98 protein-coding genes (2 of these 98 running past the window's edge) are annotated in these 115343 nt (G+C 34.4%); 54 read left to right on the top strand and 44 right to left on the bottom strand.

Annotation, left to right across the window (positions count from 1 at the left end):
• Positions 1–81: the 5' end (the start) of a DUF3109 family protein gene (locus QWY92_RS07645; protein ID WP_290269921.1), read on the bottom strand. It extends 483 nt beyond the left edge of the window; the window shows 81 of its 564 coding nt (coding positions 1–81); it begins with the start codon at positions 79–81; its stop codon lies off the left edge, out of view.
• A gap of 98 nt (positions 82–179) precedes the next feature.
• Here QWY92_RS07645 and QWY92_RS07640 point away from each other — a divergent pair, with 98 nt between their 5' ends.
• The 3 genes from QWY92_RS07640 to QWY92_RS07630 are packed head-to-tail and all read left to right on the top strand — an operon-like array spanning position 180 to position 1590.
• Entirely contained in the window at positions 180–767 is a 588-nt protein-coding gene (locus tag QWY92_RS07640) for a MarC family protein (protein ID WP_290269919.1), read from the top strand.
• Positions 768–779: 12 nt separating this feature from the next.
• A complete protein-coding gene (locus QWY92_RS07635) occupies positions 780–983 on the top strand; it encodes a hypothetical protein (protein WP_290269918.1) in 204 nt (67 codons plus the stop codon).
• 1 nt (position 984) lies between these two features.
• Complete coding sequence (locus QWY92_RS07630; RefSeq protein ID WP_290269916.1) at positions 985–1590, top strand: NAD(P)-binding domain-containing protein; 606 nt, start codon at positions 985–987, stop codon at positions 1588–1590.
• An 87-nt stretch (positions 1591–1677) separates the two neighbouring features.
• Here QWY92_RS07630 and pckA read toward each other — a convergent pair whose 3' ends face one another.
• Entirely contained in the window at positions 1678–3294 is a 1617-nt protein-coding gene (gene pckA, locus QWY92_RS07625; RefSeq protein ID WP_290269914.1) for a phosphoenolpyruvate carboxykinase (ATP), read from the bottom strand.
• Between the two features lie 45 nt (positions 3295–3339).
• Positions 3340–3732 (bottom strand): DUF423 domain-containing protein, encoded by a 393-nt coding sequence (locus QWY92_RS07620; protein WP_290269912.1) that lies wholly within the window; start codon positions 3730–3732, stop codon positions 3340–3342.
• An 85-nt stretch (positions 3733–3817) separates the two neighbouring features.
• Here QWY92_RS07620 and QWY92_RS07615 point away from each other — a divergent pair, with 85 nt between their 5' ends.
• From QWY92_RS07615 to QWY92_RS07595, 5 genes are all read left to right on the top strand, one after another.
• Positions 3818–5182, top strand: a complete 1365-nt coding sequence (locus tag QWY92_RS07615; RefSeq protein ID WP_290269910.1) for a saccharopine dehydrogenase family protein — start codon at positions 3818–3820, stop codon at positions 5180–5182.
• Between the two features lie 296 nt (positions 5183–5478).
• Positions 5479–6516 (top strand): aldo/keto reductase, encoded by a 1038-nt coding sequence (locus tag QWY92_RS07610; RefSeq protein WP_290269909.1) that lies wholly within the window; start codon positions 5479–5481, stop codon positions 6514–6516.
• A gap of 526 nt (positions 6517–7042) precedes the next feature.
• Positions 7043–7558 (top strand): hypothetical protein, encoded by a 516-nt coding sequence (locus tag QWY92_RS07605; protein ID WP_290269907.1) that lies wholly within the window; start codon positions 7043–7045, stop codon positions 7556–7558.
• A gap of 113 nt (positions 7559–7671) precedes the next feature.
• On the top strand, positions 7672–8340 hold the full coding sequence (locus tag QWY92_RS07600) for a C40 family peptidase (protein ID WP_290269906.1): 669 nt from the start codon (positions 7672–7674) through the stop codon (positions 8338–8340).
• Positions 8341–8567: 227 nt separating this feature from the next.
• The gene (locus tag QWY92_RS07595; RefSeq protein ID WP_290269904.1) at positions 8568–9152 is read left to right on the top strand and encodes a DUF6515 family protein; all 585 of its coding nucleotides are present in this window, start codon (positions 8568–8570) and stop codon (positions 9150–9152) included.
• Between the two features lie 120 nt (positions 9153–9272).
• On the opposite strand, the gene QWY92_RS07590 is transcribed toward QWY92_RS07595, so the two are convergent.
• The 3 genes from QWY92_RS07590 to QWY92_RS07580 form a co-directional block, all read right to left on the bottom strand.
• Positions 9273–9653, bottom strand: coding sequence for a hypothetical protein (locus QWY92_RS07590; protein WP_290269902.1), 381 nt, complete (start codon positions 9651–9653; stop codon positions 9273–9275).
• Positions 9654–9937: 284 nt separating this feature from the next.
• Complete coding sequence (locus QWY92_RS07585) at positions 9938–11485, bottom strand: Rne/Rng family ribonuclease (protein ID WP_290269900.1); 1548 nt, start codon at positions 11483–11485, stop codon at positions 9938–9940.
• Positions 11486–11837: 352 nt separating this feature from the next.
• The gene (locus QWY92_RS07580; RefSeq protein ID WP_042496479.1) at positions 11838–12128 is read right to left on the bottom strand and encodes an HU family DNA-binding protein; all 291 of its coding nucleotides are present in this window, start codon (positions 12126–12128) and stop codon (positions 11838–11840) included.
• A 138-nt stretch (positions 12129–12266) separates the two neighbouring features.
• Between QWY92_RS07580 and mutY the strand changes: the two genes are divergently transcribed.
• The 4 genes from mutY to gldD all read left to right on the top strand — a co-directional run bounded on the left by mutY (position 12267) and on the right by gldD (position 15867).
• Complete coding sequence (gene mutY, locus QWY92_RS07575; RefSeq protein WP_290269896.1) at positions 12267–13307, top strand: A/G-specific adenine glycosylase; 1041 nt, start codon at positions 12267–12269, stop codon at positions 13305–13307.
• A 156-nt stretch (positions 13308–13463) separates the two neighbouring features.
• Complete coding sequence (locus tag QWY92_RS07570) at positions 13464–13916, top strand: single-stranded DNA-binding protein (RefSeq protein WP_290269894.1); 453 nt, start codon at positions 13464–13466, stop codon at positions 13914–13916.
• 53 nt (positions 13917–13969) lie between these two features.
• Positions 13970–15274, top strand: a complete 1305-nt coding sequence (locus QWY92_RS07565; protein WP_290269892.1) for a gliding motility-associated protein GldE — start codon at positions 13970–13972, stop codon at positions 15272–15274.
• 2 nt (positions 15275–15276) lie between these two features.
• On the top strand, positions 15277–15867 hold the full coding sequence (gldD, locus tag QWY92_RS07560) for a gliding motility lipoprotein GldD (RefSeq protein WP_290269890.1): 591 nt from the start codon (positions 15277–15279) through the stop codon (positions 15865–15867).
• Between the two features lie 114 nt (positions 15868–15981).
• Here the strand turns inward: gldD and QWY92_RS07555 are convergent, their stop codons facing one another.
• Positions 15982–16377 carry a heavy-metal-associated domain-containing protein gene (locus QWY92_RS07555; protein WP_290269888.1) on the bottom strand — a complete coding sequence of 132 codons (396 nt, stop codon included), beginning with the start codon at positions 16375–16377 and terminating at the stop codon, positions 15982–15984.
• A 183-nt stretch (positions 16378–16560) separates the two neighbouring features.
• On the opposite strand from QWY92_RS07555, the gene QWY92_RS07550 reads away from it, so the two are divergent.
• From QWY92_RS07550 to QWY92_RS07530, 5 genes are all read left to right on the top strand, one after another.
• Positions 16561–17013 (top strand): DUF4199 domain-containing protein, encoded by a 453-nt coding sequence (locus tag QWY92_RS07550; protein ID WP_290269886.1) that lies wholly within the window; start codon positions 16561–16563, stop codon positions 17011–17013.
• A gap of 98 nt (positions 17014–17111) precedes the next feature.
• The gene (gene rplU / locus QWY92_RS07545) at positions 17112–17735 is read left to right on the top strand and encodes a 50S ribosomal protein L21 (RefSeq protein ID WP_290269884.1); all 624 of its coding nucleotides are present in this window, start codon (positions 17112–17114) and stop codon (positions 17733–17735) included.
• A 41-nt stretch (positions 17736–17776) separates the two neighbouring features.
• The gene (gene rpmA, locus QWY92_RS07540; protein ID WP_158846950.1) at positions 17777–18037 is read left to right on the top strand and encodes a 50S ribosomal protein L27; all 261 of its coding nucleotides are present in this window, start codon (positions 17777–17779) and stop codon (positions 18035–18037) included.
• A gap of 216 nt (positions 18038–18253) precedes the next feature.
• The gene (locus QWY92_RS07535) at positions 18254–21097 is read left to right on the top strand and encodes a TonB-dependent receptor (protein ID WP_290269879.1); all 2844 of its coding nucleotides are present in this window, start codon (positions 18254–18256) and stop codon (positions 21095–21097) included.
• Between the two features lie 2 nt (positions 21098–21099).
• Entirely contained in the window at positions 21100–22116 is a 1017-nt protein-coding gene (locus tag QWY92_RS07530) for a phytase (protein ID WP_377878470.1), read from the top strand.
• A 57-nt stretch (positions 22117–22173) separates the two neighbouring features.
• On the opposite strand, the gene QWY92_RS07525 is transcribed toward QWY92_RS07530, so the two are convergent.
• Positions 22174–22635 carry a DUF1569 domain-containing protein gene (locus QWY92_RS07525; protein ID WP_290269877.1) on the bottom strand — a complete coding sequence of 154 codons (462 nt, stop codon included), beginning with the start codon at positions 22633–22635 and terminating at the stop codon, positions 22174–22176.
• Positions 22636–22737: 102 nt separating this feature from the next.
• Here QWY92_RS07525 and QWY92_RS07520 point away from each other — a divergent pair, with 102 nt between their 5' ends.
• From QWY92_RS07520 to QWY92_RS07510, 3 genes are all read left to right on the top strand, one after another.
• The gene (locus QWY92_RS07520; RefSeq protein WP_290269875.1) at positions 22738–23007 is read left to right on the top strand and encodes a hypothetical protein; all 270 of its coding nucleotides are present in this window, start codon (positions 22738–22740) and stop codon (positions 23005–23007) included.
• 108 nt (positions 23008–23115) lie between these two features.
• Positions 23116–23325 carry a putative signal transducing protein gene (locus QWY92_RS07515; protein WP_290269873.1) on the top strand — a complete coding sequence of 70 codons (210 nt, stop codon included), beginning with the start codon at positions 23116–23118 and terminating at the stop codon, positions 23323–23325.
• Positions 23326–23590: 265 nt separating this feature from the next.
• Entirely contained in the window at positions 23591–24598 is a 1008-nt protein-coding gene (locus QWY92_RS07510; RefSeq protein ID WP_290269871.1) for an NAD-dependent epimerase/dehydratase family protein, read from the top strand.
• On the opposite strand, the gene QWY92_RS07505 is transcribed toward QWY92_RS07510, so the two are convergent.
• The 3 genes from QWY92_RS07505 to QWY92_RS07495 are packed head-to-tail and all read right to left on the bottom strand — an operon-like array spanning position 24558 to position 27302.
• The gene (locus tag QWY92_RS07505; RefSeq protein ID WP_290269868.1) at positions 24558–25229 is read right to left on the bottom strand and encodes a DUF4296 domain-containing protein; all 672 of its coding nucleotides are present in this window, start codon (positions 25227–25229) and stop codon (positions 24558–24560) included. The genes QWY92_RS07510 and QWY92_RS07505 overlap by 41 nt on opposite strands.
• Complete coding sequence (locus QWY92_RS07500; protein WP_290269867.1) at positions 25226–26572, bottom strand: dihydroorotase; 1347 nt, start codon at positions 26570–26572, stop codon at positions 25226–25228. Before QWY92_RS07500 ends, QWY92_RS07505 begins: the two co-directional genes overlap by 4 nt.
• 7 nt (positions 26573–26579) lie before the next feature.
• Positions 26580–27302, bottom strand: a complete 723-nt coding sequence (locus QWY92_RS07495) for a polyprenol monophosphomannose synthase (protein ID WP_290270018.1) — start codon at positions 27300–27302, stop codon at positions 26580–26582.
• Positions 27303–27420: 118 nt separating this feature from the next.
• Between QWY92_RS07495 and QWY92_RS07490 the strand changes: the two genes are divergently transcribed.
• Positions 27421–28068: a DUF4271 domain-containing protein gene (locus tag QWY92_RS07490; RefSeq protein WP_290269865.1), complete on the top strand. Its 648-nt coding sequence runs from the start codon at positions 27421–27423 to the stop codon at positions 28066–28068.
• Positions 28069–28090: 22 nt separating this feature from the next.
• Complete coding sequence (locus QWY92_RS07485; protein ID WP_290269863.1) at positions 28091–28840, top strand: uroporphyrinogen-III synthase; 750 nt, start codon at positions 28091–28093, stop codon at positions 28838–28840.
• A gap of 84 nt (positions 28841–28924) precedes the next feature.
• On the opposite strand, the gene QWY92_RS07480 is transcribed toward QWY92_RS07485, so the two are convergent.
• The 3 genes from QWY92_RS07480 to QWY92_RS07470 form a co-directional block, all read right to left on the bottom strand.
• Complete coding sequence (locus tag QWY92_RS07480) at positions 28925–30523, bottom strand: S41 family peptidase (protein ID WP_290269860.1); 1599 nt, start codon at positions 30521–30523, stop codon at positions 28925–28927.
• Complete coding sequence (locus tag QWY92_RS07475) at positions 30523–30954, bottom strand: deoxycytidylate deaminase (RefSeq protein ID WP_290269859.1); 432 nt, start codon at positions 30952–30954, stop codon at positions 30523–30525. The genes QWY92_RS07480 and QWY92_RS07475 overlap by 1 nt, the downstream gene beginning before the upstream one ends.
• Before the next feature lie 243 nt (positions 30955–31197).
• Positions 31198–31788, bottom strand: a complete 591-nt coding sequence (locus tag QWY92_RS07470) for a HupE/UreJ family protein (protein ID WP_290269858.1) — start codon at positions 31786–31788, stop codon at positions 31198–31200.
• Between the two features lie 263 nt (positions 31789–32051).
• Between QWY92_RS07470 and QWY92_RS07465 the strand changes: the two genes are divergently transcribed.
• From QWY92_RS07465 to QWY92_RS07455, 3 genes are all read left to right on the top strand, one after another.
• On the top strand, positions 32052–32570 hold the full coding sequence (locus tag QWY92_RS07465; RefSeq protein WP_290269857.1) for a hypothetical protein: 519 nt from the start codon (positions 32052–32054) through the stop codon (positions 32568–32570).
• A 33-nt stretch (positions 32571–32603) separates the two neighbouring features.
• A complete protein-coding gene (locus tag QWY92_RS07460; protein WP_290269855.1) occupies positions 32604–33368 on the top strand; it encodes a sulfite exporter TauE/SafE family protein in 765 nt (254 codons plus the stop codon).
• 65 nt (positions 33369–33433) lie between these two features.
• Positions 33434–33853, top strand: a complete 420-nt coding sequence (locus QWY92_RS07455; RefSeq protein WP_290269854.1) for a TM2 domain-containing protein — start codon at positions 33434–33436, stop codon at positions 33851–33853.
• Between the two features lie 112 nt (positions 33854–33965).
• On the opposite strand, the gene QWY92_RS07450 is transcribed toward QWY92_RS07455, so the two are convergent.
• The 3 genes from QWY92_RS07450 to QWY92_RS07440 are packed head-to-tail and all read right to left on the bottom strand — an operon-like array spanning position 33966 to position 37625.
• The gene (locus QWY92_RS07450; RefSeq protein WP_290269853.1) at positions 33966–35810 is read right to left on the bottom strand and encodes a GNAT family N-acyltransferase; all 1845 of its coding nucleotides are present in this window, start codon (positions 35808–35810) and stop codon (positions 33966–33968) included.
• Positions 35811–35841: 31 nt separating this feature from the next.
• The gene (locus QWY92_RS07445) at positions 35842–37092 is read right to left on the bottom strand and encodes an aspartate kinase (RefSeq protein ID WP_290269851.1); all 1251 of its coding nucleotides are present in this window, start codon (positions 37090–37092) and stop codon (positions 35842–35844) included.
• A gap of 47 nt (positions 37093–37139) precedes the next feature.
• Positions 37140–37625 (bottom strand): GNAT family N-acetyltransferase, encoded by a 486-nt coding sequence (locus QWY92_RS07440; protein WP_290269849.1) that lies wholly within the window; start codon positions 37623–37625, stop codon positions 37140–37142.
• A 122-nt stretch (positions 37626–37747) separates the two neighbouring features.
• Here QWY92_RS07440 and fbp point away from each other — a divergent pair, with 122 nt between their 5' ends.
• A complete protein-coding gene (fbp, locus tag QWY92_RS07435; RefSeq protein WP_290269847.1) occupies positions 37748–38755 on the top strand; it encodes a class 1 fructose-bisphosphatase in 1008 nt (335 codons plus the stop codon).
• Between the two features lie 10 nt (positions 38756–38765).
• On the opposite strand, the gene QWY92_RS07430 is transcribed toward fbp, so the two are convergent.
• The 7 genes from QWY92_RS07430 to QWY92_RS07400 all read right to left on the bottom strand — a co-directional run bounded on the left by QWY92_RS07430 (position 38766) and on the right by QWY92_RS07400 (position 46112).
• Positions 38766–39896, bottom strand: coding sequence for a T9SS type A sorting domain-containing protein (locus QWY92_RS07430; protein WP_290269845.1), 1131 nt, complete (start codon positions 39894–39896; stop codon positions 38766–38768).
• A 77-nt stretch (positions 39897–39973) separates the two neighbouring features.
• A complete protein-coding gene (locus QWY92_RS07425; protein WP_290269843.1) occupies positions 39974–41176 on the bottom strand; it encodes a T9SS type A sorting domain-containing protein in 1203 nt (400 codons plus the stop codon).
• Position 41177: 1 nt separating this feature from the next.
• A complete protein-coding gene (locus QWY92_RS07420; RefSeq protein WP_290269842.1) occupies positions 41178–42203 on the bottom strand; it encodes a right-handed parallel beta-helix repeat-containing protein in 1026 nt (341 codons plus the stop codon).
• A gap of 131 nt (positions 42204–42334) precedes the next feature.
• Entirely contained in the window at positions 42335–43273 is a 939-nt protein-coding gene (locus QWY92_RS07415) for a hypothetical protein (protein WP_290269840.1), read from the bottom strand.
• A 14-nt stretch (positions 43274–43287) separates the two neighbouring features.
• Positions 43288–44250: a DUF6175 family protein gene (locus QWY92_RS07410; protein WP_290269839.1), complete on the bottom strand. Its 963-nt coding sequence runs from the start codon at positions 44248–44250 to the stop codon at positions 43288–43290.
• Positions 44251–44263: 13 nt separating this feature from the next.
• Complete coding sequence (locus QWY92_RS07405; protein WP_290269837.1) at positions 44264–44785, bottom strand: hypothetical protein; 522 nt, start codon at positions 44783–44785, stop codon at positions 44264–44266.
• 25 nt (positions 44786–44810) lie between these two features.
• Complete coding sequence (locus tag QWY92_RS07400) at positions 44811–46112, bottom strand: hypothetical protein (RefSeq protein WP_290269834.1); 1302 nt, start codon at positions 46110–46112, stop codon at positions 44811–44813.
• A 188-nt stretch (positions 46113–46300) separates the two neighbouring features.
• On the opposite strand from QWY92_RS07400, the gene QWY92_RS07395 reads away from it, so the two are divergent.
• Together QWY92_RS07395 and QWY92_RS07390 are read left to right on the top strand one after the other, a co-directional pair.
• The gene (locus QWY92_RS07395) at positions 46301–48346 is read left to right on the top strand and encodes a tetratricopeptide repeat-containing sensor histidine kinase (protein WP_290269832.1); all 2046 of its coding nucleotides are present in this window, start codon (positions 46301–46303) and stop codon (positions 48344–48346) included.
• A gap of 2 nt (positions 48347–48348) precedes the next feature.
• Positions 48349–49098, top strand: coding sequence for a LytR/AlgR family response regulator transcription factor (locus tag QWY92_RS07390; RefSeq protein ID WP_290269830.1), 750 nt, complete (start codon positions 48349–48351; stop codon positions 49096–49098).
• A 75-nt stretch (positions 49099–49173) separates the two neighbouring features.
• Here QWY92_RS07390 and QWY92_RS07385 read toward each other — a convergent pair whose 3' ends face one another.
• Both QWY92_RS07385 and gltB read right to left on the bottom strand, forming a co-directional pair.
• The gene (locus tag QWY92_RS07385; protein ID WP_290269828.1) at positions 49174–50637 is read right to left on the bottom strand and encodes a glutamate synthase subunit beta; all 1464 of its coding nucleotides are present in this window, start codon (positions 50635–50637) and stop codon (positions 49174–49176) included.
• 3 nt (positions 50638–50640) lie between these two features.
• Entirely contained in the window at positions 50641–55155 is a 4515-nt protein-coding gene (gltB, locus tag QWY92_RS07380) for a glutamate synthase large subunit (RefSeq protein WP_290269827.1), read from the bottom strand.
• 452 nt (positions 55156–55607) lie between these two features.
• On the opposite strand from gltB, the gene QWY92_RS07375 reads away from it, so the two are divergent.
• From QWY92_RS07375 to QWY92_RS07360, 4 genes are all read left to right on the top strand, one after another.
• Positions 55608–56588, top strand: coding sequence for an outer membrane beta-barrel protein (locus QWY92_RS07375; protein ID WP_290269825.1), 981 nt, complete (start codon positions 55608–55610; stop codon positions 56586–56588).
• A gap of 80 nt (positions 56589–56668) precedes the next feature.
• The gene (locus QWY92_RS07370; protein ID WP_290270016.1) at positions 56669–57958 is read left to right on the top strand and encodes an ammonium transporter; all 1290 of its coding nucleotides are present in this window, start codon (positions 56669–56671) and stop codon (positions 57956–57958) included.
• Positions 57959–58113: 155 nt separating this feature from the next.
• Positions 58114–58452, top strand: a complete 339-nt coding sequence (locus QWY92_RS07365) for a P-II family nitrogen regulator (RefSeq protein WP_290269824.1) — start codon at positions 58114–58116, stop codon at positions 58450–58452.
• A 20-nt stretch (positions 58453–58472) separates the two neighbouring features.
• Complete coding sequence (locus QWY92_RS07360) at positions 58473–59705, top strand: ammonium transporter (protein ID WP_290269821.1); 1233 nt, start codon at positions 58473–58475, stop codon at positions 59703–59705.
• Between the two features lie 362 nt (positions 59706–60067).
• Here the strand turns inward: QWY92_RS07360 and QWY92_RS07355 are convergent, their stop codons facing one another.
• Positions 60068–62656 (bottom strand): phosphoenolpyruvate carboxylase, encoded by a 2589-nt coding sequence (locus QWY92_RS07355; RefSeq protein WP_290269819.1) that lies wholly within the window; start codon positions 62654–62656, stop codon positions 60068–60070.
• A 311-nt stretch (positions 62657–62967) separates the two neighbouring features.
• On the opposite strand from QWY92_RS07355, the gene QWY92_RS07350 reads away from it, so the two are divergent.
• From QWY92_RS07350 to nadB, 3 genes are all read left to right on the top strand, one after another.
• Positions 62968–64776, top strand: a complete 1809-nt coding sequence (locus tag QWY92_RS07350; protein ID WP_290269817.1) for a hypothetical protein — start codon at positions 62968–62970, stop codon at positions 64774–64776.
• Positions 64777–64968: 192 nt separating this feature from the next.
• The gene (gene nadA / locus QWY92_RS07345; RefSeq protein WP_290269815.1) at positions 64969–65895 is read left to right on the top strand and encodes a quinolinate synthase NadA; all 927 of its coding nucleotides are present in this window, start codon (positions 64969–64971) and stop codon (positions 65893–65895) included.
• Position 65896: 1 nt separating this feature from the next.
• Positions 65897–67453, top strand: coding sequence for an L-aspartate oxidase (gene nadB / locus QWY92_RS07340; RefSeq protein WP_290269813.1), 1557 nt, complete (start codon positions 65897–65899; stop codon positions 67451–67453).
• Positions 67454–67463: 10 nt separating this feature from the next.
• On the opposite strand, the gene QWY92_RS07335 is transcribed toward nadB, so the two are convergent.
• Positions 67464–69827, bottom strand: coding sequence for a 7TM diverse intracellular signaling domain-containing protein (locus tag QWY92_RS07335; RefSeq protein WP_290269812.1), 2364 nt, complete (start codon positions 69825–69827; stop codon positions 67464–67466).
• Positions 69828–70231: 404 nt separating this feature from the next.
• Between QWY92_RS07335 and QWY92_RS07330 the strand changes: the two genes are divergently transcribed.
• Positions 70232–71419 (top strand): OmpA family protein, encoded by a 1188-nt coding sequence (locus QWY92_RS07330; RefSeq protein ID WP_290269810.1) that lies wholly within the window; start codon positions 70232–70234, stop codon positions 71417–71419.
• A gap of 150 nt (positions 71420–71569) precedes the next feature.
• On the opposite strand, the gene QWY92_RS07325 is transcribed toward QWY92_RS07330, so the two are convergent.
• Positions 71570–71902 carry a single-stranded DNA-binding protein gene (locus tag QWY92_RS07325; protein ID WP_290269808.1) on the bottom strand — a complete coding sequence of 111 codons (333 nt, stop codon included), beginning with the start codon at positions 71900–71902 and terminating at the stop codon, positions 71570–71572.
• Positions 71903–72224: 322 nt separating this feature from the next.
• Between QWY92_RS07325 and QWY92_RS07320 the strand changes: the two genes are divergently transcribed.
• The 3 genes from QWY92_RS07320 (at position 72225) to QWY92_RS07310 (ending at position 75925) form a co-directional block, all read left to right on the top strand.
• On the top strand, positions 72225–74429 hold the full coding sequence (locus QWY92_RS07320) for an AAA family ATPase (RefSeq protein ID WP_290269806.1): 2205 nt from the start codon (positions 72225–72227) through the stop codon (positions 74427–74429).
• Between the two features lie 154 nt (positions 74430–74583).
• Positions 74584–75273: a hypothetical protein gene (locus QWY92_RS07315; RefSeq protein WP_290269804.1), complete on the top strand. Its 690-nt coding sequence runs from the start codon at positions 74584–74586 to the stop codon at positions 75271–75273.
• Between the two features lie 7 nt (positions 75274–75280).
• Entirely contained in the window at positions 75281–75925 is a 645-nt protein-coding gene (locus QWY92_RS07310) for a hypothetical protein (protein ID WP_290269802.1), read from the top strand.
• Between the two features lie 57 nt (positions 75926–75982).
• On the opposite strand, the gene QWY92_RS07305 is transcribed toward QWY92_RS07310, so the two are convergent.
• Positions 75983–77482 carry a S8 family peptidase gene (locus QWY92_RS07305; protein ID WP_290269800.1) on the bottom strand — a complete coding sequence of 500 codons (1500 nt, stop codon included), beginning with the start codon at positions 77480–77482 and terminating at the stop codon, positions 75983–75985.
• A gap of 288 nt (positions 77483–77770) precedes the next feature.
• Between QWY92_RS07305 and QWY92_RS07300 the strand changes: the two genes are divergently transcribed.
• The 7 genes from QWY92_RS07300 (at position 77771) to QWY92_RS07270 (ending at position 82636) form a co-directional block, all read left to right on the top strand.
• A complete protein-coding gene (locus tag QWY92_RS07300; RefSeq protein ID WP_290270013.1) occupies positions 77771–78457 on the top strand; it encodes a GNAT family N-acetyltransferase in 687 nt (228 codons plus the stop codon).
• A 145-nt stretch (positions 78458–78602) separates the two neighbouring features.
• Positions 78603–79475, top strand: coding sequence for an Abi family protein (locus QWY92_RS07295; RefSeq protein ID WP_290269798.1), 873 nt, complete (start codon positions 78603–78605; stop codon positions 79473–79475).
• Positions 79476–79690: 215 nt separating this feature from the next.
• Positions 79691–80041, top strand: a complete 351-nt coding sequence (locus tag QWY92_RS07290) for a transmembrane 220 family protein (protein ID WP_290269797.1) — start codon at positions 79691–79693, stop codon at positions 80039–80041.
• A gap of 142 nt (positions 80042–80183) precedes the next feature.
• A complete protein-coding gene (locus QWY92_RS07285; RefSeq protein WP_290269795.1) occupies positions 80184–80408 on the top strand; it encodes a hypothetical protein in 225 nt (74 codons plus the stop codon).
• A gap of 66 nt (positions 80409–80474) precedes the next feature.
• Positions 80475–81398, top strand: a complete 924-nt coding sequence (locus QWY92_RS07280) for a septum formation inhibitor Maf (RefSeq protein ID WP_290269793.1) — start codon at positions 80475–80477, stop codon at positions 81396–81398.
• Between the two features lie 169 nt (positions 81399–81567).
• Positions 81568–81918 carry a hypothetical protein gene (locus QWY92_RS07275; RefSeq protein WP_290269792.1) on the top strand — a complete coding sequence of 117 codons (351 nt, stop codon included), beginning with the start codon at positions 81568–81570 and terminating at the stop codon, positions 81916–81918.
• A gap of 7 nt (positions 81919–81925) precedes the next feature.
• A complete protein-coding gene (locus tag QWY92_RS07270) occupies positions 81926–82636 on the top strand; it encodes a hypothetical protein (protein ID WP_290269791.1) in 711 nt (236 codons plus the stop codon).
• A gap of 5 nt (positions 82637–82641) precedes the next feature.
• On the opposite strand, the gene QWY92_RS07265 is transcribed toward QWY92_RS07270, so the two are convergent.
• The gene (locus tag QWY92_RS07265) at positions 82642–83109 is read right to left on the bottom strand and encodes a CBS domain-containing protein (RefSeq protein ID WP_290269789.1); all 468 of its coding nucleotides are present in this window, start codon (positions 83107–83109) and stop codon (positions 82642–82644) included.
• Between the two features lie 132 nt (positions 83110–83241).
• Between QWY92_RS07265 and QWY92_RS07260 the strand changes: the two genes are divergently transcribed.
• Positions 83242–85542, top strand: a complete 2301-nt coding sequence (locus QWY92_RS07260) for a M28 family peptidase (protein ID WP_290269786.1) — start codon at positions 83242–83244, stop codon at positions 85540–85542.
• 98 nt (positions 85543–85640) lie between these two features.
• Positions 85641–86348, top strand: coding sequence for a tetratricopeptide repeat protein (locus QWY92_RS07255; RefSeq protein WP_290269784.1), 708 nt, complete (start codon positions 85641–85643; stop codon positions 86346–86348).
• A gap of 86 nt (positions 86349–86434) precedes the next feature.
• Here the strand turns inward: QWY92_RS07255 and QWY92_RS07250 are convergent, their stop codons facing one another.
• The 4 genes from QWY92_RS07250 to QWY92_RS07235 all read right to left on the bottom strand — a co-directional run bounded on the left by QWY92_RS07250 (position 86435) and on the right by QWY92_RS07235 (position 91311).
• Positions 86435–88522 (bottom strand): M13 family metallopeptidase, encoded by a 2088-nt coding sequence (locus QWY92_RS07250; RefSeq protein WP_290269783.1) that lies wholly within the window; start codon positions 88520–88522, stop codon positions 86435–86437.
• A 208-nt stretch (positions 88523–88730) separates the two neighbouring features.
• Positions 88731–89186: a DUF1801 domain-containing protein gene (locus QWY92_RS07245; RefSeq protein ID WP_290269782.1), complete on the bottom strand. Its 456-nt coding sequence runs from the start codon at positions 89184–89186 to the stop codon at positions 88731–88733.
• 24 nt (positions 89187–89210) lie between these two features.
• Positions 89211–90146, bottom strand: coding sequence for a 2-hydroxyacid dehydrogenase (locus tag QWY92_RS07240; protein ID WP_290269780.1), 936 nt, complete (start codon positions 90144–90146; stop codon positions 89211–89213).
• A gap of 163 nt (positions 90147–90309) precedes the next feature.
• Entirely contained in the window at positions 90310–91311 is a 1002-nt protein-coding gene (locus QWY92_RS07235; RefSeq protein WP_290269778.1) for an NAD(P)H-dependent glycerol-3-phosphate dehydrogenase, read from the bottom strand.
• Between the two features lie 189 nt (positions 91312–91500).
• Here QWY92_RS07235 and QWY92_RS07230 point away from each other — a divergent pair, with 189 nt between their 5' ends.
• Both QWY92_RS07230 and lysM read left to right on the top strand, forming a co-directional pair.
• A complete protein-coding gene (locus QWY92_RS07230; protein ID WP_290269776.1) occupies positions 91501–92439 on the top strand; it encodes a nicotinic acid mononucleotide adenyltransferase in 939 nt (312 codons plus the stop codon).
• 224 nt (positions 92440–92663) lie between these two features.
• Positions 92664–93161 carry a peptidoglycan-binding protein LysM gene (gene lysM / locus QWY92_RS07225; protein WP_290269774.1) on the top strand — a complete coding sequence of 166 codons (498 nt, stop codon included), beginning with the start codon at positions 92664–92666 and terminating at the stop codon, positions 93159–93161.
• Between the two features lie 174 nt (positions 93162–93335).
• Here lysM and nadD read toward each other — a convergent pair whose 3' ends face one another.
• The 3 genes from nadD to QWY92_RS07210 all read right to left on the bottom strand — a co-directional run bounded on the left by nadD (position 93336) and on the right by QWY92_RS07210 (position 95442).
• Entirely contained in the window at positions 93336–93914 is a 579-nt protein-coding gene (gene nadD, locus QWY92_RS07220; RefSeq protein ID WP_290269772.1) for a nicotinate (nicotinamide) nucleotide adenylyltransferase, read from the bottom strand.
• Between the two features lie 16 nt (positions 93915–93930).
• Positions 93931–94515, bottom strand: a complete 585-nt coding sequence (gene gmk, locus QWY92_RS07215) for a guanylate kinase (protein WP_290269771.1) — start codon at positions 94513–94515, stop codon at positions 93931–93933.
• 69 nt (positions 94516–94584) lie between these two features.
• On the bottom strand, positions 94585–95442 hold the full coding sequence (locus QWY92_RS07210; RefSeq protein ID WP_290269769.1) for a YicC/YloC family endoribonuclease: 858 nt from the start codon (positions 95440–95442) through the stop codon (positions 94585–94587).
• 241 nt (positions 95443–95683) lie between these two features.
• Between QWY92_RS07210 and QWY92_RS07205 the strand changes: the two genes are divergently transcribed.
• A complete protein-coding gene (locus QWY92_RS07205) occupies positions 95684–96796 on the top strand; it encodes a formylglycine-generating enzyme family protein (protein WP_290269767.1) in 1113 nt (370 codons plus the stop codon).
• 215 nt (positions 96797–97011) lie between these two features.
• Here the strand turns inward: QWY92_RS07205 and QWY92_RS07200 are convergent, their stop codons facing one another.
• The 4 genes from QWY92_RS07200 to QWY92_RS07185 all read right to left on the bottom strand — a co-directional run bounded on the left by QWY92_RS07200 (position 97012) and on the right by QWY92_RS07185 (position 107475).
• Entirely contained in the window at positions 97012–98721 is a 1710-nt protein-coding gene (locus QWY92_RS07200; RefSeq protein ID WP_290269765.1) for a RagB/SusD family nutrient uptake outer membrane protein, read from the bottom strand.
• 18 nt (positions 98722–98739) lie between these two features.
• Complete coding sequence (locus QWY92_RS07195) at positions 98740–101979, bottom strand: SusC/RagA family TonB-linked outer membrane protein (protein WP_290269763.1); 3240 nt, start codon at positions 101977–101979, stop codon at positions 98740–98742.
• A gap of 472 nt (positions 101980–102451) precedes the next feature.
• Positions 102452–104164 (bottom strand): RagB/SusD family nutrient uptake outer membrane protein, encoded by a 1713-nt coding sequence (locus QWY92_RS07190; protein ID WP_290269761.1) that lies wholly within the window; start codon positions 104162–104164, stop codon positions 102452–102454.
• Between the two features lie 59 nt (positions 104165–104223).
• Positions 104224–107475 (bottom strand): SusC/RagA family TonB-linked outer membrane protein, encoded by a 3252-nt coding sequence (locus tag QWY92_RS07185; RefSeq protein WP_290269759.1) that lies wholly within the window; start codon positions 107473–107475, stop codon positions 104224–104226.
• A 637-nt stretch (positions 107476–108112) separates the two neighbouring features.
• On the opposite strand from QWY92_RS07185, the gene QWY92_RS07180 reads away from it, so the two are divergent.
• The 3 genes from QWY92_RS07180 (at position 108113) to nagB (ending at position 114155) form a co-directional block, all read left to right on the top strand.
• Positions 108113–110443, top strand: coding sequence for a beta-N-acetylhexosaminidase (locus QWY92_RS07180; protein ID WP_290269757.1), 2331 nt, complete (start codon positions 108113–108115; stop codon positions 110441–110443).
• Positions 110444–110471: 28 nt separating this feature from the next.
• Positions 110472–112112 (top strand): beta-N-acetylhexosaminidase, encoded by a 1641-nt coding sequence (locus tag QWY92_RS07175; protein ID WP_290269756.1) that lies wholly within the window; start codon positions 110472–110474, stop codon positions 112110–112112.
• 129 nt (positions 112113–112241) lie between these two features.
• Positions 112242–114155, top strand: a complete 1914-nt coding sequence (gene nagB, locus QWY92_RS07170; protein WP_290269754.1) for a glucosamine-6-phosphate deaminase — start codon at positions 112242–112244, stop codon at positions 114153–114155.
• Between the two features lie 30 nt (positions 114156–114185).
• Here the strand turns inward: nagB and QWY92_RS07165 are convergent, their stop codons facing one another.
• Positions 114186–114896 (bottom strand): LytR/AlgR family response regulator transcription factor, encoded by a 711-nt coding sequence (locus QWY92_RS07165; protein WP_290269752.1) that lies wholly within the window; start codon positions 114894–114896, stop codon positions 114186–114188.
• A gap of 17 nt (positions 114897–114913) precedes the next feature.
• Positions 114914–115343, bottom strand: the final stretch of a protein-coding gene (locus QWY92_RS07160) for a sensor histidine kinase (RefSeq protein WP_290269750.1). It continues 659 nt past the right edge of the window; 430 of the gene's 1089 nt are visible here — the last part of the coding sequence; its start codon lies off the right edge, out of view; its stop codon occupies positions 114914–114916.

Here is a 115343-nt window from a genome sequence, read left to right as displayed (position 1 = left end):
CCCTTTACAGGCCGATAGGTTACATAAAAAATCCTTCTTTATAACGTCCTCTGACACAATGGTTTTCCCTAATTGAAACATATATTTTTTTATCTTGTAGACTACAAAAATAGTTAATACCTTAGTCTTTTTAATTAAAAAAATAAACTACTTTTGCCGAAAATTTAAAGCCCCAATTTATGCAACTTAATTTTAAAGAAATCATTACAGCTTTTATGGTGCTCTTTGCTGTTATAGACATCATTGGTAACATACCGATTGTTATCGATTTACGTAAAAAAGCAGGACATATACAAAGTGGAAAAGCATCTGTTATTGCAGGTGTTATTTTAATTATTTTTTTATTTCTAGGAAAAAGTATTTTGAACCTTATTGGTATTGATGTTAATTCTTTTGCCGTAGCTGGTGCTTTTATCCTATTTTTTATTGCTTTAGAAATGATTTTAGGTATTACACTTTATAAGCAAGACGAAGAAACCTCGATGAATACCGCTGTATTCCCTCTAGCTTTTCCATTAATTGCAGGACCTGGAAGTTTAACCACTTTATTATCGCTTAGAGCAGAGTTCAGAATAGAAAATATTATTGTTGCCGTTTTAATGAATGTCCTTATTATTTATATCGTTTTAAAAACATCAACACGCATAGAGCGTATTCTAGGGCAAAATGGCATCAATATAATTCGTAAAGTATTTGGCGTTATATTATTGGCTATTGCCGTAAAATTATTTACTCACAACATTAAAGCACTTTTTCAAGTTGCATAATCTTTATATCCTATGAAAATTTTAACCATCGTACTCAGCATACTTGCCTTAGCACTTATTGCTTTTAACTTTACACAAATTGATTTCAGTAATCCATTAGAAGGCCAAAGCGCCATTGCTATAATTACCATTGTAGCTTCGCTTTGCGTTATTTTAATGATGCTTATTTTAAGAGTTTCTAAGCAAATTGAACAAAAAGTAAAAGGACGTAATTAATATGATTGATGCTTTAATTATTGGTGGCGGTGCAGCAGGTTTATCTTGCGCCTTAGTTTTAGGTTCGGCCCAAAACAAAGCCTTTGCTAAAGATAAATCCATAGCGATAATCACCCACCAAAAAACATCACATTTACAAACAGCCTTATTTAATAACGTATTAGGTCTGGCTCCAGGTACCACTGGCGAATCTATTTTAGATAATGGCATTGCGCAACTTACCGCGTTATATCCGCATGTTGAACAAATAGACCACGAAAAGGTTTCTGATATTTCAAAATCTGAAAACGGTTTTACGGTAACCACAAACAAAAGCACTTACACAGCTAAAATCGTGGTAGTTGCTGTAGGTTACACCAATTTAATAAACATCAATGGCTTAGAGCCATTTATAGAACCACACCCTAGAGCTGCGGCCGAAAAAGATCGTATTTGGTTAAAAAATACCGATCATTTAATTGAAACTAATCTTTATGTCGCTGGTACTTTAGCCGGATGGCGCAGTCAATTTGCCATAGCTTCCGGAAGTGGTGCTCATGTGGCCACTGATATTTTAACCCTTTGGAACAACGGAAAACACGCCAAAGTACACGATAAAGTTTTATAAAGAACACGACTTATAAATAAATAAAAAGAGCGATTTCAAAGTTATGAAATCGCTCTTTTTTATATAATTCAATCTAATAGAATTCTACTAGAATGCATAACGTTGCGGGCCGCCACGTCTAATTTCTTCACTACAATGGGCTTCGAATTTTTTGAAATTCTCACGAAATGCATTAGTTAATTTAAAAGCTGTTGTATAATAAGCTTCATCATCATTCCAAGTGGCACGCGGACTCAAAACACTGGTTGGTACACCTGGACATTCCCGAGGTTGCGCCACACCAAATACCGAGTGAATATGGTAATCATCATAAGTGTATAAACCCAAATCACCATTAAGCACAGCGTTTATCATGGCTCTGGTATATTTCAATTTCATACGTGTACCTACACCGTAAGGACCGCCCGTCCAACCGGTATTTACCAACCATACATTTACACCAGCATCAGTCATTTTTTGACTTAACATCTCGGCGTATTTAGAAGGATGTAATGGCATAAAAGGTGCACCAAAACAAGCTGAGAACGATGGTACAGGTTCAACAACACCCGCTTCGGTTCCTGCAACTTTAGCCGTATAACCCGAAATAAAATGATATGCAGCCTGGCTTGGTGTTAACTTAGAAATTGGAGGTAAAACACCAAAAGCATCTGCCGTTAAAAAGAAAATATTCTTCGGATTTTTCCCTACGGAAGGTTTCCTGATATTCTCAATATGATCTATCGGATAACTTACTCGTGTGTTTTGTGTAATCGATGTATCGGCAAAATTAACATCGCCGCTTTTATCTAAAATAACATTTTCAAGAATAGCTCCTTTTTTAATGGCATCAAAAATCTCAGGCTCGTTATCTTTACAAAGGTTAATCACTTTAGCATAGCAACCGCCTTCAAAGTTAAATACTGAATTTTCATTAGTCCACCCATGCTCATCATCGCCAATTAAGCTTCTATTCGGGTCGGTAGACAACGTTGTTTTTCCTGTTCCTGAAAGTCCAAAGAAAATAGCTGTATCTCCATCTTCCCCCACATTGGCACTGCAATGCATAGGTAGGGTGTTTTTAAATACAGGCAAAATAAAATTCAATGCCGAAAAAATGCCTTTTTTAATTTCTCCTGTATATCCCGTTCCACCAATTAAGGCTATCTTTTTAGTGAAGTTTAAAATAGCAAAATTATGTTGTCGCGTTCCATCTTCGGCTGCTACAGCCATAAATCCGGGTGCATTAACAACCGTCCATTCCGGGGTAAAATCTTCCAATTCGGCTTCCGTAGGCCTTAAAAACATATTGTAAGCAAACTGGTTGCTCCACGGAAATTCATTTATAACTCTAATATTCAGTTTATAATTTTCATCGGCGCAAGCATAACTATCGCGAACAAAAATTTCTTTTCCCGACAAGTAATCAACAACCTTATTATAAAGCGCATCAAATTTATCCGCTTCAAAAGGGATATTGATATCGCCCCACCATACTTTATCTTTAGTAATATCGTCTTTAACAATAAAGCGATCTTTTGGCGATCGCCCTGTAAATTCACCTGTATTTACTGCTAAAGCTCCAGACGAAGCTGTTTGCCCCTGCCCTTTTTCAATAGCAATAGCATGAAGTTCCTCGGGTGATAATTGATAATGAATTTTGGCCTTTTTAATACCGTAAGATTCTAACGCAATCGTTTTCGTAGTTTGAGTGTAATTTCCCATGTTTTGATGATAAATTATTTATTGCGTAAATTTAAAACAAATAAATCAGACAATAGGCTTCTTTTTTAAGAAATCAATAAACATAAGTAACCAAGCAACAATAAGTAACAAACCTCCAATAGGTGTTATAAACCCTATAGTTTTAAAGTCGAAACCTGTTAAAGTATTAGTTGCTAAACCATAAATAGAACCAGAAAAAAACAGTAAACCAACAATCACTAAATAAAACATTTTGGTTTTTGTTTTTTCAGAAATAACATTTGAACCACCAACAAACAGCAATAAAAAAGCATGATACATTTGGTAACGTACACCTGTTTCAAAAGTTTGTACAGCCTCAACAGAAATTAACGCTTTTAAACCATGAGCTCCAAAAGCACCTAAAACAATACTGATTAATCCTAAAATGGAAGCTGTTATTAAAATAGTTCTATTCATAATAATTAAAATTAAATCCTTTAAAATTCATTAAATTAGTGAAGCATAAACCCAATTATTACACCACCAAACAAAATTACTCAATATGCGAAATATATTAATCATTGGTTCCGGAAAATCTACTGCCTATTTGTTAAAGTATTTACTAGATAAATCGGAAAGCGAACAATTATTTATCACTGTTGCCGATTTAAACATCACCCAAGCAAAAACCTTAATTGCAAACCACAAAAATGCCAAGCCAATAACACTCGATGTATTTAACGATAGCGACAGAAAAACAGCTATTCAAGCAGCCGACATTGTGATTTCTATGCTTCCGGCACGTTTCCATATTGAAGTTGCTAAAGATTGCGTTTTGTATGAAAAACACATGGTAACGGCATCGTATGTAGACCAAAACATGCAAGATTTACACCAAGAAGCTATAAAGAAAGGGCTTATTTTAATGAACGAAATTGGCGTAGATCCCGGCATAGACCACATGAGCGCCATGCACGTTTTAGACCGTATTCGTGACAATGGTGGCAAGCTTATTTTGTTCGAATCATTCACGGGAGGCCTTGTAGCACCAGAAAGCGACACCAATTTATGGAATTACAAATTCACCTGGAACCCCCGAAATGTGGTTATTGCAGGCCAAGGTGGTTCTGCAAAATTTCTTCAAGAAGGCACCTATAAGTACATTCCTTACAACCGTTTATTTCGTCGTACCGAATTTCTAGAAATCGAAAATTTCGGACGTTTCGAGGTTTATGCCAACCGCGATTCTTTAAAATATCAAAGCATTTACGGGCTCGAAAATGTAAAAACGTTATACCGAGGCACTATCCGCCGTGTAGGCTTCTGCAAAGCATGGAATATTTTTGTAACCCTAGGCATGACGGATGATAGCTACACCATAGAAGACAGCGAAAACATGAGTTATCGCGATTTCACAAACGCTTTTCTTCCCTACAGCCCTAACGATTCCGTAGAACTCAAACTGCGTTACCAACTTAAAATTGACCAAGACGATATTATTTGGGACAAACTCTTAGAGCTTGACATATTTAATCCCAATAAAAAAGTAGAACTCGTTAAAGCCACCCCAGCTCAAATACTCCAAAAAATACTTATGGACAGCTGGACACTTGCCCCAAAAGACAAAGACATGCTTGTTATGTACCATAAATTTGGCTACGAAAAAGATGGAAAACATTACCAAATAGACTCCAGTATGGTCACGCTCGGTCAAGATCAAACCTACACTGCCATGGCCAAAACAGTGGGTTTACCAGTCGCCATAGCAACCATTGCCATTCTCAATAAAAAAATTACCACTCCCGGTGTACAAATCCCAATAAACAAAGAAGTTTATGAGCCTATCCTAAAACAGTTAGAACCATTTGGCATCACATTTATAGAGAAAGAAGTCCCTTATTTGGGTTACAATCCTTTAAATAGATAAACCTTTTGGGCGTTCCTCTCCCGATAGCAATCGGGAGAGGCGGGCTTTACACTGCAAGTCCTCGCACCTCCTGCGTCGGGCTGTGGGCTATCCGCTGCAATCCCTAACGCAGGCCTTTCCTAAACTATAGAACCATAATAAATTACAGTTCATCTTCAGAAAAACAAAATATTCTAATCCTTTTTAAAACACCCCACTTGAAGTAAAACCATCATAAAAACCCTCAAAAAAACAAAAGCTTTTAAAGGTTTTTTTATCTTTAACGACTAAGTTAAAAATATCTCGAAAACCGCAACATGAAATACACAACACTACCGAATACCAATATAAAAGTTAGTAAAATATGCCTAGGTTCTATGACTTGGGGCAATCAAAACACAGAATCCGAAGGCCATGCACAATTAGATTACGCACTAGAACAAGGCGTTAATTTTATTGACACCGCCGAACTTTATCCGGTACCAGCAACAGCAGAAACCCAAGGACGAACCAGTAAAATTATTGGTACTTGGCTTAAAAAAACAGGCAAGAGAGATCAAATTGTTTTAGCCTCAAAAATAGCTGGTAAAGGTGATTATACTGCGCATATTCGTAAAACAGGTTTCAGCCCTGAAGCCATAAACAATGCCGTAGATGGCGAATTAAAACGCTTACAAACCGATTATATTGATTTATTTCAACTGCATTGGCCAGAACGCCAAACCAATTATTTTGGTGTGCGCGATTACAATCATGATGCAAACGATGCCTGGCAAGATAACTTCAATAGTATTTTAAATACGTTAGATACCCTTATAAAATCTGGAAAAATTAGACATATCGGAATGTCAAACGAGAAAGCCTGGGGAGCCATGCGCTATCTGGAAGAATCTAAAACAAATAATTTACCTCGTATGGCCACCATACAAAACGCCTACTCACTAATAAATCGTGTTTTCGAAGGTGACATGGCGGAAGTGTCTATGCGTGAAAATTTAGGATTATTAGCTTATTCGCCTATGGCTTTTGGGGTCTTATCTGGTAAATACATAAAAGGCACAGAGTCCGAAAACTCAAGATTGAACTTATTCCCAAGGTTCGCACGATACAGCAGCGAGCAATCTACCGAAGCTACAAAACGCTATCTTAAAATTGCTGAAGCCCATAACATGTCGCTTGCACAAATGGCCCTTGCTTTTGTTAACCAACGTCCGTTTTTAACGAGTAATATTATTGGTGCCACCAACTTAGAACAACTTAAAGAAAACATCGATAGTATAAACGTTGTATTAAGCGATTCTGTTCTAGAACAAATTAATGCCGTTCATGCTGCTATTCCAAATCCAGCACCATAAATACGACTCAAAACACCCATAAAAACAAATTTTAAAAATTTAAAAAGTCCAAAACTATTTCGAATAAATATATTTTTAAAATTAATAACACCTATTGTTTTTGAGAGAAAAACATCACAAAATCAGAATGTTACATATTAAATAGCAGATATAAAACGCGCCAAATCAAGCGTTTTATTCTGCTATTTTAATTTAAAATTTTTGATTTTTAAGTTATTCTATAACAATTTCGATAAATACATGAATAAAATCTTACAAGAAGTGATTTATTATAAATTTTTTTAATCTGAAATTATAATAACTATCATATTTAGACTAAATTTATACTTATTACGAGTAGTAAATGAGTCCCAAAAATAAAATCTTAATACTTACTTCTATCTTTTTGCTAATTATAAACATATTTGTTTTTAGCACCCTAAATCTATTTGAAAACAGAATAGCAAAAATTATTACAAGCTTAGTTTTTCTTTCTTTCTTTATCTATATTAAAGGTTACAGACATCCAAATATTTTTATTACAATTATGTCATTTACCATATGCAACCTACTCATGTTCAACTATGAATCTTTAATTTTTAATAAATTAACATCCTATGTGAGTATTATTGGTTACAGCGCATTGATATTTCATATTACAAAAAGAACGAGTATAAAAAAAGTAGATCCTTATATTCTTGTATTTTTCGGGTTTTTAATTATTCTAAACTTATACTGCCTATATGTTATTATGCATACAGTAAGTTATAAAATGATCGATGTCTCTCAAGAAATCACACATTATATTTATGGCTTATTCATCATTTTTAGTTGTATTGTTGCTGCTTGCCATAGCTTCACCCAAAACACTAAAAAATCTATGCAGCTATTAATAGTTGTTCTTGCGCTATCTCTTATGGATCTTTTTTCCTTTTTGGCCTATTATTATGATTGGAATATTTTATTTTATTACGATCGTGCTTTCCATATTATTGCATCTCTTTTTATTGTTAAATACACCATAAAACTTTCTGAACGCGAAGAAAATGTTAAAATTGAATAGTAGAAGATATTAATCAGCCTCTATGAAATTAATGCTTTTAAAATTTAATTCCTTATATTTAAATCTCTATCAACTAATTACTTAGCATATTTAACGTTTAAACACTTTATATTATGTTAGGAGACACATTAAAAATCGCTCTAGGCGAATTGGGACAAAAAGAAATAAAAGGTACCCAACACAACGACCGCATTTTAGAATATCAAGAAACAACGGGTCTTTCTTTTGGAAACGACGAGGTGGCTTGGTGTAGTATTTTTGCCAACTGGGTGGCTTTACAAGCTAAATTAGAACAATCTAATAGTGCTATGGCCCGAAGCTGGTTAAAGGTGGGACACAAAACCGATTGGCCGCAACCTGGCGACATTGTTGTGTTTTGGAGAACGAATAGAAATGGTCCCTTTGGGCATGTAGGTTTCTTTATAGGTTATACAAAAAGTGGAAAATCAATTTATTGTATTGGCGGTAATCAGAACGATGAGGTTAACATACAAACCTTTCCATTGGATCGTATTTTGGAATTTAGAAGTTTAACAGACCAAGTTTCATCTCAGTTGGTAATTCCAACCGGTTATTTACGCCAAGGTGATAGTAGTAAAAACGTGAAACTGCTTCAACTTATATTAATAAAAATGCAATTTTTAACTGGAAATGCCGATGGTGTATTTGGTCCGAATACCGAAAAAGCACTCAGAAATTTTCAAACCGACAACCATATTACCGTCGATGGCATTTATGGTAGTGAATCTAGAACGGTTTTAGAAAGCCTATTTACCTCCTAAAAACGATTTTCCAACAGAATTTAAAACACATCGCTTAACTATTAAGTGCCAGACGACTAACACATCTAGCACTTTTTTTTATGGTACTTCTTTTTTATAATTATCTATCAGTTCTTTTCGTTTTATCCATCTAAACTAACTTATAAAGTTATGTTAAAGCCTGATATCGCGTTAAACACTGCCGACATTACAAGGTCTAAAGGGTATAACTCATAAAAATAAAAAACATGAAAACTATATTTAAAACAAGCGTAGCACTTTTATTAGTATTAGGGATTTCGGCAACTAGTTTTGCACAAACAAACTCTAGACGCACAACGGTTACTAAAACGGTAACAACAAAAACAAGTGCAAAAAAGGCCCCCGTATCGCGTAGTAAAGTACAGTATAAAACCCCCACTAGAAAAGTAGTATCGGTTAGAAATATACCAAAATCGTCGGTTACAATAAAACACAACGGCACATCTATATACTATACCAACAATAGCTTTTTTAGACTGAATGGTGGTAGATATTTACCTGTTGTACCTACACGAGGTTTTCAAATTAAAATGCTACCTACAGGCTACAAACGCATTAACCACAACAACCATAGCTATTATGTACACAATGGCATTTACTTTGTTAAAACAAATAATTACTATGAAGTTATAAACCCAGAAATTGGCACCATAGTGTATGAACTCCCTTCGGAAGCTGAAAAAGTAACAATCGACGGTGAACGTTATTATGAATTTAATGATGTTCTATATGAAAAAATTCAAGTTGATGGTACACGTGCTTATGAAGTTATTGGCTTTATTGGAAACTAATAACTAAGCTTCATATTTTTAAATTGAAACGGTTCGAAAAGCAGGTAGTGTTGTCTAGCTAGCTTTTCGAACCGTTTTGTTTTACATTTTACTAAGTCTTGAAAATAATAATTTATTAGCTTACTTAAAACTAAATCCGTCCAGCCAACTTAAGGCTGCCGAGCGGGTTGAGAATACCTTATACTTATATTTTTTATTTTGAGCTATAGCTCCATACAACGTGCTTATTGCTGCTGTTGCAGGATTACTAATAACAACGGCACTAGCTACAAAGGCATAATCTTCTAAAGATTTTGTTTTAGCTTGATTGCAAAGCTGTAAATCTTTAAAAGTAAAAGTTACCACAACATCGGTAGCATCAACTATACTTCGTAATTGTCTAGGGTAGAGCTTATTGCTTTTAAAATGCAATAAGTAGCGCACTAAATCTTTAGTGCTAACAACGTCTTTAAATTCGGTTTCAAGAATTTGCGTCTGATGATTATACACGGAATGTATCATTCTAAAAAAATAGGGTTGTAAGATGGTTAAGGTTGGTGCAAATTTAATAATTATAGATTGCTTTTATAACTATTATTCAATGAACCAACTACCTTTTAGACGAATAACATAAACTTAATCGATGAAGTGCGTTAGGGATAGAACGGTTTGTTTGAGCTCTTTTTGTGTTGTTGCGCCTTTGCAACACAAAAAAGCGAGTAGTGATAGCCCGACCCTTTTCGGGTAACGCCCAAAATACAAGACACAAAAAAACCCCAGACTAATTACTTAGTGCGGGGTTTGTGTTATTTAATTTGATTACCATCTTTATCGAAAAAATGGTATTCTAGATACGTGTAAGCATCTCTTGGTAAAATTTTAACCCACTTTTTGTGCTCAAAAAACCATTTTGAACGCAACGATGGAAAGCCTTTTGTTATGAAGGCTGCTATAAAAGGATGCGTGTTTAAAGTCAGCTTTTTATAGTCTTTTTTTAATAATTTTTCTAGGTCGTGGTTAATTTTCTCCACGATGCCTATTGGTGCTTCTACCTCGGAACCATTAATTATTACGTCGGGATTTTCCTCTCGTGTTTTAATGTTCATTTCTGGTCGAACTCGTTGTCTTGTGATTTGAATTAGTCCAAATTTACTTGGTGGCAAAATCTTATGTTTTGCTCTGTCGTCCTTCATTTCGTCACGAAGATGATTGAAGAGTTTTTGTCTGTTTTCAGCATTGGTCATATCTATAAAATCGACTACAATAATGCCGCCCATGTCGCGTAAACGCAATTGGCGAGCCATTTCGGTAGCTGCGATTAGATTAACCTCAAGCGCTGTATCTTCTTGACTGTTGGCTTTGTTGGAACGGTTTCCGCTATTTACGTCTATAACGTGAAGGGCTTCGGTATGTTCTATTACCAAATAGGCACCTTTTGCCATGGACACGGTTTTGCCAAATGAGGTTTTAATTTGTCGTTCTATTCCGAATTTCTCGAAAATAGGTGTTTTGGACTGATACAATTTTACTATTGATTCTTTTTTAGGTGCAATTTCTTGCAAATACTCTTTAATTTGATAAAAAAGCGTTTCATCGTCTACTGTAATTCCTGTAAAGGTGTCGTTGAATATGTCTCTCAAAATTGATGAGGCTTTATTCATTTCTCCCAATACTTTACTTGGATGAATTGCTTTTGGTAGTTTACTGCACATTGTTGCCCAACGGCCTAACAAGTTTTGTAAATCTTTATCTAGTTCGGCTACTTTTTTGCCTTGTGCTACAGTACGAACAATGATACCAAACCCTGGAGGGGTTATGCTTTTCACTAATCGTTTTAGGCGGTCTTTTTCTTCGCGATCTTCTATTTTTTGAGAAATAGATATACGGTTTGAAAAAGGCACTAAAACAATGTATCTACCAGCAATAGAGAGCTCTGAGCTTATTCTAGGGCCTTTTGTAGATATTGGTTCTTTTACTATTTGTACTAATAGCGATTGATTTGATTTTAAGGCATCGACAATTTTACCGTCTTTATCGATGTCTTTTTCAAATGGGAAATTTTTTAAAGAAAAATCTTTAAGTTTACCTGTGCTTACACGTTTTGTGAATTTTAAAAGTGAAGGTAATTTTGGACCTAAATCGTGATAGTGCAAGAATGCATCTTTCTCGTAGCCTACATTTACAAATGAGGCATTTAGACCCGGAACAGTTTTTCTGATTTTAGCGATAAACACGTCGCCTACAGCAAAATTGTTGTCATCTTCGTCTTTCTGTAATTCAATAAGTTTTCCATCTTTTAATAAGGCAAAATCAACATGCTCGGAACTAGATCGAATAATCAATTCTTTATCCATTTTGTTAATTTTTATCCACCTCGAAATACTCGAGACAGATGGATTATACAATATTTTTGTTTGGCAAATTGCTTTACCAAACCACAGGATTTTTTAATAAATCTGTGGAGTTCATTATTTTAATTGAATGAACTCATTTCAAAGAACTTGGTGTTTTGTAAAACCAAAAAAAGTAGCTAATCTCTAACTACTTTTTTGATTTATTTTTTCTTCTTGTGACGGTTAGCGCGTCTACGTTTCTTACGTTTGTGCGTTGCAACCTTATGTCTCTTACGTTTTTTACCACTTGGCATAAATAGTCTGTTTTAAGTTAATAATTCGTTTTAACGCTGAACGATCTCAGCAATGATGCTTATTTTACGTCTACATTTGTTTTAACGCCTTCTACAAATACTTTTGCTGGCTTAAATGCAGGAATATTGTGTGCAGGTATTTTGATAGTTGTATTTTTTGAAATATTTCTACCAGTTTTCTCTGCTCTAGTTTTAATTATAAAGCTTCCGAAACCTCTTAAGTAAACGTTATCACCACCTTCTAAAGAAGTTTTTACTTCTTCCATGAAAGTTTCAACTGTTGCTTGAACGTCTCCTTTTTCAATTCCTAATTTTTCTGAAATTTTTGCTACTATATCAGCTTTTGTCATTATTGCTATTATTTTTAGGTTACTACTAAATTCTAAAAGGGATGCAAATATAAGGATTAAATATTCAATATTTCAAACCTAATTCATTAAAATTTAAGAATATAAACGTTTATTTTTGCAGCCGTTACAAATTCAACTATGAAGTTCTCAAAAACCCTAATCAACTGGTATTCAATTAACAAAAGAGATCTTCCTTGGCGAAAAACTACAAATCCATACTATATATGGTTGTCTGAAATTATTTTACAGCAAACACAAGTTAAGCAAGGGTTACCATATTATGATGCTTTCACCGCTAAATATCCTACAGTTTTCGATTTAGCTAACGCAAATGAAAGTGCTGTTTTAAAACTTTGGCAAGGTCTAGGATACTACTCGCGAGCTAGAAATTTGCATGCTACCGCAAAACATATAGCCTTTGATTTGGGCGGAAAATTCCCGAACACATATAAAGACTTACTAAAACTAAAAGGTGTTGGCGATTATACAGCAAGTGCCATAGCTTCCATTTGCTTTAATGAAGTTACTGCTGTAGTGGACGGAAACGTTTACCGCGTTTTGTCTCGTTATTTTGGAATTTCAACCGCCATAAACTCTACGCCTGGTGCAAAAGAATTTAAACAACTGGCTCAAAAACTAATCGATACTAAACAGCCAGCTGAATTCAACCAAGCCATTATGGAGTTTGGCGCCACACAATGCAAACCCAAAAATCCGGATTGCGATACGTGTCCATTTAACTCGAGCTGCATAGCCCTAAGCAAAAACACCATTAGCGAGTTGCCCGTAAAAATTAAAGCTGCGAAAGCGAAAAAGAAACATTTCAATTTTTTAGTTTTTATTTCTGAAGATGAAAAAACGATTATAGAACAGCGCCAAGGCAAAGGCATTTGGCAAAACCTTTATCAATTTCCTTTAATTGAAACTGAAAAAGCCACCAATTTCAAAAGCTTTAAAAGCTTAATAAAGGATCATGAATTACTTACAAATCAAGATTTTGAATTACTCCTATATAATAAGGAAGCTGTAGTGCACAAACTTTCGCACCAGCACCTATACACACATTTCTGGATTATTAAGGTTGACAAACTCCCTATAAACGGTATTAATATTGAAAATGTAAGAGATTTTCCCGTCCCCATTTTAATTGGCGATTTTATTGAACGCTTTAATTTTTAACGTATTAATTTCTTCTAAACCACAATTTTTTATTAATTTTAAAAAACGGAATGAAATTGATCTTATTTAAAAATAACAAACCGCTTCGGTTCTATTTTAAATACAGATTAATAAGAATTATTTATCTATTTTTGCATTCTTTCAAAAGAAATAATTATGGCTGGAACATTAAATAAAGTAATGCTTATTGGGCATTTAGGCGACGAAGTAAAAATGCACTACTTCGAAGGCGGTAACTGTGTTGGGCGTTTTTCTTTAGCAACCAACGAAACTTATGTTAGCAAGCAAACCAACGAACGTGTTACCAACACCGAGTGGCATAATATTGTAGTTAGAAATAAAGGCGCCGAAATTTGCGAAAAGTATTTAAGCAAAGGTGATAAAGTCTATATTGAAGGCCGATTGAAAACTAGAAAATGGCAAGATGATAAAGGTGTAGATAGATATTCTACGGAAATTCAATGTAATGATTTCACGTTTCTTTCTACTAAAAAAGAAAGCGAAAGCAACGCTGCCAAAGCAGCTCCTGCCGAACAAAAAACTGCAACTACTAGCCCACAACCTGCAAGTAAACCTATTGAAGATGCTGATGATGACCTTCCGTTTTAATATCATTCTCGATACCATATCGAGAACCCCGCGTTTAACCAAAAACCAAGCTCTTGGATCCTGACCCCGTTAGTTTAATAAGTTTATTTGTAGCAATCGATTTTTCTGTTGCCTTAGGTTACCTATTATTATTTGTACTACTCCTGTGCTCTGCCCTTATTTCTGGTGCAGAAGTGGCACTATTTTCATTATCTAAATCGGATGTTGAGGCCGATATAGCGGCAAAATCTAAACGTATACAAATTGTACTTCAACTATTAGAGCGTCCTAAAAAATTACTAGCCACCATTTTAGTGGCCAATAATTTTATAAACATTGCAGTGGTTATTCTGTTTGCTTATCTAAGCAGCAACCTATTTGAAGGCATTACAAACCCAATATTAAAATTCACTTTAGAGGTTGTAATCGTCACTTTTTTAATATTACTTTTTGGTGAAATACTTCCTAAAATTTATGCTAGTAGAAATAATCTAAAATTCGCCACATTTATGGCCTACCCTTTAAAGGTTTTAGATGTACTACTGTCTCCTATAAGTCTCCCAATGCGAAGCGTAACATTATCCATACACCAAAAATTAGGTAAACAAAAATCTAATTTAAGTGTCGATCAATTATCGCAAGCCTTAGAATTGACAAGTGAAGATGACACTACCAAAGAAGAACAAAAAATACTACAAGGTATTGTATCCTTCGGAAACACCGATACCAAACAAGTAATGCGCCCGCGAATTGATATTTTCGCGCTTAACATAGATCAGAAATACATGGATATAATGCCGGATATTGTAGAAAATGGCTATTCTAGGATTCCTGTTTACAAAGATAATATCGACACTATAAAAGGTATTCTGTACGTAAAAGATTTACTCCCTTTTATTGACCGGAAACAATTTGATTGGGCTACATTAATTCGTGAACCATTTTTTGTTCCAGAGAATAAAAAGCTAGATGATTTGATGGCTGAATTTCAAGAAAAGAAAGTCCACTTAGCCGTTGTAGTTGATGAATATGGAGGCACTTCGGGATTAATTTCTTTGGAAGATATTATTGAAGAAATTGTTGGCGACATCAGTGATGAGTTTGACGACGAAGACTTAACATACTCCAAACTGGACGATAACAATTATGTTTTTGAAGGTAAAACAGCTTTAAAAGACCTATACAAGGTAATAAAACTTGATGACGAAACCATTTTTGAAGATCATAAAGGAGAAGCTGAAACCATTGCAGGCTTTGTTTTAGAGATTTCTAGAAGTTTCCCCAAACTGAATAGTAAAATAAATTTCAAAAATTACGTTTTTACCATTGAAGCTTTAGACAAAAAACGCATTAGACTCGTTAAGTTTACAATTACATAATTATGACATTAAAAAGGTTTTACGTTTTATTACTACTAGCAGTATGTTTTTCATGCCAAGAAGATTTTATCCCAAAACCTAAAGCCTTTTTACGCTTAGAATATCCAACACCTAAATACAGCGCATCACATTTAGAGCCACTGCCTTTTACTTTTGAAACTAACGCATTAGCGGCACCAATAACATTAAAATTATTGCATGCACCAACGCAAACTTATGGTCTTAACATTGACTATCCCACATTAAATGGCACCGTATTTCTAACATATAAAGCAGTAAACGAAAACAATACAAACCTTGAAAACTTTATTCAAGATGCGCAAAAACTCACTTTAGAACACACCAAAAAGGCAGATGAAATTCCGGCATATCCATACGAAAATGCGGAGCGTAAAGTTTACGGGTTATTTTCTGAAGTTATTGGAAACGTTGCTTCGCCAGCGCAGTTTTATATTACTGATAGTATCAATCATTTTTTAACGGCTTCTTTATATTTCAACACGAAACCTAACTACGACTCCATACTTCCTGCCGCAAATTATTTACAAAACGACATGAAGCATATTATGGAAACCATTAAGTGGAAAGAATAAAAAGAGCTTCAATTCCGAAAGCAATGCTATTAAAACGGTGCATTTTGAAATAAAAAAAGATGCTTCAGTTAAAACCAAAGCATCTATAATAAAATATTATTTTTCGAAAACGAACTAGCTTCCACTTTCCGAAGAAAAAGCAGCAACTGTTTTCATATCCTTTACACTGTATAAATCAGCAACGCTAGACACGGTTTTTGTTAGAGACTCTGGAGTTACTTTAGCTTCATCGTATTCTACCATGGCTATTTTTTTATCGAAATCAACTTTAGAGGATTTTACACCTTCCATTTTAGCTATTTTTTTCTCGATGGCCGCAGCACATCCCATAGCGCACGTCATCCCTTCAATAGTAAATTCCGCTTTAGCATAAGTAGCATTTGGATCTAATTTAGCAACAGCATCATTAGCATGTTCAACTGTTTTTACTTCAGCTTTAGCTTCATTTTTACAACTAAATGCAAAAATAGTAACCACTGCAAGCATTAAAATATTTTTTATCATTTTCATAACTAGCGTTTTAAGTTTATGGAATAACAAAATTACTAAATACTTGTTATTTAGAGCCTGAAATAGAGATTTTTTATGATTCTTATAACAGAGTGATTACAATATTTTTAATCAAAAAACATTTAAATATTATGATAAACCACAAATTTTCACGAAATTGAAAAGAACTAAACCATAAAAACCATGAAAAAAATATCGCTCTCGCTTAGATTCGGACTCGTTACAAGTGCTGTGTTAATTGCATATTTCTTGGTTCTCGGGTTATTCGACCTACACAAAAACCCCTTATTTAGTTTGTTTAATTCTGTAATTACAGGTTTTGGAATTTATGAAGTAATACGTCTGCGTAAACTACAAAATATTAACACTTTTAGTTATGCCGAAGGTTTTAAAACAGGTGTTTTTACTGGTTTTATAGCCACACTAATTTTTACAGCTTTCTTTTTAATTTATTCTACAGAAATAGATCAGAACTATTTACCTGCACTTACTAATTCTATGAACGGAAACTTCAATATTAACGCAGGTTTAATTACTTTTATAGTTGCTATAATGGGTTTAGCAACAACGGTAGTTTCGGCTTTTGTAATCATGCAACGCTTTAAAATAAGTCAAAATGTAACTGAAAACGAATAAATGGTTTGTAAATTAATTAATTAGCAGTATATTTGCACCCGCTTATGGACAAAGTAAGCATATTTTATAAACAAATTAATTAATAAAAACGTTACGCTATGTACGCAATTGTAGAGATAGCAGGGCATCAATTTAAAGTTGAAAAAGACCAAAAAGTTTTTGTTAACCGTTTAGCAACAGAAGAAGGTAAGGAAGTTTCTTTCGATAACGTACTTCTAGTTGGTGATGGTGACAATGTAACTGTAGGCGCCCCAGCTATAGATGGAGCACAAGTAAGTGCAAAAATCTTAAGACACCTTAAAGGTGACAAAGTTATAGTTTTCAAAAAGAAAAGACGTAAAGGTTACCGTGTTAAAAATGGTCACCGTCAATCTTTAACTGAAATTGTAATTGAAAGTATTACTGGTTCTGGAGCTAAAAAGGCAGCCCCAGCAAAAAAAACCGAAGCTAAACCAGCTGCTAAAAAAGCAACAGGAAAAGCTGATGACTTGAAAAAAGTTGAAGGTATTGGACCAAAAATCGCTGAAACTTTAGCTGCTGCAGGTATTGCAACTTTTGCTGAATTAGCGAAAACAGATGCCGCTAAAATTTCTGAAATCATCGCTGATGTTCGTGGAAACCACGTAACTGACACATGGCCAGCACAAGCTCAATTAGCTGCTGATGGTAAATGGGATGAGTTGAAAAAATGGCAAGACGAATTAGATGGTGGTAAAGCTTAATCGCTGAATTACTTAAGTATAACAATATAAAACCTTAGATCATGGCTCATAAAAAAGGAGTTGGTAGTTCGAAGAATGGTAGAGAATCTGAATCAAAACGTTTAGGCGTTAAGATATTTGGAGGACAAGCTGCTATTGCTGGAAATATCATTTTAAGACAACGTGGTAACACGCATCACCCAGGTGAAAACGTTTACCAAGGAAAAGATCATACATTACATGCATATGTTGATGGTCTTGTTAAATTTACTAAGAAAAAAGATAACAAATCTTATGTTTCTATCGAACCTTTCGAAGCTTAGAAACTAACATTCTTAATAGAATTAAAGCCCTTTCTGGAAACAGAAGGGGTTTTTGTGTTGGTAAAAACTGATGTTTTATCAATATGTTTTTAATGTTAACTACAGGTTAAAAACCTAGGCTTTCCTCAATTAAGTTAACGTTAATTTTAAAAAACGATAACTTAATTTCATTCTCATTTTTATTATTTCGTCAAGACAAAATAACGAACCATAATCATGAGAAAAAACAATGCCATTTTAATAATAACGCTACTACTTTCGCTGTTAGGCATATCGCAAGAAGGTAATATACAAGGAGTTATTACAGATAGCGACGGACTGAAAGTCCCTTTTAGTAATATTATAATTAAATCTTTAAAAAAGGGAACAATATCCGATGTTAACGGAAATTTTACACTTATTGGCGTTCCTGCAGGTAACCAAACCATAACAGTAACTTACATAGGTTATGATGATAGCAGCGCAGACGTTTTAGTAAAAGCCGGAGCAACTTCCACATTAAACTTTAATATTACTCCAAAAGCATTAGAGTTAGATGGCGTAACCATTACAAGTTATGTTAGTGGCCAAGCAAAAGCACTTAATGCACAAAAAAACAAACAAAACATTACCAACGTAGTATCTACAGATCAAATTGGTAAATTTCCAGATGCCAACATCGGTGACGCTATTAAACGTATACCCGGTATCACCATGCAAGTAGACCAAGGTGAAGCTAGAAACATTATTGTTCGTGGTTTAGCGCCACAACTAAACTCTGTAACTTTAAATGGTAGCCGTATACCCTCTGCCGAAGGCGATAACCGTAATGTACAAATGGATTTAATTCCTGCGGATATGATTCAGCTTATTGAAGTAAGCAAAGCCGTAACTCCAGATATGGATGCCGATGCTTTAGGTGGCTCGGTAAACTTGGTAACAAGAACATCTCCAGAAGGTTTCCGTGTTTCAGCCACTGCCGGATCGGGTGTTAATTACATCTCAAATAAAAAAATACTTAATGGTTCCTTTTTAATAGGAAATAGAAGTAATAACGGAAAATTTGGATGGATGCTCTCAGCATCGGTAAATGATAACGATTTTGGAAGTCATAATTTTGAAGCCGAATGGGAAGATGAATTTGAATATAACGCTAATGATGACGAAGATAATTTAGAAGAAGTAGCCGTTAATCCTTATGCAAAAACCTTTGAAATTAGAGATTATATTGTACAACGTACACGACGTAGTTTTTCGGCCAATTTAGATTATAAATTAAATGAAAATAACAGCATCTACTTTAAATCCATTTACAACTGGAGAGACGATCGCGAAAATAGATTTAGATTAGAACATGAAATTCTAGATGGCGAAGATATTGCGCCAGGCGATTTTACGGTAGACTCTAATGGTAATTTAAGCATGTTTCCAGTAGAAGCAAAACGCCAAACTAAAGGCGGTATTGACAATGATAGAAATCAAAATACCAGACTAGAAGATCAACGCATGCAAAACTATAACATTGGTGGTGCGCACTTAGTTAACAAACTACAAATAGACTGGATGGCGGCTTATTCTAAAGCTTCTGAAGAGCGTTTAAACGAGCGTTATTTAGAATACGAAAGTGAATACACCATTAATTACAACAACGACTCTAGAAATCCTTTATTCACTCCTGTTGATAATACTGATGCACTTTATAATAGTTTTGAATTTGGTGAGTTAACCGAAGAAAATCAATACACCGAGGAAAAAGACTTTAACGTTTTAGCTAATTTCAAATTACCATTAAACATCTTTGATGATCACAACGGAACTTTAAAATTTGGTATAAAAACAAGATTAAAAAACAAAAACAGAAACAACAATTTTATCGAATACAGCCCAGAAGATTCTAGTTTCGATCTATTGGGAGGTATTCCAACTAGAAATTATAGTAATCCAGATTTCTTAGCTGGTAGTCAATACGCTATTGGATCTTTTGCAACTACCGAATTTCTTGGACAATTAAACCTAAACGACGCTGCTTTATTTGAAGCTGAAGATTTACCAGAAGAATACCTAACAGCAAATTTTGATGTCGACGAAAATGTATTTTCTGGTTACGCCATGACAAGCCAACAAGTAACCGATAAATTAAATATTTTACTTGGTATTAGATTAGAGCACACCAGTATTAATAGTACAGGTAACGAAATTATTTTTGATGAAGAAGGTGATTTCACGGGCAGCAATAGTGTTACAGACAAAAGTACATACACTAACATTTTACCGGGTTTACATTTAAAATACGACTTATCAAAACAAACCGTTTTACGTTTTGCTTGGACCAACACACTGGCTAGACCAAACTATATTGATTTGGTTCCTTTTAGAGAAATAAATAATGAAGATGAGGAAATTAAGTTAGGAAACTCCGAACTAGATCCAACAACATCTATGAATTTCGATGTTATGGCAGAGCATTATTTTAAATCTGTTGGTATTATTTCCGGAGGTGTTTTCTATAAAGATATTCAAGATTTCATTTATGTTTTTCAATATGAAGATGAAAACGAATACGAAGTTTACCAACCTTTCAATGGAGATCAAGCTTCTATTTTAGGATTTGAATTTGCGTTCCAACGTCAACTAGATTTCTTACCAAGTTTTGCAAGAAACTTAAGTGTTTACTTAAATTACACACATTTATCATCTAGTGCAGATGGTATTAGAAATGAAGATGGCGAAGAACGTACAGATTTAGATTTACCAAATACAGCTCCAAATATGTTTAACGCATCGTTAGCTTATGCTGATAAAAAGTTTAACGCTAGACTTTCGGGTAATTTCTCTGGTGCTTATGTAGATGAAATTGGTGGTCGCGCTTTTGAAGACCGTTATTACGACAAACAATTTTTCTTAGATTTTAACGCTGGTTATAAGTTCAATAAAAACTTAAGTATATACGCAAGTTTAAACAACATAACAGACCAGGCCTTACGTTATTATCAAGGTAAAAAATCGAGAACTATGCAATCTGAATCTTACGGACAACGCTTAACTTTTGGTTTAAAATACGATCTATTTAAAAGAAATTAAACATGATGAAGTACAATAAAATAATATTATTAGGAAGCTTAACATTATTGACCGCATGCGGAACTCAATTTCCTGAAATTGCACCAGATGTTATTACAGAAAACACACTTCACGACACTGATGACCCTGCCATTTGGGTAAACCCAAACGATGCATCAAAAAGCATCATTTTCGGGACAGATAAAGAAACCAATGGTGCTATTTATGCTTTTGATTTAGACGGAAAAATTATAGAAAATAAAACCATTAGAAACATAAAACGACCTAACAACATCGATTTAGAATATGGTTTTAAACTCAACGATTCTACCCAATCCGATATTATTGCTTTTACCGAAAGAGAAAACAAAACCATCCGTTTGTATTCGGTGCCAGATATGAAACCTTTGGATAACGGCGGTTTTCCTGTTTTTGAAAATGAAACAGAGCTAGAATTCGACGCCCCAATGGGTATCGCACTTTATAAGTCGCCAAAAACAAATGATATCTACGCTATTGTTGGACGTAAAAACGGACCAAAAGAAGGTTATTTACACCAATATTTATTGACTTCGGATAGTTTGGGGGTACACTCAAAACTTGTTAGAACTTTTGGAGCTTTTAGCGGCAAAAAAGAAATAGAAGCTATTGCCGTAGATAATGAAACTGGTATGGTATATTATTCTGATGAGATGCATGGCATACGTCAATACCACGCTGAGCCATCGCAAGGCGATAAAGAAATTCACACCTTTGGTGGTGAATATTTTGAACGCGATATTGAAGGTATTGCTATTGCAAAATACGCCAACAAATCGTTTTTAATAGTATCTAACCAACAAGCACATACGTTTTGCATTTTCGATTTAAAAACAAACGCTTTTATTAAGGAGTTAAATTTAGGCACTTTGGAAACCGACGGTTGCGACGTTACAACAGTGGCTTTAGGCGATAAATTCCCTAATGGTGTTTTTGTTTCTATGAATGATGAAAAGAATTTCTATTTCCACGATTTAGCAAAGCTGAAATTACTAGAATAAAACATTTTATATTTTAATTAAAAAAGGTTCTTTGAAAGCATTTCGAAGAACCTTTTTTTATGATTTTAAAATATCGCGTATAATTTTCAGATGATGATTGGTGTGGATTTCTAAAAAACGGAGCGTCTGCTTTTTATTTAGCATACCAAACATCGGATGATTAAAATAGGCGTTTTCTGGAAGTATTTCTAGTTTATTAATATACGTTCTAGCCGTTTGCAGCTGCTTAAGTATTTCAGCTTCTACAATGATTTCCGGAGGCCTAACCGCTTTTGGAGCTCTTGCCTTACCTCTTGGAAAGAAACCCAATTTAAACAACGCTATCCGCATAAAACTAAAGCTAGATTTATAGCTTCCCGGGTCAGAATTTATCGCTTGCGCACTTACCGAATTAATCACTTTCAGAGCATGATCTAGCTGCCAACCTACCGTAGATTTCGAAATTTCAGCATTAGTTTTACTTTCAAAAGGAATATGCTGTTCTATTTTAAATAGCATTTTTGTTAAAATAATACTCATTTAGTGTTAATTTAATAATTTTATTGAAATATATTGAATAAATCATTAACTTTAGACTATTGCATTTGCAATTACTTATTGTTTAACTTAATACTTACGCCTATGCTACCCTTTAGATCTGAAATTAGAAATTCCCCAAACCAGCAAGCTATCAAGATTTTCTTGAGTGATGAAACTTTAGATACACGAATTAAAAAACATTTGGAGCATTTTAATGAAATTGATCTTATTGAAATAACAGAAAGTATTGGACAAAATAGAGTTGGCGAAAATATTACTGTATTTTTAAAAGATGATGCGGATATCTCCAAGATGAAATCGTCCATAGATTCCAGTTTATGGTGGTATTTTGAAGAAGACCATGTGGACTAATACGGTTTGACCATGTATAAAAATAATTCTATTTATTATGAAATAACACTTTATTTTAAACGATAAGGTGTTATTATTTTACGTTAAAATTAATACCAAAAAAAATAAATGAGCTTAACAACCATTAAAAAATCGAACTTAGCTTCGGATTTAATTATACTAAAAGGCAAACTAGAATCTGAAGGCATTACCTGTTACTTAAAAAACGAGTTTACAACACAATTAATGCATTATGTACCTACTTGTGAAGTTGAACTTCAGGTGTTAAATTCAGACCTAGAACAGGCTGAGAAAATAATGAGTGCCATGCAAGTTTAATTGCATTACTATTCAATAGGTCCCAGAACTTTATGCGATAGTGATTGTAGCGGCATCCTTTTTGTAAAGCATTTAAATAGGCTATGCTTTAATTTTTAACTGAAATTTCTTTGGAATTGAACAGATCCTGAAACAAGTTCAGGATTACTTTGCAAAAAGATATAGCGGAAAGCGCGGTTTATTTTGGCCACTAAAAGCCAAAATAAAATTGCCCAAATTATACTAAAACAAGTACTTTGGCTTAAATATTTATTACTTTAGTTGCATGATTTTAGTTACGGGAGGAACAGGTTTGGTTGGTGCGCATTTATTGTACAAACTGGCCAGCCAAAAGGAAACAGTTAGAGCCATTTACAGGAATGAACGCAAATTGCAGCATGTAAAAAATGTGTTTGCAACTTATGGCGACGGGGTGGACGTGCTTTTTAATTCGATCACTTGGCTTCAAGCCGATTTATTGGATATTCCTACATTAACTGAAGCTTTTTCGGGTGTTACCAAAGTGTATCATTGCGCGGCTTTTGTATCATTTGAACCTAATAAATACCAGCTTTTAAGGCGCACAAATATTGATGGCACAGCTAATATTGTTAATTTATGTTTGGCTGAAAAGGTTGAAAAACTGTGTTATGTAAGTTCGATTGCCACTTTGGGTAGCGAACTTAATAACAAGCCGGTTAGCGAAGAAACCGTTTGGAACCCAGAGGACGAGAATAGCGTTTACGGGATTACCAAATATGGCGCTGAAATGGAGGTTTGGCGTGGTACTCAGGAAGGTTTAAACGCTGTAATTGTAAATCCTGGTGTTATTTTAGGCGCTGGTATTTGGCATTATGGCACTGGAAATTTGTTTGAAAGAGCGAAAAAAGGCATCCCGTATTACACGTCTGGCACGATTGCTTTAGTGGCTATTGATGATGTTATTCGCGCTATGGTTACCCTTATGGAAAGCGATATTATTAATGAGCGTTTTGTTTTGGTGTCCGAACATGTACCTTATAAGCAGTTTTTAGAAAACTTAGCCTTATCGGTTAATGGGAAACCTGCCAAGAAACAAGCTTCGCGATGGTTTTTAAATTTGGGTTGGAGATTAGATTGGCTTAAAACCCAGCTTACAGGAAAGCGTAGGCAATTAACACGCCACTTAGTAGACACTTTAGAAAGCGATACTCGGTATGAAAGCGGTAAAATAAAAACAGCTTTAAAGTTTGAATTTAAAGCTGTTGATACTGTTATTTTAAAGATCGGGCACCTTTATCAGAAATCGGTTTAAGTAGCTTAGGGGCTTCTTCTCGACTCATACGGCGGAGGTCTTCGGCTTCAATAGCCTCAAGGGCTTCGATATCTTCTAAGGCTTCTAATTCTTTTTTCTCTATAAACGCTTCTATATTTTTTCCTATTTTTTTAATTAAAATTGGGTCTGAACCTAATTCTTCTTTTAAGCGGGTTTTTATAGAATCGTGCAGTTTTAGGTTAGAAATGGAATCCTTTAACTTTGTAACTATCTCAATAGAATCTTTAGCTCGTAAAGCTTTAGCCTTTGCTATTTCTTTATCTTTTATGGCAGTATAGAAAACTTTTAAACCGTCTAAACTATCTTTTACTTTTTCATAAATTTCTTCGTATTCTTCAATATGAAAAGCGTAATATTCGTTACTCTGTGCAAATTGCAAACTATCTATATTATGTTTTTCAAACACGTAGCTTCCTAACTGAACACCATGCTCTTCCATGATGCGTTTGTTTGCCATATTTGCCGACCCCAAAATTTTGGCATCGATTAATATCTTAACCATGTTTTCCTTCGAAATTAAATTCGTAGGTTTTTCTGGCTCGCTAAACTGGAAACAACCTGTAACCAGTAACATGATACTTAAATATGGTAAAACTTGTTTTAAAATCATCTATCGAAAGTTAATCGTTTTGCTGCTTTTACATCGGTAAATTTACCGTTATGATATACTAAACTACCATTTAAAAAAGTATGAGTTATTCTAGATTTAAAGGTAGCACCCTCGAAAGGAGACCAACCACATTTATATAAAACATTGTCTTTTTTAACTGTCCAAGGGTTATTTAAATCTACTAAAACTAAATCAGCAAAGTAACCTTCTTTTACATAACCGCGCTTTTCTACCTGAAATAGAATAGCTGGATTATGGCACATTTTTTCGACTATTTTTTCAATTTTAATTTTCCCTTTATGGAACATTTCTAGCATAGCTGGTAACGCATGTTGTACCAACGGCCCACCAGAAGGAGCTTTAGTATAAACGTTATTTTTCTCGTCTATAGTATGTGGCGCATGGTCTGTAGCAATTACATCAATACGGTCGTCTAATAAAGCTTCCCAAAGGGCATCGCGGTCTTCCTTGCTTTTTACGGCTGGATTCCATTTTATTAAAGTTCCTTTTGTTTCGTAATCTTCATCGCTAAACCAAAGGTGATGTACGCAAACTTCGGCTGTAATCTTTTTATCTTTTAAAGGAATTTTATTACTAAACAAGCTGGTTTCTTTTCCTGTAGATACATGAAAAATATGCAACCTTGCTCCTGTTTTTTTAGCTAATTCAATCGCTGTTGAAGATGATAAATAACAGGCCTCTTCACTACGGATTACGGGGTGATATTTTAATGGAATATCATCGCCAAATTTATCGATATGTTCTTGTAAATTCTTTTTAATAGTTTCTTCATCTTCACAATGTACAGAAATAACCATATCGGTACTTTTAAAAATGTTTTCCAATACTTTTGGATCGTCCACCAACATATTTCCAGTAGAAGATCCTAAAAACAACTTTAATCCGGCTACCGATTTTGGATCTACTTTTAAAATTTCCTCTAAATTATCGTTTGTACCACCAAACATAAACGAGTAGTTTGCATACGATGTTTCGGCTGCACGACTAAATTTTTCTTCCAGCTTTTCAACTGTTGTAGTTTGCGGGTTGGTGTTTGGCATTTCAATAAACGATGTAATACCGCCAGCAATAGCCGCTCTAGATTCGGTTTCAATATTAGCCTTGTGCGTTAAACCTGGCTCTCTAAAATGCACCTGATCATCAATAGCTCCTGGTAAAACATATTTTCCTTCGGCATCTAAAACATGAACATCGGCAGATTTTGCGCTTATGGAATCATTAATTTCTTTAATATAATTCCCTTCAATTAATATGTCGCCTTTTGTTATTTTGCCATCGGTAACAATATGGGCGTTTTTAATAAGTGTCGTTCTTAAATTCATATTTTTTCTACTTTTTAAATAGACTTTTTAATTTCATAGTAATCACTCCAAAAATGGCTTCGGAAATAATACCTCCGCTTAATTTAGAGACACCTTTTGTTCTATCAGTAAAAATCACTGGGACTTCGATAATTTTAAATCCTTTTAAGTAGGCCTTAAACTTCATTTCAATTTGAAAGGCGTACCCAATAAATTTAATGGTATTTAAATCTATAGTTTCAAGCACTTCGCGTTTGTAGCAAACAAAACCAGCAGTGGTATCATGAATTTGCATACCCGTGATTAAGCGCACATATTTTGATGCTAAATACGACATCAAAACGCGATTCATGGGCCAATTTACAACATTTACGCCTGTTTTATAGCGGGAACCTATTGATAATGAGGCACCTTCTAGTTTACAGGCATTATAAAGTTTGATTAAATCGGTTGGATTATGAGAAAAATCGGCATCCATTTCAAAAATATACTCATATTTTTTTTCAATAGCCCATTTAAAACCATGAATATAAGCGGTACCTAAACCCGACTTTTCTTGTCTCACTTCCAGAAATAATCTATTAGAAAACTCATTCTGAAGTTCCTTAACTTTTGCCGAAGTAAAATCTGGAGAATTATCGTCTACAACCAATATATGCAAAGCATCAGACTGCGCAAACACAGCCTTAACTATAGCTTCGATATTTTCTATTTCGTTATATGTTGGAATAATTACAACGCTATCCTTCATCATTTCCCTATTGAAAGCCTACAAATTTTTAGCAAATGTACATTATTTAAAAGACGAGTTCTTTAAAAATTCCTTAATATTTCGAGTGTTTTATTAATATTTATAATAATTTTATACCATGATTAGAGCGATACCATCAAATGAACTATTTACCATACTATTAATGATTGGTATGATTGTTATTGCTATAGCCAAACTTACTGCACCTAAACGCTTTAGAGATTTCACTTTCGTGGTTATAAACTCTAAATATTTAAATATATACAGTCGCGATCAAAAGTTTTTTGACAACTTTGACGCCCTACTCTTTGGCAATTTAATACTTTCTGCATCTGTATTTAGTTCTATTATTTATAGAGACCTAAATAATGTAGCAAGCCTTTCGCCTAATGTAATCTTTAAAATAGCAGTGGGCATTGCCGTTTTCATTCTTATAAAGGTACTTTTAGAACGTTTATTAGGCAGTATATTTAATATTGATGGATTAATTGATCAATATTTGTTTCAGAAAATAAGTTACAAGAATTTTTTAGGGCTCATTTTACTACCCATAAATGCCTTATTACTGTTCACGTTTTCGCCAACCATGCCAGTGATCTATGGCTTTGTTGGCTTACTATTTTTAGTGAATATTATCGGCTTAATAACCTCATTTAAAAGGCATCTAAATTTAATTAAATCTAACTTGTTTTATTTTATTTTGTATCTTTGCGCACTTGAAATTGTACCTTACTTATTTATATGTAAGATTCTAACTTCAAAATAACTGAATAAAACGAACTGTTCTTATGAAAGTGAAAACCATTTTGGTCTCGCAACCCGAACCGAAAATAGAAAACTCTCCTTACTTCGATTTAGAAGAAAAACAAAAGGTAAAAATTGATTTTCGTCCTTTTATACACGTAGAAGGCGTATCTGGAAAAGAGATTAGACATCAAAAAGTAGATTTACACCAATATACTGCTATTATTTTAACCAGTAGAAATGCTGTAGATCATTTTTTTAGAGTAGCTGAAGAAATGCGTTTTAAAGTGCCAGATAGCATGAAATATTTCTGCCAATCGGAAGCTGTAGCCTACTACCTTCAGAAGTATGTAGTTTACAGGAAACGTAAAATTTATGTTGGAAAACGTACTTTTGCTGAACTTTCGCCACTTATTAAAAAATATAAAGACGAAAAGTTCTTACTACCAAATACTGATAAAGTAAAACCTGAAGTACCAGATACTTTAAATGCACTTGGTGTAGATTGGAAACAAGCTACTTTTTACAAAACGGTAGTGAGCGACTTAACAGATTTAGCCGATGTACTTTACGATATTTTAGTATTCTTTAGCCCATCAGGAATTGAATCTTTATTTCAAAACTTTCCAGATTTTCAACAAAACGATACCCGTATCGCTGTATTTGGAAATACCACCATTAAAGCTGTTGAAGAAAAAGGTTTACGTGTAGATATTGCTGCGCCAACTCCGGAAACACCTTCAATGACGATGGCTTTACAGAAATATATTGATAAAGTAAATAAAGGAAAATAAACCCTCCTTTTTATAATAAACAAAACGCCCGATTTTAATAAAATCGGGCGTTTTTAGTTTTATATTTATTGAATGATGACGCTTTTATTCCTTCAAGCTTTCATCACTTAACTTAATCACTTCATCAATCATAATATCACGTTGATTAAATATTTCATTAAAGGCGCCATTACCAAAAATTTGCTCGCCTAAAGTGGCTTTAATAAACTGTTTTACCTCTTTATGGTAGGCTACAAACGTAATATCCGAATCGGTTCGTACATTTAAATAGTCCTGAAAAGAAAATACCATATCATCTTCTACCTCGTAAGAATCTATAAAATCTTGACGTGTGATATTATCATATTTATGACGGTCTTTCTCTAATTCTTCAAACACAAAATATCGAATAAAACCACGACGCTGCAAAAAGGTGAGCGTTTCATTTTGCATGCTCGAATCTATCGGTACAAACACATCGGGAATAATACCGCCGCCGCCGTAAACTACTTTTCCGCCAGGTGTTGTAAACTTTAACGAATCGGCTACCTGTATTTTTTCTTCATCTAATAATTCACCACTTTCCAAACGCTCATAATATTCATCGTAATAATCTTTATTCCCGTTTTTGTATGGTCGTTGAATAGAGCGCCCAGTTGGCGTATAATAGCGAGATACCGTTAAACGTACCGCGCTCCCATCACCTAAATCCATTTCGCGCTGCACCAATCCTTTACCGTAAGAACGGCGTCCGATAATAGTTCCTTTATCATTATCTTGTATGGCTCCTGCTACAATTTCACTGGCCGAAGCAGAGTTTTCATCAATAAGGACATACAGTTTTCCATCTTCAAAATCTCCTTCATCCGTAGCAAAACTTTTATCTATTTGACCACGCCTGTTTTTGGTAAATAAAAGCAGCTTATTCTCTTCTAAAAATTCATCTAAAATTTTATTCGCTATATCTAAAAAACCACCCGGATTTTCACGTAAATCCAATGCAATTTCTGTAGCCCCTAAATCTATCAACTTATCTAAACCTGTTTTAAACTCATCATAGGTAGTTTCTGCAAAACGGTTTACCTTAATATACCCAAGCTTTTTGGTTAGCATATAAGCCGCATCTACACTTTTTAAAGGTATATGCCCACGCTTAACCGTAATATTTAAAAGTTCAGGCTCTCCTTTTCTAAAAATTTTAAGCACCACATCGGTATCTACGGGACCTTTTAGTTTTTTCACCATATCATCTTCACGTAAACGACTCCCAAAAAGCGAATCGCCATCGGCCATCACAATACGGTCTCCACCAATAATACCTGCCTTTTCACTTGGTCCGCCTTCAATAGGTCGGATTACAGCTATAGAATCTTTATAAGGGTAAAAACTTACACCAATACCCACAAAATCGCCTCTCATACTTTCCGTACTACTTGCCATTTCTTCCTTAGGAATATATACCGAATGTGGATCTAAATTCTCCAGAATACCATTTACGGTTACATCAACAATACTGTCCGTATTAATCTCATCAACATAATCATAATCAATATAATCAATCAATCGGTTCAGTTTTTCCTTTTTACTATTAGACGTAAACGAGCGTCCCGAACCGTTAGAAAAACTTAATTTTCCTCCAATAAGAATTCCCACAGCAATTGCCGCGCCTAAAATTAAAGGTAAATATTTTTTCTGATAGCCCATTATGCTGTTAAATCTTCAATTTGTTCCAAGGCAATACCTGCTTTTTCTAAAAATCGTAAACCTGAATCATCTTTATACGATTGATGATACACCACTTTTACAATACCTGCCTGATGGATTAATTTACTGCAATCTTTACACGGTGACATCGTAATATATAACGTTGCCCCTTTACACGACTGCGTTGATGCCGCTACTTTTAAAATAGCATTTGCCTCGGCATGCAACACATACCACTTAGTGTAACCTGCCTCATCTTCGCAAAAATTCTCAAATCCCGTTGGAGTTCCGTTGAACCCGTCCGAAATAATCATTCTATCTTTTACTATAATAGCACCTACTTGTCGGCGTTCGCAATAGGATAATTTCCCCCATTCTTTAGCAATTCTCAAATAAGCTTTATCGTATTTTTGTTGTTTATTTTGTAACATAAATCAATAGCATTATGGCGTTACCCTCATTAGAATATTTAGGCTTTAAAAGGTAACAGTTGGCCTATTCGGGTCGGGCTTTCCGCTGTATCTTTTTTGGTTTATAATCCTGCTTAGGCAGCAATACAAACCAAAAAAGGATGCCGCATCAATCCCTAACGCAAAACCATTGTTCGGTAAAACGAATATAGTTCCATTGTATTTTAATTACAACCCTTGAAAGTTAAAGTTTTTAAAAAAGAATTAAGATAAAAAACTACTGTTCAGTATCATCGGGATCACTAATCCAACCACAACAGCCGAAATAACCATAACCCAATCGCGCTTAGAAAACCTAAAAATGGTTTGCACTAAATACCCTAAAAACAGCACGATAAACACAATAATTATTTGTGCTAATTCTATACCTAAAGCGAATTCTAATAATAATATAATTTTATTATCGCTATCGCCAAGGAACATTTTAAACTCCCTAGCAAAACCTAAACCATGTATTAAACCAAAAAACAATGTGGTTAAAAACAATACACCCACTTTTTCTTTTTGAGCGCCTTTTCCTGCCGTAAACACATTAAAAAGTGCCGCAATAAGTATGGTAATCGGAATTAAAAACTCGACCATAGCGCCGTTTATACTAACAACACCATAAGCCGCTAAAACCAAGGATAAGGTATGTCCCAAAGTAAACATAGAAACCAATAGAAACACGCGTTTCCAGTCTTTAAAGGTATAAGCTACCGTAAGCACTATTAGAAATAAAACATGGTCGTAAGCATTAATATCAAGCACATGGTTGATACCATATTCCACATTAAACCAAAAATTTTCAAGCATATCAATTACAATTTAGGGGGTTTAACCAAACAAATTAAAAAACATACAAAAACAACTATAATTACATAGCGTTCCGTTTTAAAATCATTGGCGTGCTCCAAATATACAATTAATTTAAAAACGTTTATTCATTTTATAGCCCAAGTATCCTGTATTGTTTCCAACGCATACCCATCATAAATAGTCTGCCAATTTACTCTAAGATTTAGCGAAACATTAAGTATTAGTATATATTTGTATTTTATATTTATAATTAGCTCACAATGAAACTAAAACTTATAATTACTCTAAGCATACTCCTTTCGTTTGTAGCTTGTAAAAAAACACAAGACGCCGACACAGAGGTTGTAACTGAAGAAAAAATATCTCAAGATATTACAGAAAAAGCCATTTCTAAATTAAAATATATAGAATACGCTTTAGATATCAAAACAAAAAAAGCAATTGAAGACTGGCAAGAGTATTTTCAGTTAGAAACTGTAATTAACGATGTAAAAAAAGCCGATTTAACTTTTTTCTACGATAACGATAAAAATATTAAAAAGCTTTTAAGAGATTTAGTTAAAGATATTCCGGAAGCCGTAAATAGCCCATCCACCATTGCTAGAATAGCAGCACTAGAAACGCATCTTTACAAATTAAAAAGTTTATCTAACCTTAGTACAACAAGCAAAAAAGAATTGCTTTTAGCTATACAAGATTTCCTAAAATCGTTTTCGAACCTCAACTTTCAAATGAATCAAAAAATTGAGGCCGATGGTATTATCATCCTTAAACCATAAATTGAGATTTAACATTTCCAAAACCCTTTTTTATTGTCTTATTTAGAAATTCTCAATTCCTTTAATCTTTCAACCTTACAATGGGCTGCCATTGCTTTTGCGGTATTCCTTCTAGGGTTATCAAAATCTGGTATTAAAGGCATCGGTATTATTATCGTTGTGATTTTAGCTTTTGTTTTTGGCGAAAAAGCATCTACCGGCGTTTTGCTTCCGATGCTTATTTGTGCCGATATTTTTGCCGTTATTTACTATAATCGTCATGCTCAATGGGGTATTATTAAAAAACTTATTCCGTGGATGATTGTTGGTGTACTTGTTGGCGTTTGGGTTGGTAACGATATTTCCGAAATGTTATTTAAAAGACTCATGGCCATCATTATTATTGGCTCGGTTTTTATAATGATTTATATGGAACGTAAAAAATCGGTTATTGTACCCACCAACAAATGGTTTTCTACCGGTACTGGTTTTTTATCGGGTTTTACAACGATGATAGGTAATTTAGCCGGACCTATTTCTAACATTTACTTTCTTGCCATACGCTTTCCTAAAAACGAATTTATTGGTACCGCGGCTTGGTTATTTTTCATCATTAATGTGTTTAAACTTCCGTTTCATATTTTTGTTTGGGGCACAGTTACCAAGGAAACATTAGTTTTAAATTCGGTATTAATTCCTGCTGTAATTATTGGTTTTTTCGTGGGTGCTTACATTGTTAAACTTATTTCTAATGTAAATTACCGCCGTTTTATTTTAATAGTAACCGCCATTGGAGGTTTAATCATGCTATTCGGATAAAAAAGCCGTTGTGTAATGCGCCAATTTTTTTATTACATTTACAGTCTAAATCTAATTACAATATAATGTCAGAAGAAAAAAATTTAGGCGACGACCTTAACGAAATGTTAGGAGACGCCAAAAATGGTGCTAAAAAAGCAGCTGGAGAAGCAAAAGAATTTGCAGGTGAGGCTAGAGAAAAAGCAAAGGAATTTGCAGGTGAAGCTAAAGAATCTGCTTCAGAATTTGCAAATGGTGCTAATCAAGTACTTGCTAGCGAAAACAAAAAAATACTAGCTGGTGTTTTAGCTCTATTTCTGGGATACTTAGGTGTTCATAAATTTATTTTAGGATACACTAAAGAAGGTATTATTCAAATTGTAATTACTTGTGTAACTTGTGGTTTAGCAGGTATTATTCCTTTTATTGAAGGCATCATCTATTTAACAAAATCGGATGAAGATTTTTACAATACTTACCAAGTAGGAAAAAAAGGTTGGTTTTAATTACAACGCAATAGATTCCATTATTTGATATACTAAAAAAGCTGAAACATATTTGTTTCAGCTTTTTTTTATTTGTTGTTTTCTTAATTTTCTATGGGCGAAATAATATGTTTTATTCTGAATCTGTATTTGTAGTTCCTGTAAACTTCCGTTCTAATTCGGCTTGAAACTCTTCCATTACAGGACGCACGGTACTTTGTGGTAAATCGGCAATTTTAATATACATCAAACCATCAACCGCATTATTAAACAACGGATCAACATTAAAAGCTACCAAACGTGCGTTTTGCTTAATGTACTTTTTAAGTAACACCGGCATACGCAAAGCTCCTGGTTCTATTTCATCTATAATTTTATCAAACTTGTTTAAATCAGCTTCGGTCTCGTCGAAAACAAAATCCTTATCGGCATCTTTCAACTTCACTTTAAATTCCTTTTTTGGGTGCACATATTGCGCAATATACGGATCGTAGTAATGCGATTTCATAAACTCAATCATCAACGATTTTGAGAAATTAGAAAATTGATTACTAATACTCACTCCACCAATTAAAAATTTATGCTCCGGAAAACGCAATGTGGTATGCACAATACCTTTCCAAAGTAAAAATAAAGGCATTGGTTTTTGTTGATATTCTTTAATAATAAAAGCACGCCCCATTTCAATAGATTGGCTCATCATTTTATACAATTCGGGCTCAAAGCGAAATAAATCTTGAAGGTAAAATCCGTCAATACCGTGGGCTTCGAATATTCTAGAACCTAGTCCCATGCGGTAAGCTCCAGCAAGTAAATTGCGTTCGCGATCCCATAAAAACAAATGGTGATAATATTGATCAAAACTATCTAAATCTGTCGCCTCGTTTGTGCCTTCCCCAACTTCTCGAAAGGTAATTTCTCTCAAACGTCCTATTTCACTGAGAATATTCGGGATTTTTTCAGCTTCAGCTAAAAATACTTCGTAATTCTTACTTTCTAAAAGGCGGCCATCATTATTTCTTAGCGCTTCAACCTCATTAATCATAACCTTCGAATCTACCGGAGTTACAATATTCTTAGGCGCTTTCGCTGTTTTTAATGTTGAAGAAATACTTTCTAAAATTTTCGATTTTTTCTCGAAAGCATTTGCCAGCATGTATGTTTTCTTCCTTAAAAAATTAGAAAAATCGTCTAAAGAAACATGCTCTTTTTGATCGGTAACCGAAATAGGTTTTCCTATTCTCACTTTAATAACACGTCGTTTTTGACTTAAAACCTCCGATGGAAGTTTCGCTGTTCTAAAGACGTCGCTAATTTTAGAAAGGCGGTAAAACAACTTACTATTTTTAGCATGAAAATATATAGGAACCACCGGAACTTCGGCACGTTTGATTAGTTTTAAAGCCGATTCTTCCCAAGGTTTATCGATTACTAATTTTCCATCTCTATAAGTTGAAACCTCTCCGGCAGGAAATAAACCTAACGGATGGCCACCACGTAAATGTAGAATAGAATTTTTAAAACCAGCGATGCTCGATTTTGCGTCTTTTCTATCCTCAAAAGGATTTACAGGCATAATATAAGGCTGCATAGGCTCAATGCGGTGTAGCAAAAAATTAGCTATTATTTTAAAATCGCTGCGTTGTTCTAACATTAATTTTAAAAGTAAAACACCATCGATACCACCAAGTGGATGGTTGGAAACCGTAATGTAAGCGCCTTCTTTTGGGAGGCGTTTTAAATCTTCTTCAGGGATTTCGAATTTAATTTGAAATTCTTCTAAAATTTTATCTAAAAACTCGATGCCTTCGAGATGATTATTACGCTTATAAAACTTATCTATAGCCGATATTTTAAGCACTTTCATAAGCGACCAACCAACAAAAGTACCAACAAACCCGTATTTATCTAGGTTTATTGCTTTAGCGACTTCTTTGGCGGTGACTAAGCCTTTTTTCTCTGAGTTTGCGTTGGTCATGGCTGCAAATGTAGTAAAATAAAATATGTTTTTAAGCGGTAACTATCTGTACGATTTCTGGTGTTAATTGCTTTAACAGCACTGTTTTATTGGCCTCTATCTTATTAATAGACATCTCATTATAATGCCGAATAGTGTAAAGCGATACATTTTGGTTACAAACTACTTTAAATTTTGATTTTAGGTGGTGTAATAATTTATCGAGATTATCGAATATATTATCAATACAAACCGAGAAACTTATGGCAGAATTTTGAATAACATCTACCTTCATCTTATACAAATGTAACAGATTGAATATCTCACTAATATTCTCTTCAACAATATATGAAAAATCTAAGGATGATATAGAAATTAATATTTGATTTTTTTTAACGATAAAACAAGGCACTACAGGGTTTAGTGTCGCATTTTTACTAATTTTAGTTCCCATAGATTCGGGCTCCAAAAAAGATTTTACATAAAGCGGGATTTCTTTTCGTTGTAAAGGCTGTAATGTTTTTGGGTGAATTACCGATGCACCATAAAATGCGAGCTCTATGGCTTCTCGATATGAGATATTAGTTAGCAACTGCGCATTATCAAAATAACGCGGATCGGCACTTAAAACACCTGGTACATCTTTCCAAATGGTAACACTTTCGGCGTTTAGGCAATATGCGTAAATAGCCGCTGTATAATCGCTGCCTTCTCTCCCCAAAGTAGTGGTGAAATTATTAGCATCGCTTCCTAAAAAACCTTGTGTAATATTTAAAACAGAGGTATTAAAGCTACTTGAAATTAATTGTTGCGTGGCTTCCCAATTTACATTAGCTCGGCGGTAATAGTTATCTGTTTTTATATGATTTCGAACATCTACCCAAATATTATCCAAACCAATTTGATTTAAATACGCACTGATAATAGTTGTAGAAACCAGTTCACCAAATCCAATAATTTGATCGTAAACAAAATTGTAATCGGGCGATTTATTACTCGCCAAAAACTGATTTAACTCAGAAAAAAAATCATTTATTTTTTTGAAAACTCCATGATTTTCATTTGGAAACAAATCGATTAAAATTTCGTTATGAAATTTTTTAACCTCCTGTAAACTACTTTGTAACTCCGGTTTGTTATCAAAATAACTTTTAACAACACGTTCTAAAGCGTTTGTTGTTTTTCCCATGGCAGAAACTACAACCAATGTGTTTTTATAACCTGTTTTTTGCAAAACGGAAGCTACATTTTTGACACCGTTGGCATCTTTTACCGAAGCGCCACCAAATTTAAAAATCTGCATTTAATGCGGTTTTATGTATTTATTATTTCAGTAAAAAATAGTACTGATTAGTTTTTTATATTCGCTATATAGTTGTTAATTCCAGCTTCATCCAACTGCACTACATCCCAATCGCGCATAACGTTTGCACCCTTTTTTTCGTAGAATGCAATGGCTGGTTCGTTCCAATCTATCACTTCCCAGTTAATACGTTTTACGCCTTTACTGTGCCCGTACTTCACCACTTGATCTAGCAATGCCGTACCTAAACCGGAGCCTCTCATTTTCTGACTTACAATTAAATCTTCTAAATGAATTATTTTTCCCTTCCAGGTAGAATAACGATTATAAACCAACGCGATACCTTCTACTTTATTTTCCACCTCAGCAACAAAACATTGAAAGGCTGGTTGTGGGCCAAAACCATCATTTTCTAGATCTGTTAAAGTAACTTCAACAGCATCAGGCTCTTTTTCGAACACAGCTAACTCATTGATTAGGTGCAGAACCTGTAACATATCCTCTTTATTTGCTTTTCTTATTATAAAATTCATAACGATTATTAATGTTTTTCAAATATACCTTAAAGTTCAAGATGTTTCAATACATAACTTTCACGAAATCGTTGTAGTTTGTTAATTTTTATAGATATTTGTACAAACTAAATAAAAACTTTATGTCTCACAAAAAACAAACTTTAGGAGAATTTATCATTGAAAATCAATCTTCATTTAAATACTCTTCGGGTGAATTATCAAGCCTTTTAAACTCTATTAGATTAGCAGCAAAAGTTGTTAACCATGAGGTAAACAAAGCCGGATTAGTCGATATTATTGGTGCTGCCGGTGATACGAACATCCAAGGTGAAGATCAACAAAAACTAGATGTTTACGCCAATGAAAAGTTTATTGCAACACTTACCAAACGAAATATTGTTTGTGGTATTGCTAGTGAGGAAGAGGACGACTTTATTACGATTAATAGTCAAGATGAAAATCATCAAAACAAATATGTTGTATTAATCGACCCTTTAGATGGTTCGTCTAACATTGATGTTAACGTATCAGTTGGAACTATTTTTTCAATTTACAGACGTGTTACTCCGGTTGGAACACCTGTTCAGCTTAAAGATTTCTTACAAAAAGGCGTTGAACAAGTTGCTGCTGGTTATGTGGTTTATGGCACATCGACTATGTTAGTTTATACTACAGGTGATGGTGTTAATGGCTTTACTTTAAACCCTGCTATTGGATCGTTTTATTTATCGCACCCCAATATGGAATTTCCAGAAGATGGAAACATTTACTCTGTAAACGAAGGGAATTATATTCATTTCCCGCAAGGCATAAAAGATTATATTAAATATTGCCAGCAAGAAGAAGATGACAGACCTTACACTTCTAGATATATTGGATCTTTAGTATCCGATTTCCATAGAAATATGATAAAAGGAGGCATTTATTTATACCCACAAAGTTCGAAAAACCCGAATGGAAAACTTCGCTTACTTTACGAATGTAATCCAATGGCTTTTTTAGCCGAGCAAGCTAACGGTTTTGCTAGTGATGGTTTTACACGAACTATGGAGGTTGAACCTACCGAACTACACCAACGTGTTCCGTTTATTTGCGGAAGCAAAAACATGGTTAAAAAAGCCGAAGAATTTATGAGGAATGCTAAATAAATAGCACGCCTTACTTATCAATAACTAAGCGTTTGGTTGTTTTTGTATTTTGATTTTCAATGGAAAGCAAATACATGCCATTAGTTAACAACGCGGTATTTACGGTATTACTACCTACAGTACTTTGTTGCGATATTAATTGACGACCATGGATATCAATCACCGATAAATTGCCGCTTATATTCGTTTGCACATTTACATGGTTTTGAGCTGGATTTGGATACACTCTAAATTCAGCTTTTGCTATGTTTTGGGTTGATAATGTGGCACAACTTGGGTAAGTTCGTCGATCTCTAGAGGTATTAACCCAGTTGCCAAAAAACCAAGCCTGAGTAATAGTTTCTGTTGGATTTCCATCCGCATTATTTGTTCTAGACAATAGTTCCTCATTGTCATAAGTATCTCCGTTCCATTTAGTTTTCAAAGTTTCAATTAAAAACTCATTACTATCATAGGTATAATGTCGCAACCTATCATTTCCCCAAGCAGATCCATTCCAATCTTCCGTTTTTAAAGTTGCCGCTAAACCACTAGAATACGAATATGTTTCTAGAGTATTATTAACCCAATTTTGAATAGATGTGCTCCATTCATAATTGGTTACTACATTTAGCGTTTCGTCTAAATTATAAGTGTATTCTATTTTCGAATCGTTCACCCAATCATTACCCGATTCCCCCCAATCTTGCTCAATTTTTTGAATCATTAAACCCTCCGAATTATATGCCCTTGTTTCTCTATCACTAGGTTCCCAAACACCATTAATCCAATCCGAACCAATAACCTCTGTAATATTACCATTAACAACTGTAAATACGGTTTGATAATTATCTTCCCATGTTTCAGCCTCATCATCCCAATACTTAGATAATGAGCCTGTTGGCTCATCTTGAGCATTATAATTTACAGTAACAAAACCTACATCTTCTAACATTTCGGTTCCTCCAAAATCAATCACTTTGCTAAGTATTGTTGTGGGCAAACACGCATTACTAAACGTGTAGGTTAATTGAGAAAATACGTTCCAATTAACACCATCCCAAGAATCTGTTTCCCATACTTCAGGAACATCAATAGTATTAGTTTGTGCATAAATAGGGTTCAATATAAGTAAGCCGATAAAGAGTAGTAGTTTTTTCATAATTATCACTTTTTGAAGATTAATAATGAAAAGAGGTTGATGGCATTTAACAACAACAAACAACCTCTGTTTATGTATTATTTTTTAATTATTCGGAAAGAAGCCTGCCCTAAAGTGGTTTTTAAATTTAGAATATAAAGCCCGCTAGTAAGGTGCGATAATTCTAAATTTTTCATGTTTTCTGAACTAGAATACACGACCTGACCAATGTTATTATAAATTTTTACTTCGGAAAGGTTACTGTTAGCATTCACCTCAATAGTTAATTCATTTTCAAAAGGATTCGGATAAATCTTTGTTGTTTTAAACAACGCTTCATCAACAGATAATCCAGTCTCTATAGTAAATTCTGCCGTATCATAAATAGACCAATCGCCACTCGAATCTTGTACACGCACATAAAACCGATGCTCGCCTACTTCTAAACCTGTGGTATTAACATTTATCATTTGTGAGCTGAGTGAACCTTCGGTAAAAGAAACCTCAGTGCCACTTCCAATACCAGGATCTTCATCTATAAAATACTCTGCTTTTGTTATTTCATCTGGTGTAAAATCGAAATCTTTGATATATATAATCTGCCTGTCATACAAACTCCAATGGCCCGCGTTATCTTGAGTTCTGATATAAAAACTATGAAACCCATCAGCCAAACCCGCTGTAGGGATAGAAAACACCTGATTTAACTGTCCCGAATTGGCATCAACTGCCAGAGCTGTGCCGCTACCAACGCCTTCATCTTCATCAAAAAAATATTCCGCAGCAGTAATGGTATGCGAGTTAAAATTAGTGATATAAAACGTTTCTCTATCGTATAAACCCCAATCGTTATCATTACTTTTTGTTCTAATGTATAGACTATGAAATCCGTTAGACAATTCAGTTGTTGGAATCGTGAATATTTGTGTTAATACACCCGTACCTGCATCTATAGCAAGAGGAATGCCGTTTCCAATACCCGGATCTATTTCAAAAAAATATTCGGCAGCCGTAACATGATATTCAGATAAACCTCTAACATAAAAATGTGTTCTGTCGTATAAACTCCAATCATTATCACTACTTTTTGTTCTAATGTACAGACTATGAAATCCATCTGAAAGTTCAGAAGTAGGAATAGTAAAGGTTTGAGTAAGCGCACCTGTATTGCTAGCTGTTGTTAGTTCAGTGGCTAAACCTACACCTGGATCGTCATCAAAAAAGTATTCGGCCAAAGTTATACTTTGCGACATCGCTGTAAGGCTGCACAAAGTAAAAACTAAACATAAAACCTTTTTCATGTTAATTGGCGTTAGTGTTTATAGTAACGCTTAAATTTTCACCAGTTGCCACACGATCGGTAATGCTGGTAATTTTAACCGTTGGAATACCGTTAGAATACCCATAATTATTAAAAATAAACGGTGTTCCATCGTATAAGCCGATATCTACACCATTGGCTCCTGCTCCAATAGCTGGTGAGCCTAGCTTGAGGTGATAGTCATCTCCAGCACTAAAAAGAGCATCATCATTATCTTCAACAAAAAGCGGGTTTTGATTATTTAGGTTATTATCGCCATCTAAATCATCAAGGTTTCCTGAGCTTCGATTATATGCTAAACAGTATTCGTACCGAACCCCAGCACTATTAACACCGAGTGTACTATAATAATGTCTATAGATAATGTTGTTTTGCACTGTTAACATGCCTGTAGAACTATTATGGTTTACAATTTGTCTGCTTCCATTAGTGTTTGAAAAAATATTATTTTTAATAGTCGTACTATCATGGTTATACACATACAGTGCACCTGTAATAATATTATTTGTTATAATGGTATTTGTATATGCATTTTGAGAATTATTATTCGTGCCAATAGCATTAATAACATTTCCTCTGATAATCACATTATCAACGCCACCATTGCCAAAATATAAAGTGGATGAAATATAATTATTTTCAATACTAAGCCCTGATAATTGGTCCACACTACTAGAATACACACTACCTGTTACATAAAAACCAGACAGCTTTGAATTGGACGAATTTGAGCTAAAATTAGCACTGCTTATATAAGTAAGCTTGTCGGTGTCACTATGTCCAAAACCAATTAATGTAAGTTGTTTATTAATAACAACCTCGCCATAGCTAGTGATAGATGCATGTACGTAAATGGTATCGCCTGCACTTGCTGCGGAAATAGCTCCTTGCAGACTATTGTATTGTGCATTTGCGCCTTGCGTGTTATCTACGGTTAAAACATTTTGGGCATTTACTTGATATACAAAAAGTAATGCCATTACTAAAATAGATAGTTTTGTTTTCATTGTGTTCGTTTTAATGGATTAATGAATTGTTTAATACTATCAAATGATTACTAGAGGGAATAACTTTATTTACTTAAAATGCTTTTGACTGAGCGATGTCTTCCGAGAGGGAAATCATCAACTCAACTTGATTAGTACCACCCTCTAATATTATAAGTGGGTTGCTGATTTAAACCTTGAGCTACGCCAATATCTCTGGCCGATTGGATACGTGATCGTTCAACATCTAATTCTTTTAATTTATATTGCCAATCGCGATCTAAAAGCTCCTTAGTTTTTACGCGTTCGGCTATGTTTTTATAAAGCGCTTTTACTTCATTAAAACAATCTGCTTGAGGCTCAATACTAGCTAAAATTGCGCCAGCTGCGTTAGCTGCATTCAAATCTTGGTTTGCAGACCAAATACTATTGGCTTCATTCAGCTTACGTTTGCAACTCACATTAATTGCTTTCGTATAAACTGAACTCATTTTACCTTTTACCTTATCGAAACATTGACTCACTTCTGGCACACCTGCTAAGACCCCTAAAGCTTCTTCGTATTGGTTTCGAGCACTTAATCCATCTACTTTTTTAAGTACCAAATCACAGTTATTATTATAATACTCAATAACGCGCTCTTTGCCTCTTTTTACAAAATCTTGCAATGTTGGGCTTTTGGGTCTAATTTGTCGAACAGCAGCGATATAAGCCTTATTCTCGTTAGTACCAACCCCTTTTGCAGAAACCGTTTCGCTAACGTAAAGTGTACCATCAATACCATCGCCAATATAAAAGGTAACTTCTAAATTTAAGGCTACTTTGGGCGGAGCACTAGGCACCACATCTTTGCTTAACACCGCTATATTTGGCGTAATTATAAAGCGTGAATTATAGCTGGTATCACCAATACCTTTTTGCGTAATAATCTGACTCAATTTGTTGGACAACATTTTTTTAGCTGCTAAGGGCATATTTTCCACTTGACTTGGCACATAAGACCCAATAAAAATGCCATCGTAATTTATATTGTCTTGAGCCACTAACACTAATGAACTCACAAAAAACAGAGTATATATTATTTTTTTCATTGCTTCAGTTTTAATTATTTTCCTCCTAAAATTATAGTCGCTCTACCCAAACCTTTCATCACTAATTTATTAGGAATATTGTATGGTGCATTCTTTAAAAACTTAGAGAGTTCGTTGGTGTATCTTCGTGCATCAATAGCTCTGTTTTGATCGTTGTAAAGCGGTATTCTAACTTGCTCGAATAAAGCCATACTTTCGGTCATGTCCGTAGTGCTGAATCGACCGTTTTTCGTGTTAGCTGCCAACCAGTCTTCAATAATATAACCGAGCTCTTCACCATCATCACCATATTCAGTTTCTAAATCGCCATCCCAATCGTCCCATTTTTGAATTCGAACAATAATTTCTCTTCCGTTTTCAAACATATCATCAAAATGCGCTTGCAGGCGCTCGGTAAATTTATCCATGTGCGCCAATACAGCTTCAGAAAGTAAAACAGGTGTTTCCGCAGCAAAAGATGGCGCTCCAGTGCCGGCAGCCGTAGCTATTTGTTTATCAGTATAAGCATCTAAACCTTGAAGGTTGAAAGTGATGGATTTCTTGGGTCCCGTTTTATTTACTACCCAAGTGAGTTGCATAATAATATCTGCTTTGGCTACTTTTTTTAAGGCATCTATAGGGCTTTCGCTTACACCACTACCAGCATCTTTAGATACACGCATATTGTCTTCCGCAGCATTCGATTTAAGTGTTTTTATAGCCGATTCCATATTTTTCAACGGAAAACCTCTATCTGCCATCATGCCATTAATTTGACTGATAACTAAAAGCACATCGGTATCTTGTTGAAAGGCTTTTTGATAATCGGGTATTTGCACCATTGTGCCTTGATCGTCAAAATTTAATACATAACCATTTTTTATACACCAAGCATCACTGGGCACCACCATTAGGGTTGGTTTTTTCGCCTGACCAAAAACGAGTATTCCTAAAAGGAAAAAACAAATTGTAATCTTTTTTTGTATCTGTAATTTCATAATCATTATTTTTTTAAAATCCAGAGGCTAATCCTCTAATAATCTCTTTACTCTCTAAACGTTTTCTTAACTGATCAACTTGCACGTTTACAATAACGCCTATTTTATATTCACGCTTACTAATTTTTAAACGATCGCCAGCTGCAATGCTCCCATCGGTTGCCGCCGAAACGTATTTCAAATACTCGCCACCATCGGCAAAAAAGCTATCGAAAAACTCTTGAAACTTCCCTTCGGTTTCTGCATCTTTTACTAAAGGACTAAAAGATGTGCATCCTTGTCCGCCACCTGCATAACCTTTAAAAATAATGCCATGAACTGCATTTTTCATAGATCGGGAAATAGCGTGTTTTGGGTTTTTAGAGTACGACCATACTTTTACCAATTTGGAGCCTAATTTGGCTATACCTTGACATTCTAAATCATAGCGCCAAATTCGAGTATCTTCATTCGCCTTGTTTTTCTTCCATTGGGCACTTGCGGTAGTTCCCACAAATAACAGTATAACGAGTACTAGAGTGTTTTTAAATTTCATATTAGTAAGGATATTAAAAGGGTAATTAATTTATTTGTCTGATAAGCATACCAGCATAATATTTATTTTTTGGGCCGCTAAAAGTGGTGTATTCTAATTCCGAAGTATGTTCTTCATTAGCATTGTATCGATTATCCCAAATAAGATCTTTTTCAACTTTTATTACGCCCAAGCGTTTGTATTCTGTAGTGCCTTCATCTGTAAGAATCTGTTCTAGTACTTCGTATTTATCTCCTTTTTCTAAGTTTTCTTTTAAACCAATTTTGGCCGCTAATGGATCGGAACTTATTAAAGGCGTTTTGGTTCTAAACACTTCAAACTCGCGTTGCAGTTTAGAAATTACATTATCAATAGCTCTTACGGTAGCCACACTAATTAAATCGACATTACTTTTTTGCGAATATGAAGAACTTTGTATATCGGCCCAAGACGTTTCTGTGCCTATATATTCTAATTTAAAAACATCTGTTTCGTTAAACGCTTTTATCTTTAATGGATCTAATTCGGAATCATCTGTCCAAAAACTATTATAAAAAACATTAGCAACCTCATCATTCCAAACCAATTTATACAAGTGGGCTTTTGTTTTAATAACGTAGCCTTTTCCTGCAATTTCAGCACCTTTAGACGTTAATGTCGCAGTGGTAGCCAAACTACTCTTACCTAATACCGAAGCAACTTTGGTAACGCCACTTAAAATACCTTTTGCTACAGCCGCCACCTCTTCTTTATTAGTGTATTTAAAATCGTTAACAATAACAAAAGTGTTTTTAATAAGTTCTTCACCAGCATCGGCAAGGAGCGCTGTGCCACGTTCGGTACTATTTGCTATTTTAACATCTAAATCGGAAGCATTATAAAAGCCACGTTCGGCAATTAAATCCATATTAAAACCTCCATTTTCACTTCTATTAAACCATTTTGAAACTAAAGATTTCGCTATATGGTTTCCGTTTAAATAATTTAAAATAGCTAAATGTTGATTTCTTTTATCGGTCCCCGTATCGTCTGTATTAGATTTTTTAGAAAATTTAGACATCAATCCTTTTTTCTTAGACGCTTCTACTTCCGGAGCATCATAAACAAAATTAGGATCTGTTTTAGAAACCAGTCGAGCCTTTACAAGGTGATTGTTAAATTTATCAATAACAGGAGCATCAATAAAAATACTTTGGATGGTATCGCTGTATTCCTGGTCGGGGTTACTCACCATAAAAGTATGCAACGAACTTCGTTTATACTTAATATCGCCGATGGTATTTTGCGCGAACGTAAAAAAACAACATAGCAGAATTGGTGAAAGCACTAAAGGTCTTAGATTTTTCATTTTAGAGGGATTGGATTATTAATAGCAGGTTAAAAATACTCGTATTTTGAGGGTTGCACTAGTCTAAATTATTATTCGTTGACTTTCACTTATTATCTGTAAACAATTTATTTACAAATAGATACAGTAAATTCTTTCGTAATTTGTATTTTAGTCGCAGCTATTAACCGGTAAACTTTTAATTCTTAATGAAGAAAAGTCTACACTATTTTGTGTTTTTTATTTGTATGAATTTATATACGCAGCAGCGTACTATCGATTCATTAGAAACCTTGCTATTAACAACTAATAAGCAACAGGACAGCCTACGTTTAAACGTTTTAATAGAATTGGGTTACAACTACTATTTATCCAATCCAGATAAAGGCCTAAAGGTTTTAGATGAAGCTATACAGATTGCAAAAACAGGAAACAACCAACAACACCTCGCGCGGTCATATCAATATAAAGGTCATAATTATTCTAGTAAAGGAGAAGACTCGTTAGCCTTGGCTATGTATGATAAAGCCATTGCCATTTATGATAAAACCAACGATAAAGGTCGAAAAGCCAGAGCCATATACAACAAAGGTCTCGTTTATTTTAGTCAAGCCGATTACCAACAAGCCAATGCCAAAAACACCGAAGCATATTTAGTATTTAAAGCTGAAAAAGATAGTGTACTCATGGCAAAAATGCTCAACAGCATTGGTTTAAACCACATGTATTTAACTGATTACCCAGCCGCGCTATCCACTTATTTCGAAGCCTTAACACTTCATGAAAAATTAAAAGATACCACAAGCCTAGATTATGCGGCAATTAACGGCAGCATCGGTATGCTTTATACCCGATTAGAAAAATTCACTAAAGCCATTACTTTTCACAACAAAGCCGTAAACATTTATAAAATAAAAGATTACAAATACGGATTAGCGAACAGTTTAAATAATATAGGCACAGCTTACGATTATTTAAAACAGCCCAAAAATGCTATAGCCAATTACAATAAAGCTTTTAACATCATGCAGGATATAAACAACCCATCAGGCATGGCAAGTGCCATTACCAATATCGGGATGGCTTATATTACGTTAAAAGATTACAATAAGGCTCTAGAACACTTCAAACAATCTAAACCCATTTACGAATCTTTGAATAACCACACCAATTTGGCTATTGTGCATGACAATATGGGTGTTTGCTACTCTAATTTGAATAATAATTTAACTGAAGCCAAACAGCATTTTAAAACCTCTTTAGCTTATGCTGAAGAAGCAAACAGCTTGAATTTACAAGTAAATGCTTTAGAGAGCTTAACTAAAACCAACTATAAACTCGGCAATTACAAACAGGCTTATCACTTTATGGACGAAGCCATTATTTTAAAAGATAGTTTTTATTCGATTGAAAAGAAAGAAGAACTAGCTCGAGTGGAGGAACAGTATAAGCACCAAAACGAAAAAACCAAACTCGAAAGTAATTTTGAGCGCGAAAGGCTTTTAGCAAAAGAAGAATTAGACCGCCAAAAACACATGCGCAATCTCACTATTTTTGGCGGCGGAAGTTTATTTTTACTCATAATAACAGGCATGTTTTTTTATAGGAAAAAGCAAGAGTCCGATTTTAATTTAAAAGTAGCTGATACCGAACTCAAAGCCTTGCGAGCGCAAATGGATCCGCATTTTTTATTCAATGCACTAAATTCTATTAATAGTTATATTCTAAAAAACGACACTGAATCGGCAACCAATTACCTCACTAAATTCGCACGATTAATTCGAAAAACACTTGAAAGTTCCACCGAAAAAGAAGTCCTTCTAAAAGATGATATCGAGGTTTTAAAAAACTATCTAGATATTGAACAAAAGCGCCTCAATCATAATTTCACCTATAGTATTGAAGTCAACGATGACATAGACCCTAGCAACACCCTAATTCCACCGTTAATTCTACAACCCTTTTTAGAGAATAGCATTTGGCATGGTATTGCTCAAATGAAAAACTCCGGACATATTAAACTTCAATTTAAAAAAGAAAATAACCTTTTATTTTGTACTGTAGACGATAATGGTGTTGGCAGAAACTTAAATGAAACGAAACATACAGAAAACAAATCTATTGGAATTAACCTTACTAAAAACAGAATTGATATTCTCAATACCCAAAAGAAAACCAAAGGAAGCATGACCATAATAGACAAACCACAAGGCGTGCGGGTAGAAGTAAAACTCCCTTTAATATTTGCATTTTAAGTATGATTAAAACCATTATTATAGACGACGAACAACATTGCATTGATGCTATTTTAAAATTAAGCAGTAACTATCCTGATGTATTCGATATTACAGGAACCTTTAATAGTGTTGAAGCAGGTTTGGAAGCCGTAAAAACACATCAGCCCGACTTAGTATTTCTCGATATTAAAATTAAAAATCAAACCGGGTTCGATTTTTTAAAACAGCTTACAAACATTAATTTCAACGTGGTATTTACCACCGCTTTTGAAACTTATGCTGTCGAAGCATTCCGCTTTAGTGCATTAGATTACTTACTGAAACCTATAGATAAAGACGATTTTCATGAAACTGTTTTAAAACTTAAAAATGTAGTTGAAACATCGATACTGAAAAACAAAATAGACGTACTACTTCACAATTTAAAAGTTGAAAATGCTTTAAAACGCATTAGTATTGCCACATCTGACGGTTATGTATTTGTTGAAGTTTCAGATATTTATTATTGTCAGGCCGACATTAACTACACTCATATTTACACTAAATCGGGCGATAAGATTACCACTTCGAAAACCTTAAAAATATTTGAAAAGCTATTACTTAACAATCACTTTTTCAGAATACATAATTCTTACCTCGTCAATCTGTTTTACGTTACAAAATACACCAAAGGCAAAGGTGGTTATGTTACCATGAAAGATAAAACCAATATTGACGTTTCCATTAGAAGAAAAGATGCTTTTATGAAGAAGTTTATACGCTTGTCTTAATTCTAAAAAACTATTAAAACAAAAAAATGCGAACCAAACGGTCCGCATTTTTTAAAATTATAATTTATTTCAATATTACATAGCTACTAAATCGCCAGTAACATCTTTGGTTGGTAAATTAGATTTACCCATTAAATAAATATCTACTTGTCTGGCAGCCTCACGACCTTCAGAAATAGCCCATACAATTAATGATTGTCCGCGACGCATATCACCGGCAGCAAAAATATTTGGTACGTTAGTTTGGTATTTACCGTATTCTGCTTTGTAATTAGAACGGGCATCTTTTTTAATACCTAACTTATCAGCTAATGTACTTTCTGGACCTGTAAAACCTAAAGCTAATAATGCTAAATCACAAGGCCACGTTTTTTCGGTACCTGCAATTTCAATAAGTTGTGGACGTTCACCAGGAACCATTTTCCATTCCACATTTACTGTTTTTAAAGCGATTAATTTACCTGCTTCATCCTTTACAAATTCCTTCGTATTAATTAACCAGTTACGTTCCACTCCTTCCTCGTGAGAAGATGATGTTTTTAACTGTAATGGCCAAAAAGGCCATGGCGTTGTTGGCGAACGGTGTCCTGGAGGTTTCGGCATAATTTCAAAATTAACTACCGATGTTGCTCCATGACGGTTAGATGTTCCAACACAATCCGATCCTGTATCACCACCACCAATAACAATGACGTTTTTGTCGGTTGCTAATACTTGATCTTTAACTTCTTTACCTAACACCACTTTAGTTTGTTGTGTTAAGAAATCCATAGCTTGTACTACACCATCTGCATCAGCACCAGGTGTTGGTAAAGCTCTTCTTTCGGTTGCTCCACCACATAATACTACAGAGTCAAATGCTTTTAAATCTTCAACATCATAGTTTACACCAACGTTAACATTGGTTTTAAACGTAATACCTTCAGCTTCTAATATTTTTACACGACGATCGATAATTCCTTTTTCCATTTTGAAGTTAGGAATTCCGTAGCGTAATAACCCACCAACCTCATCGTCACGTTCAAAAACAGTAACGGTGTGTCCGGCTCTATTTAATTGTTGAGCAGCCGCTAATCCAGCAGGACCAGAACCTACAACAGCAACAGATTTCCCTGTTCTTGTTTTTGGTGGTTGTGGTTTTATCCAACCTTCTTTAAAGGCGCGTTCTACAATATTTTTTTCAATATTTTCAATAGCCACGGGATCTTCAATAATACCTAATACACACGATTTTTCGCAAGGTGCAGGACATAAACGCCCTGTAAACTCAGGAAAATTGTTAGTTGAGTGCAATAACCAAGAGGCTTTTTGCCACTCACCTTGGTGTACCATATGATTGAAATCTGGTATTAAATTACCTAGTGGACATCCACTATGGCAAAAAGGAATACCACAATCCATACAACGAGATCCTTGTTTGGTAATCTCTTCTTCTTTTAATGGAACCGTAAATTCTTTATAATCCTTAACACGATCTGCTACGGGCGTGTAAGTTTCATCTTGTCTTTCAAATTCTTTAAATCCTGTTACTTTTCCCATTGCCTATCCTATTGTTAATTCTTCTACCATTGGTTCTTCAGTCGCTAAGCGTATTAAAGCGCTTTTGTATTCTGTTGGCATAACGCGAACAAAATTATTTAAGCTTGTATCCCAATCGGCCAATAATGTTTTACCTAAATTACTTTCGGTATATAATACATGCTTTTCAATTGTTGCTTTTAAATCGGCTGCATCTTCTGTTGTAATATCTTCAAACTCGATCGTTTCAGTATTACAAAGTCCGTTTACAAATTTGTTATCCGGATCGTAAACATAAGCAATACCACCACTCATACCAGCTGCAAAGTTTCTTCCTGTAGATCCAAGAACAACAACTTTACCACCTGTCATGTATTCACAACAGTGATCTCCTACACCTTCAACAACCGTAGTTGCTCCAGAGTTTCTTACTGCAAAACGTTCTCCTGCAATACCGTTTATGTATGCTTCACCTTGTACGGCTCCAAATAAACAAACGTTACCAACTATAATGTTGTTTTCTGCTAAGAAGTCTGCTTTGGCAGGTTTCTTCACGATTAATTTAGCTCCAGATAAACCTTTACCTAAATAATCGTTCGTATTTCCATCGACCATAAACGTTAAACCATGAGCTCCAAAAGCACCAAAACTTTGTCCGGCAGAACCTGTAAACTTAATGTTTAAAGTGTCTTCTGGTAAACCAAGGTGTCCGTAAATTTTAGAAATTTCGTTACTTACAATGGCTCCAACCGAACGGTCTGTGTTTTTTATTGGGTATGATAAGTTCATTTTTTCTTTTCTGTAAAGTGCGCGATGCGAATCTTTAAGAATTCTGAAATCAATAACATTATCTAAATTGTGATCTTGTTGCTCGGTATTTTTAACAGACATATGCTTGTATGCTTCTGGTCTGTGTAAAATAGCCGATAAGTCTAAACCTTTTGCTTTATAGTGGTTTATAGCTTTGTTTGAATTGATTTTGTGCGTTTGCCCAACCATTTCACCTAAAGTTCTAAAACCTAATTGCGCCATAATACCTCTCAATTCTTCAGCTATATAGAAGAAGAAGTTAATAACGTGTTCTGGTGTGCCTTTAAAGTTTTTACGTAACTCTTTATCTTGAGTTGCGATACCAACAGGGCATGTATTTAAATGACACTTACGCATCATGATACATCCAGAAGCTACTAATGGTGCCGTTGCAAATCCGAATTCTTCAGCTCCTAATAAAGCTGCAATTGCAACATCACGACCAGTTTTTAATTGGCCATCACATTCTACAACAATACGGCTTCTAAGGTTATTTAAAACTAGTGTTTGTTGTGCTTCGGCTAAACCAAGTTCCCAAGGTAAACCCGCGTGTTTTAAAGAGGTAAGAGGAGATGCTCCTGTTCCTCCATCATAACCAGAAATAAGAACTACATCTGCTTTTGCTTTAGAAACACCAGCCGCAATAGTACCTACACCAACTTCTGAAACTAATTTCACATTGATTCTTGCTTCACGGTTTGCATTTTTTAAATCGTAGATAAGCTGTGCTAAATCTTCAATAGAATAAATATCGTGATGTGGTGGTGGTGAAATTAAACCAACAAAAGGTGTTGAGTTTCTTGTTTCAGCAATCCAAGGCAATACTTTATGTCCTGGTAATTGTCCGCCTTCTCCAGGTTTTGCACCTTGAGCCATTTTTATTTGAATTTCCTTCGCACTTGTTAAATAATGAGAAGTTACTCCAAAACGTCCAGAAGCCACCTGCTTAATTGCAGAGTTTCTGCTGTCGCCATTACTGTCTTTTTGGAAACGTCTACGATCTTCTCCACCTTCACCAGAATTAGATTTACCTCCAATACGGTTCATGGCAATCGCTAAGTTTTCATGCGCTTCACGAGAAATAGATCCGTAAGACATAGCACCTGTTTTGAATCGTTTAACGATTTCTGTCCATGGTTCTACTTCATCTAAAGGAATAGGATCTAAGTTATCGAATTCAAATAAACCACGAATGGTCATTAAGTTTTCCGACTGCTCGTTTATTGCTTTTGCATAAACATCATAACTAGCCTGGTCGCTTAAACGAACGGCTTGCTGAAGTTTAGCAACTGTTGTTGGGTTGAATAAGTGACGTTCACCATTTCTTCTCCAACGATAATCACCACCAATATTTAAACCTAAGTTTTTATCAATAGTATTATCTGGGTAGGCTTGTTTATAACGTTCGTTAATTTCTTTTTCAATTTCATATAAACCAATACCTTCAATTCTAGAAGCGGTGTATGGGAAATATTTTTCAACAAATTGAGAGTTGAAACCAACAATTTCGAAAATTTGAGAACCTCTATACGAGTGTAATGTTGAGATCCCGATTTTGTTCATTACTTTTAAAATACCTTTTCCAATCGCTTTGTTGAAATTATCAACGGCTTTTTGCTCGTCCATACCAGTAATGAAGCCTTCTTTAACTTGCATTCTAATAATTTCGTTCACCATATATGGGTTTACAGCAGATGCGCCATAACCAAATAAAGTAGCAAAATGATGTGGCTCACGTGGTTCTGCAGACTCGATAATAATATCGAAGTAAGAACGCTTACGTAAACGGTTTAATTGGTGGTTTACATAAGAACAAGCTAGCAAACAAGGTATTGGAGCAAATTCTTGATTTACACCTCTATCTGAAAGGATAATGATGTTTGTTTTGCGATCCAGTGCTTTTTCTATCTGTACTATAACGTCTTCCAAAGCATCTTCCAGACCGTTAAGTCCTTGATTTTTCGGATATAACATTTGAATCGTTTCAGCTTTAAAACCTTCAACTGAAATATTTCTTATTTTTTCTAAATCGGGATTAGAAATTACCGGATTTTGAATTTTAAGTTTTCTACACTGTCTATCGGTAATACTGAAAATGTTTCTGTCTTTACCTAAATTTAAACTGATATCTGTTACAATTTCTTCACGAATACCATCTAATGGTGGGTTGGTAACTTGCGCGAATAATTGTTTAAAGTAGTTTGAAATAAGTTGAGGTCTATCCGATAAAACCGCTAATGGTGTATCGATACCCATAGAACCTAAAGCTTCTTTACCAACAATAGCCATTGGTGTAATAACTTCTTGAATATCTTCAAACGTATAGTTGAATAAACGTTGTCTTGTTTTGATATCAATAGTTTCTATCGAACAGGTTTCGTTGTTATAAGGAACATCTTTTAAATGTAATCTTGTATTGTCTAACCATTCTTTATATGGTCTTTCTGAAACAATTTTACTTTTTATTTCTTCATCTTCGATAATACGACCTTTGTTCATGTCTACCAAGAACATTTTTCCTGGCTCTAAGCGTCCGTGTCTTTCAATATCTTCTGGAGCAATATCAACCACACCAATCTCTGATGACATGATTAATTTACCACTTTTAGTTATGGTATATCGAGAAGGTCTTAAACCATTTCTATCTAATAAAGCTCCAACATAATCGCCATCTGTAAAAGGCACAGAAGCAGGACCATCCCAAGGCTCCATGATACAAGCGTTGTACTCGTAAAAGGCTTTACGTTCTGCAGACATGGTGGTGTGTTTTTCCCATGCTTCAGGGATCATCATCATCATGATTTCTGGTAACGATCGGCCGGTGTGTGTTAATAATTCCACAACCATATCCATAGAAGCAGAATCCGATTTCCCCGGAAGGATAATTGGAAATAACTTATCTATTTGCGGTCCGAAAACATCAGATTTCATGATTTCTTCACGCACACGCATTCTACTTACATTACCACGAAGGGTGTTAATTTCACCATTCTGACACATGTATCTAAACGGTTGTGCTAACTCCCAAGTTGGCATAGTATTGGTTGAGAAACGTTGGTGAACCAGCGCTAAACGTGTTACTAAATCTATTTGTTGTAAATCGGTATAATATGGCCCAATATCTTCAGGCATAATAATACCTTTATATATTAATGTGCTTGTAGATAAACTTGGCACGTAAAAATAGTGGCTTTCAGAAATTTTAGACTGCCCAATAGTGTGTTCTGTAATTTTTCTTGCAGCATATAATTTCGCCTTAAAATCGGCATCCGTAATATCTTCTGTTTTACCAACGAATAATTGCTCAATATTTGGCTCCGATGCTAATGCAATAGGGCCTAATTGAGACGAGTCTACAGGCACTTCTCTCCATCCTAAAATAGAAAGTCCTTGTCCTTTAACTTCATTTTCGAAAGTTGTTTTACAAAACTTATATTGGTTTGACACCTTTGGCAAAAACACCATACCTACGGCATATTCTCTTTGCTCTGGTATACTAAAATCGCAAACGCGTTTAAAGTAGTCGTGAGGGATATCAATTAATAAACCAGCTCCATCACCAGTTTTTCCGTCGGCACTAACGCCACCACGGTGTTCTAACTTTACTAGAATTTCTAACGCATCGTGTATAATTTGATTTGTTTTCTCTCCCTTGAGATTACAAATAAAACCAGCGCCACAGTTTTCGTGTTCGAATTCCGGTAAATAAAGTCCTTGTTTCTTCAGCATAATCGTTTAAAAACTTGAGTTGAATCGTAAAGATATGTACTCCTATTTAATATACCATAATCGTAATTCATTATTTCGATTTTTTAGGCATAGCGAAGATTAAAATAGGTATATATCAATAATATCACCGTTTTTTAATAAATACTCAATTCCATTTTTTTAGTAATAATTAACGATATCTGATTTTATAGTAATGTTTGTGTGTTTTAATAGAAATAAAAGCATTGAATTTTATAAAATACTGACAATAATACAAACATCCTGTTTGATGATAAACCAATAAATAAAAAATAAAATCAAAATACCCCTAAAATTTTAGGGGTAAAATTGATTAATTGACAAAAGTCACCCTAAATACCCTTCAATTTTAGGGGGTAAGGATATTTTAACATAGTTTTGACATATTCTTAAGAGAAAACCAAAAAACTTATAACTTAAAAATGAAAACAATTATGAAAAAAATTATCACACTTTCAATGTTCTTTGCAGCATGTAGCCTATTTGCACAAGAAGAAAATAAATTATCTGTAAGCGGTAGCATTGATGCATATTACCAAACACACCTATCTGCTGCTGACAATTCAGGACAATCTTTTGGAACATCTTTCGCAGACAGAACAGGATTTGCTATTGGTATGGCTAACGCTATTATATCTTATGAAGGTGCAAAAACAGGAATGGTTGCTGATTTAGTATTTGGTCCAAGAGGTGTTGATGCTGCAGGTTCTGGTAGCGATCTTTATGTAAACCAATTATATGCTTACTGGAATGTATCAGAAAGTACTACATTAACAATGGGACGTTTCAATACTTACTTAGGTTACGAAGTTATTTCTCCAGTAGGAAACTTTAACTACAGTACATCTTACTTATTTTCTAGCGGACCTTTTTCTCACTTAGGTTTAAAAGCTGATTTTGCTTTATCTGAAGATTTTAGCTTAATGTTAGCCGTTATGAACGAAACTGATGTTTATGATAACATGACTGGTGATTACGCTTTAGGTGCTCAATTAGGATATGCTGGACAATACTTAAACTTCTACTACGCTGCTGTTGGTCTTGGTCTTGAAATTGACTATACAGGTGGATTTGATTTATCTGATTCTTTTTTCTTAGGACTTAATGCTGCCTATGCTGATAACGATGGCGAAGGATTTACAGGAGCTGCTTTATACCCACAAGTTGCTGTTTCTGATAGCTTCTCTTTAGGATTAAGAGGTGAGTATTTTGATTGGTTAAGTGATGCTAGCACAACCATTGATGATCAAGATGTTCTTGCACTTACATTAACAGGTAGCTACACTTTAGACAACTTAACTATTAAGCCTGAATTACGTTTAGACAGCAACAGTCAAGATGTATATATCGATAACGATGCTGCTGCTACTAAAAGCTTAGCTGCATTTACTTTAGCTGCTATTTATTCTTTCTAAGCTAAAAAAACAATACAAATCCCTGTTTTAAAGCAGGGATTTAATAATGCTATTATTAACCAACCAAAAAATATAATATGATGTCAATATTAAATTTACCTTTATTAATTCAAGATACCGCTGCTGTTGAGGGCGATATGGGAATGATGTGGATGCTAATTTCCGGTATTCTAGTATTCTTTATGCAAGCTGGTTTTTTCTTAGTTGAATCTGGAATGACAGACTCTAAGAATGCTGTAAACATTGCCATGAAAAACTTCCTTGATATTGCCGTAGGCTCTTTAGCTTTCTGGTTTATAGGATACTCTTTAATGTATGGTGCCGATCAAGGTGGTGGATTCTTCCACTGGGGAGGTTTCATATTCTCTCAAGGTGCTGCCGATTTATTCTTTCAAACTGTATTCGCTGCAACTACTGCAACTATTGTTTCTGGTGCTGTAGCCGGAAGAACAAAATATACAACTTATGCTATTTTTAGTATTGTTTTAACAGCTTTCATTTACCCTATCGCTGGTGGTTGGGAATGGAATGGTGGTTGGTTAAACAACACAGACGGAATTATGCCTGCTGAATTTATCGATTTTGCTGGATCATCTATTGTTCACTCTGTTGGTGGATGGGCTGCACTTATCGCTGCTTGGATGGTAGGTCCTAGAATTGGAAAATTCTTAGACGGAAAACCTGTTGAAATGCACGGACACAACCAAATGTACGCTACTTTAGGTGTATTTATTCTTTGGTTAGGATGGTTCGGTTTTAACGGTGGTTCTCAATTAGCTTGGGGTGGAGATGACTCTATTGCTGCTTCTCAAGTTATTTTAGTAACTAACTTAGCGGCTTCTGCTGGTGCTTTAGGTGGCTTACTATTAACATGGATTAAAAACGGAAAACCAAACTTAAGCATGACTTTAAACGGAGCACTTGCTGGTTTAGTTAGTATTACTGCTGGTTGTGGAAACATGAGCGAAGGTGGTGCTGTATTAGCTGGTCTTGTTGGTGGTATCCTTGTAGTATTCGCTATTGGTTTTGTTGAAAAAACATTAAAAATTGATGATGCTGTTGGTGCCATTTCTGTACACGGAGTTTGTGGTGCATGGGGAACTTTAGTTATCGGTCTTTGGGGTATTGATGGAGATACTGGTATCGGACTTCTTAACGGTGGAGGTGCTGCACAATTAGGCGCACAAGCTATTGGTGTTCTTGCATATGCTGCTTGGGCTATCGGATTATCTTTTATCGCTCTATATATCATGAAAAAAACCATTGGTTTAAGAGTAACAGAAAAAGAAGAAATTGCTGGTCTTGACTGGACAGAACATGGATCTATCGCTTACCATGGTAAGAGACAAAGAGAAATTGAAGAAGAATAAAAACAACCATTTACTATATATTATTAAAAAGATGCCTCAAAAAGGCATCTTTTTAAACGTTTATGATAATTCAAAAAAACCTTTTGAACTTCTCTTTTTATAGAATTCAAATAATTTTTATCTTAACAAACTAAACATATTTAAGAAATGACATTATGAAAAAAATTGAAGCCATTATTAGAAAATCCAAATATCGTGTTGTTAGAGACGCCTTACATGAAGTTGGCGTAAACTTTTTTTCTTACTGGGATGTAACCGGCCTAGGAAACGAACAAGAAGGACATGTTTATCGTGGTGTTAGCTACAGCACAAGCGATATACAACGCCGCTATCTTTCTATCGTTGTTAACGACGACTTTGCAGACATCACCATAAAAACACTTTTAGATTCCGCAGGAACAGGAGAAGTTGGCGATGGTAAAATATTTGTATCCGACGTACTAGAAACCTACCGAATAAGAACAGGAGAAAAAGGTGCTAGTACTTTAAAATAATAACTGAATAAACTAATAACATGGAATTACTTACAATTAATAACGTATGGATGATGATCTGTACAGCCCTAGTTTTCTTTATGCATACCGGATTTGCATTTTTAGAAATTGGACTAACCAGACAGAAAAACACATTAAACATACTTTTTAAAAACATTCTAATTATCACTATTGGCCTACTTTTATACTGTTTAGTAGGTTTCAACTTAATGTACCCAGGTTTCGCAGAAGATTCTGCTGGAATTTTTGGTTTTGCTGGCTTCGGATTAGAAGCTCCGTTAACCGCTGAAGGCGCTCTAGACCTAACCTACAACCAAGGTTACACGTATTGGACCGACTTTTTATTCCAAGGTATGTTTGCCGCAACCGCTGCAACTATTGTATCTGGAGCTGTTGCTGAACGTATGAAAATTGGAGCATTTATGATTTTTGTTATCATTTATGTTGGATTTGTTTACCCAATTGCTGGTTCATGGAAATGGGGTGGCGGATTTTTAGACCAATTAGGGTTTTACGATTTCGCAGGCTCTACCCTTGTACACTCTGTAGGTGGATGGGCAGCTGTTGTTGCCGTTTATTTATTAGGCCCACGTATTGGAAAATTTAAAAACGGAAAACCTCAAGCTATTCCAGGACACAACATTCCTTTAGCTACCGCAGGTGTTTTAATCCTTTGGTTAGGCTGGTTCGGATTTAATGGAGGCTCTGTACTTTCTGCCGATCCAGAATTAACATCTTTAACTTTAGTAACAACCTGTTTAGCTGCTGCCGCTGGTGGTGTTGCTGCTGCTCTTGGAACTTTTATACAACATAAAAACCTAGATTTAACCATGTTTTTAAATGGTATTTTAGGTGGTTTAGTAGGTATTACTGCTGGAGCTGATGTAATGACGCCAACAAGTGCCATTATTATTGGTATCGTTGCCGGTTTACTTATTGTTGTTGCCGTAAGCTTTGTTGATGCTTTAAAACTTGACGATCCGGTTGGTGCTATTGCAGTACATTTAATTTGTGGTATCTGGGGAACTTTAGCTGTTGGTATATTTTCAACAAATCCAGATCACACCTTTTTAATACAACTAGCAGGTGTAGCATGTTATGCTGTATTCTGCCTAGTAACCTCTTTCATTATTATATACACACTGAAAAAAGTGGTGGGTATTAGAGTTTCTGAAAGAGAAGAACTAGAAGGCTTAGATACCCATGAACACAGCATGGAAGCTTATCCTGATTTTAGATCTAACGATCACTAGAACATGACTATATAACTAACTACTATATATTTTTTGAATGAAAAAGGGTGTTTTACTTTATGTAGAACATCCTTTTTTTATGTGCCAAATTTAAACTTTCAAACAAATCTTTTTTATTCTGAAAACGAACACAAACAAAGACATATTAAAGATTAAAAAACCACAAACTACCTCAACACTATAGCTGCGATTATTGCGCAAGGGATAGCAACGGAAAGCCCACAGCCCGACGCAGGAGGTGCGCGGACTTGCAGTGTATAGCCCGACCCTTTTCGGGTTGCGCCCAAATAAAAACATTAGAACTTCTGATAAACAAAAAAAGCCCCCAAAATTGGAGGCTTTTTAAAATTATGAATACTAGTCTATGCTGAGTTTCTACTCGCATTTATGTTTCCGAATAGTGAACGTGTTACTATTTTTTCGAAAATCTTGATCTGCTCATCGTCGCGTACTTCTGCTTTTTCTAACTCTTGAATCTTTTTAAGCGCATATTGCTGTATGGTTAACAACGGCAACACGATAGATTCGCGAACTTGAATAGAAGCACGGCCAGATGGCTCGTTTTCCATAAGTTCCTTATAGCCAGTAAGCTTTAGTAAAAGGGCTTTTGTTGATGTATATTCCTCATGAATAATATCCCAAAAAGCACCGAACTCCTCATCTTTAGACATGTATTTTGTTAAATCGAAAAACGATTTTGTTAAAGACATCATACTGTTTTCCAACAGGGTTTTAAAGAATTTTGAATTATTATAAAGCGCTTCCACTTTATGAAATTCGCCACGATCTTCGTAAGCTTTTAATGCTTTACCAACACCGAAGAACCCAGGAACATTTTGTTTTAACTGACTCCAAGACCCCACGAATGGAATAGCTCTTAAGTCTGAAAAGACTAACTTATCTGAAGTTCCACGTTTTGATGGACGTGAACCAATATTGGTTTTAGCGTAGTATTTTAAAGTACTCATGCGTTCCAAATACGGAATAAACATTGGGTGACCTTTAAAATCTTTATAAGCCGTGTAACTTGTTTCGGCTAGATCGTTCATTACAATTTTATCTTCCTCACTCATCGCTTCGTTATCCTTACCAATACGGTTAGAAATACCAGAACTAATAAGTTGCTCCAAGTTATATTGCGAAGAATCTAAGGTTCCGAAATTAGAACTAATAGTTTGCCCTTGTATGGTTAATTGCACTTCTTTATCTTCAATAGTTGGCCCTAATGACGAGTAAAACTGATGTGTTTTTCCACCACCACGTGCAGGAGGTCCACCACGTCCGTCAAAGAAAATAGCCGTTATACCGTGTTTTCTAGACATTGCTGTTAAGCGTTCTTTTGCTTTAAAAATACCCCAGTTTGCCATTAAGTAACCACCATCTTTTGTTCCATCAGAAAACCCTAACATAATCGTTTGCTTATTGCCACGTTCTTCTAAATGCGCACGGTAAGTTGGGTTGCTATAAAGCTGCTCCATAACACCTGGTGCATTTTCTAAATCTGGAATGGTTTCAAAAAGCGGCGCTACATCTACAGTTAAATCATCTTTAAACGCTACTAATTTAAGCATCGCAAAAAGTTGCATCACATTTAAAGCGGTTTGGTTGTTACTAATAATGTAACGATTAGCCCCACGCTCGCCATTTGTTTTCTGAATTTTCTTGATGGCTTTAATGGTTTTAAGCGTATTGCTTACCATTTCATCTTCGAAAACATCGATATTAATTTTATCGCCGCTAACCTCCGATAGGATTTTAATTTGCTCCTCTTCACTTAAATCGTGATAGTTTTTCGGGAATGATGCGTGATTGTTTTCAATTAAATTATCGATAACTGTAGTAAACACATCGTGGTGAATACGACTATCTTGTCTAATATCTAAGCTTGCAAAATTGTAACCAAATAGGTGTACTTTGTTAATTAAACTGTTCACCTCCGTTACATATAACGATTGGTGCTCGGCTTCTATAACATCTCTAATACTTAATAATTCGTCTAAAAACTCTTTAGCCGTAATAGTACGTTCTGCTTTTAAATTAATGCTATAGTTATATAAAATAGTTTCAAGCTTAATAATACGCTCTTCAACCCCTTTAAACGTAAGCTTTCTTCTTAAGTTTTTAAGATCTTCATAGTACTTTTTAAGTACCGCTTGCTTTAACTTGTTAGCTACTTTTATAGTTGTATTTGGTTTTACAAACGGATTCCCATCACGATCTCCACCTGGCCAGAAACCGATGTTGATGATTTCGTTATGTTTTTTACCGTCGTCGTAAATATTTGTTTGAATGTAATTATAAATATCTCCAAAAGATTTATAAAACACATTTTCCAAGTACCAAATTAAGCTTTTAGCTTCGTGATATGGCGTTGGTTTTTCGCGTTTAAAGAATGGAGTTTTCCCTAATTGCGCAAACAAATCGTTAATACCATTTAGGTTATTTTCTTTTACAGCTTTAGATAAATCGGTAATAATACCTAAAACCGACCCTGGGTAAAACTGTGTTGGGTGCGCAGTTAAAACAATTCTAACTTTAAATTCTTCAAGATATTCGCGAAGTACTTCCAGTTGATTTTCCGAAGTTGCTTTTTCTTTTAAGTGTCTAAGCGTTCCAATACCATCCATATTATTTACAATAGGGAAAGCGGCATCTTCTATAGCATCAAACAAAACCACTTGGCGCTCTATATATTGGATAAAACGGAATAATAAGTTTATCTGACTTTCTTCTGATCGGCGGCCTTGGTATTTTTCAAAAAACGTATCCACAATAGTGGTTGGGTCGTCTCCTTTTGCAAATCCCTTTTCGCAAGTTTCATGAAACAGTGGTAACAATACCCCTGTTTTCGTGATTGTATCGAAAGGTAATGTCATAAAAATACTATTGTAAATTTGGTATTTTGACAACACACTCTGATTAAATCGTGTTAATTTTGGCTCTACTGACATGTTTCTTTTCTATTCTAAAATTAAAACATAAAAATACTAAAGCTAATCCTAAAGACAGCGGGCTATTTAAAGTTTTATCAATTTTTACCGTTTGTAGAATTCTTATTATGAATAATTAAAAAAAACAAGGGTAATGCCATATTGTTTACAATCCAAAACAAGCAAAAACCCCGTTTTTACTTTATAATTCGGCTTAAATTAAAATACTGCGGATTTTCTAATATTTTCAACTTCATTTTTTTCAAAGACATGACATAAGTCATTTTTAACTCGAAACCCAGGCTATACCTTTGTCCATTAATTAAATAAACATGACACACACACATTCTTTCCACATCCCAGTTATGGGCATTGGATTTACCATAGACACCCCTATAAAAGTAGCGCAATACGGTATCGACTCTGTAATTTCTTTAGTTGATGATATTTTACTCGAAAAATTACGTAAAATGTACAGCGAAAAATTCGAGTTGCCTTATCAAGAAATCACAGATAAAATTGAAGATTTTAGAGCGAAAAGAATCACATCTTACCTTAATTTAATGAGCGATGTAGCCACTGAAAAATTTGAAGATTTAAAACATGTTTCTGCCGAAAAAAGTGAAGCGCTTTTTAACTACATCAACTTGCTACCAAACGGCTCTAAATTGAAATCGGATTTTGAAGCCTTAACCGCAAAAGAATTAGATTTTTCTAAAATCAAAAATTGGGTTACCACCAATTTAACCATGGGTTCTATTGACGTTAACATTATGACGAAAGTAGACAAAGACAACTATAACAAAGACGAAAAACTCCCAACAAAATACAACGATGCTCATGCCGCTTTACGTGGTTATGCGAATAGTAAACTAAACTCTTCCGTAGTACTTTCTGCAGGAATGAATCCGAGGTTATACGCATACATGTCGGAATTTAATGATTTTTTTCCTGATGAAAACGGCCAATTCAAAAAACGTATTATCCTGAAGGTAAGCGATTATAGATCCGCCTTAATACAAGGAAAGTTTTTAGCTAAAAAAGGCCTTTGGGTTTCCGAGTACAGAATAGAATCGGGCTTAAATTGTGGAGGGCATGCTTTTGCTACAGACGGTTACTTATTAGGACCTGTTTTAGCCGAATTTAAAGAAAATCGCAACGCTTTACACGACGCGATTTACGGCGTTTTACAACAAGAACTTTTAAACCAAAACAAAACGATACCTACTAACGGGTTAACTTTTAAAATCACAGCACAAGGCGGTGTTGGAACCGATGAAGAACACGCCTTTTTAACCAATGAGTACAACCTCGACTCTGTAGGTTGGGGCAGTCCGTTTTTACTCGTTCCAGAAGCCACTACGGTCGATAAGACCACTTTAAATCAACTCGCTAAAGCGGAAGAAAAAGACTTGTATTTAAGTGATATTTCTCCTTTAGGCGTACCATTTAACAACCTTAGAAACAACACTAAAGATGCCGAAAAACAAAGACTGATAGATAAAGGACGCCCTGGAAGTTCTTGTCCAAAGAAATTTGTTGCCATGAACAAAGAGTTTAAAGAAACTGGCGTTTGTACAGCTTCTAGAGAATATCAGCATTTTAAAATTAAAGCATTAAAAGCCGAAGATTTAGCTCCCGAAGACTATCAAAACAAATACAATAAAATTATTGAAAAATCCTGTACTTGCGTAGGCTTAGGCACTTCTGCCCTATTGGCTTACAATTTAGAAACTAAGGTTGAAGGCACCGGCGTTTCCATTTGCCCAGGACCGAATATGGCCTATTTTTCAAAAGAAATGAGCCTTAAAAACATGACCGATCATATTTATGGTCGTGACAATATGGTTTCCAGATCAGATCGCCCGAATCTATTCATCAAAGAACTACAGATTTACATCGATTTCCTAAAAAACAAGCTCAATGAAGCCCGTTCATCTTTCACCAAAAAAGACGAAAAATATTTATCGAATTTCACCAAAAATATGACCGCGGGCGTATTATACTATCAAAATCTTTTTAACAACAGCAAACTCGCTTTTTTAGACATTAAAGCATCCGTTTTAAACACACTTAACGAAAGCGAGCTCACTTTAAACGAAATTCAATTAGAAATAGCACAATTATCCAATAAAGCATAGACTTTAAAACGTTCTATTTCATTTTAAGCATAAGTAGCATTCTTGTTTTGTTATTTTTTTAAGTAATTACTTAATAATAATTTAATGATTTAATAAAAAGAATGCTGCTTTTTTATTCCTGACTACTTTTTAAGTTATTCTGAATTTAGAACGCATATTAATTATGATATTTGCAATTAAATAAGGATTTCCATGGATTTAGTAAAAGAGATACAACGCCTAAAAGTTGAAAAAAATGCCGTTATTTTAGCGCATTATTATCAGGTTCCAGAAATTCAGGACATTGCCGATTATGTTGGCGATAGTTTAGGTTTATCTCAAAAAGCAGCAGAAACCGATGCTGATATTATTGTTTTTGCAGGCGTACATTTTATGGCCGAAACTGCTAAAATTTTAAATCCATCGAAAACTGTAGTATTACCCGATTTAAATGCGGGTTGCTCACTAGCCGATTCTTGTCCGCCAGAAGATTTTTCAGCATTCACAAAAAAACATCCCGACCACGTGGTGATTACTTACGTCAATTGCTCGGCAGAAATTAAGGCTTTAAGTGATATTGTTTGCACCTCATCTAATGCTTTAAAAATAGTAGAATCTATTCCTAAGGAAACCCCTATTATTTTTGCACCAGACAAAAACTTAGGACAATACATTATTAACGAAACAGGCCGCGACATGCTGCTTTGGGACGGTAGTTGCATTGTACACGAAGCGTTTTCAATTGACAAATTAATTGAATTACATAAAAAATACCCAGACCATAAAATTATAGCACACCCAGAATCTGAAACTCATATTTTAGATACGGCTACCTATATTGGATCTACTTCCGGCATGATTAACTTTGTTAGAGAACATGCCGACCAAAAATTTATTGTCGCTACCGAAGCTGGTATTTTGCATAAAATGCAAGAAGAAATGCCGCATACCGAACTTATTCCGGCTCCTGCAAAAGAAGACAACACCTGCGCGTGTAGTGAATGCCATTTCATGAAAATGAATACCATGCAAAAACTGTACGATTGTTTACTTAACGAATCGCCACAAATTGATGTGGACGAAACGATTAGAAAACGTGCTTTATTACCTATAGAACGTATGCTAGAACTTTCTAAATAATATGAAAGACGTTAGCTATTTAGTTATTGGTTCGGGTATTGCGGGATTGACATTTTCGGTAAAAATTGCTGAAAAATTCCCTGATAGAAAAGTAGTTATTGTTACCAAATCTACTGAAGAAGAATCGAATACTAAATACGCACAAGGTGGCGTTGCCATTGTTTTAAACCACGAAAAAGACTCGTTTAAAAAACATGTTGATGACACTTTAATTGCTGGCGACGGCCTATGCAACAAAGCCGTTGTAGAAATGGTGATTAACGAAGGCCCAGACCGTTTAAAAGAACTCTTAGAATGGGGTGCTAATTTTGATGAAGATGCTACCGGAAACCTCGATTTAGGAAAAGAAGGCGGCCACTCCGAGTTTCGAATTGTACACCATAAAGACATTACCGGTTTCGAAATTGAAACCGCCTTATTAAAGCGTGTACACCAATTACCCAACATTACCCTATTACCGCATCATTTTGCGATTGATTTAATTACAAATCACCATATAAAAGGAATTAAACCCGACGAAAAAACGTGCTTTGGCGCTTATGTTTTAAATCAGAAATCGGGCGAAATATTCACCATAAAAGCCAACTCAACCTTATTAGCTTCGGGCGGTATTGGTCGTGTTTACGGCCACACTACCAACCCTGTTATTGCTACTGGCGATGGTATTGCTATGGCGTATAGAGCGCAAACCAAAATCTCCGACATGGAGTTTATTCAGTTTCACCCAACCGCTTTGTATGATGTTCGTGGCAACCAATCTTCTTTTTTAATTTCTGAAGCTGTTAGAGGTTTTGGCGCCTATTTAAGAGATAAAAAAGGCCATCGGTTTATGCCAGATTACGATGCTCGGGCTGAACTTGCATCGCGTGACATTGTTTCTCAAAGTATTGATAACGAACTTAAAAAATCGGGTGACACCCACGTGTATTTAGATTGCACACATTTGGATATGGACAGCTTTATAGCGCATTTTCCTAATATTTATAAAAAGTGTTTAGACAATCATATTGACATAAAAACCGATTGGATTCCGGTAGTACCAGCTTCGCATTATTTGTGTGGTGGTATTGAGGTTGATATGGACGGTAAAACATCGATTACTAATTTATTTGCCTGTGGCGAATGTACTAAAACAGGGCTTCACGGCGCCAACCGACTGGCATCAAACTCTTTATTGGAGGCTATGGTTTATGCGCATAACATCTTTAAATATCAAGTTAAAAGTGATTCTGAAGTTTTAGATTTCGACATTCCTAATTGGGATGACCAAGGCACAAGTGTTGCTAAAGAACATGTTATTATTCAGCATAACTTAAAAGAATTACAAGCTTTAATGCGTGATTACGTGGGTATTGTAAGAAGTAATGAACGCCTGAATAACGCCATTAAACGTATAGACTTAATTTATGATGAAGTGGACGTTTTGTACAAAAAATCTAAAATAACAACATCCCTTTGCGAATTGCGTAATATGGTTAATGTGGCGCATTTAATTATTAATCAGTCGCTAAAACGAAAAGAAAATAAAGGTGGTTATTTTAATATAGATAACCTATAACACCTTCATTTTAGGCTATTTTTAAAACATTTTCAACAAAACAATGCGTGTAAATTTTCTCTAAAAGCGTATCCTTACTTAACGGTTTAGTTAAATAGTCGCACATACCAAGCTCTAAAACATACTGTTTTGTTTCCTCTATAGCATCGGCTGTAATGGCTATTATTGGCGTTTTTGCAGCAATAGGCCCTAGCTCTCCGCTTTTTATAATTCCGGTGGCTTCATACCCATCCATAACAGGCATTTGTAAATCCATCAAGATCACATCAAAGGTTTCTACTTTAAGCATGTCTATGGCTTCCTGGCCATTACTTGCTATTTTAAATGTGGTATTTTCTCTAGGTTTTAAAATTCTAGAAAGCACCATCTGATTAATTTTATTGTCTTCTGCTATTAAGATATTCAAGGGCTTAGATTTATGGAGGTTAATAAGACTTTTAGTGGCAGATTGCTCTTTGGGAATACATTTTATAGTTAAATCGATAAATACTCTAGTACCTTCATCAATGGCACTTTTAATTTTTATTTCGCCATCAAACAATTTAACAATATGATTTACAATGGTAAGACCAAGGCCAATACCACCAAACTCACGTTTATGATTTAATCGCATTTGATTAAAACTTTCAAAAACATGGTTTATCGAATTTTGATCGATACCAATACCGGTATCGGATATTTGAAAAGAAAACAAGTACGACTCGCTAGAAATTTCAGTACAAATTAGTTTAAAATAAATACCGCCTTTATAGGTAAATTTCACAGCATTGGCCAGTACGTTGTTTATCACTTGAACAAACCGCTTAGAATCGGCTAATATTTTTTCAGGAATGCGGTTATCTAAATCAAAGGTATAGGTTAAGCCTTTTTTCTCGGCTTCCACTTTCCAGTTATCACTAATTTGTTTGATTTTTTCCGCAGGATTAAAAATTTCGGGATCTAAATTCAACTTATTATTTTCAATTTTTTCAAAATCGATAATATCATTAACGTTACTCAATAAACTGAGTGAGGCATTTTTTATAATTTCGAAAGATTCGCGAGACGCTTCATCCTTACGACGGCTTAATTCATCTTCAGTAATCCCCATAATGGCATTAATTGGGGTTCTAAGTTCATGACTCATATTAGACATGAAGTAGGTTTTTAACTGGCCTATTTCTTGAGATTTAGCTAAAGCATCCTTTTGCGACATCTCTTTTTCAACACGCATTTTTCGAATTAAATTCGTCATGGAAAGCGATAGGAAAATCACCTCTAAACCAGAGCCAAATTTAGAACTATTCAGTGTAAAGAAATTATTAGGTAATAAGCTTAAATTATTCATTACAAACCCTAAAAGCCCAACTACTAGAAACAAAATACCAAAGGAAAAATAAGTATCAATTCTAATACGTTTTAAACGAATGGCAAGCACGGTAGATAATATTAATATTAAACTAAACAGCCCGTTTAAATTACTAAGCGGATAGGCCAACTCTAGTGATTTAGGGCTCAAAAACAACAAAACAAAGAGCAACCCAACAACACCGTAAGCAATATTATAAGCCACTTTAAATGACTTTAACAAGACATCTACCTGTAAAAATTGCTGACAATATTTAAGCAAATAAAAATTTGAAAACAGAGCCGATATCAATACAATACGACTATTAAAATAACTCCCACTAGTAAAAAGGTATTCGTGTATCAGGCCATCTAAAGCGGCTTGCATAAAGCAAATAGAAAACACATAAATACCGTAATACAAAAAGGCTTTTTCTTTTATGGTCCTATAAAAAAACAGATAGATAATACCTGCTAAAAGTAACAAGCCATAAAATAAACCTAAAAATAACTGTTGCAGGTAATTGAGTTTCCAAAAGGCATCTTCATCATGAATATTTAAGGGTAAGTTTATGGTTTCGCCATCACTTTTTAAATGAATATAAATTTGTTGCGCTTCGTTTGGTGGCAGTGTTACTTTAAAAATGGTTGAGCGGTGTTTTACCTGCTTATCATTAAAATCAATTTGATCTCCATTTTTGAAAACTTTCGTTCCGCTTTTAGATATTTGATACAGTTCTACCAAATCTGTAACTGGCCGAGCAGTTTCTAAATAATACACTTTAGCTTCCGAAGTATTATTTCCTAGTTTAAAACGCATCCAATAGTTATCAGAAGTAAAACCAACACTGTGGTTATCCGATTCTAATCTCTCGTAATTCAGTAAGGTGCTTTGCGTAACATCAGAAATACCCATGTTTAAACTTCCAGCATTTGTAAATTGCGCATACTCGTATAAATCCCCCTTACTTTCGTCTGGAAAAAAAACGTCGTCTTGCGCATACAAGCCTAAGCTAAAAATATAGATTATTGCTATTAACAGTTTCATGGTAGGGGGCGTTGAACTTTTCAAACATAGGCAAATTACCCATGGAACCTCAACTTAAAATCAAAAAAGATGCATTTTAACCAAAAATACTGTATTTCAACGGTGTTTTAGAGTTGAAAATCAAAATCATGTCCGAAATTGGCTTTATTTTAGCTTCATAAAAATTCGGAATAAAACAGTATAACACAAATTTTCTGATGATCACCGAAATCCATCTCTTACACTTATTTTTTAACTTACAATACCTAAATGTTAAATATATCTTAAATAAACATCAAATTACCCATATAACATAAAGACTATCAACAAGTTAAAAAGTCACATCTTTTTAGTAAAACTTATGCATATTTTACCTTACACAATTGTAATATATTTGCCGCTAATTTTGAATTAAAATATTAATTATGAAAAAAATTTATGCTTTAACTATACTTGTTTTTGCTATGGTTAATACGGCTTTAATAGCTCAAGAAACTACCAGCCCATGGTCAATCGAGGTTGGTATAAACGAAGTTGATTTATATCCTGTTGGCGAGAGTATGCCACAAGGAGAATATTTTGACGAATTTTTCAATGTTAACGATCACTGGAATTTAGGTGTATACGTAGCAGCAACAAGAGATTTCACAAAACATTTATCATTCACAGCAACCGCATCTATTAACGAAATTAGCAAATGGGGTGATTTTGGAAAAGCTGATGAAAGTGCTTTAGTAGAAAACAAAGAGTACTATGGTTTAGATGGTATGATTAACTACGATTTTGGTAGCGGAAGATTACAACCTTATATTGCTGCCGGTGGTGGTTATACTTGGATTGTTGAAGGACCATACAATACCTCTACAGCAAACGGATCGGATGATGCTATTGGTGCAGGTACAGTAAACGGTGCTGTTGGTTTAACTTACGAAATGTCTGAACATTTTGGGTTAAAACTTCAATTTATGTACAAACATGCTTTCGAAGATTACTTAACAAAACATTTCCAACACAGTTTAGGTATTACTTATAAATTAGGTAAAACTAAAGTTGAAGAGCCAGAAGTTATTGATACTGATAATGATGGTGTTGAAGATGCATACGACCTTTGTCCTGATGTATTTGGTTTAAAAGAATTTGCTGGATGTCCTGATACAGATGCTGATGGTGTTCCAGATAGCTTAGACAAATGTCCAAACAACGAATTTGGTACAGGTACAGGATGCAAAGAAGCTCCAAAAGCTCCAGTAGCACCAGTTGTAACACCAACATCATTATCTAAAACAGTATATTTTGACACTAACAAATCTAGCTTAGATAATAACGCACAAGTTATTGTTGACGATATTGTAAAGTTTGCAAAAACAGGTAGCACATACACTATTCAAGTAAACGGATATGCTGATACTACAGGTTCTGCAAAATACAATGATGTATTATCTATGAAACGTGCAAACAACGTTAAAACATATTTAACTTCTAAAGGTGTTGCTGATTCTAGTATTTCTATTAAAAGCTTCGGTGAGTCTGAGCCTGCAACAAGCAATGCTACAGCTGAAGGTAAATCTTTAAACAGAAGAGCAGAATTAGTAATCGAGGTTACTGCAAAATAATATAATTTTTAAGTGTTGTATTATAGTAAAAAGGACTGCCTGCAAAGGCAGTCTTTTTTTTTGCTTTATACCCAAATAGGCACCTATTAAAAATGCAGCCCCAATCTAGCAATTAGAAGCTGCATTTAAAACATATATTTAGGTTAAGTATTATTTCCCTAGCATAAGCAGTTCGTTACATACAATCTCGGTAACGTAACGTTTTGTACCATCCTTATCATTATAGCTTCGGTTGGTTAACTTGCCTTCTATGGCTATTTCTTTTCCCTTGGTTACGTAGTTTTCTACCACGCTTACCAAACCACCACGAACCACAATATTGTGCCAGTAAGCACGCTCTACTTTATTGCCGTTTTTGTCTTTGTAGCTATCGTCGGTAGCCAGCGAAAACTTCGCCATTTTATTACCATCGGTAAAATTTACAATTTCTGGGTCTTGCCCTAATCTACCAATCAACTGTACTTTGTTTCTAAGTGCGTTCATAATCTTAATTTTTTATGCCTACCGTCTATGGCAAGCTCGTTAAACAGTTAATACTATTGCCGCCTCAAGGGTTGCAACACTGCAAATATCCAACGCTTCACAAACGGTATTCGGTAATTAATTGCTTAAAATCATTTGTAATTATTTGTAGTCGTTTGTAAACGATTATTATTTATGAATGTTAAAAAGCTGAAAATGAATTAGAAACAAGTGTTTATTTTGATTTTTTTGAGTATGTTAGCTTGGAAATTTTAAAATATGTGTTTGGCTGCGTATGGTTTGTGCGGGGTTACCAACAAGCACAAAACCAACCGCATTCTAAATGATAAAATCTATTTCAATAAAACAAATTGCAACATTTGATAATAATGGAACAACATTAGATAATCTAAAAAAAGTAAATTTTATTTATGGAGCGAATGGTTGTGGAAAAACAACAATTTCAAATTATCTACACAATACGGAAATAGAAAAATTTGAACATTGTTCGTTAGATTGGGAAAATGACCCAATAAAAACTTTAGTTTATAATAAAGAATTTAGAAAAAGAAATTTTGGAAATGGAAAACTTGGTGGTGTTTTTACTTTAGGAGAAGCAACTGCTGACCAAATACAAGTAATTGAAGACAAAGGGATTCAGTTAAAAGAAATAAAAACTGAGCGAGTAAAAAAAACCGAAACACTTGAAAATTTATCTGACAGAAAAGATCAAACAACAAGTATCTTTAAAGAGTTTTGTTGGTCAAATATTTATAAAAAATATGAAACTACTTTTAAAGATGCTTTTGTAGGTTTTCAAAATAAAGAAAAATTCAAAAATAAAATTCTACTTGAGAATAAAAACAGCACTTCTGACTTAAAACTACTTGATTACTTAAAAGAGAAATCCAAAACAGTTTTTGGAGAAAGACCTGAAAACTTACCATTACTAAACCCAGTTCAATTTAGTAGAATCATTGAAATAGAAAAATCTAATATTTGGAAAAAAATAATTATAGGAAAGGCTGATGTTGATATTGCAAAATTAATTCAGAAATTAAATATAAATGATTGGGTTAACCAAGGTCAATATTACCTACAAGAGGACCAAACTTGTCCATTTTGTCAAGAAAACACAATAACTGAAGATTTCAAGAAGCAGTTAGACGTGTTTTTTGATGAAGAGTTTATAGAAGATGTACAATCAATCAAAAATTTAAAAGAAGAATATCTCTTGCTCACTTCTAACTTGGAAAATGAACTAAACCAATTAGAAACAAATCAAAAAAACGATAAAAACAGTAAACTTGAATTAGAAAAATATTCTGCTTATTTAAAAACGCTAATTAGTCAAATTACAGCAAATAAGGAATTATTAAACAACAAATTAAAAGAACCTAGCAGAAGTATTGAATTAATTAATTTAGATGAGCAATTTAAACTTATCTCAAGTCTTATTAATAATGCTAACTCAGAAATAACTAAAAACAATCACATTGTTAGTAATTACAATGCTGAACGTGTATTATTAATAAAACAAGTTTGGAAATACTGTTGTAACGAATTTTCTACACAAATAACAAAATTTAATACAGACATTACAGGTATTGAAACAGGAATTACTGCATTAAAGTCACAACTTCAAGAAAAACTAAACGCTTATAATTCATTAGATGCTGAAATTAAAAATTTGAGTAAAAATGTCACTAGCATTCAACCAACAATAGACGAAATTAATAGGCTTCTAATTAACTATGGTTTTATTAATTTTAAAATTGTACCTGCAACAGAAGACGGTTTTTATCAAATACAAAGAGAAGATGGAACAATTGCAGAGAAAACTTTAAGTGAAGGAGAAGTTACATTTATCACATTTTTATATTATTTACAATTAACAAAAGGTGGACTTAATGAAGAAAGCGTAAATGAGGAGCGAATACTTGTAATTGATGACCCTATATCTAGTTTAGATAGTAATGTTCTTTTTATTATTAGCACATTAGTAAAAGAAATTGCGAAAAAAATAAAAACGGATGAGGGAAATATTAAGCAATTAATTCTATTAACACATAATGTCTATTTTCATAAAGAAGTATCATATGAAGGACTAAACAGAAAAGGACAGAAACCTTCTTTTTGGATTTTAAGAAAAAATAATAATCAATCTATCATACACGCTTATGGAGAACAAAATCCAATTCAATCGTCATACGAACTATTATGGCGTGAGATAAAAGAATGGGAACATAATTCAGGAATTACTATCCAAAATACAATGAGAAGAATTTTAGAAAATTTTTATAGTATTTTAGGTAATAAAAGGGATGATTTTTTAATTAACAAGTTTGAATCTAGAGAAGAGAAAGATATTTGTAGGTCACTATTAAGTTGGACAAATGAAGGTTCTCATACACTCCCTGACGATTTGTATATTGAAGCACCTGATGACACAATTATGAAATATATAGAAGTATTTAAAAATATTTTTTATCACACTGAAAACAAAGGACATTACTTAATGATGATGGGAATAGAAAATGAAGAATAAAGCCAGTTGGTAACAATGTATAAAAATAATAAGGGTTGTGCTTAAGCTGACCTAAATCACGAAAAATCTTCTTAACGAATTAACTTTTTTTACTTGAGGCGGGAAATCGGGACTGAAACCCTTGTGTAAATATTAACAATAAAAAAGAAACGTAATGACAAATATTGAAGAGTGGAAAACTGAAGTAAAAAAATACAATTCAGAGTTAAATGAGAAATTAAAAATTAATTCAAATAAAAAAGAATTGTATTACGGTTTTGAGGTTTTAGACGGAAAGATTATTCAAAAACCGAAAATATTATTTATTGGAATAAATCCAGGAAAAGGAGATGGTAAAAAAGAAAAAAATATTTTTGAAACAGATAGAATATCATACTTAGATTTTTTTGATGAAGATTATAGATACCATTTAGCAGAAAAGACAATTAACTTTTTTAAACTAATAGGTTGGAACGAGGAGAAAATAAAAAACACCTTTGAAAAAGAAGTTGTTAAAACAAACTTTTATCATTTAGCTACTGAAAATGTAAGTGATTTAAATACTATCTTAAATGATATAAATTATAAAGAAGAATATTTCAAAAAAAGTGCAGAATTTTCCATTCAATTAATTAACATTTTAAAGCCTAAAATTTTAATTTTAGAAGGCAAATCCGTTTTTGACAATATTGTTGAACAATGTTATGGAAAAAAAGTTTGGAGTTCGAATAAATATGGATATTTATTCGATAATAAAAATAATACACATATAATTGGCTACAGTCGAGGAAGAGATTTTACAAATACAGATAGAACACATTTCACAAACAAACTCAAAGAAATTTGTACAAACTCTGAAATATAAATAGTCAATGAATAAAGAAATAAACTTAAAAGAAATCGTTGATATTTTAACTAACCAACTTAAAACAATAATTACAATAAAATCGGATTTTATTGCTTTGAAAAATTATGAAAAAGCAGGAATATTTAGAGATTATGAAAAAAAAATTGAAACTCAATTAGAAAAAATACAAGGTAAAAAAAGCATCATTAAGAAAACTTTCCCTAAAGAAGAACAGCACGTTTCAAAACTAAATTTTTCAAATAATTCAAAAAGAATACTAGAAACTATTAGCAAAGAAAATAAAATAATTTTCACCAAAGACTTAACAATTAACATCCTTAATAATTTAGATAGTAAGTTATCGGATACTTTATCAAATTTAAGTATTGAACTTAATGTATTAAAAATGAATTTAATTAATTCGTCAAATAAAAACGACATACCAAGTAAAGAGCATCCTCTTTTCTCATTAAAAGCTCTTAAAGCAATTGATACTTCATTTTTAGAAGTGAAATTAACAAAAGAAAAAGAGGTAACGCCATCTACTATTCTCTTGAGTATTTTAAGAAATAAAAAAGATTTTACAACTAAAATATTAAATGAACACGGAATAACTTATGAAAAACTATTTACTGAAATAAAAAAAAGCCAACTTACTCAAAAGAGCTAAGTGAAAATAATTGACAAACTAAAAAAGTATATCATTAATTTCTAAATCCCCCAAAAACTAAAGTTCCATAACAGCTTTCACGGCATCATAGGCATTTACAAATCCGTTTCCACTTTGGTAATCAAAACCTTTATCACCAATATCTTCGGCAGTTTTAAGTAGGATTTCTTTAATTTCCCATGGCAGTAAATCGGGATTTGCCGAGAACATTAACGACACAATACCCGCCATGTGCGGACTAGAAAACGAATTTCCATTAGCAATGTTGGTTAAATTTCCTTCCGGATCTATACAGGGTACATTGGCATTAAATGTGGCAAAATCGGGCTTGTTTACGGTGCCCTCTTTATAGTAATCGGTATTCCATTCCACAGGCCCTTGGCTACTAAATACAGGACGTTTTCCATCTTCGCCAACACCGGCAACACCTAGAACTGCATTTGGAATATCTTCGGGGTTTCGCATTTGCACCGGAACTGGAGCCGCTTTTGAACCTGACGCAAAATTTCCGGCACCCGAAATAAATACCACACCGCACAAGGTGCCTTGCTCGAGTACTTTCCGCCAATGTGTACGGAATTCGCCAAGGTTGGGTTGAGAAAAACTCATGCTATACGTATCGGCACCTTGCTCTATGGCCCACTCTACAGCTTGTTCAATATTTGAAGACCCGATAATAGGCGCCCATTGCGATTCTGGAGCAATCCCTACGGCTTGTTTTGTATTAGTCTCAAAGGTACCCGAAATTAACGCGGCACACATGTTTCCATGAATGTTGGTGCCTCTTTTAATACTAGGTTCGTTTAAGTTGGCAAGTCCGGAATCGAAATTATACCCATGATAATCGTCTATAAAGCCATTATTATCATCGTCCAAACCATTACCAGGTATTTCTCCATCATTGGTATAAATTGTTTCTGCCAAAGCTGGAACATCTAATTTAAAACCCGAATCGTGTACTATGTTTAGCGTACCTTTTCCTGTAATTCCAAATTCAGTCCATACTTCGGGAGCCCGTATTTTTTCAATATTCCAAGGGTAAGATGCTACCGTTTTAACAGCAAAGCGAGATGCGGGTTTATTGGCAATAAATTCCGGCCCCATATCTTTCCTTTTAGAAGTGGAACGGGTGCGTTTTACAAATATTTTATCTACGCCTTCTAAGGTTTTAATGGTTTTTAAGCCTTCGGTGGTAACCGTACAGGTAAAACCGTTGATAATCCAATGTTGTTTTATTCCCGAAACCTGATTGGCACTTTCAAGAGCGTTTAGGTTACTTTTAATTTTACTGAAAGATGTGTTGCTTAATGTTTTCAATGCTAACATCACCTCTGTTCTTACTTCGCCTCTTTTCCTACCATGGAATGTTTCCGTTTTTTTCAAAAAAGAATCGCCAGCTTCTAAATATTGATCCTCAAACCATACCACAACAGTTTGTAGGTTTTCTTTGGGGTTGTACGTAGAATCGGCATAAATAATATTTTCTTTATTTACGGAATCGTTTGTAAAACTAGATAGCCAAAACGCAGCGATAGTAATTAGTATGGAAGTCTTCATACTCACAAATATAATTATTAAAGCGCTTTATTGGTTTGGTTTAATAGGAATATAAGGCGTGCTAATTACTATTTAATAAAATCTGATTTTGATTCCATAAATATTATGAAATAACAATATGATGCAGAATTATTACGAATATTCAGGGTTTCTACTTCAGTTTAAAATATGTTCTATTTTACTTTACTAAATGCAAAGTATTGCACACTTTTGCATAAAAATTAAGATGGTTAGCTTGTTTGAACTGCCTAGAACGCTTCATCTTTAAACTTAATTTCATTTATTTTGATGATAAATTTAGAAGAACAATTAAAAAACCCCGTTTGGTATTCCTTAAAAGAAACGCATAAAAAATTTGCTTTTGAGTATAATGGCGTCCAATTTTACAACCCAGATATTTGCACTTTTGGAGCTTTTTTCGATGAAACAAAAACGGAAAAAGCATCTAATGAACATATAAAAACTACGGATGAATTCTTTTATGTTTCAGAACATCAAACACCGCTAATAGACGACACCAAAATTAGTTTAGCAAAAAAAACGGATGGTTGTCAAATGGTTTTAAATAAACTTACCGACGTTGAAATAACTGAAGACATTGTGTTATTAGATGAATCGTTTATTGATGAGATTTACAATTTAGTGTGGTTGGTTATGCCGGGTTACTACAGAAAAAGAACCTTTGAAATGGGTAACTATTACGGTATTATTAAGGATGGAAAATTAGTTTCAATAGCCGGTCAGCGCATGCAAACTAATCTTTTTATTGAAGTTAGTGCGGTTGTAACACACCCCGATTACACCAGAAAAGGATTGGCAAAACAATTAATTGTCCACAATACAAAAGAAATTTTAAAAACAAACAAAACCCCTATTTTACATACAAATAAAGGCAACTTAGCCATTGGTTTGTATGAAAAATTAGGCTATGAACTCACTAGAGATATGAACTGGTGGTTGTATCATACGAAATAAGCTTAGTCATATTAGCTTAAGAGCGTTTTTTTTAATGATTCTTTTCTATAATACTAATACACAATAGAGTCTATTGACTAAAACAAAAAAATAGCAGGTAAATTATTATATTTATAGATTGAATCATAATCTATACTAAGTCCGAATGAGTAAAAAAGCATCAACTGTAGAAGAACAAATCGTTCTTCTAAAAAAAAGAGGAATGATTTTCGATTTCGGAGAAGAAAAGGCTAAAGAAATATTATTAGATATAGGTTATTATAGACTTGGCTTTTATTGGTTTCCTTTCGAAATTGATAAAGATCATAATTTTCAAAAGGATACTTTGTTCTCGAATGTAATTAACCTTTACTATTTAGATGTAGATTTAAGAAACATTTTATTAAAATATTTAAAACGTATAGAGGTTAATTTTAGAACTAAAATTATCTATTACATATCCAATAGACACAACGATGATCCAATTTGGTATTCCAATCCTAAGATAATGGCTGCGTGGTTTATAGAAAGCTTAGACAAAAAATTATATACCAATAAATTTAAAGAAGATAACAAACAGATAAAACTTCATCATAAAAAATATAGAAATGATATCTATGCACCTACTTGGAAAACTTTTGAGTTTTTAACATTTGGAGCTATTGTAACCATTTTCAATGCACTCAAAAATGAAGACATTAAAAAAGAAATTTCAGATATTTACGGATTAAATAATCTTAAAACATTCAAAAACTTTATTCATACGATAAAATTTATTCGAAATATATGCGCTCATGCAGGAGTTCTATTCGATTTAAATTTCCCTCAAGGTATATACAAAATTCCAAGGATAAAATTCAATAACAATAACAATCAATCCCTAGACGCCGGAATAAAAACAATCTCATATATATTAAAAACCATTTCTGAAGAACGTAATAATGACATGAATAATGAAATAAATAATCTATTCAAATCATACAAGAATAATGAAATCATAAAATCAATAATTACTGATAAAATTGGCTATAACATGTAAATATTGTATATTTGCAACATAAAGTGCCTAGCTATCCATTAAGCTTTAGTGTTGCACTATAAAAAATTATACAGAACCTAGACATTGTGCTCTAGGTTTTTTTTTACCCTAACACCTAGGTATGCTAATTGCAATAAACTTCAAAGCAAGTAAAAACTCATTAATTTCTATAAATCATTAAAACCATAATTTAAGTTTATTACATTAGCAGCATCATGAATTTATTCTTTAAAATCCTCGGTATTGTATTTGGTGTTTTATTCGTTTTTGGCGCTTTGGTGCAATACAACGACCCCGACCCTTTACTATGGATTATACTTTACGCCATTGCAGCCGCTGCCAGCTTTGGTTATGCTGCCAATAAAGTTTCTAAAATGTTATTATTTGCATTAGGAGCTGCTTTTTTAGTCGGTTTTTTTATAACCTACCCCGAAACTTTTGAAGGTTTTGAAATAGGGAAAGGCACTTTTAAAAATGTAGAAGAAGGTCGAGAAGCTTACGGTTTACTCCTAATTTCGATAGTCTTATTTTTATTTGGAGGATTTTCATATTTACGCAAAAAATAACACGAACAAGATATTTCCAAAAGACATTTTTTTCTAGCCTGAATTAACCCGATTCACGCTATGTTATCTGTGGTTTTTTTCTTAACTTTAGGTGTTAACCCTTGCGATTGCAATTAGCAAACAGGAACTAAAAACGCTACACATGGAAAAGACATCAATAGTATTAATTGCCATAGCTCTTTTTATAAGTATTACAGGATTGTATTGGCTTTTAACCCGCGGATATGCTGAAAAAGCAAACGGCAAAAAAATGTGGTTGCAATGGGGAACTAGAACCTATTACTGGCAAGGTGTATTATACTTTAGCGGAGCCATGACCGTGATTATTATGTCGCTTTTAAAATGGTTTAATGTGTTTAGTTTTTAACTAAAAAACCGACTCATAGGTAAATGGATCTCGTATTTAGACCATAACAATTGAAAAACAAAAACGATGAACGCACTATTAAAAGTCATTTTCTCTATAAGTATCCTATCATTTCTAGCTTGTCAATCCGATAAAAAACAAGTTGTCAACGAAACAGTTCCTGTTAAGGAAGAGCCATCTACGCCTCCAACTCAAGAATTTAACGATTATTGGTACTCTGGCAAAGCAGAATTAAATAGTTATACCTTGAAACAATCCCGCTATGGAGAAATTCGAGAAGGCGAAGTGGTTTTAGTGTTTGTAACCGAACCTTTTTCGTTAAGTAAACAAGTAAAATTAGATAACCCAAAAGCCGCTGGAACCGATAACGTTCCTGTTATGAAACTCAACCAAGTTAGAAAATTTACTACCGGCATTTACGATTATTCTATTGTGAGCTCTACGTTTACACCTATCGATTTTAAAAAACATCCAAATACTTTAAAATTAAACACAAGTATCCAAGAATGGTGCGGGCATACTTTTACTCAATTAAATCTTGAAGGCAAGAATTATCGTTTTAAACAATTCTCATATTTTGAAGCCGATGGCGATACTGAAAAAAACATCCCTACAACTCTTCTAGAAGAAGAATTGATGACACGTATTCGATTAAATAATGGTCAACTTCCGTTAGGCGAAGTCGATATCATTTTCTCGACCATATACAGCCGTTTTGCATATAAAGACCTAGAAGCAACTAAGGCAACAATTAGTAAAACAGAAACAGATAGCACTATACATTACAACATAGCATACCTAAGTTACGATAGAAAAATAACTATTGATGTGGAAAAAAACTTCCCTCATAAAATACTGTCGTGGACCGAAGATAATGGCGACGGGTTAATTACCGAAGCCACATTGAAAAAAAGCTTAAACGAACCGTATTGGAGTCAGAAAAAGGTGTCTGATGAATCTAAAAGAGATGCGCTGCAATTGACTAAATAGGTGTTTTAACACGTTTATAAAAGCGTCTTTCTTTAGTTTCACTTCCGAAGAAAAGCAGCTCTATTAAATTTAAACAATTCATAAGCATGTTCACCATTCCGTTTTAATTTGCTAAATTAGTGCATAACTAGCCAGCACATCTTGTTTAATCCCTAAAACAAATCACGCTATGCAAAAAGAATGTCCAGAATGTGGCGATAAAATTGTCGGGAGAATTGATAAAAAGTTCTGTTCCGATGGTTGCCGAAACGCTTACAACAACAAAATAAATAAGGATAGTAAAAACCTGATTAGAAACACCAATAACCGCCTTCGGAAAAATTATCGCATTTTAGAAAGCCTAAATCCAGATAAAAAAACCCGTACCTCACGCGCCAAACTCATTGAAGCTGGTTTCGATTTCAACTACTTTACAAGCATATATACCACCAAAGCACAAACAGTATATTACTTTGTTTACGATCAAGGTTATTTAGAACTCGAAGGTCAATATTACGCCTTAGTAAAACGCGACAGTTAGTTAGATTATGGAACCTATTTTATCTTTTTTGAAAACGTATGACGATTATGTTATACCCGCATGTATGTTTTTGTTTGTTGTTCTCGTTGGTGTGACTTCGTTTTACTTCAGTACTAAAAACCGCATTCTTCGCGAGTTCAAAAAAAGCCGAAAAAAGAACGTAAACAGTATAAAAAGAAACGAATACGCCAAAATAATAGGGCAAGCCAAACATGTTAATACACCATTAATAGCGCCTTTAAGTGGTCGAGAATGTGTCTATTATCATGTTATTGTTGAAGTGCAAGGCGACAAAAACTGGCGAAAAATTATAGACGATGTAAAAACACAAGATTTCTTTATCGATTGTGCTTCGGAAATGGTGATGATAAAACCTGAGACTTTAGATAAAAATTTAAAACGCATCTATTTAGTGAAAGATTTCAACGGAAAATCGGGTTTCAGAAAAGATCTTCCTAAAAATATAGAAGCCTATTTAGCACAACATAATAAAAAAAGCACAAGCTTTTTGGGCATGAATAAACAAATGCGCTACAAAGAAGGCATTATTGCCTTAAACGAAACCATAGCCGTAAAAGGCGTTGCCGAATGGAAAACTCTAAATCAACCTATTGAAGGCTATTCCTATTCCAAAATACTCATGCTTACTGGTACAAAAAAACAAAAGCTCTTGATTACAGATGAACCAAAAGCTTTAGCGCGTGTTAATATTTTATAAAATACTTATTTCCAGTTTTGCCCCTTTAAGGCCATCGCTGCTTTAAGTACATCTTTCTGACTAATTTGACCAACTAGTTTGCCATTTTCTACAATAGGAAACCGACGACGTTTAGCAGATAAAAACGCATTGGCAGCATCAAATATATTCATATTACCATCAATCGTATCTACATTTTTAGTAATATGATTTTCTATCGTTTTATCATGCATAGGCATGTTGTAATACCTACTTTCGCTAATTTGCTTTATACAATCTCCTTCGGAAATAACACCGATAAGTTCGTTCTTTTCATTAACAACCGGCCCACCAGAAATACGATGTGTAATTAATTTTTGCATCACGCTTTCTATAGACTGATTGGGAGAAAATGTAATTAAATCTCTCGTCATATAATCACTCACTTTCAATGCAATATCCTGAGTAACATTTGCTTGCTGCTTTCGCGCGCCTTGAAAACTTTTTATGGCCATAGTTATTTTAGTTTTTGGTTGTAAAACTAAAGATAGTGAACTTTTCTCACATTTCCTAAATTAAATGTAGCCCTTAATGATGTCATTTATAAAAATCGTACATTTATACGTATAAATATATAGGTTGTTATCATGATAAAAAAAGCTATTGCGTTGCTCATAATAATTGGTGGAATTTACTGGAGTTTTTTGGCTTTACTACCTCAAAATATTTCAAATATAGATGAAGCGAACCAAAATTTTTCTACCCAGCGTGCCTTAGTACACCTAAAAGAAATTTCAAAAGCACCACATTTTTTAGGAAGTCCAGCACATGACGATGTTCGCCATTATATTACAGCACAATTAGAGAAATTAGGTTTAGAAACTCAAATTCAAGAAGCTTACTCTATGCGCGATTGGGGAAACCTCGCCAAACCCAAAAATATTATTGCCCGCATTAAAGGACGCGAACAAGGCAAAGCCCTTCTATTATTAACACACTACGATAGCAATCCGCACTCGTCTATTGGCGCAAGCGATGCTGGCTCTGGGGTTGTTACAATTCTAGAAGGTTTACGTGCTTTTTTAAGCGAAAATAAAACACCTAAAAACGATATTATCATCCTTATTTCCGATGCTGAAGAATTAGGTTTAAACGGAGCCGATATTTTTGTTAACCAGCACGAATGGGCCAAAAATATTGGTTTAGTTTTAAATTTTGAGGCGCGCGGTAGCGGAGGTCCAAGTATTATGCTTGTTGAAACCAACCAAGGAAACGCTGGTTTAATTGAAGGTTTTATAAAAGCCAATCCCGAATATCCTGTGGGAAATTCATTGTTTTACAGTATTTATAAAATGCTTCCAAACGATACCGATTTAACCCGCTTTAGAGAAGATGCCGATATTGATGGTTTTAATTTCGCATTTGTAGACGACCATTATGATTACCATACAGCTATGGACACTTACGAGCGCTTAGATCGTAAAACACTAGAACATCAAGGTTCTTATTTAATGCCTATGCTTAGCTATTTTAGTGAAGCTAATTTAAGCGCCTTAAAAAGCAATGAAGATTTTGTGTATTTCAACGTTCCGGCTTTAAAAATGCAAACATATCCTTATACCTGGATATTCCCGATGTTAATCCTGGCGTTTATTTTGTTTATTACACTTTTAGTTTACGGCGCCAAACAACGTGTTCTTAACACCAAAGACATTGGTAAAGGTTTTATTGCCATGCTATCATCATTAATTATTTCGGCCATTATTGGTATCTATGCTTGGCCTGTTTTAAAATTCATTTATCCGCAGTATGGCGAAATTTTGCAGGGCTTTAGTTATAATGGCCATACTTACATTGCTGCTTTTTCCGCTTTAGCTTTAGCTATTTGTTTACTTATATATTCAAAAGTTTACCAACCCGAAAACACTACAAGTTTACTCGTGGCTCCATTGTTTTTATGGTTACTTATTTGTGTTGCAGTAGCATTCAAACTTCAAGGCGCCAGCTTCTTAATAATTCCTTTATTCTTTGGCTTACTGAGCTTATACTTTATTATCAGGAATAAAAAACCAAACGTCATATTACAAGCGCTTTTAGGCTTACCCGTACTTTTAATATTAGCCAATTTTATCGAAATGTTTCCGGTAGGCTTAGGTTTAAAAATGCTAGTATCTTCTATGGTTTTAGTGGTGCTTATTTTCGGACTTCTAATATCTGTCTTCGGAAGTTTCAAACATAAAAAACGTTGGTCTTACGGTTTCTTTCTAATTGCTTTATACTTTCTAATATCGGCACATTTTAATTCGGAATTTACCAAAGACGCCCCGAAGCCAAACAGTTTATGCTATATTCTTGATACCGATGAAAACCATGCTGTTTGGGCCACTTACGATCACGTTTTAGATTCTTGGACCACACCATTTTTGGGCGATCACCCGATGGAAGCCAGTGCTATTAAAAACTACACCATTGCTAGTAAATATGGTACTAATTTCACCTACGCAACGTCGGCACCTTTAAAACCCATTAAAGCACCGCAAATAACTATTGATCACGATACCATTATTGGCGATTATAGATATATTGATTTATGTGTAACGCCGCAAAGAAAAGCGCATCGCATTGAAGTGTTTGCTGATTCTTCCGCAGTATTTAAAGCGGCCAAATTAAATGGGGTTTCAATACAAGTGAATAACGACACCGGCTTGGTATTCGATAACCGAAAAACCAACAGATTATTTAGTTATTATATTTCAAACGGTGACGCGTTGGATATGCAATTAACCCTTCCGAAGACACAAAAAACGACCTTTACAATCTATGAAACGTCTTTCGACTTATTAGACTCCAATTATTTCAAAGTACCAAAAAGAGCCGAAAATATGATTCCAAAACCCTTCATTTTAAATGATGCTATAATTGTTAAGAAATCAATAATCATTGAATAAACAATAGCTCTCGCTTGAAATAATTAAATATTAAGGATTTTTTAAGAATTTAAATGTTAAATTTTTATAGATTTAGCGTTTTAACCTAAAATAGATAAATGAAAAAGATTGTACTCCTCCTTGTAGTGGCGTTTAGTATTCAAATGAATGCCCAAACGAGCCCCGAATTATTAAAACATTTCGAATCGTATTATGCACAAATGAAAGCGCAAGGTGATGTTCAAGGCATTATAAACGCCATGACGCATTTAAATATCATGGAGCCATCGCAACCCCGATTAGATACATTGGCTTACATTTACATGAGTGAAGGCAAGTATTCGCAAGCTTTAAATACGCTAGGTATTGTAAAGATGTCTACTGATTCTGATATTGCACTCGAAGTAAAAGCGATATCTTTAAAAGCCGTTAAGCGTCCTAAACTAGCTATAGATCATTTCAGTGAAATGTTTAAAAGAGACCCAAACCCGATGATTGCTTATGAACTGGCAGAACTTAACATGCAAACCAATGTATTAGATGAAGCACAAAAATATATCGATTTTGGTTTAGCAAATGCTGAAGATGGCATGAAAAAGGCATTCTATGAAACTCAAAACCCATACGAAGTGCCACTAAAATCGGCATTTATGTATTTGAATGCGCTTTCTACATACACTAAAGACAAAAAAACAAATATTGATCCCGCTGTTGATATTCTAGATGCTACACTAAAAACGGCACCTAATTTTAATTTAGTACAACTTACTAAAACTGAATTACTAAGACAAAAACAAGTATTACAAGCTGCTGAAGCTAAAAAATAAGCTTATTTAAAATACTAAAAAAGGCGTTTTCTATATATAGAAAACGCCTTTTTTTATGCTATACTAAATATGTTATACTAAAATCATTACCAGATTTTTACACGGTTCTCCGGAGCAATATACATGCTATCACCAGCTTTTATATTAAAAGCTTCGTAAAACGAATCAATATTTAATAGTGGTTGTACTGCACGGTTCATTCCTGGCGAATGCGTATCTGTTTTCAGCCTTGTTTTTAAAGCGTCTTCTCTCATTTTTGTTCTCCAAACCGTAGCCCAACTCATAAAAAAGCGTTGTTCTGGCGTAAAACCATCAATAGGTTCTGGCTTTCCGTTTTCTGTTAAATCCATCTGTAATGCATCATACGCAGCATTAACACCACCTAGATCTCCAATATTTTCACCAAGTGTGAAGGCGCCATTAATAAAAATTCCAGGCAATACTTCAATCTCACTATATTGGTCGGCTAGCTCTTTTCCTAAAGCTTCAAACTGCGTTAAATCTTCTTCTGTCCACCAATTGTTTAAGTTTCCATCTTTATCATAACGCGATCCAGAATCGTCAAAACAATGTGAAATTTCATGACCAATAACAGCCCCAATACCTCCGTAGTTTACGGCATCGTCTGCTGTAAAGTTATAAAATGGTGGTTGTAAAATAGCCGCTGGAAAAACAATTTCATTATAAGCAGGGTTAAAATAAGCGTTCACCACTTGCGGCGCCATACCCCACTCACTCTTATCCACTGGTTTCGATAAATCTTCGATACTTTTTTTATGGTTCCATGCACTTACATTAAGCATGTTTTGAAGGTAAGATCCGTTGTCTTCTGGCCCACTAATTTCTAACTCAGAATAATCTCTCCATTGGTCTGGATATGCAATCTTCACCTTTAAAGCCAACAGCTTTTCAATGGCTTTTGCTTTGGTATCTTCCGTCATCCAAGACACATTAGAAATTCTATTTTTAAATGCTAGAATAACATTCTGTATCATTTTTTCAGCTTTAGCTTTGGCTTCTGGCGGAAAATAATTTTCTACATACAGTTTACCTAAAGCTTCACCAATATTATTATTTACGGTACTTAAAGCATTTTCATTTAATGGTCTTTGCTCTTTAGCTCCACGTAATTCTTTACTGTAAAACTCCCAATCGGCTTTTGCTAAATCAGTAGTTAATAAACTTGCGGCTCCATTAAAACTATTCCAACGTAAAAACGTTTTCCAATCGTCCACATTATTTTGAGCCAATATATCTTGTAAAGCGTTAATATACTTAACATCGGTAACAATTACAGTATCGATGCTTTTAGCTCCAATACCATCAAAATACGATTTCCAGTTAATAGCAGGCACCATTTTTTGTAAATCGGCTACAGATCTTGGGTTGTATCTTTTTCGTGCATCACGACGCTCTACCTTATCCATTTTTGGTTCGGCCAATTGTGTTTCAAAAGCTAAAATTTGATTAGCTTCTGCAACTGCCTCAGATTCGGTTTTACCTAAAAACTGAAACATTTTCGCGATATGCATTAAATATTTCTCTCTTTTTTCTTTTGAATCGTCATCGTCTTTAACATAGTAATCACGATCTGGCAGACCTAATCGTCCCGACCCTAAATATGCCGTATTTTTATTACTATCCTTTGCGTGTGCATGTACATAAAAACCAATTAAGCCGGCGCCGCCTTTAGGTTCCATTTCAATTAAATAATCTTGTAAATCATCAATATTGTTAATGGCATCAATTTTAGCAAAAATGGGTTTTAATGGCTCCAAACCTTGCTTATTTCGAGCAACAGTATCCATGATGGTTTGGTATAATTTTACCGCTTTATCTTGGTCTGATCCGGGAATAACTTCTGTTTTAACTAAATCTTTATTGGTTGATGTTGCCGATTTTAAAATTAAAAGCGCATCATCATCTGTATTTTTTCTAAGTTCATCGAAACTTCCCCAACGGCTTCTATCAGCAGGGATTTCGGTATTGTCTAGCCATTTTCCGTTGACATACCTAAAAAAATCTTCGCTTGGTTTCGTGCTCGTATCCATGAAGTCTAAGTTTATTCCTGGAACAGTTTCAACTTGAGCTATAGCTTCTTTTTGATCGGTTTTACAAGCAGTAACCGACAATAACGCGACACCACCTAAAAGTGACAAGTAATTCAATTTCATTTTTATATAATTTTATGGGCATTTATTAAATAATGCAATCTAATACACGAATATACATATAAAATTATACTGAATAAAAGTTATTTAATTGAAATATACTTATTTCGAAAGTATTAATAATATCCTATTTTTAACTATTAGATACTATTTGATGTATTAGATATGGAGAAATCTTACTGAGACAAATTAAAGAAAAACCTAGATTATATTACTTTTTAAAAGCGTTCTCATAAATCTCAATCCATGATTCTGTACTTACTTTAGCGGCTAATTCGCCAATAAGTTCGAACGGAATATCGTCCATTTTCTTGAAACGGATACAACTTTTGCCCATATCGAGTTTGTATTTACAGCGTTTTGCGTATTCGGTAACAAACCAATCCATAACTTCTTTTTTGGCATAAAGTACCATACTGTAAACGGCAATAAAGTTTTTTTGAGATGCTAAACTCATGAAAGGTAGTGGCAATTTAGGATTGCAATGATATCCACTTGGATAAACCTTGTGTGGTACAACGTAGCCCAACATGCCGTAACTTATGGTTTCCTCTATCCCTTTTGGCATATTTGTTAAAAGTTGTTGCCTGAGTTTTTCGACAGGTATTGTTCTGTCTTCTGGTAAATTGGAAAGGTATTCGTTTACGGTGGTGGCTTTAGACGTCATACTTATTATCTTGAAAACTTAAAGTTAACAAAATTTCGCGATAATTTTATCTACTATCGTTTGGGCTAGTTTTTCCTTACTTTCAATAGTCCAACCGGCAACGTGTGGTGATAATAATACATTTTTTGAATCGATTAAATATTGAAAAGCTTCGGGTAATTCGGTTGAAAAGAGATTTTCGAAGGATGCTTTTTCGTATTCTAAAACATCGAGACCGGCTCCTAATATTTTTCCCGATTTTAAGGCTGACGCCAAATCTGCGGTCACTACGCTTTTTCCACGAGCGGTATTTATAAGCCAAAACGGTTTTTTAACGCCATTGATAAAATCGGCATTTATCATGTTTAAGGTTAACTCTGTTTGCGGTGTATGTAAGCTTACCACATCGACTTGTGCTTTAAATTCGTCCAAAGTAACCTGTTTTGCATTTGCATCGCCTAAATTAGGTTTTATGTCGTAACACAACACGGTTACATCAAAACCGCGTAATTTTTTAGCAAAAGCTTTGCCCATATTTCCGTAGCCAATTAAACCTACGGTTTTTCCGTCGAGTTCTACACCTCGATTGTCCTCACGAAGCCATTTCCCTTGGCGTACCTCAGCATCGGCTTTATTTAATTTATTGAATAACGACAGGAGCATGCCTAAACTGTGCTCGCCAACGGCATTACGGTTTCCTTCGGGTGCAGAAATTAAATGAATACCTTTTTGTTGGGCATAATCGCAATCTATATTTTCGAGTCCGGCGCCTACTCTACCAATGAATTTTAAGTTGGTAGCGGCATCTAGGAATTGTTTATCAATACTGAATCGGCTGCGTAAAACAATACCGTCGTAGTTTTTTATTTTGGCTTCTATTTCCGGTTTTGTAGCCGTATAATCTTCGTGGTTTTCAAAGCCCGCTTGAGCTAATTGCCCTATTAATAAATCGTGGTTGGTATCGAGATGAAGAATTTTCATGATGTAAAACGGTATTGAATTTTAAGCTAAAACTTTCGGTTTAGCCTTTTGCGTTAGGGATTGAACGGCCTGTTTGAGCTCTTTTTGTGTTGTTGCACTTATGCAACACAAAAAAGCGAGTAGTGAAAGCCCGACCCTTTTCGGGTAACGCCCAAACGGGGTTTTAATCTAACTTATCGGTGAGTTTTTTAAAGACTTTTTTAGGGTTTTTATTTTCGTATAATATATCGTAAACCGCATTTATAATGGGTAATTGCGTTTTTTTGGCGTTTTTAATATTTAGTAAATGTGCCGATTTTGTCGCGTAATACCCCTCGGCCACCATGCTCATTTCCATTTGCGCCGATTTTACGGTGTAGCCTTTGCCAATCATGTTACCGAACATGCGATTTCGAGAAAACACGGAATAACCAGTAACCAATAAATCGCCTAAATATGCGGAATCGTTGATGTTACGTTTCATTTTATGCATTTTTTTGATGAAGCGTTTCATTTCGCGAATAGAATTACTCATCAGGACACTCTGGAAATTATCGCCGTAGCCTAAACCGTGTGCAATTCCGGCCGCGATGGCGTAAATATTTTTAAGCATTACGGCGTATTCGATGCCGATAACATCGTCGCTTACTTTGGTTTTTATATAATCGGATGATAAATTATTGGCGATATGCGTGGCTTTTTCTTCATCGGAACATGAAATGGTAAGATACGATAAACGCTCTAACGCCACCTCTTCGGCATGACATGGGCCAGCAATTACAGCTATATTATTAGAGGGTACTTTATAAACTTCTTGAAAATGCTCGCCTACCAAAAGTCCGGTTTCGGGCATAATACCTTTTACGGCAGAAACAATGGTTTTATTAGAAATATCGACGTTGAGTTTTTGTAGCTCGCTGTGTATAAAGGCAGATGGTATTACGAATATTAACACATCGGCATATGCGGCAATTTCGTTTATATCATTACTAATTTTTAGTTGATCTAAATGAAACTCTACCGAGCTTAAATAATTGGGGTTATGCTGCTCGCGCAACAGATGTTCTTTGGTGTAAACACTACGCATATACCAACCAATTTCGCCTAAATTTTCGCTCAGCATTTTTACTATTGCTGTAGCCCAACTTCCTGCGCCAAAAACCGCATATTTTAAAGGTTTATCCATGAAAATATTTTTATTGTCTAGTTCAAAAATACACAAAATATTAGTCTTATTTGAAAGCGGATATGTTTATTGAAATTATTTTTTGGCACGTGTTTTGAAACCTAGCTAATTAGAAACCCTAAAAATGATTGGTTTTTGACTGTTTTTAAAAACAGGTCTAGACCTCCATTTTTACTAAAATTATAAGATATGAGAACTATAAAACTACTTTCAAGCTTCGCCCTTATGGCTACCCTTTTTACATCGTGTTACACCGAAGTTATTGTGGATGATTATATTGAGGAACCTAGAATTTCGGTAAATCAGTTGATTAATTCGTACGAGTTATGGTATGTAGATATTAATGCCACTAAAGGTTATGGAGAAACTCCATTTTTACAAAAAGCATTTACTATTTCGTTTAAAAATGGTGTACTATATGCAAACAATAATATTGTTGGTTTAGGAAATACAGGCAATGGTTTTGGAATTGATGTAGGAACTTACGATGCTTACAATATGATTTTAGATGTAAACCACGATGCAGATGGTCTAGATACATTTGATGTTTACCAAATAGACAATAATACCATTGAACTTTACAACCCTAATAACGATACATCGTACTTTTTAGATGGCTACCAACGTAGTAATTTTGATTACGATTTTGTGTTTTACGATAACATACACTACTTTTTACAGGAATATAACGCTTGGGAAAAAGTTTACACTAGCCAAATGGGTGCAATTAATGAATTTGATAATGAAAACTACTTACAGTTTTTAGCAGGCGGAAACGACTCGGAATTTAAAAGTTCGAAGGATGTTAGCGGTACAAATGTGAGCCGTTTAATTTGGGATTACACCGGTATTTATGGTGTTGGAAATGTGAATAACAACCCCTACCTAAAAATACTAACATTAGATTATGATTACTTTGATAATGAAAAATTTCAATTGAGTGTTATTAATGATGGTAAAATAGAATTGTTCCATGCCGCTTCGGGAACAACCTATGAATTTATGGGCCGTGGGTATATTCAATACTTAAAATCGGCTAATGGAAAAGCTGTAAAAACAGACACAGAAAAGAAACGAAAATTTAAAAGTGTTAGAATTGAAAACCCAAGAGAAAGTGAGCGATCTTAAAAAAACAAATATTTAAAATAAACTAAAACACCTATAAATCAACACGTTAAAATATTTATTACATGTAAAAAATGTTAAAATTTAAAAAACTTGTGACCAATCAAGAGTTTGAGTGTCTTAATAAAAAAAGGCGTTAATATTGATTTGTCTCTCAAGCCTCTCTCAAGTTTCTAAAGAACCTCTCTAAAATCAATATTAACCCTTTATAATAAAAAAAAAAGAATATGGGAATATTTTCATTTATTAAAGATGCCGGAGCAAAAGTATTTGGCATTGGAAAAACAGAAGCAGAAGAAGCTACCGAAGCTGCAAATGAAGTTGCTGCTGCTAAGCTTAAGTTAGAAACCGCAGCTGCAAAAAATTTAAAAGAAACAATAACAAGCTTGCAATTGCAAGTTGACGATTTAAATATTTTTATTAATGATGATAACGCTACAATTACTGGAGCAGCTTACAACCAAGCAACAAAAGAAAAAGTTGTTTTAGTAGTTGGAAACTCGAATGGTATTGCTACTGTTGACGACCAAATGACGGTTGAAAACGTAGAACCAGAAGCCCAGTTTCATACCGTGGTTAGTGGTGACACATTAGGAAAAATAGCAAAACATTACTACGGAAATGCTATGAAGTACCCGGTAATTTTTGAAGCCAATAAGCCTATGCTTACTGACCCTGATAAAATTTACCCAGGACAAGCATTACGTATTCCTGCCTTAGACTAAAAATTACCTACAAAATTTATGTTATTAAGTGAAAAAAACCAACCCTTTTAGGTTGGTTTTTTTTTATGTTTTAAATCCTAATCAGTACATCTTAATCTATTAAAAAAGCGATTCACTGCCTATATAAAAGATTTTACTTACGCCATGTTTTGGGTTGTCGGTAATTGAAAAAAACTACTTATAAAAATTCATTTCGTCTAGATATTCCCATACATTTTCAGGCAACATCGGCTTAACATTTTTACCGTCTTTTATACATTTCCTAATAAATGTTGAAGATAACTCCATAACGGGAGCATTAATAACATGAATTTTCTCATGCCCAGTAAATTGTGTATCCACGGTTTGTTCTGAAATTCTTGGATACACATAAATATGATGATTTTCTAAAATAACCTCGTAATTTTTCCACTTGTGGAAACTTTTTAAATTATCCTCCCCCATAATTAGAGAAAATGTATGCTTCGGATATTTTTCTTGAATATGAGCCAGCGTATTTACCGTATAATTAGGTTGTGGTAATTTAAATTCAATATCGCTTGGCTGCAACTTATCGTAATCTTTAGTAGCCCGATATACCAACTCTAAACGTTGGTAATTATCTAATAAAGTCGCTTTCTTTTTAAATGGATTATGTGGTGTTACAACAAACCAAACCTGATCTAAATCGCTATGTTCAGCCAAGTGATTAGCAATAACCAAATGCCCGATATGTATAGGATTAAAAGACCCGAAATACAACCCAATTTTCATTTAAAAATTTTATTTATTATGATTTTAAAAACGTACTCACTAAATTTTCAGCTTCTACAAGCGCTGGCTCTAAAGTATCATTAACAACAATAACATCAAATAGAGGTGCGGTTGCCAATTCGGCCGAAGCCTTAGCTACACGCATGTTTATTTTATCTTCACTTTCGGTTTTACGTTTTTTAAGTCGAATTTTCAACTCGTCAATACTTGGTGGTTTTACAAAAATAGCCAAAGTTTCATCTGGGAATTTTCGCTTTATACGTAAGCCACCTGAAACATCAATATCAAAAATAACGTTTTTACCTTTTGCCCAAATACGTTCTACTTCGGTTTTTAAAGTTCCGTAGAAATTATCACGATATACTTCTTCCCATTCTAAGAATTCATCGTTTTTAATTTTTGACTTAAAATCGCTAGCCGACAAAAAATAATAATCGGTGCCGTCTATTTCCGTACCTCGACTTTCGCGCGAAGTTGCCGAAATAGAAAACTCTAAATTCAAATGATCTAAACCTAATAAATGCCTAACTATAGTTGTTTTTCCTGAACCTGATGGTGCCGAGAATACTATTAATTTTCCTTGTGCTTTTTTACTACTCATTACTGGTTATTGGGTGTTGGTTGTCAGTTTTTAGTTGCTAATTACTGTTGACTGCCGACTGAATACTATTTAAAGTACATTCAATAATTGTTCTTTAATTTTTTCTAATTCATCCTTCATTTGCACCACTAATTGTTGCATCGGAGCGAAATTACTTTTAGAGCCAATGGTGTTTATTTCACGTCCCATTTCTTGACTGATAAAACCAAGTTTTTTACCGTTAGATTCTTCGGAATTTATAGATTCGATAAAGTAATTTAAATGATTTTTTAAACGTACTTTTTCTTCCGTAATATCAAATTTTTCGATGTAGTAAACCAATTCTTGCTCGAAACGGTTTTCATCATATTTTTCTTTTAATTCTAAAACGCCTTTATGTAAGCGCTCGCGAACACCTTCAACACGTTCTGGGTCCATAGCAATAACTTGCTCTAAAATACTATCAATCGAGTTTACACGATTAATAAAATCTTGCTCAAGCACCTTACCTTCGTTTAATCGGTAACTATTTAAATCGGCTACGGCTGTATTAATTTCGGCAGCAATGGTTTCCCATTCGTTTTCGTCTATTTCTTCTCTAACGGTGTTTAAAGCATCAGGGAATTTTACGGCCATTTTCAATAATTCAATCTCGTTTCCGTCTACAACTTGCTTTAATTGTGCCATGTACTGCTTAACAACAGGTGTGTTAATTTGCGTAGAAGTATCTTCCGCAGTCGCTTCCACATAAATAGAAAAATCTACTTTACCACGCACCAATTTATCGGCTAGAAGTTTCCTTATAGAAAGTTCTTTTTCTCTATATATAGAAGGCATTCTGGCATTTAAATCTAAACTTTTACTGTTTAAAGATTTAAGTTCGATTGTTATTTTTTTCGTGGGTAATTGTAAAACAGATTTCCCGTAACCTGTCATTGAATAAATCATAAACCAAATTATTAAGTTGCGCAAAGGTAATTAAAACGAAGTGGATAGGAAACAGTTTCCTTCATGTTAATCAAACTCATATGTTTCTCTAAGTCGCTTCTTCTTATTTATTCTGAAAAAATACAGCAACACTTTACCGCCCTTATGTTAAAAGGGCTACTTTAAATGTCACTTTCACATATATTGTATTAATTATTAATATTTTTGTTGAAACAACTACTTTTTCTTAAAAATTATATAAATGAAATTACACATGCGTTCTTTGCTAGGCTTATCCATATTTATTGCGGCTTTTGGGTGTAAGAACAAAAATAACGAAGCTATTGAAACAACTCCTGAAGTTGAAAAAATAATAGCAACACAAAAGGTTACCGATAGTATAAAAAACAACCCGCCAAAAGGCATGGTTTGGGTACCAGGTGGTAAATTTCTACAAGGTGCTGTACCGCAAGATCAAATGGCTATGGATCATGAAAAACCTCAACATGCGGTTAAAGTTGACGGTTTTTTTATGGACATCACCGAAGTAACTAATGCTGAATTTTCAGAATTTATTAAAGCCACAGGCTATGTTACTATGGCAGAACGTGAAATTGACTGGGAAGACATGAAAAAGCAACTTCCGGAAGGCACCCCAAAACCACACGATTCGGTTTTACAACCAGGTTCTTTGATGTTTAAAAAAACCAAAGAATCTCTACCAAACTTATTCGATTTTTCGCAATGGTGGCGCTGGTCTATTGGTACAAACTGGAAACACCCAAGTGGACCAGATAGCAATATTGAAGGCAAAGACAATCATCCTGTAGTACATGTTTGTTATGAAGATGCTCAGGCTTATTGCGTTTGGGCAGGAAAGCGATTACCTACAGAGGCGGAATGGGAATTTGCTTCTCGTGGTAACCAACAAAACACAACATATTTTTGGGGTGACGACCGATCGGTTTTATCCCAACAAGTAAATAGCTGGGAAGGCGAGTTTCCGGTAAACAACACCTTAGAGGATGGTTTTGAAAGAACAGCTCCTGTAAAAAGTTACCCAGCAAATAATTTCGGATTATATGATATGGCCGGAAATGTTTGGGAAATGACTTCGGATTGGTACAACTTAAATTATTACAACGAGCTTGCTGCAACAAACAGCATAATAGATAACCCTAAAGGTGCTGATAAAGCTTACAACCCAAACAACCCTTATATTCAAGAAAAGATAATAAAAGGCGGTTCATTTTTATGTAGCGATTCGTATTGTGCCAGTTACAGAGTATCATCTAGAATGGGAACAAGTTTAGATTCGTCTGCCGAGCATGTGGGCTTTAGAACGGTTGTAACTCCAGATATGATTAAAAAATAAGGACTAAACAAAGCCTTAATTGGCGTTTTAGCATTTCCTTTGGATGACACCTCAATTCAATAAAGTAAAACATCTAAACACTTTACTTTACATTTAAAAATAGTAGACTATATTAAAGCTTTCTTAAAATTCAAATTGCTTTAAAAAATAAAAGCTCAACATCAAAATTTGATGTTGAGCTTTTTAACTAAAAAACTAATTATTAAATATTAATTCTACCAACCCGGATTTTGTGGTAATAAATTCGGGTTAAGTATTAATTCATTACTTGGTATAGGCAATAAATAGGCTTTAGTTTCATCAAAATTATAAGGTGCTGAATTGATAAATGGAGCAATATAACCTTCAGAATCTAGCGTTACATTTGATTCAGGCGTATCGGAATTTACAATACCATCGTAAAAATAAGCACCTCTAGGAGTTGTTCCATTAACTAATTCGTGAGCTCTCCAACGTAATAAATCATCAAGCCTAAAGCCTTCTGCCATAAGTTCAACGGTACGTTCTCTACGTATTTCATATAAAACATCTGAAAGCGTATAACCATAGTTTGGCCAATCTGGATCTGTAGTTATAGCACCTAAAGTTATACCAGGCATACCTACACGAGTACGTAACTTATTTACAGATTTTTCTAAATCAGCCTGAGTAATCGTACCCAATTCCGCTTTCGCTTCAGCATAAATTAATAAAGCTTCAGCAAAACGCATAATAACCTTAGACGTGTTTAAGGTAAAATCGCTAGTATTAGGATCTATATCAATATTTCTGTATTTTTCTGATTCATACCCCGTAAGTCCTGCGTTGGCCGTAGCAAAATCAGGAGCTGTATAAGCAACCGTTGAACCATCGGTATCTCTTTTAATTAAATCTCCAGGCACCATTATTAAAGCCGCTAATCTAGGATCTCTATTATCTTCAATAGTAGCTAAAGATTTATCCCCATCATCATATAAATCACTCACCGAAATAGGGTCGCCATCGGTACATAAATAGGTACGTATAGCTTCTCTGGTGTATGCACAACGATTTGGCCAAGAAATTTGTATACTATTATTAAACCCTAAATCATTATTAAAATCTCTCCAAAGCATCACTTCGCTATTACCACTTAAACCAACTTGGTTAAACAAAGTAGCGTAATCACTATGAAGCGTAAACACGCCACTATCAATAAGCTCTTCAGAAGTATCGGCAGCGATTTGCAAAAAAGCAGAGCCGTTTGAACCTTCTACTCCAAAAGCTGTACCGCTATGATATTTTTCCCATGTGCCTTCGTATAGCGCAATTCTAGCCTTTAGCAATAATGCAGCCTCTTTACTTATACGTGGGCTTGTAGCAATATCTGGAAAAGATTGTAATAAGGAAATAGCCGTGCTTAAATCTCCAAGAATAAAATCGGCAACCTCATTTCTAGGTTCTCTTCCTGCAAATAAATACGCTTCATCATTATTATCAAAATACCGGTCAAGTATTGGTAAATCACCGTAATCAACTAAAAGGTTAAAATAATAATACGCTCTAAAGAAATATGCTTCACCTATGTATTGATCTATTTCTGTTTGATCACCTTCTGCTTGGTCAACATGATCTAAAAGCCAGTTAACTTCTCTTACTTCATCCCAACTCCAAACCGAATTTGAAGATTCCGTAGCTACGCCTGTTTGGCCACTAAGCCTAGAGTTAATATTTTCAGCAACACCCATATCAGAATCGAGATCGGGTAGTACTGAAAAACCAACAGAGGTATTTGACCAACTTGGCAAATCATTATAAAAAGCATTAACAGATGCTCTTAAATCGCCAGGTGTACTGTAAAAATCAACCTCAGAAACATCATCTAAGGGTGTTTTGTCTAAAAAGTCTTCGCATGACGATAAAGTCACGACTATACTTAAAGTAAATAATTTTAATATATTTTTCATAATTCTACAATTTTATAATTAGAATGATAAGTTTAATCCCATAGAAACAATTTTATGCAGCGGGTAGGAAATAGCACTACCTGTTACTCCAGCTGTAATATTTTCTGGATCAAAGAATATCATATCGCTAACTGTAAATAAGTTTTCTCCAGTAACATAGATTCTAATATTGTTTATATTATACTTACTTGTTACATCTTTAGGAATTGTATACCCTAATTGTAAACTTTTTAATCTAGTATAAGCACCATTTTGAATATAACGGTCTACAATTTGTCCGTAATTTTTGTTATTTCTACCTGGGTTAGCAGAGTATGGTGCAGGGAAATAAGCATCCAAATTTGGACCTAATGGATTAGTGGTATCTTCTGGTCTGAAATAATCTAAATGCTCTACCCATACATTGGCGTGAAACGGACCTTGAGCAGGACCTCTAAATCTTTGGTGATTAGACACTACAACGTCTCTTTTTCCAACACCTTGTATAAAAGCATTAAAATCTAAATTTTTATAGACAAAACCAAGGTTTACTGCATATTGATAACGAGGCGTAGTATTACCTAGTACACTCCAGTCTCCAGAATCACCTACTTCCCAAGCACCTCTATTTATAGACCCATCTCCATCAAGATCTTTATACTTAGTATCACCAGCGCCAAATGCCCAACCAGTAACTGCACTTTGATCTATAGGATGATTTGCAGCTTCTTCATCTGTTAAAAACCATCCGTCCCATGTAAGTCCATAAATTTCACCTAAATCCTTTCCTGGACGATAGAATTGAGTTAACGAGTTTGGACTATCTCCATCAGGAACCGGATAATCAACAATAGTTCTTTTATAATCAGAAAGAACCGCTCTAACATTAAAACTAAAATCTTCAGTAATGTTTTGTCTCCATTTAGCTTCTACTTCCCATCCTTGAACTCTTGATGTTCCTGTATTTGCTAAAGGCGCAGATGTTCCTAACTGAGCTGGTAAATTAAGACCTTCTGCGGCCATACCGTCAATATCTGTACGATACCAAGAAAACCCAATTTCAAGTTTGTTGTTAAATGCATTAAGATCAAAACCAATATCTGTGGTTTTCACTTTTTCCCAAGTTAAACTTTCACTACCTAAACCAGGAGTAAAAGCTAACGTTTCTCTTTGGCCATCAAACAAATAGCTTGTTCCGCCAGTATTTAATGCAATATTAGATAGATATAAATAGTTGGCAACATTTTGATTTCCTAATGTACCATAAGACCCTCTTAATTTAAAGGTACTAATAGCATCTATTGGCCAAAAGTTTTCTTTAGCTACATTATATCCAGCTGAATAACTTGGAAAACCAGCCCATCTGTCCTCGGGAGCAAATCTAGAAGACCCATCTCGTCGGTAGCTAAATTCTAATAAATATTTCTCTTTATAATTATATCTAAATCTACTAAATACACTTTGGGTTGCCCAGTTTGTTTTAGCTTCACTTACAAGTTGATCATCATCTAAAGATGCGTTTATTGACACTACGTTATCAGAAATCAAGTAATCCGTATGACCACTTAAACTATGAAAATTGTTCAGCTCACTTTGATATCCTACAGTAGCATTAAGATTATGATTCCCTATAGATTTATCATAAGTCGTAAAAATATTAGGTGAAAAATATTCAGTAGTTGAAAAACCAGGAGCATAAGACGTATTTTGTTGAGATACTCTATCAATAAAGCCACTAGGTCTTATTTCTTGACTTGATAATATAATAACTTCTTCAAAATAATTAGTTCTTTTATAATTAAGATTAACATTAAATTTCAAGTCTTTAATAGGCTCGAAAATAAATCTTGGCAATAAAACAAGTTGATTGTTTTCTGTTTTGTAACGTTGATTTGCCCAAAAAGGAAAATAAGAATGCCCAAGCCATTCTTCTCCATAAATAGGATCGACTAATGGAAAGGTTGGTTTAATTTTAGAAGATAAATCTAAAACTTGAGAAAGGTTCCCTGTATTAGAATCACTTTGCGTTGGATAATCGGAGTAACTTTTTAAAACTTTAGTTAACAATTCTATTTTTAACCATTTATTAACTTGTGACGAAATTTTTGCATCAAGATTATATCTTTGAAAAGATTCTTTACCAACCTTTAGCAAACCACCTTCATCGTAAGCGCCTGCCGAAAAATAATAGTTTAATTTTTGATCTCCACCAGAAATACTTAGGTTATGCTTCGTTCTTTCAGCCCAATCTTTATATAAAACTTCAGTCCAATCCGTAGCACCTGTGGCATCAATTCCAATAGCTGAATAACTCCAATTTGTACCTGAGGCGTTAACAGCTAAAGATGGCGCACTTCCAGGATTTGCCATATTAGCTAAAATATTAGCTAAATCTGTTTCATCGTGATATGGGTTTTGATTATTATTTATCCGAGAATCATTAACTGTATAAGCAAAATCAATAGGGCTAGCTAATTCGGGTATTTTTGTTGGTTGCGTTAAAGCATAATTAGTACTGTATGAAACTCTAACTTTCCCTTTCATATTTTTACCACTTTTTGTGGTAATAAGAATGGCACCACCTGCAGCTTGAGAACCATAAATGGATGCTGCCGCGGCATCTTTAAGTACAGAAACCGATTCGATACTCTCAGGATCAATATCGTTTAAATTCATTTCAATACCATCAACAAGCACTAAAGGTGAAGAATCTCCAATAGTTCCGGTTCCCGAACTCGTTAAAAAACCACGAATATTAATATTAGTATCGGCACCTGGAGCTCCACCAGAAGATGAATTACTTATTACTAAACCAGGCACAGTACCTTGTAATGAACGCGCTGCATTCGCCGAAGGCCTGTTTTCAAAAACTTCCGCACCAACTTGAGATACTGCTGCTGTTAAATTTACTTTTTTCTGGGTACCATACCCAACAACAACAACCTCATCAAGAGCCGAAATATCTTCTTCCAAAGTTACTTTTAAAGCCTTTTGATTGGTTACTGTAACTTCCTTTGTTTTAAACCCAACAAATGAAAACACCAAAACAGTATTTGCTTTAGATGGTGTAATAACGAAACCTCCATCAAAATCTGTTTGAGCTCCGTTTCCTGTTCCTTTTTCTACAACATTAACACCCGGAATAGGCTGCCCGTTAACATCGGTAATTGTCCCCGTTATTTGTTGTTGCAAATAACTACTAGTTACTCTTAAATCTGCATTTGTATTTGGCGCTAAACCAAAACTGGCAGAAACACACGAAAAAGCTAAGATACTCAAGAAAAAACTTAAGTGTCTTTTTTTCCGATAGAAAGCGAAATTGTGTAATTTAATTTTCATAGAAATGTAAGTTAATTAATAGTTAAAAAATTTTATAGTTAGTAGTATTCTTTGCTTCTAAAAAACTTCAAATAAAACAAGTTAAAACCTAATAAATCTTTAAAAAAAAATAGCCTTTAAAATGTTTATTCTCACAAAATAATGTTAAAAACATAATAAACCTATATATTTCAATTGTAACCATGGTTAGAATTTCGACCAACAACATCTAGTATTCGACAAATAAGTATTAAAATCATGTTAATTTTTTATTAACTAAAAAACACCTCCTTTTATACTGAAGAGAAAAACGGACTACAGTAAGTTATTTACGTAAGTAAAAACATCACATTAACCTCATTTAAATTAAAACAAAAAACCTCCAACGATTTAACATCATTGGAGGTTTTATTATAAATAAATTTTCTGGATTTTAGTACCCAGGATTCTGTACTAAATTTTCATTAGCATCTAAATAATTTGTAAAAAGTGGAAGTAAATAGTAATCCTCATTCCAAACTCTTTGATAAATTGTAAGATCTGATGAGTTGTATTTTGGACCTACTAAATCTCCAGGTAGGTTTACATCGTCAGGAATTCCGTATACCGTACCAATAACTTGACTTCCTAATTTATATCTCCAAATATCAAACCATCTTTGTGGGCCTTCACCAGCAAATTCATAACGTCTTTCTAAAAGAATAGCATCTATCATTTGGTTTCCTGTTGAACCTCTTGTTACTGTTGGCAACCCAATATCGGCATATTTAGGCATACCCACACGATCTCTAACCTCATCTAAATAAGGTAAAGCTTCAGCATCTCTTCCCTGTCCGGCCAATGCTTCTGCATACATCAGTAAAACTTCAGAATATCTAATTACTTTTAAATCTGCATCGCCTTGTATGTTATTAACCATATAATAATCGGTGTATTTCTTAAAACCATATCCTGTAGGATTATTGTTAGAACCTTGAACTCGGTCTCTAGTATCTCCATAATCAGGGTGAGGTAAGAAAATATCGTTATCAACGCCATTTGTTCCTAAATACTCATCTAAAGGTAAACGCACGGTAGCTTCAAGCCTAGGATCTCTATTAACCCAAGGGTTTGCAGGATCATAAGTAGGATCGTCTATAGGAAATAAACCATTTATAGTTTGTACTTCCTCTATAAAATCTGATGTAAAACCTGGTCTTCTTTGGTTGTTTCCACTACCTTCAGGGCCTTTATAAACGTCTCTTGGAGATACTTGCAACGCAAATCTGCTCACGTTTAAACCTTCAACATAAATAGTTGACAGAATTGTTTCGGGTGATACTAAATCACTTGCTGGAGTAAATTGTTCTTTAAAACCATCAATCCCATCTACTAAAGCATAGGTGTTACTTGTTATAATTTCTTCACAAGCAGCTTCGGCACCAGCATACAGCGCTGATGGATTTGAATGCCACCCAAGTGCATTTAAGTAAGCTCTTGATTTTAATGCTAAAACAGCACCTTTTGTTATACGTCCATTGTCTGCACCTGTATAAGATAATGGTAATTGATCGTCAATTTCGTCTAACTCACTAATTATGAATTCAAAAACTTCTAGTCGTGGTGTTCTCGTAGGATTTTCTGTAGGTACAATAGTATTGGTAACCAAAGGTACATCACCATAAGCTAATATCATGGTTTCATAAATCCAAGCTCTGAAGAATCGCGCTTCAGCAGCAAAACGTTCTCTATTAGATTCGGTATCAAAACTAGCTTCCGGTAACGCTTCTAAAAAGAAGTTTATATCTGCAATATCTTGATAGCGATAAAATGTTCTTAAAGATCTAGTGCCTTCTCCCCAGTTGTAATCTGAACCTTGAGTTCCTGCTGAATTAGCAATATTTCTGTGAATTGCATCATCGGTCCAGAAGTAAGGTACAATATAAGCTTGGTCTGCATCTTGATTAAACAAAGCATCTTCTATATCCAAAATGGGTAATGTAAAGTATAAATTATTTAACGCTAATGTTAAATCTTCTTCTGTTTTATAAACAGTAGAGATGTCAATTTCATCTAAATCTTCTACTTCTAAAAAGTCATTACAAGACCCTAGGGTAACCAGTAATGCGAGCAGCGCTGTTAATTTGTATGTTTTTATATATTTCATATTCGGTATTTTATTTAAACCTAAAAGTTTGTTTTGTTTTTTCATCCTATTCAAATGTATTAGAATTTAATATTTAACCCAACAGCTGTTGTAAATGGTAACGGGTAGCTAACATTATTAACACCTAATTCAGGATCCCATCCATATTCATGAACAGGGCTATTTGTCCAAACAACTCCAACATTCTCCATAGAGACATACAAATTCATACTCTTAATAAAACCTATTTTATCAAGTACATCTTGACCAAAATCATAATTAAGGGTAACGTTTTGCAATTTGATAAACTCGGCATCTACTACAAAATAATCTACGGCTGTGTTATAATTTTCGTTAGACAAATCAGTAGGTCTAGGCAATAAAGGGCTCGTGTTTGTTTCAGACCAAACATCTGTTTGGTAAGAGAATGGCACACTACCACCAAGGAAAGGATCGGCTACACTTGATGAGTTCCAAAATTGATTATTATCAAGTGATCCATAAAAACGAGCCGATAATGATAAGCTTTTATACGAAACACCGAAGTTGAATCCAACGTTTAAGTTTCGGTCACTATTGTCTTCTATAACAACGCGATCATCACTATTAATGATTCCATCGGCAGCATCCATAACACCATCATCGTTAGTATCAATAGTTAATTGGTCTACGTATCTAAATCCGCCAATGTACGCACCACCAACATTACTGTCTTGATTTACAGTATTATTATCAACATCTGCTTGAGTTTCAAAGAATCCGTCAACTTTGTACCCAAAACTTTGATTAACACTTTGACCTACTTGAAAGTTTGGCTGAGTAGATCCTCCTTGAATACGAGTAATTTCGTTATCATAATTAGATAAATTAGCCGATACGTTGTATTTAAAATCGCCAATAACATTTTTATGTGTTACCTTAAAATCCCATCCCCAACTCTTCACATCATAAGGGTTTCCTTGGGCATCTCCAAAACCATATTCATAAGCCGTTGCAGCTATTTCATCTAAAATATCTGTACGGTTATTAATAAAATAATCGGCTTCAAATTGTAGTTTTCTATTAAATAAAGCAGCATCTAAACCAACATTAAATATGGTTGAAGTTTCCCAAATTAAATCGGGATTAACAAAACTACTTACACCAAGTCTACCTGCAGATAAACCGCCCAATGGGTATCCAGTAGCATCATATCCTACTAATTGTTGAGTTACAGAACCTAAAGTTCCGTCCGACCCAGCACTACCGTAAGACGCTCTAAGTTTCAATAAAGAAATAGCGTCAACATTTTTTAAGAATTTTTCTTTTGATGCTACCCAACCAATTGCTGCAGAAGGGAAAAAGCCCCATCTATTATTTTCAGTAAAATAAGATGAACCATCTCTTCTGAAAGCTGCTTCAAATAAATACTTATCATCAAAGCTATAATTTAGTCGTCCTATATAAGATAGCGTAGTAGCATTTCCATTTCTTAACTCAGAATTACCAAGATTATTTGCAGAATAAGTAGTACCATTGACAGAAATATTATTAGCGTCATTGGCTTCTTGTCCTTGAGTTAAAGCGATAATGTTATCGAATAAAAAACCTGTTCTACTAGCCGCTACGGCTTCAGCCTCTCCACTTTCAGTCTGCATTGCTAAAAATCCCTTTGCATAATGTTTTCCTTTTTCAAACTCGTACGTGATAGATGATAAAGATCTTAAATTATGTGATTTTGACGCTGCAACCTCTAATGTTCTTAAATCTGTTGAAGTTGGAAAAATTGTTCTATTATCTGGATTTGTATAAGAATCTGGATCGGTATAATCAAGACCTACAGATTCAAATGGCGAAGACCACTCTCTTCCATATATATTCGTTTTAACTACAGAAACACGTTCTTCAATTGACAACCCTTTTACAGGCGTTATTTTCGCGTATAACTGTACATTTATTCGGTCTAAATCAAATTCACCAAAACTCCCTGAAGAAGCGCTAGCCACTGTATTAGATCCATCGGCAGTACCATTACTTACCCATTGCCCATCTTCTGTTTTAACAGGATAGAAAGGTAAACCTCTAGCATTATTACCTCCAACAACAGTTATAGACTTGTCGGTTCTATTACTAATTAATGCATTTGCTCCTACATTCAACCAATCGTTAATATCTGTATCAATTTTTAACCTTAAGTTAAATCTTTCAAATTTATCCTCTCCAAATGCCAAGCCTTCTTGAGAAAGATAACTTGAAGACATTAAAAAGCCAGTATTTTCCGAACCACCACTAAGCGTTATATTATGCGATTGTTGCGCTGCTGTACTTTGAAAAGTTTCTTCTATCCAGTTTGTATTAGGATAAAAGCCACTAGCTGCTAAATCTAACACTGATTGAGGTACCGGAAGCTCTGAAGCTACAGTAGCAGGATCTCCATCATTTTCAAAAATGGTATTTTGGTTTGCTATAACTGAATTTTGAAAATCAAAATACTCCGAAGTGTTTAATGTTTGTTGCAATCTTGGTGTAGATTGTAAAGAGAAGCTCGTATTATAACTTACCGTTGTTTTTTCATTTCTCTTGGCTCTTTTTGTTGTTACTAATAACACACCATTTGCTCCACGCGCACCATAAACAGCTACTGCAGAGGCATCTTTTAAAACAGACACACTTTCAATATTTTGAGGATCAATATCAGATAAAGAACCTTCAAAATTATCAATAATAATTAATACATCATCAGCATCTCCAATAGTACTTGTTCCTCTAATTTGAATACTTGGCACAGCACCAGGCGAACCGCCGTTGTTACTCATTACCAAACCAGGAACAGCACCTATAAGTGCAGAGTACCCATTAGTTACAGGTCTTTGTTCTACATTTAATTCTTTAGATGTTACTTGAGAAACCGAACTAACTACTTTACTAGATTTTTGAGAACCAAAACCTACCACAACAACTTCATCCAGTTGCGAGATGTCTTCTTCTAAACTAATATTAATAGTGGTTTGGTTGCCTACAGAAACTTCTTTTGTTTTAAACCCCATAAAAGAAGCGACCAACACAGCATTTGAATTTGATAAAGAAAGTTTATAAACGCCATCAAAGTCTGTTTGTGCACCATTTGAAGTGCCTTTTACTACAACATTAACTCCAGGAATGGGCTGACCGTTAACATCTGTAATAACTCCACTTACTTGTTGTTGGAAATAGCTCGTCGTGTTTTTTAATTCTACACTAACAGGTTCCAAACCATAACTGGCAGAAACACACGAAAAAACCAAAACACAAAAGAAGAAACTTAAGTGCTCTTTTTTTCGATACAAAGCGAAATTTTTTAATTTAATTTTCATAGAAATTCGAGTTTTTAATAAAATATTAAGATGTAATATTCTCTTTTATTTTAACGCAAAAATATCCATTTTTATTCCATCTAGAATTAGCTAAATAGAATAGTTTTAAGATTAAAATGTGTTAAAATTCAGATTAAGAATGTAATAAATTTAGAGGTTATTAAAACCCCTAGGGTAACTATTTCGACCAATAACCTCTAGCCCTCGACAAATAATTAAAACACCACTAAAAACGGCTTATCCCGAGGTAAACACTAATTTAAATTGTCTTTATTGTCTTACAAAAATGATATCACTTCTAAAACCAATTATGCAAACATCACATAACCGCTCCTCTATTTAAACCAGTTAACACAACATCTCACAGCCAACCTGTAAACTAGCAATTAGATTCAAAAAACAAAAACCAAGAAAAAGAAACCCACTTTTATCTAAAACCTGAAGTTACTGGTCGAAATTTTAACCTCTAAAAAATAGATTACCATATATTTATGTTTTGCAAAAATATTAATCCGCATCATAAATAAGACGAATATACCCCCCTAAATTGTTCGGTTTATTTTGTTATTTTATGGATTAAAAAAATTTCTCAATAATCTTAATTTTCATTTTAAAAATGATTTATAATACTATAGGTATGAAAAAGATTTTTTTAGCAGGTTTGGTCTGTTTCTCTGTATTAGTTTCATGTTCTAAAAAAGAACTACTAAAAGGCGACCTTGATATTATTCCGTTACCTGCCGAACTCGTTGCTGGCGATGGACACTTTATAATTAATGAATCCACCACCATTTCGGTTAATACAGAAGAAGAGCAAGCCATAGCTACACGATTTTTCGAGAAATTTAAAACAGCAACCGGCTGGCTTCCGGAAATTGGAATAAATAAAGCAAATGCCGATATTGTTTTTTCAGCAGATACTACATTAGAAAATGAAGCTTACGAGCTTGAAGTAACACCAAAAAACATTCTTATTACATCGGGTTCTGGCGCTGGTTTTTTCTATGCCATGGAAACTATTGGACAACTATTACCAACCACTATTTTTTCTAAAAAAGAACAAACCAATACCATTTGGGGCATTCCAGCAGTACGCATTGCAGACAAACCTGCTTTTGGATGGCGTGGTTACATGCTAGATGTCTCTCGTCATTTTTTCACTAAAGAAGAAGTAAAAGACGCTATCGATTTTATGGCTGAAGTAAAACTGAACCGTTTTCACTGGCATTTATCCGACGATAACGGATGGCGTATAGAAATTAAAAAATACCCTAAACTAACCGAAGTTGGCGCATGGCGTGTAAATCATAACGATAAAGACGAAAACACATCAAACTGGTGGGGACGTCCAACACAACAACCAGGAGAAGAAGCAACTTACGGCGGTTTTTACACCCAAGAAGACATTAAAGAAATTGTAGCTTACGCTAAAGCACGATATGTTGAAATTATTCCTGAAATAGATATGCCTGGCCATTCTTTAGCCGCTATTGCATCTTATCCAGAAATCTCATGTTCTACAGGCCCTTTCTACGTTGGCACCGGAGGCGTGGTTAGAAACAACACGTATTGCCCGGGAAAAGAAGTCACCTTTGAGTTTGTTGAAAATGTTTTAGGTGAAGTTATGGATTTATTCCCTTTTGATTATATGCATATTGGTGGAGACGAGTGCAATAAAGAAGCTTGGGAAGTTGATCCAGATTGCCAACTCCGCATGAAAGAAGAAAACCTCGCCGATACCCACGAGCTACAAAGTTATTTTGTAAAACGTGTAGAAAAAATAGTTAATGCCCATGGCAAAAACATGATTGGTTGGGACGAAATTCTAGAAGGTGGTTTAGCACCAAATGCTACAGTAATGTCTTGGCGCGGCGAAAAAGGCGGCATTGCAGCAGCTAGACAAGGGAACGATGTTATTATGACGCCATCAAGATATTGCTATTTCGATTTAAAACAAGGTGACGATGACTTGGAACCGAACTTAGGTTACGCATACTCTTTCTTGAAAGACACATACAACTACAAAATTATTTCCGATAGTTTAACCACCGAGCAAGGCAAACATGTTTTAGGTCTTCAAGGTAACTTATGGACAGAATCGCTTAGAAACTGGAGCCAAATTACCTACATGACATTTCCGCGTTTATACGCTGTAGCGGAAAATGGCTGGACTAAGCAAAACGATAAAGATTGGGATGGTTTTACAAATCGATTAATAAATCAATTTAAACGTTTAGAGCTAAAAGGCGAGCGCTACGCCACTAGTGCTTTCAACGCTAGAATTTACCATACCGGACAACAAGATGGTAGCATAGAAATTGCTCTAAAAACCGAAGTTAACGGCATGGATATTTACTACACCTTAGACGGTAGCGAACCATCATTAACATCAACAAAATACGAAAAACCTTTTTTCATTAAAAACACAACAACCTTAAAAGCAACTTCTTTTAAAAACGATGAACAAATAGGTAATATTTCAGAAAAAACTTTTCCTATTCATAAAGCAGTTGGCGCCACTGTTGTTTATCATTCACCTAAAATTACTGATACCAAAGAAATAAACAAGCTTGTAGATTTAAACTTCGGAAAATTAAACCGAGGCGATCGTAACTGGCAAAATATAAAAGGCGACTTAGAAGTGGATTTAACTTTTACAGAAGCTAAAACTATTGAATCAATAGAAGTTACCAGCCTACGTTTTACCAACTCTAGCGTTTATGTGCCTGAATATATCGAGATTTACGGATCAGAAGACGGAAAAAATTTCACCAAACTTGGCGAAATTAAACAACTAGAAGTCAGCCATACCCAAGGTAGAAATAAAGTAAAATCAACTATCAATTTCAATAAAACAACTGTAAAAGCTATAAAAGTAAAAGCGAAAAGTGTGAATCCAATTCCGGAAAATCACCGTCGCGCAGGAAACGCGTCGCTTATTCTAATAGACGAACTTATTGTTTTTTAAAAAATTAAAACCAACAAACACACTCAACATGAAAAACGTACTACTAATTGCGCTGTGCATCATTGTTTCAGCCTGCTCAAACAAATACGCAAAGGTTATTAACACCCAAGCAGATTATCAAATTATTCCAAAACCTACCTCTTTAAAAATGTCCGAAGGTCGCTTTTTATTAAATGAAGATACCCAAGTTACTGCCGCAAGCACATTAGCTAACGAAGGGGAATATCTTTCTGAAATGCTAAGTACCGTTTCTGGTAAAACCATTCCATTCTTAGAAGAAGCACAAGGAAACATTCTATTAAAACTAGATGAAACCATTGAAAACAATGAAGGTTACACGCTTTCAGTAAGCTATAACCAAATCACCATTACTGGAAAAACCAGTGCAGGCGTATTTTATGGCATACAAACCTTAAGCCAATTAATACCTTTACCTGCTGCAGTTGGCGACACTCAAACAGAGATTTCAATTCCAGCAACAACCATTACCGATAGCCCTAAATTTGTTTATCGTGGTATGCACTTAGACGTAGCCCGTCACTTTTTCCCGGTAGATTTCGTGAAAAAGTACATCGATATCCTGGCTATGCACAAAATGAACACCTTCCACTGGCATTTAACCGAAGACCAAGGATGGCGTATTGAGATTAAAAAATACCCAAAGTTAACTTCTATTGGTAGTATTAGAAAAGAAACCATTGTTGGTCATGGTAACACATGGAACAAACCAGAAGTAGAATATGATGGTAAACCTTACGGTGGTTTTTACACCCAAGAAGATATTAAAGAGGTTGTCGCTTACGCGGAAACAAGACACATTACTATCATTCCAGAAATTGAATTACCTGGTCATTCTTTAGCTGCCATTACTGCTTATCCAGAACTTGGAAACACAGGTGAACAATACGAAGTTGGAACACGATGGGGCGTGTTTCCTGAAATTTATGCTCCTAGCGAAAAAACATTCGAGTTTTTAGAAGATGTTTTAACTGAGGTTATTGCGCTATTCCCAAGTAAATTAATCCATATTGGTGGCGATGAAGCGCCGAAGAAACAATGGGAAGAAAGCAAACTAGCTCAAGATATTATTAAAAGAGAAGGTTTAAAAGACGAACACGAATTACAGAGTTATTTTATTAGACGTATTGAAAAATTCTTAAACTCTAAAGGCCGCAACATTATTGGTTGGGACGAAATTTTAGAAGGTGGTTTAGCACCAAACGCAACCGTAATGTCTTGGCGTGGTGAAAAAGGTGGTATTGAAGCTGCTAAAATGCATCATAATGTAGTAATGACACCGACACGCTATTGCTACTTCGATTTCTATCAAACGAAAGATAGAACCAACGAGCCACTTGCTATTGGCGGAAACACTTCCGTAGAACAAGTTTATAGCTACAACCCATTGCCTAAAGAATTAACTAAAGAAGAACAAAAATACATTTTAGGAGCGCAAGCCAATGTATGGACAGAATATATAAAAACACCAGAACATGTAGAATATATGGTGCTACCAAGATTAACAGCACTATCTGAAGTGGTGTGGTCTAACTATGAGACTAAAGACTGGGCTGATTTTCAATCACGCTTAAAACATCTAGCAAAAAGATACGATGCTTTAGGATTTAATTACGCCAAACACAGCATACAACCTGATACTGAAAAATAATCACATGCAGTAAAACTATGCAACTCACCTGATTTTTTTGTCTATAACCTGAAGTTACTGGTCGAAATTTTAGGGTGTTACTGCAAGAAAAAAATAACTTTGGATCACTAAGTATAAATTACATGTTATATGCAAACAGAACTAATTAAATACAAAGAAGCCGGTAAATTCGAAGAAACACGTTTCGAGAAAATCCATAACGTTATTTTCGAATCGTCGCAAGAAGCATCTATTATAGTTGCTCAAGAAATTGCTTCTTTAATAAAAGAAAAAAGCGCTCAAAACAAGCCTTGCGTATTAGGTTTAGCAACAGGATCTTCTCCTATAAAAGTTTACGAAGAACTTGTAAGAATGCACAAAGAAGATGGCCTTAGTTTTGCTAATGTAGTATCTTTTAACCTAGATGAGTATTACCCAATGGGTAAAACTAACATACAGAGTTACTACTATTTTATGCATGAGCATTTATTCAATCATGTTGATATTCTTCCTGAAAACGTTAACGTGCCAAATGGTACCGTAAGCCCAGAAGAATTACATCAATATTGTATTGATTACGAAAACAAAATAAAAAATCTTGGCGGTTTAGACTTCCAATTATTAGGAATAGGCCGAACTGGTCATGTTGGTTTTAACGAACCTGGATCGCACATTAACTCGGGTACTAGAAGTATTATTTTAGACCATATTACTAGAGCCGATGCTGCACCTTCTTTTTTAGGTATAGAAAATGTACCTAGAAAAGCCATCACTATGGGTGTTGGTACCGTTAGAAGCGCCAAAAGGATTGTATTATTAGGTTGGGGTTTAAACAAAGCTAGCGTACTTAAAAAAACCATAGAAGGTGAAATCACATCGCAAGTTCCTGCAACCTATTTACAAGACCACGACAACACCACATTTGTTTTAGACCAAGGTGCATCTGCCGAGCTAACACGTGTAAAAACACCTTGGCTTGTTGCAAATTGTAAATGGACAAAAGAATTACAATTACAAGCTGTTGTTTGGTTAAGTGAATTAACAAATAAACCATTCCTTAAACTAACCGATAAAGATTATAACGATAACGGCATGTCCGATTTATTGGCTGAGGAAGGTTCTGCATACGATTTAAACATAAAAATGTTTAATAAAATGCAAAAAACAATCACCGGATGGCCTGGAGGAAAACCGAATGCGGACGATTCTAGCCGACCTGAAAGAGCTACACCAGAGAAAAAACGTGTAATTATTTTTAGTCCACATCCAGATGATGATGTAATCTCTATGGGAGGTACTTTCGATAGACTGGTACAACAAGGTCACGATGTGCATATTGCTTACCAAACATCTGGAAACATTGCTGTTTCTGATGATGAAGCTTTAAAATTTGCTGAAATCGCTAAAGGCTTCGACTTAAATACGAAAGAGCCTAACGATATTATCGATTACCTAAACAATAAAACAGGTGATGAAATTGATTCGCTTGAAGTTAGAAAATTAAAAGCCCGTATTAGAAGAAGTGAATCTTTAGGAGCAACACGTTATTTTGGATTAGATGATGACCATGTTCACTTTTTAGATCTTCCGTTTTACGAAACTGGAACTATTAAAAAGAACAACTTATCGCAACCTGATATCGATATTATGTGTCAGTTAATTTCGGATATTAAACCACATCAAATCTATGCTGCAGGCGATTTAGCCGATCCGCATGGTACACACAAAGTGTGTTTAGACTCTCTTTTTATAGCTTTAGAAACGCTTAAAAAAGAAGACTACATGGATGATTGCTGGGTTTGGTTATACCGTGGTGCATGGCACGAATGGGAATCGTACGAAATTGAAATGGCAGTTCCAATGAGCCCTGATCAAGTTTTAAGAAAAAGGCATGCTATTTTCTATCATCAATCTCAAAAAGATGGTGTGATGTTTCAAGGAGACGACAACCGAGAATTTTGGGTACGTGTTGAGGACAGAAATAGACTTACCGCAAAAAAATACAATGATTTAGGCCTTGCTGATTATGCAGCAATTGAAGCCTTTAAACGCTATCATTTCTAGGATTTTATTAATAGCAAGTAAATTTGGGTCTTATATAGAGGAGTTTAATATTTTTTGTTTAACTTCTTCAATATAAGACCTTCCTATTACATACCTTAGCCCTTCTATTTCTACACTGTTACCTTCTACAGCATCAATTTTATCTAGAGCCACCGTGTAAGAGCGATGGATGCGAAGAAAATCGTTCCCGGGCAACAAATTAGTAAAATCTGATAAGGTACTATGGATGATATATTTCCCCGTAAGGGTATTTATTTTTAGATAATCTTTCAAAGATTCTACCGTTAAAATTTCATCTAAAAAAATCTTTTTCATTTTCTTTTTATCAATCTTAACAAAAAGGTAAGGCCTATCCTTAGAGGTGTCCTGAAATACCTTGTTATTTTCTAAACGTCTGTTTACTTTATTTAAGGCTTTCATAAACCTTGGAAACTCAATGGGTTTAATTAAATAATCCAACACATCTAATTCGTAGGTTTCTACAGCAAACTCATCATAAGCACTTGTGATAATTAAAAGTGGCGGATTCTCTAAACTCTTAATAAAATTAAGTCCGTCGAGCACAGGCATGTTTATGTCTAAAAATATCACATCTACCGTGTTGCTTTTCAAAAAATTTAACCCGTCAATAGCATTGCTAAACGTGTTAATTAATTCAAAATCTTCAATTTGCTCTAAGTAATTTTTAATAACATTAATAGCAAGCGGCTCGTCGTCAATTATCAAACATTTTACCTTCATGAGTTTGTATTATTTTGTTATGATACTTTAATTTTTAGTTTAACAACAAACATGTTATCATCACTATTAATTTCCAATTTGTAGTCGTGTTTTTCGTAACCTAAAGCCAGTCTTTTTTTCACGTTTTCCAATCCAATCCCACTCGATTCGTCAAACGTTTCCTTATGCGTTGTAATTACAGGCATCGGGTTAGAAATTCTAAAATACAGAAAATCTTCTTTAATAGATAAATCTATCTCAATTTTAACTTCTCCAATATTCTTATGAACCCCGTGTTTAAAAGCATTTTCAATGAATGAAAGCAGTATAATAGGCGCAATTTCCTTATCGGAAATATCACCTGAAATAGACATATCTATCTCTAATTCATCATTATGCCGAACCCGTTCGAGATCTAAATAATTTTGAATACATAAAATTTCGGCTTCTAAAGATTGGCGTTTATTT

Source organism: Algibacter miyuki, assembly GCF_030409805.1.
GTDB lineage: Bacteria > Bacteroidota > Bacteroidia > Flavobacteriales > Flavobacteriaceae > Algibacter > Algibacter miyuki.
This window is presented reverse-complemented; position numbering and strand designations above follow the sequence as displayed.

What these genes read in the sequence shown, in the direction of transcription:
- QWY92_RS07315 (WP_290269804.1), top strand. Translation starts at nt 74,584, where the DNA reads ATGACAAATATTGAAGAGTGGAAAACTGAAGTAAAAAAATACAATTCA.
- QWY92_RS07305 (WP_290269800.1), bottom strand. Translation starts at nt 77,482, where the DNA reads ATGAAGACTTCCATACTAATTACTATCGCTGCGTTTTGGCTATCTAGT.
- QWY92_RS07240 (WP_290269780.1), bottom strand. Translation starts at nt 90,146, where the DNA reads ATGAAAATTCTTCATCTCGATACCAACCACGATTTATTAATAGGGCAA.
- QWY92_RS07395 (WP_290269832.1), top strand. Translation starts at nt 46,301, where the DNA reads ATGAAGAAAAGTCTACACTATTTTGTGTTTTTTATTTGTATGAATTTA.
- QWY92_RS07410 (WP_290269839.1), bottom strand. Translation starts at nt 44,250, where the DNA reads ATGAAATTACAGATACAAAAAAAGATTACAATTTGTTTTTTCCTTTTA.
- QWY92_RS07480 (WP_290269860.1), bottom strand. Translation starts at nt 30,523, where the DNA reads ATGGGCTATCAGAAAAAATATTTACCTTTAATTTTAGGCGCGGCAATT.
- QWY92_RS07175 (WP_290269756.1), top strand. Translation starts at nt 110,472, where the DNA reads ATGAAAAACGTACTACTAATTGCGCTGTGCATCATTGTTTCAGCCTGC.
- pckA (WP_290269914.1), bottom strand. Translation starts at nt 3,294, where the DNA reads ATGGGAAATTACACTCAAACTACGAAAACGATTGCGTTAGAATCTTAC.
- QWY92_RS07445 (WP_290269851.1), bottom strand. Translation starts at nt 37,092, where the DNA reads ATGCAGATTTTTAAATTTGGTGGCGCTTCGGTAAAAGATGCCAACGGT.
- QWY92_RS07475 (WP_290269859.1), bottom strand. Translation starts at nt 30,954, where the DNA reads ATGTTACAAAATAAACAACAAAAATACGATAAAGCTTATTTGAGAATT.
- QWY92_RS07515 (WP_290269873.1), top strand. Translation starts at nt 23,116, where the DNA reads ATGAGCTTAACAACCATTAAAAAATCGAACTTAGCTTCGGATTTAATT.
- QWY92_RS07405 (WP_290269837.1), bottom strand. Translation starts at nt 44,785, where the DNA reads ATGAAATTTAAAAACACTCTAGTACTCGTTATACTGTTATTTGTGGGA.
- QWY92_RS07265 (WP_290269789.1), bottom strand. Translation starts at nt 83,109, where the DNA reads ATGGCCATAAAAAGTTTTCAAGGCGCGCGAAAGCAGCAAGCAAATGTT.
- nadD (WP_290269772.1), bottom strand. Translation starts at nt 93,914, where the DNA reads ATGAAAATTGGGTTGTATTTCGGGTCTTTTAATCCTATACATATCGGG.
- QWY92_RS07335 (WP_290269812.1), bottom strand. Translation starts at nt 69,827, where the DNA reads ATGAAACTGTTAATAGCAATAATCTATATTTTTAGCTTAGGCTTGTAT.
- QWY92_RS07180 (WP_290269757.1), top strand. Translation starts at nt 108,113, where the DNA reads ATGAAAAAGATTTTTTTAGCAGGTTTGGTCTGTTTCTCTGTATTAGTT.
- QWY92_RS07375 (WP_290269825.1), top strand. Translation starts at nt 55,608, where the DNA reads ATGAAAAAAATTATCACACTTTCAATGTTCTTTGCAGCATGTAGCCTA.
- QWY92_RS07420 (WP_290269842.1), bottom strand. Translation starts at nt 42,203, where the DNA reads ATGAAAACAAAACTATCTATTTTAGTAATGGCATTACTTTTTGTATAT.
- QWY92_RS07535 (WP_290269879.1), top strand. Translation starts at nt 18,254, where the DNA reads ATGAGAAAAAACAATGCCATTTTAATAATAACGCTACTACTTTCGCTG.
- QWY92_RS07525 (WP_290269877.1), bottom strand. Translation starts at nt 22,635, where the DNA reads ATGAGTATTATTTTAACAAAAATGCTATTTAAAATAGAACAGCATATT.
- QWY92_RS07310 (WP_290269802.1), top strand. Translation starts at nt 75,281, where the DNA reads ATGAATAAAGAAATAAACTTAAAAGAAATCGTTGATATTTTAACTAAC.
- QWY92_RS07270 (WP_290269791.1), top strand. Translation starts at nt 81,926, where the DNA reads ATGGAACCTATTTTATCTTTTTTGAAAACGTATGACGATTATGTTATA.
- QWY92_RS07360 (WP_290269821.1), top strand. Translation starts at nt 58,473, where the DNA reads ATGGAATTACTTACAATTAATAACGTATGGATGATGATCTGTACAGCC.
- QWY92_RS07455 (WP_290269854.1), top strand. Translation starts at nt 33,434, where the DNA reads ATGTCAGAAGAAAAAAATTTAGGCGACGACCTTAACGAAATGTTAGGA.
- QWY92_RS07600 (WP_290269906.1), top strand. Translation starts at nt 7,672, where the DNA reads ATGTTAGGAGACACATTAAAAATCGCTCTAGGCGAATTGGGACAAAAA.
- QWY92_RS07235 (WP_290269778.1), bottom strand. Translation starts at nt 91,311, where the DNA reads ATGGATAAACCTTTAAAATATGCGGTTTTTGGCGCAGGAAGTTGGGCT.
- QWY92_RS07260 (WP_290269786.1), top strand. Translation starts at nt 83,242, where the DNA reads ATGATAAAAAAAGCTATTGCGTTGCTCATAATAATTGGTGGAATTTAC.
- QWY92_RS07430 (WP_290269845.1), bottom strand. Translation starts at nt 39,896, where the DNA reads ATGAAAAAACTACTACTCTTTATCGGCTTACTTATATTGAACCCTATT.
- QWY92_RS07620 (WP_290269912.1), bottom strand. Translation starts at nt 3,732, where the DNA reads ATGAATAGAACTATTTTAATAACAGCTTCCATTTTAGGATTAATCAGT.
- rplU (WP_290269884.1), top strand. Translation starts at nt 17,112, where the DNA reads ATGTACGCAATTGTAGAGATAGCAGGGCATCAATTTAAAGTTGAAAAA.
- gltB (WP_290269827.1), bottom strand. Translation starts at nt 55,155, where the DNA reads ATGCTGAAGAAACAAGGACTTTATTTACCGGAATTCGAACACGAAAAC.
- QWY92_RS07350 (WP_290269817.1), top strand. Translation starts at nt 62,968, where the DNA reads ATGACACACACACATTCTTTCCACATCCCAGTTATGGGCATTGGATTT.
- QWY92_RS07465 (WP_290269857.1), top strand. Translation starts at nt 32,052, where the DNA reads ATGAAACTAAAACTTATAATTACTCTAAGCATACTCCTTTCGTTTGTA.
- QWY92_RS07485 (WP_290269863.1), top strand. Translation starts at nt 28,091, where the DNA reads ATGAAAGTGAAAACCATTTTGGTCTCGCAACCCGAACCGAAAATAGAA.
- nadB (WP_290269813.1), top strand. Translation starts at nt 65,897, where the DNA reads ATGAAAGACGTTAGCTATTTAGTTATTGGTTCGGGTATTGCGGGATTG.
- QWY92_RS07185 (WP_290269759.1), bottom strand. Translation starts at nt 107,475, where the DNA reads ATGAAAATTAAATTAAAAAATTTCGCTTTGTATCGAAAAAAAGAGCAC.
- QWY92_RS07550 (WP_290269886.1), top strand. Translation starts at nt 16,561, where the DNA reads ATGAAAAAAATATCGCTCTCGCTTAGATTCGGACTCGTTACAAGTGCT.
- QWY92_RS07320 (WP_290269806.1), top strand. Translation starts at nt 72,225, where the DNA reads ATGATAAAATCTATTTCAATAAAACAAATTGCAACATTTGATAATAAT.
- nagB (WP_290269754.1), top strand. Translation starts at nt 112,242, where the DNA reads ATGCAAACAGAACTAATTAAATACAAAGAAGCCGGTAAATTCGAAGAA.
- QWY92_RS07610 (WP_290269909.1), top strand. Translation starts at nt 5,479, where the DNA reads ATGAAATACACAACACTACCGAATACCAATATAAAAGTTAGTAAAATA.
- QWY92_RS07585 (WP_290269900.1), bottom strand. Translation starts at nt 11,485, where the DNA reads ATGGATAAAGAATTGATTATTCGATCTAGTTCCGAGCATGTTGATTTT.
- QWY92_RS07450 (WP_290269853.1), bottom strand. Translation starts at nt 35,810, where the DNA reads ATGACCAACGCAAACTCAGAGAAAAAAGGCTTAGTCACCGCCAAAGAA.
- gldD (WP_290269890.1), top strand. Translation starts at nt 15,277, where the DNA reads ATGACATTAAAAAGGTTTTACGTTTTATTACTACTAGCAGTATGTTTT.
- QWY92_RS07630 (WP_290269916.1), top strand. Translation starts at nt 985, where the DNA reads ATGATTGATGCTTTAATTATTGGTGGCGGTGCAGCAGGTTTATCTTGC.
- QWY92_RS07390 (WP_290269830.1), top strand. Translation starts at nt 48,349, where the DNA reads ATGATTAAAACCATTATTATAGACGACGAACAACATTGCATTGATGCT.
- QWY92_RS07510 (WP_290269871.1), top strand. Translation starts at nt 23,591, where the DNA reads ATGATTTTAGTTACGGGAGGAACAGGTTTGGTTGGTGCGCATTTATTG.
- QWY92_RS07205 (WP_290269767.1), top strand. Translation starts at nt 95,684, where the DNA reads ATGAAATTACACATGCGTTCTTTGCTAGGCTTATCCATATTTATTGCG.
- QWY92_RS07325 (WP_290269808.1), bottom strand. Translation starts at nt 71,902, where the DNA reads ATGAACGCACTTAGAAACAAAGTACAGTTGATTGGTAGATTAGGGCAA.
- QWY92_RS07255 (WP_290269784.1), top strand. Translation starts at nt 85,641, where the DNA reads ATGAAAAAGATTGTACTCCTCCTTGTAGTGGCGTTTAGTATTCAAATG.
- QWY92_RS07615 (WP_290269910.1), top strand. Translation starts at nt 3,818, where the DNA reads ATGCGAAATATATTAATCATTGGTTCCGGAAAATCTACTGCCTATTTG.
- lysM (WP_290269774.1), top strand. Translation starts at nt 92,664, where the DNA reads ATGGGAATATTTTCATTTATTAAAGATGCCGGAGCAAAAGTATTTGGC.
- QWY92_RS07300 (WP_290270013.1), top strand. Translation starts at nt 77,771, where the DNA reads ATGATAAATTTAGAAGAACAATTAAAAAACCCCGTTTGGTATTCCTTA.
- QWY92_RS07385 (WP_290269828.1), bottom strand. Translation starts at nt 50,637, where the DNA reads ATGGGAAAAGTAACAGGATTTAAAGAATTTGAAAGACAAGATGAAACT.
- QWY92_RS07295 (WP_290269798.1), top strand. Translation starts at nt 78,603, where the DNA reads ATGAGTAAAAAAGCATCAACTGTAGAAGAACAAATCGTTCTTCTAAAA.
- QWY92_RS07365 (WP_290269824.1), top strand. Translation starts at nt 58,114, where the DNA reads ATGAAAAAAATTGAAGCCATTATTAGAAAATCCAAATATCGTGTTGTT.
- QWY92_RS07530 (WP_377878470.1), top strand. Translation starts at nt 21,100, where the DNA reads ATGATGAAGTACAATAAAATAATATTATTAGGAAGCTTAACATTATTG.
- fbp (WP_290269847.1), top strand. Translation starts at nt 37,748, where the DNA reads ATGTCTCACAAAAAACAAACTTTAGGAGAATTTATCATTGAAAATCAA.
- QWY92_RS07290 (WP_290269797.1), top strand. Translation starts at nt 79,691, where the DNA reads ATGAATTTATTCTTTAAAATCCTCGGTATTGTATTTGGTGTTTTATTC.
- QWY92_RS07505 (WP_290269868.1), bottom strand. Translation starts at nt 25,229, where the DNA reads ATGATTTTAAAACAAGTTTTACCATATTTAAGTATCATGTTACTGGTT.
- QWY92_RS07580 (WP_042496479.1), bottom strand. Translation starts at nt 12,128, where the DNA reads ATGACAAAAGCTGATATAGTAGCAAAAATTTCAGAAAAATTAGGAATT.
- mutY (WP_290269896.1), top strand. Translation starts at nt 12,267, where the DNA reads ATGAAGTTCTCAAAAACCCTAATCAACTGGTATTCAATTAACAAAAGA.
- QWY92_RS07595 (WP_290269904.1), top strand. Translation starts at nt 8,568, where the DNA reads ATGAAAACTATATTTAAAACAAGCGTAGCACTTTTATTAGTATTAGGG.
- QWY92_RS07275 (WP_290269792.1), top strand. Translation starts at nt 81,568, where the DNA reads ATGCAAAAAGAATGTCCAGAATGTGGCGATAAAATTGTCGGGAGAATT.
- QWY92_RS07190 (WP_290269761.1), bottom strand. Translation starts at nt 104,164, where the DNA reads ATGAAATATATAAAAACATACAAATTAACAGCGCTGCTCGCATTACTG.
- QWY92_RS07490 (WP_290269865.1), top strand. Translation starts at nt 27,421, where the DNA reads ATGATTAGAGCGATACCATCAAATGAACTATTTACCATACTATTAATG.
- QWY92_RS07440 (WP_290269849.1), bottom strand. Translation starts at nt 37,625, where the DNA reads ATGAATTTTATAATAAGAAAAGCAAATAAAGAGGATATGTTACAGGTT.
- QWY92_RS07495 (WP_290270018.1), bottom strand. Translation starts at nt 27,302, where the DNA reads ATGAAGGATAGCGTTGTAATTATTCCAACATATAACGAAATAGAAAAT.
- QWY92_RS07635 (WP_290269918.1), top strand. Translation starts at nt 780, where the DNA reads ATGAAAATTTTAACCATCGTACTCAGCATACTTGCCTTAGCACTTATT.
- QWY92_RS07210 (WP_290269769.1), bottom strand. Translation starts at nt 95,442, where the DNA reads ATGATTTATTCAATGACAGGTTACGGGAAATCTGTTTTACAATTACCC.
- QWY92_RS07570 (WP_290269894.1), top strand. Translation starts at nt 13,464, where the DNA reads ATGGCTGGAACATTAAATAAAGTAATGCTTATTGGGCATTTAGGCGAC.
- QWY92_RS07250 (WP_290269783.1), bottom strand. Translation starts at nt 88,522, where the DNA reads ATGAAATTGAATTACTTGTCACTTTTAGGTGGTGTCGCGTTATTGTCG.
- QWY92_RS07330 (WP_290269810.1), top strand. Translation starts at nt 70,232, where the DNA reads ATGAAAAAAATTTATGCTTTAACTATACTTGTTTTTGCTATGGTTAAT.
- QWY92_RS07165 (WP_290269752.1), bottom strand. Translation starts at nt 114,896, where the DNA reads ATGAAGGTAAAATGTTTGATAATTGACGACGAGCCGCTTGCTATTAAT.
- QWY92_RS07470 (WP_290269858.1), bottom strand. Translation starts at nt 31,788, where the DNA reads ATGCTTGAAAATTTTTGGTTTAATGTGGAATATGGTATCAACCATGTG.
- gmk (WP_290269771.1), bottom strand. Translation starts at nt 94,515, where the DNA reads ATGAGTAGTAAAAAAGCACAAGGAAAATTAATAGTATTCTCGGCACCA.
- QWY92_RS07400 (WP_290269834.1), bottom strand. Translation starts at nt 46,112, where the DNA reads ATGAAAAATCTAAGACCTTTAGTGCTTTCACCAATTCTGCTATGTTGT.
- QWY92_RS07280 (WP_290269793.1), top strand. Translation starts at nt 80,475, where the DNA reads ATGAACGCACTATTAAAAGTCATTTTCTCTATAAGTATCCTATCATTT.
- QWY92_RS07500 (WP_290269867.1), bottom strand. Translation starts at nt 26,572, where the DNA reads ATGAATTTAAGAACGACACTTATTAAAAACGCCCATATTGTTACCGAT.
- QWY92_RS07555 (WP_290269888.1), bottom strand. Translation starts at nt 16,377, where the DNA reads ATGAAAATGATAAAAAATATTTTAATGCTTGCAGTGGTTACTATTTTT.
- nadA (WP_290269815.1), top strand. Translation starts at nt 64,969, where the DNA reads ATGGATTTAGTAAAAGAGATACAACGCCTAAAAGTTGAAAAAAATGCC.
- QWY92_RS07520 (WP_290269875.1), top strand. Translation starts at nt 22,738, where the DNA reads ATGCTACCCTTTAGATCTGAAATTAGAAATTCCCCAAACCAGCAAGCT.
- rpmA (WP_158846950.1), top strand. Translation starts at nt 17,777, where the DNA reads ATGGCTCATAAAAAAGGAGTTGGTAGTTCGAAGAATGGTAGAGAATCT.
- QWY92_RS07370 (WP_290270016.1), top strand. Translation starts at nt 56,669, where the DNA reads ATGTCAATATTAAATTTACCTTTATTAATTCAAGATACCGCTGCTGTT.
- QWY92_RS07285 (WP_290269795.1), top strand. Translation starts at nt 80,184, where the DNA reads ATGGAAAAGACATCAATAGTATTAATTGCCATAGCTCTTTTTATAAGT.
- QWY92_RS07415 (WP_290269840.1), bottom strand. Translation starts at nt 43,273, where the DNA reads ATGAAAAAAATAATATATACTCTGTTTTTTGTGAGTTCATTAGTGTTA.
- QWY92_RS07590 (WP_290269902.1), bottom strand. Translation starts at nt 9,653, where the DNA reads ATGATACATTCCGTGTATAATCATCAGACGCAAATTCTTGAAACCGAA.
- QWY92_RS07355 (WP_290269819.1), bottom strand. Translation starts at nt 62,656, where the DNA reads ATGTCAGTAGAGCCAAAATTAACACGATTTAATCAGAGTGTGTTGTCA.
- QWY92_RS07245 (WP_290269782.1), bottom strand. Translation starts at nt 89,186, where the DNA reads ATGACGTCTAAAGCCACCACCGTAAACGAATACCTTTCCAATTTACCA.
- QWY92_RS07640 (WP_290269919.1), top strand. Translation starts at nt 180, where the DNA reads ATGCAACTTAATTTTAAAGAAATCATTACAGCTTTTATGGTGCTCTTT.
- QWY92_RS07605 (WP_290269907.1), top strand. Translation starts at nt 7,043, where the DNA reads ATGTCATTTACCATATGCAACCTACTCATGTTCAACTATGAATCTTTA.
- QWY92_RS07200 (WP_290269765.1), bottom strand. Translation starts at nt 98,721, where the DNA reads ATGAAAAATATATTAAAATTATTTACTTTAAGTATAGTCGTGACTTTA.
- QWY92_RS07230 (WP_290269776.1), top strand. Translation starts at nt 91,501, where the DNA reads ATGAGAACTATAAAACTACTTTCAAGCTTCGCCCTTATGGCTACCCTT.
- QWY92_RS07425 (WP_290269843.1), bottom strand. Translation starts at nt 41,176, where the DNA reads ATGAAAAAGGTTTTATGTTTAGTTTTTACTTTGTGCAGCCTTACAGCG.